This is a genomic window from Stenotrophomonas sp. YIM B13575 (assembly GCF_042787595.1).
Lineage (GTDB): Bacteria > Pseudomonadota > Gammaproteobacteria > Xanthomonadales > Xanthomonadaceae > Stenotrophomonas > Stenotrophomonas lactitubi_B.
On record NZ_JBHZOP010000050.1, the window covers coordinates 1 to 97398 of the forward strand.

Here is a 97398-nt window from a genome sequence, read left to right on the forward strand (position 1 = left end):
CATGGCCCGGCGCTACCCATAACGCGCGCCTGGTAGCGCCGGGCCATGCCCGGCGGCGCCTTCGAATCAGGTCTGCTTGCGCCGGATCGGGATCGCCGACACCGGCACGGAAGCAATGTCATGGCCGCCTTCGCGGATCGGTGCGCCCGGGTCGGGTGCCCAGGCATGGGCGTAGATCACTTCCCAGCTGCTGGGCAGCTTGCCATCGTCACGGCGCATCGGTTCGTACGCCGCTGCTGCCGCTGCAAACCGACCGCGACCGGTCAACGTATGGCGGCGATCGACCCGTGCGTTGGTCGCGCCCATCGCACGCAGCTCGCGCATCAACGACGGCAGATCGTCGTAGGTGAGGGTGAACAGGTCGCGGTCCAGTACCGGATCGCGGAAGCCGGCCATCATCAGCGCATCGCCGAACTGGGCGATCTGCGCGAAGCGGCTCACGTGCGGGCGGTCATCGGCGGCGGCGAAGGCTTCATTGAGCTCGACCAGCGTGTCCGGCCCGAAGGTCGAACACAGCAGCAGCCCACCGGGCTTGAGCACGCGGCGGAAACCGGCGAACACCGCCGGCAGGTCGTCCACCCACTGCAGGCACAGGTTGCTGAAGATCACATCGACGCTGTTGTCGGCCAACGGCAGGGCGGTGGCATCGGCGGCCAGGCGCTGGAACGGCTTCCACCAGCCAGCCTGGCGCTTGGCCTGGTCCAGCATCGGCAGTGCCACGTCCAGCGCGATCACCTGCGCCTTCGGCCAGCGCTTCTTCATCAGCGCGCTGGCATGGCCGGTGCCGGCGCCGATATCCAGCACCACCTCCGGCTTGCGCGCCTCCAGGTAATCCAGCGATTCCAGCAGCCGCGACTGCACCTCGCGCTGCAGGGCGGCGGCAGCATCGTAGCTGCTGGCGGCGCGGGCAAAGGCGCGACGGACATGGCGGGCATCGAAATGGGACGGCATTGCAGAAGTCTCTTAGAACGTACCGGGGTAGGCGCCGCCGTCGATCAGCAGGTTCTGTCCGGTGAGGTAAGCCGCCTGCGCACTGCACAGGAAGGCGCAGGCGGCACCGAATTCGTCCGGCGTGCCGAAGCGACCGGCGGGGATCTGCTGGCGGCGGCGTTCGGCCACAGCCTGCGCATCACCATCCTGCCCCGCGGCATGGGCGAAGTTGGCGCGCAGCCGGTCGGTGTCGAACTGGCCGGGCAGCAGATTGTTGATGGTGACGTTGTGGGCCACGGTGCGCCGCGCCAACCCGGCGACGAAGCCGGTCAGGCCACTGCGCGCGCCGTTGGACAGCGCCAGCGTGTCGATGGGGGCCTTCACCGATGACGAGGTGATGTTGACGATGCGGCCGAAGCCGCGTTCGATCATCGCGTCCACGGTGGCGCGGATCAGCGCGATCGGCGCCAGCATGTTGGCGTCCAGCGCGGCGATCCAGTCGTCGCGCTCGAACGTGCGGAAGTCGCCCGGCGGCGGGCCACCGACGTTGGTCACCAGGATGTCGACCTGCGGGCAGGCGGCCAGCGCGTGGGCGCGGCCCGCCTCGGTGGTGACGTCGGCGGCGATCGCGCGTACTTCAGCGGCACCGGCCAGCGCGCGCAGTTCCGCAGCCGCGGCCTGCAGCGCAGCGTCGCCACGGGCGACGATGACCACGTTCACGCCTTCGCGCACCAGCGCCCGCGCGCAGCCCAGGCCAAGCCCCTTGCTGGCGCCGCAGACCAGTGCCCAGCGGCCGGAAATGCCCAGATCCATGCGTCAGTCCTGCAGAAGCGTCGGGAGGCTCATTGTCCGCCATCGGCCGGTGACAGGCCGGCAACGAAGTGTTGCAGGGCGGCTGCAACGTCATCGGCATGGCCGAGGAAGGGGGCGTGGCCGCCGTGGGCGACGGTCAGCGACTGCCCGCCCGGCGCCAGCGCGGCAGCGGCCTGCATCGCGGCCGGCGAGACCAGACGGTCGCGCTGGCCGGCAATCCACAGGCTGGGCTTGCCCAGTGCGGGCAGGGCGCCGCGCAGGTCGGTGTTCTCCAGCAGCTGCAGGCCCTCGCGCAATGCGCGTTCGGTAGGCGCACCGCGTTCGACCAGACGCTGGCGCAGGGTGCGCAGTTCCTCGCGGGCATGCGCCGAACCCATCACGTCCAGGGCCAGGAAACGCTCCAGGGTGCCACTGAAGTCCTGCGCCAGGTCACGACCGAACTGCTCGAACACCGATGGCTCCACAGCGTGCGGCCAGTCATCAGCGCGCACGAAGCGCGGCGTAGCGGCGATCATCGCCAGACCACGTACCTTCGGCAGCGTGGCCGCCGCGTGCAGCGCGAACAGGCCGCCCAGTGACCAGCCGCACCACACCGCTGGCGGTGTGGCCGCGGCAATGGCGTTGACCACGAACGGCAGACGCAGCGGCGTGCCGTCGTCGCGGCTGTGGCCGTGGCCGGGCAGGTCGACCAGATGCAGGGTGAAACGATCGGCCAGGCGCTGCACCAGCGGCGCAAACACGCCGCCCTGCAGGGCCCAGCCGTGGATCAGTACCAGGTCCGGCCCATGGCCGGTCACTTCGATATGCATGGGGAACTACACGATCACTCAGGCCAGCGCCGGCAACGACGGCGGCAGCACTTCGCGCGTGGCAAAGGCCACGCGGTCGCGTGCAACGGCGATGGCCTCGACCAGACCGCGTACCTGCTCGGTGGTGTGCAGTGCGGACAAGGTGACGCGCAGGCGCGCCTTGCCCTCCGGCACGGTCGGTGGGCGGATCGCGCCGACCAGCCAGCCGGCCTGTTCCAGCGCTTGCGACATCGCCACGGTGGTGTGGTCGTCGCCACAGAGCAACGGCTGGATCGGCGTTTCCGATGCCATCAGATTCAGCCCGTGACGGCGCGCTTCGCCGCGGAACAGTGCAATCAGATCGGCCAGCTTCGCGCGCCGCCAATGATCGCGTCGGGCCAGCCGCACCGCTTCCAGCGCGGATGCCGCCAATGCCGGCGCCATGGCGGTGGTGTAGATGTAGGGGCGTGCGGTTTCGGCCAGATGCTCGATCAGGTCTTCGCGGCCGAGCACCAGCGCGCCGGAACCGCCGAGCGCCTTGCCCAGGGTGACCAGCTGCAGCGGAACATCGTCCACGCCCAGGCCGGCGGTCGCGACCGCGCCACGGCCATCGCCAAGCACGCCCACGCCATGCGCATCGTCCACGTAGAACAACGCCTGCTGCAGGCGCGCGACCAGTGACAGCGCACGCAGCGGCGCGATATCGCCATCCATGCTGAAGACACCATCGGTGGCCAGCATCGCCGCGCCATCGGGCGCATGCTTGAGCTGGCGCATCGCACCTTCCGCGTCCAGGTGCGGGTAGCGGCGCAGGCGCGCGCCGGCCAGCCGCGTGGCATCGAGCAGACTGGCGTGGTTGAGCTTGTCCTGCACGCAGACATCGTTCTCTTCGCTCAGCAGCGCCTGCTGTACGGCCAGGTTGGCGGCGAAGCCACTGCCGAACAGCAGCGCACGCGGGTAACCGAGCCACTCGGCCACTTCGCGTTCCAATGCATCATGCAGCGCGTGGTGGCCGCAGACCAGGTGCGAAGCACCGGCGCCTGCACCTTCGCGCGCGGCGGCATCCTGCAGTGCGTTGACCACGCTGAACTGCTGGGCCAGGCCCAGGTAATCGTTGCTGCAGAAGCCGGTCAGCCAGCGCCCGTCGACTTCCAGGCGCACACCATCGCGACGGGTGACCGTGCGCCGTGGGCGGCGACGGCCTTGTGCATCGCGCAACGCGCGCTGGGCTTGGAGGCGGGCGGTCAGGTCGGGGCGTGCCATGGCGGCTGGATGCGGCGACGGGGCGGCTAGGGTAGCGCGTTGCCGCGACGCCTGCTTGGCCGCCGGCTCAGGCCGCGTGGGCGCAGCCGCAGCCGGGGGCATCGGCGCTGATATCGGCATGCACGGTGCCGCCATGGTCGTGACCGTCGGCGTCTACCTGCACCGCCATCGGCTGCAGGCCCAAGCGTGCGAACAGGGCCATGTCGCGCTCGCTTTCCGGGTTGCCGGTGGTCAGCAGCGTGTCGCCATAGAAGATGGAGTTGGCGCCGGCCAGGAAGCACAGCGCCTGCAGTTCGTCACTCATCGCTTCGCGGCCGGCCGACAGCCGCACCATCGAACGCGGCATGGCGATGCGCGCCACGGCGATCATGCGCACGAACTCGAACGGGTCCAGCTCGGCACTGCCATGCAGCGGCGTGCCGGCGACCTGCACCAGCTTGTTGATCGGCACCGAATCGGGATGTGCCGGCAAGGTGGCCAGCGCCAGCAGCAGGCCGACCCGCTGCGCGCGCGTTTCGCCCATGCCGACGATGCCGCCGCAGCAGGTCTTCAGCCCCGCATCGCGCACATGGCCCAGCGTATCCAGGCGATCCTGGTACTGCCGGGTGTGGATGATCGAGTCGTAGTAGTCCGGCGCGGTATCGAGGTTGTGGTTGTAGTAGTCCAGGCCGGCGTCCTTCAACGCGCGCGCCTGTTCGCCACTGAGCATGCCCAGCGTGGCGCAGGTTTCCAGGCCCAGCGCCTTCACTCCGGCGATCATCGCAGCCACTTTCGGAATATCACGGTCCTTCGGCGAACGCCAGGCCGCACCCATGCAGAAACGCGAAGCACCGGCAGCCTTCGCCTGGCGTGCCTTGGCCAGCACCGCGTCGGTCTCCATCAGCTTCTGCGCGTTGACCCCGGTGCTGTAGCGCTGCGCCTGCGGGCAGTACGCGCAGTCTTCCGGGCAGCCACCGGTCTTCACCGACAACAACGTGGAGACCTGCACCTGGGCCGGGTCGAAGTGCTCGCGGTGGACGGCGGCGGCGCGGAACAGCAGTTCCGGGAAGGGCAGGTCGAACAGCGCCTGCAGTTCGTCGTGGTGCCAGTCGTGGCGGATGGCGGTTGCCATGGCGGGACCTTGGAAGGGCTGGAGCGAGGGCGCAGTCTGGGTGGCTCGTGGTGCTCTGTCAACCATTTCGGCAGTTGGCAAGTTTACATTGCATCCGAGGATTAGACTGAGCTCTCACGCAAAGGATTGCCATGAACAACCCATTGATCGCCGTACTGAAGGCCGTTGCGGCGAACGCGCTGCAGGCGACGGCCATTGCCACTGCCTTGATGCTGCCCCCTATTCCCGGCATCGCCCTGGCGACGACACAGTGCGTGCTCCCGGCTGCCGATGGCGATGACATTCCTCCCTCGCCGCCCTCGGTGACGGGGAAGATCGTGAAGATCCACGATCACCGGCTGACGGTCCAGACCAAAGCCGGCTTGGTTCACCGCACTATCGTCAACGATGGCACTGGTCTGTGGACGGTCTATGGCGGCGGTATCGAGGAGACCGACCTCAAGGTGGGGCAGCACGTATTGATCTGGTTGCAGGACTGCAGGCATGCGGAAAAAACGCCGCAGGTCGCCGCTGTCGTGCAAGTCTGTTCGCTTGCCGCCGAAGCATGTGCAGAGCAATAGGGTGTCTTGAGGAGATGAGCATGTTCAGAAGTCGCACATCGCTGACCGTCCTGCTGGCCATGGCCGGCGCAGGACTGGCTCTTTGCTTGGCGACGCAGGTGGAGGCGATGCAGACAAGCGCTCCGGATACCACGGATGCCGCAAGTTCCATTGGCCCGACAGCCGCACAGGTCGCAGAAAACGCACGCATCCGCGAGGCGATCTTCAATGGCGAAGGCGGCAATCCCAGGTTCGCCGACTACCCCGTGACAAAGATCTACAGCGGGCCGACCGCATCGCTGGACCTCAGCGATCCGCGCGCACGCATGTTCAAGACACGCCTGTCTGCAGCGCTGAAGGACGGGGAGGTCCGCTTTGCCGGCGAGTACGCGCTGGTGGGCTGGGGTTGCGGCACCAGTTGTGTTTCGATGACCTTCGTCAGCAAACGCACCGGCAAGCTCGCCACGCCATCGCTGGGCGGAGAGCTCGGCCCGATGGTGGTCAAGGTCGATCCGCACAGCGCACTGGTAGTGGCCGAGGGCGGGGAGTTCGACGACGACTACGCAAGGACCGGCAACTTCGCGTTCTTCTACGTGCTGGAAGGACGCGCGCTCAAGTTGATCCGCCAGGTGCCGCTGCCGGTGGCGCTGGGCGAGGAGTGAGCGGCTGGGCAGAGTTGCAGGCAACTGCCATCGCTACGATGCAGTAAGCGGCCTGCCTGCACGAGCCATGCACCGAGCGGGGCATTGGCTTGAATGCCCGCCCGGCGCATCAGATCACTTCGGCATCAGCACCGTGTCCACGACGTGGATCACGCCATTGGACTGCCTGACATCGGCAATGCTGATGGCGGCCTTGCCGCCCTTGGCGTCAACCACCCATAGCGCGCCGTCGTGCAGCTTCACGGTCAGCGGCTCGCCTTCCACGGTTGTCAGCGACACCGTGCCGCCGTGTTTCTTTGCATCGGCCATCAGCTGCTGCGAGGTGTGGGTGCCGGCGACCACGTGGTAGGTCAGGATTTTGGTCAGATCTGCCTTGTGCTCCGGCTTGACCAGGGTGTCGACCGTGCCTGCGGGCAACTTGGCGAATGCTTCGTTGGTGGGCGCAAAGACCGTGAACGGGCCTTTGCCATTGAGCGTGTCCACCAGCCCGGCGGCCTTCACGGCTGCGACCAGCGTGGTGTGATCCTTGGAGTTGAGGGCGTTCTCAACGATGGTCTTGTTCGGGTACATCGCAGCGCCACCGACCATCACCGTGTCGGCGGCGAAGCTGACCGAGGCGGTGCCGCAGAGCACAGCAAGGCTGGCGGTGAGGGCGATACGTTGAAGAAGAGCGTGCATGGTGCGTCTCCTGAGTACTTCCGCCCCCGGCATGGGGGCATGGAAGGTACGCAGCAGGCAGACCAGCGGATGCACCGCAGTACCAGGAAATGCGCGGGCAGCCTGCACGGTTCAGCGATGCGACGCCGCCGTGAGCGGCCGGCCAGCGACCGCTCTGGGCGTCCCGCCTCTGGAGTCAGCCTTGTTTGAAGACCGTTCGCTGGCCGATCGTGCTGGTCTTGCGAGCGGCGGACCGGCCCAGCCCGGGAATCAGGAAATCAGCTGGGCTGCGGCCATGCTTGGTCTTCTCGGCAAGCCAGCGCGGCATCCGGCCACGACCGGACCACGTATTGCGCTTGTTGTCAGGGTCGCGGTACTTGGCGGCCACCTTGCCGGGCTTGCGCCGCGTGGCAGGTTTTCTGGCCGGCGCCGTGGCCTCGGCGGGCGCGGTGCCGATCAGTTCCTCGATCGTGTAGCCGCACTGCGCTGCAAAGGCGATCAGCTTGCGGCGGACGACGGCCACGGGGCGGCGGCTGGCGACCAGCGCCCTCCGCTGCTCGGCAGCAGTCACAAGGGCGTTCAGTTCGCGCAGGCTCAGGTGTTCAACGTCGATAGTCATGCTGCGGAGAGTCAGGAGATCCTGGTTGCCTGTCAAGCGGCGGACGGTTATCTCAGCCGAGGCTACCAATCTCCCAGCCAGCCTGCCACCAGGCATCTCGCCGGCAATATAGGCTGGCCCGGGGTGTCCAGCATGCTGCTGACGTCGTAGGGCAGTTGTTGAAAGGTGGCGGACCAAGCCGCTACCTTGTCGAGTAGTTTTCTTTGACCGATGCCGCTGAGCGTCGAACGAGACCGGACCGGAAGCCTGCCCGCAATTGACCGAAAGCTCCTGGTGCTCGATCTCGATGAAACGCTGGTTCATGCCAGTGCGCGTCAGTTGCAACGCCCTGCAGATACTCAAGTGGTGGGCTACCACGTCTACAAACGTCCCTACGTTGACGACTTCCTGGATTTCGTATTCGCGCACTTCAACGTAGGAGTGTGGACATCTTCCGGCAGGTTGTATGCCGAGCCACTGGTGGCGTGGTTGATGCCAGGGCGCACGCTGGAGTTCCTGTGGTCGTCCCAGCGCTGCAGTACTGCGCGAGATTGGGAGACTGGCGGCTACACCAGCCAGAAGCGCCTAGCCAAACTGAAACGTCTGGGCTTTGCGCTGGAACAGATGATCGGTATTGACGACACTCCCAGCAAGTACGCGAAAAACTACGGAAATCTGATACAGGTGCGGGAGTTCACGGGCGATATTGATGACGACGAATTGCTTCATCTTTCTCGATATCTGGATGTACTACGCGCGCAGCCCAACATCCGTGCCGTGGAGAAACGTCGTTGGCGCGAGCGCATGATGGAGTGAATCGCCAGGATCATTGATTCAATCCCCCTATCCCTTTGCGTTCGCGGAAGTCTCACGCCGCGTACATCAGCCTCCTGTGCGCAGTGCTCACAGCCGGCACCATTTCTGTTTCCACCGACTTCTCTGCGGACTCGTATGAACCGGACCACCAGCAATGTAGAGTCGGATCGGCAGGTTCTTCGCCGACGCAATGGTGCTTGCCATCGTTACTTCCAGTACGATTCCACGAACGTTCGCAAGCGCAAGGATGCCTTCGATGTCGACCGCCCAGCACTCTCGAATGATCACCGCCGCAGCCAGGACGGTACTGCGCCCTCTGGGCTGCGTGCAGAAGGGGCGCTCCAGAATCTGGCTTGACGACCAGGGGTGGTGGATCGGCGTGGTCGAGTTCCAGCCATCTTCGTGGGGGAAGGGAAGCCATCTGAATGTGGGAGCATGCTGGCTCTGGCATGAGAAGAATTTTGTTTCATTCGACGCCGGGGACCGGGTGGAATCCTTCCACGAGTTCATCAGCGAGGAGCAGTTCTCCGCGGCGGCCATGCTGCTGGCCAGACGTGCGGCACAGGAAGTGCTGGCGCTGCGCGAGCGCTTCCCCTCGGTCGCTCACGCATCGGCATGGATGACCGCCAATGCATCGCCCACGCTATGGAACACGTACCACTCGGCGGTGTCGGCCGGGTTGGCTGGAGAGGTCGAACGCAGCGGGTTGCTGTTTGCAGAGGTGATCGCCGATCCATATGACGCGGCATGGGCCGTTGAGCTGAAGCAGAGATCCGTCGTGCTGCAGCGCTGCCTGGAGTCAGGTCTCGGGTTTGAACAGGAGATCGCGGCCACTATCGGGCGTACGCGTGCCGCGCTGGGACTGCCTGCCCAGCAGCCTGCAGCCAGGCAGTTCGAGGCGTGAGACGATCCCGCAATCGGTACGCTCCGCTGATCCCTTTTGACCGACGTTCAAGCGTCGGCCGCGTCCTGCAGCAGCAGCTTCATGACGATTGACAAAGCGCTGGCGGCGATGGAATCTGCGCGGCCATGCGCTGTAAAAGCGCTTCAATGGCGAGCCATATGCAACAGGGAATGATGCAGGGGATGTGGGGACGACGCGTATCTATCAGCTCGTTGATCGGCTCGCTGCTGGCGGCAGGGATGCTTACAGGAACGGCGCAGGCACAGACCTTCGAACCGCGCGCCCACAAAGGGCCGCAGCACGGGGTGCCGAACGAAGTGATGGTGCTTGGCAGCGCGCACCTGGCGGTACTGCCGAAAACCTTCGATCCCTCGTCGTTGGATACCCTGATCGACCGGCTCGCCGCGTGGCAGCCGAAGGCCATTGCGATCGAGGCCGTATCGGGCCAGCAGTGCGACATGCTGCGGCGATACCCCTCCCGCTACCGATATACGGTGAAGGACTACTGCCCCGATGTTTCGGCGGCGGAGAAAGCAACGGGTCTTGATGTGGCGGCAGCGAACGCGGCGGCAGACAAGATGCTGGCGACCTGGCCCGCACATCCTACGGCCGCGCAGCGGCGCACGCTTGCCGCTACCTTCCTGGCCGCCGGCGAACGCGATTCGGCACTGGTGCAATGGCTGCGCCTCCCCGAAGCAGATCGGCAGGCAGGCGACGGCCTGGATAAGGACTTGGTTGCAGCCCTCGAAGCGCTGCGCGTCAGCCGCAATGAAAACACGCTCATCGCCGCAGCCCTCGCCGTCCGCCTTGGCCACGAGCGGTTGTGGCCGATGGATGACCACAGCTCCGACCAGTTTGGCCCCGATCCCAAGGCCTATGCCGCTGCGGTCAGGAAGGCCTGGGACAACCCGGCGAGCCAACAGCGGGGAACGATGTTCGGCACCCTGGAAGCGCAGGTCGATACGCCGCAGAAGGCACTGGCGCTGTATCGCCGCTACAACGCACCGGACGTGGCAGCGGTCACCTTCCAAAGCGACTACGGTGCCGCGCTGGAGGAACCGTCTCCGCAGGGCTACGGGCGCCTCTACGTCACCTCGTGGGAGACGCGCAACCTGCGCATGGCGGCGAACATCCGCGACCTGATGGGACCGACCCCGGGAATGCGTACGCTGGTGATTGTCGGCGCCTCACACAAGGCGTACCTGGATGCATATCTCGAGCAGATGCACGACGTGCGGATCGTCGATGTTCAGCCGTTGCTGAAATAACCCGCCAGGGACCGGCGGCTGCATTAGGAGGGCCACCGCCGACTCGATGAAGAGGCCAGGCCAGCCGCGTCCAGCCTGGGAATGCCGATTCCACTGCCGGGAGGAGGGCCTGTCCTTGCTCTGCGAGCCGAGGCGCTCCCCTTCGTCATATCGCCCTGATCAGGAAGAAGCGGAAATCTGTTCCTTCCGACCCGGCTGGGATGCTGCAGGCCATTCCCATCTTTGCAAGATTGCGCTGCCAGAATGCGTGCGCCGCATGGTCCTTGCGGAATGTGGCCAGCAACCATTCCCCCGTTGCTGGCCGCACAAGCTCTGCAACCACCGCAGACGCGATGCCTTTACCCCGATGCTTTGGAAGGATGAACAGATCCGCCAACTCTGGCAGGCGCCGCCCCTGGAACTCGACGTCATCCACCTGGACGAATCCACACAGCAGGCCATCGAGCCAGAGCAGACGGGTCCACTCCGGCTCTTCCTGCAGGCGGGCCTGGACATCGGCAAGGGCGCAGTCGTAAAGACCATCTGCACCGATCTCCTCACCACTCCAGCCCGAGGCGTTGAAGTAGTACAGCTGCATCAACCTGAAGACCACATCTGCATCCCGCGCAGTTGCTTTTACAAGCGTCAGTCCGTCCATGCAGCAGAGATCCATCCAGGGCGGCCGCGCCCATCCTGATGATAGCTGGTGCCGGATCGGCCAGCGGCGCTGCTGGATCATCGAGCTCCCTTATGCTTGCCCCCGCTCTGCCCTATGATCCCCCCACCGCACCGGCACCGGCATCATGGAACGATCCCGTACCTCCTCATGGCATCAGTCCAATCTGGCGCGGATCAGCGCACTTGTGCTGCTGCTGTGCTGCGCCCTGCCTTCGATCGCGCAGACCGCACGCAAGCCTTCGCCCTACGAGTATCGTCAGCAAAGCGACGCCGCGCCGGCGCAGCAGGCCAAAGGCCCGGACCATCTTCCGCGTATCGACAGCCGCGACCAGTTCATGCAGCTTGCGCGCGTCTACAACGCTGGCACCGCGCTGGAAATGCCGCACCTGATCTTCGTGATCGATCGGCACAATGACGGGCGCATCTACTACATCAACACGCCTCGGCATGCGCTGCACGAGCAGTTCGTGCGTCAGCAGCGGTTGGTGCGGTCGATGGACAAGGCCACGCTCAATGCGCAGTACCGCGATCCGCAGCGTCGGTTCCTGTTCGGCACCATCGCCTGGCAGCGGGATCTGCCGGGCTACACCTACGAGTTCTGGGAAGGCGACAGGATCAGCGCTCCCCTGCTGCGGCAGGCGGATGGCATCGTGCGGGCCTCGTTCTACGATCCCATTCGTTTCAAGACCAATTCCACCGGCCACCAGCAGGTGGCCAGCGCGATGGGGCTGGCCCACGTCAGCCAGGAGGCACTGCTGCGCGAGCAGCGTTTCCTGCCGTTGAACACAGGCCGTGCCGAGGGCCGTCTGCGCATCGTGCGCTCGGATGCGCAGCTGCGCACCTTGTCGCCCACCGACATTCCCGTGCTGGATGAAGTGCCCATCGCGCTGGCACCCGTGGCAGGCCTGGTCACACAGCGCCCATCGACGCTGCTGTCCCACGTCAATCTGCTGGCCAAGGGCTGGGGCATTCCCAATGTGTACGTGCGCGATGCGCAGACTGCACTGCGTCAGTACGACGGGCAATGGGTGGCGCTGGAGGTCAGCAACAACGACTACCGGGTGACGCCGATCGCGCGCCCGGCCCGTACCCCATCGGCCGCGGCGGCGCGCCCGCTGCGGCGCAACCTGCCACGCCCGGACCTGTCGGTGGTCGCGCTCAAGCCCTTGGCGGCATTGCGTGCGCGCGACAGCAGCCACTGCGGGGTGAAGGCGGCCAACCTCGGGACTTTGAAGGCGGTGTTGCCCCCGGCCGCACGCGTCCCCGATGGCTTCTGCGTTCCGTTCTCGCACTATCAGGCGATGCAGCAGCGGCTGGGAATTGCCCAGCGCCTGCGTGACCTGCAAGGTCGTCCGGGCTTTGCCACCAACCCGGATGTCCGTCGTGATGCGCTGGCGACATTGCGCGCCGAGATCACCAACGCAGCGCCTGACGCTGCGTTGGTCCGTGCGCTGGAAAGCCAATGGCAGGGGCAACTCAAGGGCGCTGGCGTGTTCGTCCGCAGCTCGTCCAATTCCGAGGACCTGCCCGGCTTCAGCGGTGCAGGGCTGTATACCACCGTGCCCAACGTGACCCGTGCGGATGCCGTGGCCAGGGCCGTGCAGACCGTATGGGCATCGGTCTACAACTTCGAAGCGTACGAGGCCCGCACTGCGGCCGGCCTGCAGCAGGACGCCGTGGCCATGGCGGTGCTGGTACAGGTCGCTGCGCCCTCGGACAGTTCGGGCGTGATGATCACCCGCGATCCATTCGATCGCGCCCGCCGCCACGTGACCTATATCTCGGCCAAGCGCGGCCTGGGCATCCGCGTGGTGGAAGGCAAGCGCCAGGCCGAACAGGTGATGTATTCCACCTGGTCCAAGGCCGTGCAGGTGTTGAGCCGTTCGGCGGAAGACACCCAGCTGGTGGCGAAGGCAGGCGGCGGTGTCCGCGAAGTGCCGATTACCGGCTCGCGTCAGGTGCTGACCGACGCGCTGATCGCGCGGCTTGCCAGGATCGGGACTGCGACCAAGCAGGCACTGGGCGGGGTGGACCAGGACATCGAGTGGGCTGTGGTGGGCGATGAGGTGCTGGTCCTGCAGTCGCGGCCGTATGTGGATGGCAGCGCGCGGTAGCGGCTGCGATGCAGGCTTGCGGCAAGGTGCACTTGCGGCAAGGTGCAGCCCCATCGGGCAACGCTCCTTGCCCCGACAGGCTTCCAGCCCCTTCACCGATGGGCAGCCTGCGCCTGCAGGGCGATGCTGCGGCATGCGCCTCCCACTGCCTTCCGCCCTTGGCCAGCTATTGCCGTCCGCCTTTCGCCTGCTGCTGCCCCTGCGCTGCCTGGTCTGCAGCGAGCGCGGTCATGACACCCTCGATCTCTGCCCCGCCTGCCTCGCCGATCTGCCGTGGGCGGGTCGCGCCTGCCTTCGCTGCGCGCTGCCGCTACCGGATGAAGCCCTGCCCATCTGCGGGACCTGCCGCGATGAGCCGCCAGCGCAGACCGCAACCCATGCCAGCCTGCTGTACCTGCCGCCGGTCGATCAGCTGCTGGTCCGCTACAAGTTTCATCAGGACCTGGCTGCCGGACGCCTGCTTGCGCAGTTGATGCTGCGCAATCCGCCGCCGTGGTCGTGCGTGCCGCTGGTACCCGTGCCGCTGCACCGCAAGCGCCTGCGTCAACGTGGCTACGACCAGGCCGCTGAACTGTGCCGCCTGCTGCAGTTGCCGACGTGGCGCGGGCTGTATCGTCGCCGCCACACCGCGCCGCAGTCCGAACGCAGTGCCGAGCAGCGCCGCGACAACCTGTTCGACGCCTTCGATGTGCGTGGCGCCGTGCCAGCGCGGCTGACCATCGTCGATGATGTGATGACCACTGGCAGCACCGTGCTGGAAATTGCAGAGACGCTGCGGCTGGTGGGTGCAGGGGAGGTGCGTGCATGGGTCTGCGCGCGCGTGCCGTGATCGCTCCCTTCATCCGCAAGGGCTAGGATGACCACGAACCCGGATCGAAGGAGTGGTCATGAATTCCCCCTTGTCTCCCTTGTTGTCGGCCGTTGGACGCAGCTGGTGGATCCTGCTGCTGTACGGTCTGGTCGCGCTGGGCTTCGGCATCATCGCGATCGGCTGGCCGATGTCGGCGGCCATCGCGCTGGCGTGGACGCTGGGTGTAATGGCCATCGTCGAGGGCGTCATCAGTCTGCTGGCGCTGATCACCGGTGCCAGTGGCGCCTCGCGCGGCTGGCTGCTGCTGTACGTGGTCGCCTCGTTGGGCTTCGGCGTGCTGGCCGTGATCAATCCGCTGGCCACCGCCAGCGTGCTGGTGCTGTTCCTGGCGGCATGGCTGCTGGTGGCGGGCATCTACCGCATCGTCTTCGCCCTACGCGTACGCAGGCAGATCCAGGGGGAGTGGCTGCTGATCCTCAGCGGCGTGCTCGCCATCGTGCTGGGCCTGCTGTTCGCGGCCAACCCCTATGCCGGCGTGGCGGTAACCACGTTGTGGATCGGCATCGGCAGCCTGCTGTACGGCGTGCTGCAGGTGCTGGTGGCGTTCAAGCTGAGGAAGCTGCGTTGATGCGGGGCTGGAGCAGATGGGCGCTGCTCGGCAGCGGCCTCGCGGTGTTGCTGCTGGTGGGCTGCAACCGGCTGCTTCCGGCGGAGACACGGCATCCGCCGCGGCAGGGCGTGCAGGTGCAGATGCGTGTGGTCGATCCCGATGGCCGCGTTACCCTGCAGTGGCAAGGGCGCAGCATTGCCGTGAAAGAGCCGCCGATGCTCACCAGTGCCGATATCCTCGACGTGCGAGCGGAGCTGGACGCCGCCCACCAGCCCGTGCTCGAACTGACGTTCCGCAAGGAGTCCGCCGGCCGGTTGCTGCACGCGACCGAGGCCCTGGTGGGCAAGCAGGTCGCCCTTACCGTCGATGACCACGTGCTGTCCGTGGCCACCGTAGCGGGCCCTTTTGGCGAGTCCATGCAGGTGGCTGGTACGGACATGAGCGTGGCCGAAGTGCACGACATGGCGCGCTACATCGTCCACGGCGGCCCTGCGCCGTCACAGCAGCGCTGAATCAGCGCTGCTTTCCTGCAAAGCCGGCTTCGATCTCTTCCAGCGAACGGCCCTTGGTTTCCGGCAGCCACAACGCGGCCACCAGGAAGAACACGAACGTGCAGCCGGCCCAGAACAGGAACATGCTGGCATAGCCGTAGTGCCCCACCGTGGGCAGGAAGATCGCGGCGATGGTGGTGGACACGAACTGGTTGATCAGCAGCGCGATGCTCATGCCGTTGGAGCGGATGCGGTTGGGCATCAGCTCGGACAGCGCCAGCCATACGCACACACCGGGGCCGACCGCGAAGAACGCCACGAACACCAGGATGCAGGCAGCGACGGCCCAGCCATGCGCCGGCGGCGGGATCGGGCCGATACGTGCCTGTTCGATGCGCAGCGGTGCCTGCGCGGCGCTGGCCGGGTCGGCGAACGGATTCAGGTGCACCGTGCGGAAGAACGCGCCGATGACGCTGTCCGGCCGTACGGTGCCCGCGCGTTCGATGCGCAGCTCGCGGTCGGTCAGGTTGTCGCTGCGCAGCGCACGCACGTTGGTGAAGTCGCCATAGGCGTAGGACACGGTCAGCTGCAGTGGCCGCCCCTCACGGTCGATGCCACCGGCAAGACGCTGCCACTGCGCGTCGTCGAGTACCAGCTGCAGGCCATCGCCATTTACTGCGGCCTGCAGCTGCGGCTGTACGTCGGCGCGGCCACGCTCGGCCTGGAAGAACAGCGTTGCTGCGGCCAGCAAGGCAACGCAGATGCCACCGCTGCCCAGCATCAGCAGGAACTTGCGGCCCTTGCGGTCGACCAGCAGCAGCGCGACCACGGTCATCACCGCGTTGAGCAGCTTTATCGCCACGTCGGCACCGTTGGCGACCGAGCCGGACAGGCCTGCCTGGTTGAGGATGTTCACCGCATAGGCCAGCACCGAGTTGATGCCGGTGGCCTGGGTGCAGGCCAGCACCACGCAGGCCAACACGAACGGCACCACGTAGCGACGGCTGAGCAGTGGGTCGCGCTTGCCGCTGCTGCTGCTCGATTCCGGCGCCTGGATCTGTGCCAGCGTGGGCTCGACATCTGCCGCGGGCAGCACGCGTTGCAGGCTGCGGCGGGCATCATCGATGCGGCCACGGCGCACCAGCCAGCGCGGCGATTCGGACAGCCAGAAGATGCCGGCGCAGAACAGCAGGCCCGGCGCCAGGCAGGTCCAGAAGATGGTGCGCCAGGCGTGGTCCTTCACCGTGAACAGTTCCTGCGCCTGCTGTGCAACCGGCAGCGAGCGCACGGCCTCGGCGGCGGCGTCCACGGCATGCGCGTGGTACAGGCCGATCAACGCGGCCAGCACCAGGCCGACGGTCAGCAGCAGCTGGAACATCGCCGCGCCGCGCCCGCGCCGCTCGGGGCTGAGCACTTCAGCCAGGTACAGAGGAATCACCACGCCGATCAGGCCACCACTGACACCCTGCAGCAGGCGCCCCAGCAGCAGGGGGGTGTAGCCGGAGGCCAGCGCCATGATCGGGATGCTGGCGGTGAACAGGATGCCGGCCAGCAGCATCGCACCGCGACGGCCGATGAGGTCGGCGATCATGCCGGCGAACAGCGAGGACAGCACGCTGCCGAGCAGCACTGCAGCGACGACGAAACCGAGCTGCTGGCTGCTGAGCTGCCAGGCGTGGCTGGCAGTGGCCTCAAGATAGGGCAGGGCGCCGGCGATGATGCCGATGTCGATGCCGTACAGCAGGCCACCGAGGCCGCCGATGAACAGCAGATAGCGCACGGGCCAGCGCGGGGCGGTGGAAGCGGGTACGGCAGGTGCAGTGGCTGCGGTCATCGGCGTATTCCTGGAATAACGGGGATGGTGCGTGGCTGATGCAATGCGCTTGCGCGCTTCATGTAGAGCCGAGCCATGCTCGGCTTGCCGCGCGAAGCGCGGCGCGGACGTCGTCGATGTCGGTGCGAAAAGCAGCCGAGCATGGCTCGGCTCTACAGACGTGCGTCGCCTAGTGCAGGTCGATCACGCGGCCACCGACCACCACCTGCTGCAGACGCAGTTCCGCATCCAGCACCACCAGATCGGCACGGGCGTCGGGCGCAATGCGGCCGCGATCGCTCAAGCCCAGGTAGTCGGCGGGGAAGGTGGACACGCGCTGCGACGCGTCAGCCAGATCCAATCCCACCTGCACCAGATTGCGCAGCGCCTGGTCCATGGTCAGCGCACTGCCGGCCAACGAGCCGGTGGCCAGGCGCACGCAGCCGCCGCACTTGTGCACGCGCTGCTCGCCCAGCGCGTATTCGCCGTCGGGCATGCCGGTGGCGGCGGTTGCGTCGGTCACCGCATACAGGCGCGGAATGGCGCGTGCGGCCAGGCGGATCACGCCGGGATGGATGTGCTGCAGGTCGGGAATGATCTCGGCGTACTGCGCATGCGCCAGGGCAGCCGCGGCGATGCCAGGCCGGTAGTGATTGACGCCGGTCATGCCGTTGAACAGATGGGTGAAGCCGGAAGCACCGGCCTGCAATGCGGCCACGCCTTCCTCGTAGGTGCCGGCGCTATGGCCGAGCTGCACGCGGATACCGAGTGCGGACAGCGCGGGAATCAGCGCGGTGTGCTCGCCGATCTCGGGCGCCAGCGTCATCACCCGGATCGGTGCCAGCGCGTGCAGCTGCCGCACCAGCGCCATCGTCGCCTCGATCGTGCGGTTGGGTTGTGCACCCAGCCGCTGCGGGCTGATGAAGGGGCCTTCCAGATGCACGCCGGCGATGCAGGCCGCATCGGCATCGGGCGCGGCCATTGTTGCCGCAACGCCCTGCAGCGCGTACTCGATCTCGTCCAGGCCGGCGGTCATGGTGGTCGCCAGCAGCGTGGTGGTGCCAAAGCGCGCATGGGTGCGGGCGATGGTGCGGGCCACATCGCCGCCCTGCATCAGGTCCACGCCGGCCGCGCCATGCACGTGCAGGTCGATGAAACCGGGCAGGATCACCGGCAGCTGCGGGTCATCGCCGCCGCTGTGGTCGTCCACCTGCAGCTGGCGCACGTGCGAATCGAACTGGACCTGGCCGCGACGCCAGCCCAACGGGGTAAGGATGCGGCCGTGCAGGGAGCGGGTGTCGGTCATGCGGGGGGCTCGGCGATGATCACTTCGATGCCCAGCCGCTGCAGCCCTTCGCGGGTTGCCTCGTCGATGCCGGCGTCGGTGATGATGGCGTGGATCTGATCGAGGCGGGCGATGCGGTGCAGGCTGACGCGGCCGAACTTGGAGGCGTCGGTGAGCACCACGATGCGCCGCGCGCGTTCGACCATGCGGTGGTTGAGGCGGGCTTCGGCTTCGTCGTGCGTCGTCAGGCCGAACTGCAGGTCCAGGCCATCCACGCCCAGGAACAGCGTGTCGAAACTGTAGGAGTTGAGGCTGGCTTCGGCCTGGCTGCCTTGCAGCGACAGCGATTGCTGGCGCAGCAGGCCACCGGTCAACAGCACGGTGATGCCTGCAGCGTTGGCCAGTTCCCAGGCGATGTTCAGGCCATTGGTCATCACCGTCACATCGCGGTGTTCGCGCAGGTGGCGGGCCAACGTCATCGTGGTCGAGCCGGAGTCGATGATGATGTTGTCGCCGGCCTGCACCAGGCGCGCGGCCCCGGTGCCGATGGAATCCTTCAGCGGCAGGTTCAGCGCATCCTTTTCATGGATGTCCTGTTCCTGCGGCGGCGTTCGCACCAGGGTGGCACCGCCGTGGGTACGCGTGGCCAGCCCCTGCGCTTCGAAGTGGGTCAGGTCGGCACGGATGGTCACCGCCGACACGCCGAAGCGCTCGACCAGATCGGCTACCTGCACCGAGCCGTGCTCGATCAGCAGCTGCAGGATCTGTTGCCGGCGGGAGCGGGTGTTGCGCATGGCCATTCTCGGTTTCGCAGGGAAAGGTAGAGATTAGCCGTTCGCAGGAACGGCGGCAGCCGAACGTGCGTTGTGCTTGCGGGATCCGGCCTGGTTGGCGCTGCAGGCGCGGGCGTATTCGCCCAGGCACAAGCCGATGCGATGCTGCGCCAGGGCGGTAGGCGTATTGGCCAGGGTGCCCTCGCGCACGGCGCGGTACTGCTCCGGCAGATACTGGCTGAGCAGCACCAGCGGCGGTGCGTGCTGTTCCAGGTTGGCGAACAGGGTCTGCACGGACTGTACCAGCGCCGGCTCGCCCCAGTAGTAGCGGCAGCGGTCACTGAAGGAATAGCTGCGCAGCAGGCGCAGGGTCGCTTCGTCGCCGTGGTAGTAGGACTGCCAGGACTTCGGCTGCGCCACCATCACCTCGTCCAGCACCTGCGGCAGGCGCGAGCACTGCGCGGCCGGCAGCAGCTCGGCTTCGATGGCAGCCAGCGCGAACAGCGCTTCGCGGTAGGCGAAGGTGGCCGCAGGGCCGACCTTGAGGATGGCGAAATGGTCGCGTACCAGGGCATGCAGGCCACTTTCGCGCTGGTAGTCGGTGGAATGCGCTTCGAACACGATGCGCGGCTGCTGTTCGAGGAAGTCGGCCAGTTCACTGGCGGCGGCAGCGTCGTACTCGTGCACGCTGCTGTGGTCGAAGTCCACGCCCGGCTGCACCACCATGGCCAGCACACGCTGCCATGCATCACGCAGCTGCGGGGTATCGAAGGCCTGCTGGTGGATGGCCAGGGTCTGTGCGGCGGCGGCCGGGGTGGTCACCTGCAGGCCACCGGCCAGCGAGGCTTCGCCACCGGGAATCGGCACTTCGGTGCCGATCACATAGACCGGCGGCGGCAGGCCATGTTCGGCGGCGGTGCGCTCGGCGATTTCAGCCAGTTCGGCCGAACGTGCAGCGACGATGGCGTCGGGCAGCGGCACCGGGTCATCGGCGCAGGACATGCTGCAGTCCAGGTGGATCTTGTGGAAACCAGCGGCGACGTAGGCCTCGATCAGCACGCGCGCATGGGTCATCGCTTCGGCGGCCGGACGCTTCTGCCAGGCGTTCGGGCCGAGGTGGTCGCCGCCGAGGATCAGGCGCTCACGCGGGAAGCCTTCCTCATCGGCCAAGGTGCCGACGTAGTCGCGGTACTGCGGCGGGGTCATGCCGGTGTAGCCGCCGAACTGGTCGACCTGGTTGGAGGTGGCTTCGATCAGCAGCACGGTATCGTGCGCCAACGCCACATGCATGGCCGCGCGCAGCACCTGTTCGTTGCTGCAGCAGACGCTGTACAGGCCGACGTTGGCACCGGCGCGGTGGGAGGCAAGCAGGGTCTGCAACGGGGACATGGTCAAGCTCCGGTCAATCAGGAAAACGAGGGTTGGCAGGCCAGCAGGGCGGCACCGCGGGCGCCACCGGCATCGCCGAAGCGAGGTGGCACGATGGGCGGTACCTGCACGCCGTTGAACAGGTGCGCGGCGATGGCCGCAGGCAACAGCTGGTACAGCGGTGCGTACTGGGAAAGACCACCACCGAGCACGATCACGTGCGGGTCCAGCGCCAGCACCAGTGCGGCCAGGCTGTGACCGAGCAGGTCGCGATGGATGTCCAGCGCCTGCCGTGCACGCGCATCGCCGGCCTCGGCCAGGGCGATCACCACGCTGGCATCGGCAGCGCTGCCACCGAGGTGGCGCTCGATCATCGCCAGGCCACTACCGGACACGTAGCGTTCCACGCAGCCTTGCAGGCCGCAGGCGCAATCGATCAACGGCAGGCCATGGCGCTGCAGCAGGTGACCCGGCACGCTCCAGTGGCCCCATTCGCCGGCCAGGCCGTTGAAGCCGGACAGCAGGCGTCCCTGCAGGCAGAAGCCGCCACCGGCACCGGTGCCGAGGATGGCGCCGAACATGCTGGGGTAGCCATCGGCGGCGCCGCCATGCGCTTCAGAGAGCGCAAAGCACTGCAGGTCGTTGCCGAAATGCAGCGGGCGCTGCAGGCGTGCCTGCAGATCGGCCGCCACGCATTGGCCGGTCAGCGCAGGAACATTCGCGCTGAGCTGGCGGCCGCTGCGACGATCACGCACGCCGGGCAGGGCGATGCCGATGGCCGCATCGCGGCGACCCAGCGCGGCATCGGCCTCAGCGACCAGTGTCACCACCGCCTGCAGGAAGCCGTCGTAGTCACCCTGCGGGGTGGCCACGCGGCGCCGCCAGGTGACCTGCATCGCCGCATCGCACACCACCAGTTCGATCTTGGTGCCGCCGATGTCGATGCCGTAGCAGGCGTTGGCGATCAGCTCAGCCATGGTGGATGGTGACACCCTTGACCACGCGGTTGACGGTGCCGTCCGGGAACGGATTGTCCGGGGTCAGGCCAAGTGCGGCCGAACGCTGCAGCGCGTACAGCTGCGCAAAGCCCAGCCACACCGGCGCCAGCCACGGGTCATCCAGGGCAGGCACGGTGAGAGTGTGGTCATCGTCGGCGCCGATATCCGAATGCGGGCCGATCGACAGCACCTCGCCGGCCACGCCGTCGCGGCGCAGTTCTTCCAGCAGATCCTGTTCATAGCGGCGCGCCAGCGGCTGCCCGCTGCGCAGCACGACCACCAGGGTGCTGCCGTCCAGCGTGGATTTCGGGCCGTGGCGGAAGCCGAGCGGGGTATTGGCCAGCGCCAGCACGCGGCCGGCGGTCAGCTCCAACACCTTCAGCGCGGCTTCGCGTGCGAGTGCTTCCAGCGGGCCGCTGCCAAGGTAGATCACCCGGTTGAACGGGCGCTGCGCCAGCGCGGCCACCGGTGCGTCCCACTGCGCCTGGCCTTCGCGGGCGAGACCGGCAATCTGCTTCAGGCGCGCGATGCGCGCATCCCACGGCGAACGGTCGAACACGGTCAGCGCGGCCAGCAGCATGCAGGTCAGGCTGCTGGTCATGGCGAAGGCGCGGTCGCAGCTGGCCGACGGCATCAGCAGGGTGCAGGTGTCGGCACGGCCGGCGCCGCGACGGGCCAGTTCGCCATCGGCATTGCAGGTGATGTCGAGGAAGCGCGCATCATCCACGTCGCTGCGCACGCGATCGACGGCGGCAACGCTTTCGGGGCTGGAGCCGCTGCGGCCGAACGACACCAGCAGGGTCGGACGGTCGCGCTGCAGGTACAGCGCAGGGTGGGTGAGCAGGCTGGTGGTATGCACCACGCGTACGTCGGCCGGCCACTGCGCATTGATGGCATCGGCCACCATTTCGGCGATGAAGCCGGAACTGCCGGCGCCGGTGAACAGCACGCGCTGGTTCGGATCATCGAGGCTGTCGCCGAGGAAGGCCTGCAGGCGGTCGCGGGCACGCGACAGATCCTGTGCAAGGACTTCCCACAGCGCCGGCTGCTGGGCGATTTCGGTAGCGGTATCGGCTCCGCCGCGGCGCTGCCAGGCGGACACATCGGAAAGCAGGGTGACGTCCATTCGGAGGTTCCAGTTGGGCCAGCGCACCATCTGCGTTTTCTTTCGAAATGTCAAATACCGAAAGTAAAAAGAAAGATATTGAAGTGGTGACTTTCCCGTCGCGGCATCCCGCGGGAAACGAAAGAAACCGCCAGATGCCGTATCGCACAATGCTTAACAGGGGGCTGCAAGCGCTTACACAAAGTATTGCAACGCAGCAACTTTCGTTTCATATAAATATATCTTCCTTTTTCCTTTCAATTTGTTGACATCTTTCGAATCGCTGCCCTAGAGTCGGCCCAACCGCTTTCGAAACGCCCGGTGAACGGGTTGGGAGTCCGTGTGGAAATCTGCGTTCGTCGCTCGCCACTGCTGCTGGCCCTGTTGCCGGCATTGCTGTCGGCGTCCCTGTCGGCCCAGGCCGCACCGGTCGGCAACCTGCGCTCGGTCAACGCCAGTGCCGGCACCGACGGTGTAAGTGGCTGGGACCTGCAGACCGACAACGGCACGCGCATCCGCATCGAACTGCCGGCCGCCGACATCATTCGCGTGCAGGCCGGCCGCAACGGCAAACTGACCGGCGCCGGCGACAAGGCCGCACCGATCGTGCTGCCGCAGCCCAAGGCCAACGTGCAGGCGCAACTGGAAGAAGACGCGCAGGAAATCCGCGTGCGTACCGACGCACTGGTACTGCATGTACAGCGGCAGCCGCTGCGCCTGCGCCTGGAACGCCTGGACAACGGCCAGCCCACCGCGCTGTGGCAGGAACTGCAGCCGCTGGACCTGGATGCCACGCAGAGCGTGCAGGTGCTGTCCTCGCAGGCCGATGAAGGCTATTACGGTGGTGGACAGCAGAACGGCCGCTACCAGTTCAAGGGCCGCGAACTGGAAGTCTCGTATTCCGGTGGCTGGGAAGAGGGCGATCGCCCGAGCCCGGCACCGATGCTGCTGAGCAGCCGCGGCTGGGGCATGCTGCGCAACACATGGAGCGACGGCAGCTACGACCTGCGCCAGAGCGACCAGGCCACCCTGCTGCATCGCGAAGACCGCTTTGATGCCTACTACTTCGTTGGCGCCGATCTGCCGAAGCTGATCGAGCGCTACACCCAGCTGACCGGCCGCCCGAACATGGTCGCGCGCTGGGCGCTGTCCTACGGCGATGCCGATTGCTACAACGACGGCGACAACAGCAAGAAGCCCGGTACCGTGCCCGAAGGCTGGAGCGACGGTCCGACCGGCACCACCCCCGACGTGATCAACAGCGTGGCCAAGCAGTACCGCGCCAACGACATGCCCGGCGGCTGGATCCTGCCCAACGATGGCTACGGCTGCGGCTACAAGCAGTTGCCGGAAACCGTGAAGGGCCTGGCCGGGTATGGTTTCCGCACCGGCCTGTGGACCGAGAACGGCGTCGACAAGATCGCCTGGGAAGTGGGCAAGGCCGGCAGCCGAGTGCAGAAGCTGGACGTGGCCTGGACCGGCAAGGGTTACCAGTTCGCGATGGATGGCAACCGCCAGGCATTCAACGGCATCCTCGACAATTCCGATTCGCGCCCGTTCCTGTGGACGGTGATGGGCTGGGCCGGCATCCAGCGCTATGCCGTGGCCTGGACCGGCGATCAGAGCAGCAGCTGGGACTACATCCGCTGGCATGTGCCGACCCTGGTGGGTTCAGGCCTGTCCGGCATGGCCTACGCCAGTGGCGATGTCGATGCGATCTTCGGCGGCAGTGCCGAGACCTTCACCCGCGACCTGCAGTGGAAGGCGTTCACGCCCGTGCTGATGGGCATGAGCGGCTGGTCGTCGAACGCACGCAAGCACCCGTGGTGGTACGACGAGCCCTACCGCAGCATCAACCGCGATTACCTGAAGTTGAAGATGCGCCTGACCCCGTACATGTACGGGCTGGTGCATGAGGCCGCGCAGACCGGTGCACCGCCGGTGCGTGGCCTGATGTGGGACAACCCGCGCGATCCGCATGCGCAGGATGAAACCTACAAGTACCAGTTCCTGCTCGGCCGCGACCTGCTGGTCGCGCCGGTGTACCGCAGCCAGGCCGCCAGCCGTGGCTGGCGCCGCGACATCCACCTGCCGGCCGGCGGCTGGATCGACTACTGGGATGGCCGCCGCGTGCAGGCCGCCGCCGATGGCCGCCAGCTTGACCGCCAGGTGGACCTGGCCACGCTGCCGGTGTTCGTGCGTGCCGGTGCGATCCTGCCGATGTACCCGTCGATGCTGTTCGACGGTGAGAAGCCCTTGGATGAAGTGACCTTCGACCTGTACCCGCAGGGCGAGTCGCAGTACACGCTGTACGAAGACGATGGCAACACGCGCCGCTATCAGCAGGGCGAGTCGAGCACGCAGAAGATCACCGTGCAGGCGCCGGCGCAGGGCAGTGGCCCGGTGCAGGTGCAGATCGATGCGGTGCAGGGCCAGTACAACGGCCAGCTGGCGCAGCGCCGCTATGGCCTGCGCGTGCTCAGCCGGCAGGCGCCGCGTGCGGTGCAGGCTGCCGGCCGCGCGCTGCCCGCACTGGCCGACGCGGCCGCATTCAACAGCACCAACGAAGGCTGGTACTTCGACGCCAAGGAGCGTCGCGGCACCCTGCACGTGCGCACCGCTGCGCAGGACATCCGCCAGCCGCTGCAGCTGCAGCTGGACTTCGCCGTCGCCGCCGCGGCCGCCGACGATGCCTACCCGGCCGCACCGGTGCTGGGCCGCGAACTGCCGGCCGACAGCCTGCTGGTGGTCAACCGCCCGGCCGAAGAACCCGGCCATGCGCTGGAAAATGCCTTCGATGATGATCCGGCCACCTGGTTCCGCAGCGTGCGCAACCAGGCCGTGCGCACCGGCGCCCATGAGTGGGTGATCGGCTTCGGCGAACGGAAAATGATCGATGGCATCGACATCGCACCGCGCAACGACAAGAACTGGAAGCACGGCCAGGTGCGCGACTACGAGGTGTACCTGGGTGACAGCAATGGCGAGTGGGGCGAGCCCATCGCCCGCGGCCACCTGCAGCTGAAGGAAGGCGTGCAGCGCATCGATTTCCCGGCCCACGCCGGTCGCCTGCTGCGCTTCCGCGTGCTGAGCGTGCAGAACCCCGACGGTGATGGCGCCAGCAGTACCGATCCGATGGTGACTGCCGCGCAGGGCAGTGCGCGTGCCTTCGATGCGCTGCAACCGCGCGACGTCGGCCCGATTGCCCTGTCCACCTTCCACATCCTTGAACACCAGGAACCGGAGCGACCGGCCCGGCAGCGCTATCTCTCCGAGCTGCCGGTGCCGGCCGCGCTGGCCAGCCAGGTGCGCGCCGACAAGGCGTTCACGGGTGACGCCGGCATGCGCATGAACGGCCTGCAGTTCCGCCGTGGCCTCGGCGTGGCCGCCAACAGCCGCATCGACCTGCGCTTGCAGGGGGGCTGGCGGCTGCTGCGTGCCGACCTCGGCATCGACGACGCCTGTCGGACTGCCGGCGGCCTGCAGTTCCAGGTCTGGGGTGACAACCACCTGCTGTACGACAGCGGCCTGGTGAAGGCGCCCGGTGTGGTCAAGCCGGAGCTGGATATCCGTGGCCTTTCCACCCTGAGCCTGCGCACGCTGGGTGCGCAGGGCAGCCAACCCGCCCAGGTCTGTGCCAACTGGGCCAACGCCGTGCTGATCGGCCAGGAGGGCGACTCCGCCAGCATCGTCGCCCCATGACCGCCACGTAACACCGCTCCTCCCCCGCCCATTCCGACTACGGCTTCACCACGATTGTGGGGGCCGTGGCCCGGGAGCGTTTTGCCCGCCGATCCACCATTCGCGCCGCACCCCTGCCAGGAGAGAACCCCGATGTTGCCCGCCCGCCACCACCGCCCCCCCTGTCGTTCGATTGCACCGCTGTCGCTGGCCATCGCCGGCGTGCTGCTGTCGGTCGCCGTTCCTGCCTTCGCCCAGGAGAGCAAGGACAAGGCCACCGACCTGGCCCGCATCGAGGTCACCGGTTCCAACATCCGCCGCACCGACGTTGAAACCGCCTCGCCGGTGCAGGTGATCAGCAAGCAGGACATCCAGAACATGGGTGCGCGCACGCTGCTGCAGGTGCTCGACAACCTGCCGGCCGCACGGCCAGCGCAGCAGGATTCGCGCTCGCTGTTCACCGGTTCCGACGGCGCATCGCAGGCCAACCTGCGCGGCCTCGGCGCACAAGGTACGCTGGTGCTGTTGAATGGCCGTCGCCTGTCGTACTACGGCGCGCCGGCGGGCTTCCAGACCCAGTTCGTCAACATCGACGCGATTCCCGCCGCCGCCATCGAACGCATGGAAGTGCTGACCGACGGCGCCTCGGCCGTGTACGGCACCGACGCAGTGGCCGGCGTGATCAACGTGATCACCAAGCGCAACTTCCAGGGCGCGGAAATCAGCTTTACCAACGACACCTCCTCGCGTATCGATTCCTACGGCGAGCGCCAGGCCAGCATCACCGCCGGCTTCGGTGACCTTGCCGAGAACCGCTTCAACATCTACGGCGCGGTGAACATGTACCGTCGCGACGCGATTCCGCTGGCCGACTTCTATGACAAGCGCCCGGACCAGTACTACGTCAACAACCCCAACTACCTGAACAACCTGCGCCTGGGCGTGGGCAGCAAGCCGGGTGAGTTCAACCCGGGCAGCTATTTCGCGTTCGATCCGGTCACCGGCCGCCGCGTGCAGGAAGCCGCACCGGGCTGCAAGAACGTGCTGACCAGTGAAGCGGCCGGCCCGCGTTGCGTCTGGGAAACCTGGATGAACAACGAGATCGACGCCGGCGCCAAATCCGAGCGCAACACCGCCTACCTCAACGGCACCTTCCTGGTGGGCGACAGCACCGAGATCTTCGCCGAGGCCACCTATACCGATATCGACCTGCGTGCCAACGGCGGTACGCCGCGCAGCTACGGCACCACCACCGGCAACCCGACCAGCTGGTTCTCGCGCGATACCGGCAACACCGTCAACCAGTTCCTGTATCCGTTCCTGGGCCCGAACAACGAGTACAACCACGCCAGCCCCGAGCTGAAGGCCATGATGGGTGGCGTGGTCGGCCTGCAGTACCTGCTGCAGGACGCGGGCGCCAACTACTTCGGCCAGCGCAACACCGACAAGAGCTACCGCGTGCTGACCGGCGCGCGTGGCAACGTCGGTGACTGGAACTGGGAAACCGCGTTCGCTACCGCTGGCACGCACTCGACCACTTACCAGACGATCAACGTCAACGTGAAGGGCTTCGAGAAGGCCTTCGGTCCGTACAGCATCGACCCGGGCACGGGCCGGGTGATCATTTCCGATCATCCGGCGTACAAGTTCGGTGAGATCAGTGAGGCCAACGGCGCACTGATCCGCGAAGCGTTCCCGACCTTCGACATCCAGTCGTGGACGCGCCTGCATACCCTGGACGGCAAGATCGAAGGCCCGCTGTTCAAGCTGCCGGCCGGTGACATGCGCGCCGCGTTCGGCTTCAACGCCAGCCGCGAAACCTTCTACACCCCCGGCAACGCAGACGCGGCGGCCGGCCTGATCACCCAGCAGGGTGGCTCGTGGTTCGATGGCGCGCGCAACACCTATGCACTGTTCGCGGAAACGGTGGCGCCGATCACCGAGAAGCTGGAACTGGATGCCGCGCTGCGCGTGGACAAGTATCCGAACTTCAGTGCCAACGTCGCGCCGAAGATCGGCTTCAAGTACCAGGCGTTCGACCAGCTGATGCTGCGTGGTACCTATTCCACCGGCTTCCGCGCCCCCAGCCTGGCCGAGTCCGGTAACGGCGGCGTGTACGCGCAGCTGGGCGGCTACCGCGATGAACTGCGCTGCGCCGAGACCAACGCCATCGCCAACCTGCTGCTGAAATCGCAGCGCGGCGGTGATGTCGACCTGGGCAAGAGCCTGCTCAACGTGGACTGCAGCCGCACCGTGGCACGCATGACCCAGCCGAACCAGAACCTGAAGCCGGAGAAGGCGAAGATCGCCACGCTGGGCTTCGTCTACGAGCCGGCCAGCTGGCTGTCGGTGTCGGCCGATTACTGGTTCATCTACCGCGACAACGAAATCGTTGCCCCGGACTACCGCCGCGCTGAAGACATCATCTCCTCGTCGCGCTCGCCGATCACCGACAGCGACCGCGCCAACCTGGCGCAGCTGGCGGCGATGTGCGCCGACCCGGCCAGCGGTGTGAGCTGCCCGGGAACGCTGCCGGGCTACTCGGCCGGCAACGTGGCCAGCGTGGTGGGCCAGTACAAGAACCGCGGCAAGACCCTGATCGATGGCTTCGACATCGATGCGCGCAGCCGTTTCTCGCTGGGTGAATGGGGCGGGCTGAACATCGGCCTGGCCGCGACCATCGCCAACCGCAACCGCTTCTACATGGACGAACAGAACGGCTGGTACTACGGCGACGTGGTGGGCTACTACAACAACCCGCGCCTGCGTGCGACGCTGAATGCCGACTGGACCTACAAGCAGGTCACCACAAGCATGTTCGTCAACTACGTGGGCGGCACCAAGTGGGCCACCGACCAGGTCGACGAAGTGAGCAACAACAAGGAAACCTGCACCGGCGGCTACCTGGCACTGCAGAAGAGCAAGTGCGATGGTGCACCGTCGTGGTGGACGGCCAACATGAGCGTCACCTGGCGCCCGGATGATGCGTGGAACCTGAGCTTCACCGTCAAGAACCTGTTCAACCGCCTGCCGTTCTACGATCCGAACAGCTTCCTGGGTGACTCCAGTGACTACGCCACCATCTTCGGTCGTGGTTACAGTGTGACCATCGGCTACCGGTTCAAGTAATTCCGTTTGCGTGACCAGGCGCGCCGGCCAAGGCTGGCGCGCCTTCAAGAGGAGAGTGTTTGCCATGAAGCGTAGGGAATTCATCGCGGCCAGCGCCGCTGTCGCCGCCAGCAGCCTGCTGCCGCAGACCCCGGCATGGGCACGTGGCCGCAAGGTACGCCTGGCCGTGATCGGCACCGGCATGCGTGGCCTGGTGCTGCTGAAGGAACTGGTGCGTCGCGACGATGTGGAAGTCGTTGCCCTGTGCGATATCGAGCCGATCATGCTCGGTCGCGCGGTGGAGATGGTCAGCAAGGCCGGCAAGCCTGCGCCGAAGACCTACGGTCAGGACCGTGACAGCAATGCCTGGAAGCGCCTGCTGGAGCAGAAGGGCGTCGACGGCGTGATCATCGCCACGCCGTGGGAATACCACGCACCGATGGCGATTGCCGCGATGCAGGCCGGCGTGGCCGTAGGCTGTGAAGTCGTGGCCGGCATCACCCTGCAGGACCACTGGGATGTGCTGAAGACCCAGCTGAGCACCGGCACCCCGTACATGCTGCTGGAAAACGTCTGCTACCGCCGCGACGTGATGGCCGCGCTGCAGATGGTACGGCAGGGCCTGTTCGGCGAACTGGTGCACCTGCAGGCCGGTTACCAGCACGACCTGCGGGGGGTGAAGTTCAACTCCGGCGACCCGAACCAGCCCTACGACAGCGGCGTGGAATTCGGCCCCAAGGGCTGGAGCGAAGCACGCTGGCGCACCGAGCATTCGGTGGAGCGTAATGGCGAGCTGTACCCCAGCCACGGCATCGGCCCGTGCGCGATGTATACCGGCATCAACCGCGGCAACCGCTTCACCCACATCAATGCGTTCGCCACCAAGGCGCGTGGCCTGCACGAATACACCGTAGCCAAGAGTGGTGGCACCACCCACCCGAGCACCAAGGTCAAGTTCAAGCTCGGCGACATCGTCACCACCACGCTGGCCTGCGAGAACGGCGAGACCATCCTGCTGCAGCACGACACCTCGCTGCCGCGACCGTATTCGATGGGCTTCCGTGTGCAGGGCACCAAGGGCCTGTGGATGGACGTGAACCATTCGATCCACATCGAAGGCCGCAGCCCTCCGCATCAGTGGGAAGAGTTCAAGACGTACCAGGATCAGTACGAACATCCGCTGTGGAAGCAGAACGCCGAGACGGCTGCGAGTGCAGGGCATGGTGGCATGGACTGGTTCGTGATCCATGCGTTCGTGGAAGCGCTGAAGGCCAAGGCGCCGATGCCGATCGATATTTACGACGCGGTGACGTGGAGTGCGATTACGCCGTTGAGCGAGCAGTCGATCGCCAACAGTTTCCAGACGCTGGAGTTCCCGGATTTCACGGCGGGGCTGTGGCAGAAGCGCAAGCCTATTTTTGCTTTTGACGGGAAGTATTGAGGTCTGCACCCTTCCACGCTGTGACGGAAACGCCGGGCATTGCCCGGCGTTTTTGTATGCGCCTATCGCGTAGCTTTGATCTGCGCCAACCGTGCGCCGGACGCTCTCGCATGCGGTACGCGGAACATGGCTCCGGGTTGGACGAGCTCGGCTTGCTGCATCATTTTTGGCCACCATTCCAGCAGCCGCGCTGCGCGATCATAGTGACTGAGCGTGCCCCACCCCTTGGCAAGTACAAAGACCGTCAAACCGAGGCGTGCGATGGCGTCACGTTCAACAGGTTTGCGCTGATGATGATCCTGAGTGACGTGAACGCGGATGCCGCGTTGGATGGCTGCCTCGAACAATTCCAGATCAGTGGTACCTGGTTTCACGAATTCCCTTACGTGAAGCACCTCATGATCATAACCGCGTGCAATGGCATCGATCGCCCGGGCAAGAGCAGGCGGCAGATTCTCGTCGATCTGCGCCTTCAAGATACCGCCCGACCCTCGAACTGCAGCGCTTTCCTCACTGCAGCCAGAGGCAGGTCAAACAATCGGGCGACCTGCCGCGCGTCGCCGCCTTCGGCTTGCAAGGCTTCGACGATGGCGATCGTAGGAACACCCGATTCGGAGAGAATGGGTTGACCGAAGCTTCGCTTTGGATCGAATACCACTGCCCGTGAACCTTTCATGGGGAACCATCGTTCGGCGCGATCATCGATTCCCAGTTCGATTCCATCGCGCAGAGATGGCGCGATGACTTTGCGCATGACGTCCTGACGTTTCACAACGTCAACCAAGGCAGCGTCTCCGCTTTCGTCCAGAAGCTCCATGAAGATCCGCCGGCCATCGGTCTTGAAGCTCGTACTGGTGAAGGGATAGTCCTTGCCCAGCCGCTCATGAAGTTCCGCGATGGTCCGTCGGATCAGGTTGAGTGGTACGCCACATGCAACAAACGTGCGTATGAAGCGGAGTTCGATGAGGTCGCGGAAGCCGATCCCATCAATTTCCGATCCAGCCCACTGCGACGACCAGAGGGGCGGATGTTCCTGGACATTGCCGTGACGTCGGCTTTCGTATCCCTTGATCCAGCGCCTGAGCTCGGATGGTTTGCCGCCAATGAAGCGCGCGGCATCGGCGTACGAATAGAGGCCGAGACCAAGGCTGTCTGGAGCTGGCAGGGCGATTCCCATTCGGGTGAGTCTACCCAATGTAGGAGAAACAACGAGTGCGGAACTTCATCCTGTGCCATGGATGTCTCAGGCAATGAGACAGAAAGCACGCTTCGGCGTCCGCTGGCAATCTACAGCCAGTTCAAACCCGTCATGGAGTTAAGGATGGCGCGCCCGGAGGGATTCGAACCCCCGACCAATGGCTTCGGAAGCCACTACTCTATCCGGCTGAGCTACGAGCGCGTGGTGGAACCGCCGCGCCGTCGGCCAGGGCCGGGGCGGGCATCGCAACGCAATGAGGCGGTGCGGGATGGGCATTCTATCCAGTTTCGCCGCACAAATCTCCCCCCGCCGGCAAAGTCGCTCAGAAGGCACAGGAGTATCCTAGTGTCATGGCTGATACCCCTCTTTCCGCGCCGCATCCGGCGCCGACGCCGCGCTGGCGTCATTACTGGAGTCTGATGCGCGCCGATCGCCCGATCGGCACGCTGCTGCTGCTGTGGCCCACCTGGTGGGCGTTGTGGCTGGCTGCGGGCGGCCTGCCGCCGCTGTGGACCCTGTTCGTGTTCACCGCGGGCGTCTGGCTGACCCGCTCGGCCGGTTGCGTCATCAACGACTATGCCGACCGCTGGCTCGACCCGCATGTGGAGCGCACCAAGGCGCGGCCGCTTGCGACCGGTGCGATCAGCGGCCGGGCAGCGCTGGCGCTGTTCGCGGTGCTGATGCTGGTGGCCTTCGGCCTGGTGCTGACCCTGAACGGCCTGACCATCGCCCTCAGCTTCATCGGCGTGTTCCTGGCCGCCAGCTATCCCTACCTGAAGCGCTACACCCACCTGCCGCAGGTCTACCTGGGCATGTCGTTCGGCTGGGGCATCCCGATGGCCTTTGCCGCCGTGCAGGGCGAGGTGCCGATGCTGGGCTGGCTGCTGTATGCCGGCAACATCCTGTGGTCCACCGCCTACGACACCTGGTACGCCATGGTCGACCGCGAGGACGACCTGAAGATGGGTTCGCACTCCACCGCGATCCTGTTTGGCGATCTGGACCTGGTCATCCAGGGCGTGCTGTACGCGTTGTTCCTGGCCACGATGGCGCTGGTGGGCGTGCGCGGCGGGCTGGGCGGCTACTACCTGGCCGGCGTGGCGCTGGCGACGCTGCTGGTGGTGTACGAATTCTGGATCTGCCGCAACCGCGAGCGTGGGCCGTGCTTCAAGGCCTTCCTGCACAACAACTGGGTGGGTGCCGCGCTGTTTGCCGGTATCGCCGTGGATCTGGCGCTGCGTTGAGACGCGCAGCCGAGCGTGGGCTCGGCTCTACAGCTGACAGTGCTTCTGTAGCGCCCGAGCCCATGCTCGGGCGGCGGCGCACAGCGCCGGGCCTCCCGCCACCTACGACCAATAGGTGGCTGACAGCCCGCACCCCACCGCCCAGAATCGGGCCATCGAACCTGGGAGGGTAGGCGATGGCGTCGACGGCAGCAGTACAGGACGGCTGGATGGCGCGCGCAGCGTTGCGCTCGGCCGCCTGGGCGGAAAAATGGTTCCCCGATGCGTATGTGTTCGCGGTGCTCGGCGTGGTCATCGTCGCGGTGGCCGCGATCAGCTTTGGCGCGACCCCGCAGGCCACCGCCAGCGCCTTCGGCGACGGCTTCTGGAGCCTGATTCCCTTCACCATGCAGATGGCCTTCGTGGTCATCGGTGGTTATGCGCTGGCCACCGCACCGGTGGTCGCGCGCTTCATCGATTTCCTCGCCCGCGTCCCGCGTACCGGTCGCGGCGCCGTGGTGTACGTGGGCCTGGTCAGCATGCTGGCCTCGCTGCTCAGCTGGGGCTTCTCGCTGGTGTTCGGCGGCCTGCTGGTGCGTGCGCTGGCCCGCCGCACCGAACTGCGCATGGATTACCGCGCTGCCGGTGCCTCTGCCTATCTGGGCCTGGGCGCGGTGTGGGCGATGGGCCTGAGTTCGTCGGCTGCGCAGCTGCAGGCCAATCCGGCCAGCATGCCGCCAGGGCTGGTGGAGATCACCGGCGTGCTGCCGTTCACCGAAACCATCTTCCTGTGGCAGTCGATCGCGCTGACCTCGGTGCTGATCCTGGTCTCGCTGCTGATCGCCTGGCTGACCGCACCGGCCGCCGGCAGTGCGCGTACCGCCGAAGATTTCCCCGGTGCCGCCCAGGCCGAACCGGAGCCGCTGCAGCGCCGCACCCGGCCGGGCGAGTGGCTGGAATACAGCCCGTTGTTGACCGTGCTGCTCTCGTTGCTGGCCTTCGGCTGGCTGTTCAACGAGTTCGCCAACAAGCCCCTGGTCAGCGCCATCGCCAACCTCAACACCTACAACTTCATGTTCATCTCGCTGGGCCTGCTGCTGCACTGGCGCCCGCGCAGTTTCCTCAACGCGGTGGCCAAGGCGGTGCCGAGCACCACCGGTGTGCTGATCCAGTTCCCGCTGTACGGCGGCATCGCGATGATCCTCACCCACGCCGCCGGTGGCGATGGCGAGACCCTGGCGCATCGGCTGTCGAGCCTGTTCGTGCACGTGGCCAGCACCGATACGTTCGCGCTGGTGATGGGCGTGTACTCGGCGGTGCTGGGCTTCTTCGTACCGTCCGGTGGCGGCAAGTGGATCATCGAGGCACCGTACGTGATGCAGGCCGCGAACGAGTTGAAGGCGCACCTGGGTTGGGCGGTGCAGGTCTACAACGCGGCCGAAGCGCTGCCGAACCTGATCAACCCGTTCTGGATGCTGCCGCTGCTGGGCGTGCTCGGCCTGAAGGCCCGCGACATCGTCGGCTTCACCTTCATCCAGCTGCTGGTGCATATCCCGCTGGTGCTGGGCCTGCTGTGGCTGCTGGGGATGACGCTGGCGTATGTGCCGCCGGTGATGCCGTAACGCAAACCCGGGGGCATGTGGGGTCAGAGCCTCTCCGCTGGAGAGGATCCGACCCCAGGGTCAGATCCCAGGGTCAGATCCCTTTCGAAGGAAGGGCTCTGACCCCGGAGACCCTCAGCCAGCCGCCGCCTGCTTCTCGATCTCGGCCCTGCGCAGCAGGAAGCGCTGCAGCTTGCCGCTGGGCGTCTTCGGCAGTTCCGCCACGAACGCCACCTGCCGCGGGTAGGCATGGGCGGACAGCCGGCGCCGCACATGCTGCTGCAGTTCCTGTGCCAGCGTGTCGCTGGCGATGAAGCCATCGCACAGGACCACGAATGCTTTGACGATCTCGGTGCGCTCCGGATCCGGCACGCCGATCACCGCCGTCTCCGCCACCGCAGGGTGTTCCATCAGCACGCTCTCCACATCGAATGGACCAATGCGATAGCCCGACGAGGTGATCAGGTCGTCCGACCGGCCGATGAAACTGATCGAGCCGTCGTCCTCGCATTCCACCGAATCGCCGGTGAGGTAGTAGCGATCACCCAGCGCCGGTGTGTCGGCACCGTAGTAGCCGGTGAACCACATGATCGGCGACTGCCGCAGGTCCACGGCGAGGATGCCCGGCGTGCGCGGTGGCAGTTCGTTGCCGGCATCGTCCAGTACCGCCACGCGGTAACCGGGCATCGCAACGCCCGATGATCCCGGCCGCACGGCATGCTCCAGCGCGTGGTGGTTGTTGACCACCATGCCGGTCTCGGTCTGGCCATAGTGATCGAGCACCGTGGTGCCCAGATGGGCAGTGAACCAGCGCGCGATCTCCGGGTTCAGCGGTTCGCCGGCGCTGCTCACCACCCGCAGCTTGCCCTTGATGGCAGCGCTGGCCTCGGGGCCGGCGGCGATGATCTGCCGGTACGCTGTGGGCGAGCCGGCAAGATTGGTGACACCCAGCCGCGTGACGATGTCGTTCAGTCCCTGCACGCTGAAACCGGCTTCGCTGAAGGTGGTGGCCTGGCCCAGCAGCAGTGGGCCGATCACCGCGTAGTACAGCCCATAGGCCCAGCCGGGATCGGCGATGTTCCAGAACACATCGTCTGCGCGCAGGTCTACGGCCAACTGCATGTAACTGGCAAAGGCCAGCAATGCGCGCAGCGGCACCGGCACGCCCTTGGGACTACCGGTGGTGCCGGAGGTGGACAGCAGTGCCATCAACGCATCGCCGCGCAGCATCACCGGCGCGAAGTCGGGCGTGGCATCGGCGCTGCGTGCGCTCCAGTCGATGTCGCCGGCACGCAGCGCCTGTCCGGATGCCAGGATCGTGGCGACCTGCGGACAGCCATCGACCTCGTCCAGCTTGCTGCGGTTTGCGCTGTCGGTCACCACCAGTGCGGTGCGTCCGGTGTTCAACCGGGTTTCGATGGCCTTGGGGCCGAACGCGGTGAACAGCGGCTGGTAGATCGCGCCCACCCGCCAGGTGCCGAGGATGGTCGCCAGCAGATCCGGTGTACGCGGCAGCAGGCCGGCCACCACATCGCCCCTGCCGATGCCCTGCGCGGTCAGCACCTGGGCAACCCGCGCGGAGGCGTCGCGCAGGTCCTCGAAGGTGTACCGGTGCAGGGCGCCGTGGGCATCCACCCAGCGCAGTGCCAGCGCATTGCGGCCACAGTGGCGGTCGCAGCACTCCACGCAGGCATTGATGCCGGCCTGCAGGTCACCGTGCAGCTGCCGTTGCCCGTGCTCGATGCTGAAGCCGGCCAGTGCCTGTTCGTAGGTGGGGCGTGCTGCGGTGTCGCGGGCCATGCGCATCTCCGGGGTGATGTCATTCCGACGATAGGCGGCGGCCCGGCATGCTGCAAATGGGACCATAGGCGTAGGCCGTCCCTGCGCGCGCTGCGGGGGGCGGACGCTGAATGCGTGCGTTTGCGGCTGCGGCATGAGCACATGCCAAACCCGCATGAATTCTTCAGTGCCTTGTGCCGCAAGGGCTGCCGCCGGTTCATTCACGCGCGTACACATCGGTGTAGCCCGCTGACAACGCATGGTTAACCAATCGCTGCCGACGATGGCCCCGTCCACCGCATTCCGCGCGTGGCATTTGGAGATCGGACATGGCACAGCAGAACCAGAACCCGAACCAGAAGCAGCAGGGCCAGCAGAACCAGCAGGATCAGCAGCAGGGGCGCGGCCGCGACCAGCAGCAGCAACAGCAGCAGGAACAGCAGAAGCGCAACCAGAACCAGCAGCAGGGCGGGCAGGACGAGGAAGAGTGACCCTGGCAGCCGCCATCCATCACCGACGAAGCCCCGCCCCGTGCGGGGCTTCGTTTATTCGAGCACGCCGATCCGCTGCAGCACCGCCGCTGCGGCCATGTCATTGGGATTGGTACCGGGCAGGCCCTGCGGAACCTCCAGGCCCATGCCGCGATACAGGTCTACCCAGTGCTGGGAGATCTCACCGGTCTGCGGGTTGCGGAAGTTCATCGGCTGCAGCGCGAACACATGGTGCGCACGGAACGCGCGTTCGATGAAGTCCGAGCAGTAGTAACTGTCGTCGTTCAACACGTAGGTGGTGTTGTACGGTTTGCCCAGCATCTTGCGCGCGGTGGCCACTGCATCGGTGATGGCATTCCCTGGCGGTGCGCGCAGGCGATAGACCACGATCTGCCGCTGCTTGCCACGCGCATCCTCGCGGAACTGGTCCAGCGTCTGCCGGCGCGAGCCCTTCTCATCGGCATGCAGCACCTCCCAGCCCTGCGGCACCGACGCCACCAGCGCGACATGGTCGAAGCTGGGCGCCCCTTGCTTTCCTGTCGCATCGTCGATGGCCGCGCTCAGGCCGGCATGACCCGCAGTGACGAACAACAGGTCGCCTTCACGGACCTCGATGGCCATCGCCACGGCTGGCCACAGGGCGGGCAGCAGCAGGCCGATCAGGAACAGGAGGCGGCGCATGGGCATCTCGGACAGGCGGAAAGGCGCGATTGTAGGCGGCAGGATAGGATGGCGCGACCCAACCGGAATCAGGACGATCCCATGAAGCCCCGCCGTTCCCTTGCGCTGCTCGCGCCCGCCCTTGGCCTGGCGCTGTCCGCCTGCGCGCCTGCGCCACAGCCCGCGCCTGCTGAGGCCACGGCTCCTGCAGCGGCACCTGCCAGCACAGCGACGGCGGTGGAACCCGCGCCCGCAGTGGCGACCGCGGCGTGCCCCCATCCCACGTTCGATACCTTCCTGGAGCATTTCGGCAACGAGATCACCCTGCAGGAAAAGGCCACGGCCGATCCGCTGCTGGACAGCTACGTCGACGCTGGCGCCGAGCCTGAGCCGCGCACAGTGGAACGCCCACTCGCATTGGCCGATGTCGAATGGCCGGTGATGCCCGATCCAGCCGGGCTGGCCGGGCAGGGCCGGGAGATGCAGGTGACAGCCTTGGCCGATGGGCAGATGCAGGTGCAGATCCGCACGCCCGACAGCAGCGACCAGCAGACCTATACCTTCGCGCAGAAGCCGTGCTGGACACTGGTCAAGCGCGAAGACGAGTCGATCTGAGGCCAGATCGGGACAGGCGCGGACTACCGGCGGCTGCTAGGCTCGAAGCCCGATCAAGGCACGGAGACGCCGATGCAGGCCCGCAGGATGCGCACCACTACCGTCGTCATCGCCACGCTGTGGGCGATGACCACCTCCCTCGGCGCGCACGCGCAGTCGCTGCACGCCGATGACCGCGCTTACTTCCCCAGCGCCGCCGCCGAACAGACGGCACGTGCCATGCTGGGCGAGCGCGTTGAGGCATTGCAGCGCGCCACGGCGGACGAGCCGGCCACGCGCTTCCGCCAGGCCGAAGCGCTGCAGGCACAGTGCCTGCGTCACCATGCGTATCTGCATCTGCAGGCCGCGCGCAATGCACGCGATCGTCGCCCGGCGCAGGCGCTGGACCAGGTGATGGGGCTGTGCAGCCGTATCGCGCGCACCGGCAGGGCCGCCCTGCGTGAGGCGCCGGCGGATGCCCCCTGGCTGGCGTCCTATGGGTTCCTGCGCGCCCGCGCGCTGCAGGAAGCCGCGGCGCCGGCCAATCCGCAGCTGGATGATGCCGTGGATACGCTGGCCGATCCGGCACTGGATACGTTCGCGCGCCTGCGCCGGCAGATCATGCACAGCGCGGAATTCCCCCGTATCGAGGGTGCTGGCCGCAGCTGGGATACCGGCGCCGACAAGCAGGCCCTGGCCCAGCACCCGGACCGTGCGCTGCGTGAGGCCGGGTGGAAGGGATACTGGCAGGGCATGCAGTCGCGCCGCGAGCCGATGGCGTCGGTACTGCTGGGCCTGGTGCAGGTGAATGATGCCGCCGCGCGTCTGCAGGGCGACGGCTCGGCCACCGCACGTGGCTATCGACGCATGGGCATGGATACGCAGACGGTCGACGCGACGCTGGCGGCGATCGAGCGCCACGCCGCAGACCGTCGTGACTACCAGGACATGCTGCTGCAGCATGCCGGGCGCAGCGGTGTGGTGTCGCCGCAGCTGTGGGATACCACCGTGCCGGATGCCGGCTACATCCCGCCGGTGCTGACCCTGGAGCAGCTGCGCGATACCGCGGCCGACGCCATGCAGCCGCTGGGGCCGGAGTATGTCGCCGAGCTGCGTGCGCTGCTGGATCCTGCGCACAAGCGCATGGATCTGGCCACCGTACTGGGCAGTCGCAGCCAGGACGCGTTCCATGTGTTCGCACCGGGCACGCCGGCGCTGCTGTTCGTCGGGCTGCGCAGCGGCGATCTGGAAAGTGACGTGGAGATCGCCCATGAAGCAGGGCACGCCATGCATGGGCAGTGGATGCTGCGCGGGCATGCCTCGCCATTGCATCTCAATGGCAGTGCGTGGATGACCGAGGCGTTCGCCATCTACAACGAGCTGCGCTTCCGTGACCAGTTGTACCAGCAGGCGCAGGACCCACGCGCCAAGGCGTATTACCTGAAGTCGCTGCTTGACGACATGGTGTTGCAGCTGTTCACCTCCTCCGAGGAAGCACAGCTGGAGCAGTCGATCTACCAGGGCGTGGCCAGCAATACCCTGGGCACCGCCGACGATCTGGACGCACTCACCGGCCAGGTGCTGGCGCGCTACGGCCAGCAGCCGCAGCGCTACCCGCAGCTGCGCAGCAGCTGGATCGGCAAGCGCCTGATGTATGACGACCCGCAGTATCTGGTCAACTATCTCTACGCCGGATTGCTGGCAGTGCAGCTGTATGTGCAGGACCAGCAGGACCCGGAGGGCTTCCGCCAGCGCTATCTGACTGTACTGGGTGAGGGCTTTGACCGCGCACCGCAGGAACAGGTCGCGCAGTTGCTGGGTCATGCACCGGACTGGCCGGCACTGGTCGATGCGGATCTGCAGGTGTTCGCGCAGAACGCTGCCCGGCTGCAGGCGCTGTATGCGCAGATCGAGGCAGGGCAGGGCACATGAGCCGGGTGCCGCAGGCGCGCGTTGCCAGACCGTGGGCATGGCTTGCATTGCTGCTCTGCCTGCTGCCGCTGCTGGTACTGGCGGCAGCCCCGATCCCTGCGTTGAATGACCCGGTGGTGGACACCGCCGATGCGCTGTCGGCCAGCACCCGTGCCACGCTGCGTGAGCAGGCCTTGCAGCTGCAGGCGCGCAAGGGCGCGCAGCTGCAGGTGCTGGTGGTGCCGAGCGTTGGCGAGGAAGGCATCGAAGCCTATGCGCAGCGCGTCTTCGACCAATGGCAGCTAGGCCGCGCCGGTGTCGATGATGGTGTGCTGCTGCTGGTGGCGGTGCAGGATCGTCGCGTACGCATCCAGACCGGTTATGGCCTGGAAGGCACCATTCCCGATGCGTATGCCGCGCGCATCATCGACAAGGCGATCGTACCGCGCTTGCGCGAGGGAGACCTGGACCAGGGCGTGCTGGACGGCACCGCGGTGCTGGTGGCGCTGGTCGATGGCGAGCAACTGCCGGCCTGGGAAGATTCATCGGCACGCAACGTATTGCCGCCGGATTGGCGCACGGGGGATTCGGTCGTTGCGCTGACGTTGCTGGCGGGCTTCCTGGCCGGTCTGTGGCGATCGCCACCGCGTCTGCTGGCGACCCGCACCGAAGCCGATTTCACCGGTAACCGCCGCGAGCGGCGGCGCAAGGCACTGGCAGCCAATGCGGCGATGCCCAGGCCGACGTGGCCGACCTTACCTGCCTGGGGCCGGCCGCTGCTGGTGACGGCGCTGATTGCTGCGGGACTGCTGTCTGCGACGCTGCTGTTGCCGCGCCACGTGCTGCCGGCGCTGTCCTTCGTGCTGCTGCCCGCCGTACCGGTGGCAACCCTGCTGGGCTGGTGCTGGCATCGCAGCCGCGGCGTACGCATCGTGCTGTACGGCATGCTGGCCGTCAGCACCGGCTTCTTCGCGGTGATGCTGGTGCGTGGCCAGTTGCCGCCCAGCCTTGCGCTGCACACGCTGCTGAACCTGGCGGTCGGCATCGCCGCCATGCTGGTGTTCTTCCTGGTGCAGGCCGGTCGCGCGCGCTGGCGGAAGAACCGCAACAGCTTCGCGATCCGCCTGGTGGTGCTGATGCTGCTGACCGCTGGCTATGCGCTGGGCGCACTGCTGGCCATCGACCGTGCCGGCGATGAGAACGCCCGCGTACTGACGACGATCGTGTCCAGCGTCGGCACGCTGTTCCTGTATTTCATCTGGGTGTTCACCCTGCTGCCCGGCGAAAAAGCCCGCGGCGGCCGCGGTTCGTCCAGAGGCTACCGTTCCTCGTCCAGCAGCTCCTCGTCCAGTTCGTCCTCGAGCAGTTCCAGCGACTGGTCCGGTGGGGGTGGCCGCAGCGGCGGCGGTGGCGCCTCGGGCAGCTGGTAGCTCAGGCCGCTCGCACCCGCCAGCCAAGCGCGGCATCATGCAGTTCACCGCTGCCGCTCACATCGCCCACCTGCAGCTGCAGTCCCTGCGCGTTGGGCAGGTCCTTCTGCTCGGGGAACCAACGGCGATCGGCGGCAACCACGATCAGCAGGCCCTCGTCATCGCCCATCGGTGCGAACTGCGGCGACGGCGGGCTGATCGGCTGCAGGCCGAAGCGCTGGCTGGACTGTTCGCGCACCGCATCGACATCGTGGCTGGGCAGGCCAACTTCGCTCAGGCAGGTCAACTCGCTGCCATGGAAGGCGCCCCTGCGGTCGCTGGCCGGCAAGCGCCTGCGGCCGATCAGTTCCAGGATCAGGCCATCGGGTCCGGTGAAGTACACCGACTGCGATTGCCAACTGCTTTCCAGTGCGAAGTAATCGAGGCCTTCCGGGTTGCGTTGGAAGGGCGTGCGTGCACGCAGCCAGCTCATGGCGTCGGCGAAGCGGTTGTCCGGCACATTGAAGGCCAGGTGCACGCCGCCGACAGGGTGGTCGCCGGCAGGATGCAGCTGGATCGTGCTCCAGCCGATGCGGACCTGGTCACCGGCCACCTCCAGTTGCAGCACGTCGCGGAAATAAGCGGCAACGCGGGTGACGTCGGATACCGGCAGGGTGAGGTGCAGCAGGCGCATGGTCGATCCTCCGTGTAACGCTGGGTGCAGTGTAGTCCCGCGCACCTTCGCGCCGCGTCATCACCTGCGCAACGAATCGTTGCTGCAAACCGCCGACGTCAAACCGTGCTCGACAGCGTCTACCGCAGTGCCTCACCGAAAAAGCGCACCGCATCTTCCACCACCACGGCGTGCGTCTGCTCCTTCGGTACCGCCGTCATGCACAGCGCCTGCAGCCGCTCCTTCGCCAGCGGCGTGCAGGCAGACAGGAAATCATAGTGGCCAACACCGGGCAGCGCGTGCCGCGTTGCCTTCGGAATCAGCGCCGCCGCCACATCACCGTTGGTCGCTGGTGGCGCCACCTCATCAGCAGCGCCCAGTACGATCGCCACCGGCTGCTGCAACGCCTTCAGCTGCTCCGGTTCGAATGCCTGCACGACGGCGGGCGCCAGTACGAACACGGCGCGGACACCGGGAATCGAACGATCATCCTGCGCGCGTTGCACGTAGGGCTGCAGTTGCGGTGATGCCGCCGCAGCAAGACGCGCCTCCATCGTATGTGCGGCCGCTTCCTGCTGCGGTCTGCATACGCCGTCGTCCGCGTGCGCCTTGCAGAACGCCAGCAGCCGCGCCATGTCTGGCCGCGCGCCGGCGCTGAGCAGTGCGGTGAAGCCACCGGCGGAATAGCCGACCACGCCCAGCCGCGACGCATCAATGTGTGGTCCCAACTGCGGGTCGGCCTGCACTGCAGCCAGCGCGGCCTTCAGGTCGTCGGCGCGCAGCCAGGTCAGCACGCTGCCGGCCAGCGTCATCTCATCGGCGCCATTGTTGCCGGGGTGGTCCACGGCGATCACCAGGTAGCCCGCACGCGCAAGCGCAGTGCCCAGCCACCCCATCATGCGCGCGGTGCCGCCATTGCCGTGCGACAGCAACAGCGTCGGCAGGCGCCCGCTGGCGATGGGGGCGTCCTTTGCCGCGCGCCCCACCTCGAACAGCGGCGCATCCGCTGGCCCGATGCTCAGCGACGTTTCCTGGCTGCCAGGGCTTGCCGGGTACCACACGGTGAAGCGCAGCACATCGCGGTGCGCGCCATCGCGTATCGCCGCGCTTTCCAGCGTTGTCACGCCGTGGCGTTCACCGGCGATGAGGGGAGTCGCCGCCATCGCCATCGGCGCCAGCGAAGCCAACAGCAGGGCCAGCATCCATCGCGTCGCATGCATCGTCAGTCTCTCCGGGTCAGGCAGGGCGTTGATCGACCGGCAGCCAGATTTCCACGCCACCGTGGCCGCTGTGCTCGTCGAAGCGGGTGTCGTAGCGCTCAAGGTCCGGCGCGTTGGCCAGGCTGAGGTGGTTGGCAGGCAGGTACTGGTCCAGCAGCCAGAACCAGGTCGAGCGGATGGTGGAGATATGGCCGCCATGCCAGGCCGCCAGGTAACGGCGCGCAGGCACGTCCACCCGCTTCCAGTGTGCCGGGACCGACGGCAGGGCATTCACCGGCAGCGCGGCGATGTAATCGAAACCACCCTCGTCGTCGCTGTTGCAGCACACACCGAAACTGACCGGTGCCGGCGTTGGCCATTCGCGATTGAGCTGTGCCCACTGCCCGGGAATCGCACCACCGCTGTCGCGGGTGTGGCGCATGCCGATGCCGGCTACCTGGAACGGTGTGCAGTCGATCAGCCTGGGCGCCTCGCTGCAGGCCTGTGGTGCATCGTCGAGGCGGATCGCGTGCACCAGCGACAGCTCCGCCAGACCGCGCTCGCGTACGCGCTCCGGGGTCTGCCCGAACTGCTCGCAGAAGGCACGGGTGAACGCGGCATGCGTGCTGTAGCCTGCTGCCAACGCCACCTGCAGGATGTCGCCTGCGCCGTTGGCCAGCTGCTGCGCAGCGGTGGTCAGGCGCCGTCCGCGCAGGTAGCGCACCACCGACGTACCGGTGCGGGCCTGGAACAGGCGCGACAGATGGAATGGCGACAGTCCGGCGGCAGCCGCGATGTCGGCCAGCGCCAGCGGCTTGTCCGCATGGCTTTCGATGTACCACAACGCTTTGCCTGCCGCGCTCATCGCGCTGTTCCTTGTTCGAATGCCGGGCAGCGTAACGGATCGACAGGGTGGGGCGCTTAGCAGTTCTTGCGGTGGCGGGGCTTTGCGTTTGCCGTTGTACCGGCAACAATGCGGCCTTCATGGACACGATGAAGGCCAGGGACATGCCAGAAGTCACCGCTATCAGCCAGACCGCGCAGATCGACGCATGGTGATGATCATTGCGATTGCCCTGCTGCCGGCGCTGCTGCCACTGGCGCTGCTGGTGATCATGTGGCGGCGGGCGCCGCGCTGGCGCGGGGACCCCTGGCTGTACCGTGTGATGTTCTCATTGCTGGCAGCACTGCTGGCGCCCACGCTGTTGATGGCAGGCCATGGCGGCCTGCCGTGCCCCACCATCGGTGGCCTTGTGCTGGTACTCATGGACCTCGAGTGGATCGGCCAACTGCAGATGAACCTGATTGCCTTTGGAACCGAAGACACTGCCATCCTCTCCGCGCCTTTCCTGTTCGTTTTCGCGCTCGCACTGTTCATCCCGCTGCGCACGGTGCGGCCAGCCACCTTCGGCTTCGACGACGACGCTGCCGGGTAGCGCACGCCCGGTACGGGCGGCACCCGCACCGTAACCGCTGCAACTGTCGTCTCCACGTCATCGCTGCTTCACATCCCGCCCCGAGACTGCGCGCCTTGTCCAGGTCCCACCTGGCCCTGCCGTGCCTTCCCGGAGTCCTGCCGTGCATCGTTCGAAGCTGTCGCGTTCCATCCTCCTCGCCCTTGGTCTGGTCAGCGCAGGAGGCGCGATCGCAGCAGATGCCGGAACGGCAGACACCAGCAGCAGTAGCAGCCACACCGCACCCACCCAGCTTGACGCGATGCTGGTCACCGGTACCCGTGCCTCCAACCGTACCCAGTTTGAAACCCTGGCGCCGGTGGACGTGTTCACCAAGCAGGACATCCAGTCGGTCGACTCCACCGACCTGAAGGACGTGCTGGCGCAGCTGGTGCCGTCGTTCGTGGTGCAGCGCCTGCCGATGGCCGATGGTCAGGTGTTCGTGCGCCCGGCCACGCTGCGTGGCCTGTCGCCGGATCAGACGCTGGTGCTGGTCAATGGCCGCCGCTTCCATCGCAGTGCCCTGCTTGGCAACCGCGGTGCGCAGGCCGCCGACCTGGCGCAGATTCCGACCAGTGCCATCAAGCGCATCGAAGTGCTGCGTGATGGTGCGTCGGCGCAGTACGGCTCGGATGCCATTGCCGGCGTCATCAACATCATCCTGGAAGACAGCCCCGGCACCGAGATCACCGCCGGTTATTCGCAGTACGCGCAGGGCGATGGCGGCTCGCGCGACTTCAGTGCGCGCACCGGCTGGGCGCTGGGAGACTACGGCAGCCTGGCCCTGTTCGCCGAATCGTCGAATTCCGATGCCACCTCGCGCACCCGCCAGCGTCCGGATGCCATTGCCTTCCAGGCCGCGCACCCCGAACTGCAGGTGCCCAACCCGGTGCAGCGCTGGGGCCAGCCGGAGCTGGAAAGCCGCCGCGTGGGCTTCAACCTGAAGGCCAATGCCAGCGACACCCTGGAGCTGTATGCCTTCGGCCTGTACAGCCACAGCGATGGCGTCAGCGATTTCAACTGGCGCAACCCGGATACCACCACTGGCGCGTACCGTACGACCAGCATCTTCCCCGGCTGGAACCTGCGCTCGATCTACCCGGTGGGCTTCAGCCCGCAGTACGGCAACACGCAGAACGACCTGCAGCTGGTCGCCGGCCTGCGCGGTGAGATCACCCCCAGGCTGCGCTGGGACCTGAGCGCCTCGTATGGCCGCAATGCCATCGACTACAGCCTGGACAACTCGATCAATGCCTCGCTGGGCCCGGACAGCCCGACCTCCTTCGACCTCGGCCGGCTGACCCAGACCGAGAAGAACGCCAATGCGGACTTCAACTACGAATGGGACGTGGCCGCGCTGTCGAAGCCGATCAACGTCGCCTTCGGTGCCGAGTTCCGCCAGGAGACCTACCAGGTGCGCGCCGGCGACCCCGCCTCGTATGCAGTGGGCCGTGGTGCGGCAGCGGGCCTGGAGGCCAACTCCAACGGCGCGCCGGGCTTCTCGGCCAGCCAGGCCGGGCAGTGGAGCCAGCGCAGCAAGGCCGCCTACGTGGACATGGAAGTACCGTTGGGCGAGCGTTGGAGCATCGGCGCGGCGGGTCGCTATGAAGACTTCTCCAGCTTCGGCAGCACGCTGGATGGCAAGCTGTCGGCACGTTTTGCGATCACCCCGGACGTGGCGCTGCGCGGAACGCTCTCCACCGGCTTCCGCGCGCCCACCCCGGCCCAGCTCAACACCACCAGCACCACCCAGGGCCTGGACACGCGTACGCTGCAGATCTTCACCAGCGGCCGCCTGTCGCCCAGTGATCCGTTGGCGCAGCTGCTGGGTGCCAAGCCGCTGACCCCTGAGGAATCGCGCACCGCCTCGCTCGGCCTGAGCTGGCGCACCGACCTGGGCCTGTCCGGGTCGGTCGACGTCTACCGGATCACGCTCAGCGACCGCTTCAGCCAGTCGGCCAGCTTCGCCATTCCGGCCGGCACGCCCAACCCGCTGGGCTATACCTCGGTGAACTACTTCACCAACGATTTCGACACCACCACCACCGGCGTGGACGTGGTCGGCAACTACCTGCGCGATCTCGGCGCCGGGCGCATGACGCTGACCTTGGCTTACAACTACAACCAGACCCGCGTCGACAACGGCAGCACCTCGGTGGCGACCAACGAGACCCAGCGCGTGCTGTTCGAAGACCGCCTGCCCGAGCACAAGGGCAGCTTCACCGGCAGCTGGGACGTCGGCGCGTGGTCGTTGATGGCACGCGTTCGCTACTACGGCAAGTGGACCGACTCCACCGGCAATGCAACGGGCGATATCTACCAGCAGTTCGGTGCAATGACCTTCCTCGACCTGGCGGTGGGCTATCGCATCAACGAACACCACAGCCTGCGCGTGGGCGCAGACAACGTGTTTGATCGTTACCCGGATGAAGCCACGTTCCAGGCCAGCCGCGGCCTGATCTATTCGCGCAACGCCCCGTATGACACCGACGGCGCCAATGTGTACGCGCAGTACCGGCTGACCTTCTGATGGACAGCCGCCGTCGTTCCCTGCTGCGTGCGGGTGCGCTGTTGCCGGCCAGTGCGGCGCTGGCCGCGCTGGCTGCTCCGGCAGCCGCGCGCTACGCTGTGCCGATGGACATTCCCGCACCTTCCACGACGCCGCACGTGCTGGCCCGTGACGAGTCGTACTGGTCCGCCGTCGCCAGCCATTTCGACATCACCGATGAAGTGAACCACCTGGAGAATGGCTACTGGGGCGCGATGGGCAGGCAGACCCTGGCCAGCTACCAGCGGCACACCGCCGAAGTGAATCGCGGCAATGCCTGGTACGGGCGCCATGCGTTTCCCGCGCAGTACATGGCGGTGCATCGGCAGGTGGCCGACATGCTGGGCGTGGGCGCCGATGAGATCGCGCTGACCCGCGGCGCCACCGAGGCGATGCTGGCGCTGATCGGCGGCTACAACCGCCTGCAGCCCGGCGACCAGGTGCTGTACGCCGATATCGACTACGACAGCATGATCAACGCCATGCGTTGGCTGCAGCTGCGCCGTGGCGTGCAGGTCGAGCGCATTGCGTTGCCAGCAGTGCCAACCCATCAGCAGATCCTGCAGGCCTACGATGACGCATTCGCGCGCCTGCCGCGCCTGAAACTGCTGCTGCTGACCCAGGTCAGCCACCGCCATGGGCTGGTGCTGCCGGTGGCGGAGATCGCCGAGCGTGCGCGTGCACGCGGCATCGATGTGATTGTCGATGCCGCGCATGGCTTCGGCCAGATCGACTACGCGGTGCCGCAGCTGAAGGCCGATTTCGTTGGCATCAACCTCCACAAGTGGATCGGCGCACCGGTGGGCGTGGGCGCGATGTACGTACGCAAAGGGCGCGTGGCCGACCTGGATCCGTACATGGGCGAGACCAACGATGGTCGCGTCGGCAGCCGCGTGCATACCGGCACGGTCAACTTCGCCGCGTACCTGGCCCTGCCCGAGGCCATCGCATTGCACCAGCGCATCGGTGCAGCCAACAAGCAGGCGCGCCTGCGTTACCTGCGCGAGCGGTGGACGGTGCCAGCGCGGCAGATGGCGCATATCGACGTGCTGTCGTCGCCGGATCCGGCGTTGGCCAGTGCATTGGCCAGCTTCCGCCTGCGCGGCCATGCCTCGGTGGAAGACAACCAGGCGCTGCAGAGACGGCTGCTGGATGAGTATCGGATATTCACTACGCATCGCGATGGCCTGGACTCCGGCGCCTGCGTGCGGGTGACGCCATCGGTGTTCACCCGCCCCGCGCAGATGGATGCGCTGGTGCAGGCGCTGGCCGCACTGGCCTGAACGCCCGCCGCGTTGGTAGATGCCAACCTTGGTTGGCACCGCATCCACGCATGGCATGAACGGGCATTGCCAACCAAGGTTGGCATCTACCGAAACGGGCCCAGTAGATCCACGCCATGCGTGGATGCTCTCCGCCTACCGCTCGATCGCCGGCAACGCGTCGGACAACAACAACCGATCGATCCGCCGCAGCGCGTTCTCCAGTTGCCGCCGGTCGGCAGCCAATCCCAACGACAGCCGCACGCCGCTCGCGAACGCTGCGCCCGGCGGACAGAACGCCGATGAAGGCGCGATCGCCAAGCCCTGCAGCTGCGCCGTCCGCACCAGCGTGGCGTCGGTCCATGGCGCGGGCACCCGGCACCACGCATGCAGCCCATCGGCGCGCTCCAGCAATGAAGGCGCCAGCAGATACCGCGCCATCCGCGTGCGCTCGCGTGCTTCCTCGCGCACCTGCACCAGCAGCGCCTGCGCCGAACCATCCAGCAGCAGCTGGCTGGCCAGCGCGGATACCAGCGGATGGCCCATCAACCGCGTGGCACGCAGTGCGGCAGCCATCGCTTCGGCGTGGGCGGCGCTTGGGCATTGCACGAACGCGGTACGCAGGCCGGGGCTGATCACCTTCGACAGCGTGGCTACATGGAACACGTGTCGAGGTGCCAGCGTCGCCAGCGCAATCGGCGCGGTGACGGCCAGATGCCAGTACGGATCGTCCTCGATCGCCAGCAGGCCTTCGCGCTCCAGCACCCGCGCCAGCGCCTCGCGCCGCACGGTGGGCACGGTCAGCGCCGTCGGGTTCTGGCAGGTGGGGTTGAGGTAGACCAGGCGCGCGCCACATTCCCGCGCCCGGCGGGCCAGCGCCTCCGGGCACATGCCCTGTTCGTCGCCCTCCACCGTGACCAGCCGCCGTCCCAGCGCGGCGGCGGCCTGCAGCAGGCCCGGATACACCAAGCGGTCGCAGAGGATCGCATCGCCCTCGCGTCCCTGGCTGACCAGGATCGCCGCCAGGGCCACCTGCGCGCCTTCGGTCAGCAACAGGCGTGCATCGTCCACCGTGCCCAGCATCGGCTGCAGCCAGCGCGCCGCCGCGTGGCGGTCGGTCGGATTGCCACCGCCCAGGTGATAGGTCATCAGGTTCGGCGCATTGCTACGCGCGAGCACCGCCGCTGCGCCTCGACGCAGCATGTCCGCCAGTGCATCGGCGTCGGGTACCGGCGGCACGTTCATGCTGAGATCGACGGCCTGATCAAAACCGGCCTTGGGCGGCGCGATGAAGCTGCCCTGTGGTCCGCGTGCTTCGATCAGTCCACGCTTGCGTGCTTCATCGAACGCACGGGTTACCGTGGTCAGGTCCACGCCCAGCTGCTGCGCCAACGCGCGCTGCGAGGGCAGCCGTTGCCCGGGCGCCAAGCCGCCGCGATTGATGGTGCGTTCCAGCGTGTTGACGATGCGCAGGTAGATCGGACCGCTGTGCACGTGCACGTCCTGCACCCAGCCCAGCCCTGCGACATCGGGTCGCGGCATGTACGGAGGATGTCGGGGCGTATCGTTGCTTCCAACGGCGGGAGCCTGTCCATAACCATCGGTCGGTTCGGACAGGTGACCGCCGTTGTTGTTTGTGGCGGCTGCGCCGGCCAGCATCGGTGATGTCATCGCGCGTCCTCAGCGCTTGGCCTGCCAGGGGCAGTAGCAGCCCACGGCAAGCAGTCCTTTCGGGCGCACGGTTTCCCCGCGCACCAGTTTGTCCAGCAACGGTTCGACGAAGCTGTTGGCCGAGTTGCAGACCATGCCGATGCTGTACGGGCCGGCATAGGCCAGGTGGCCCTGGCGGTCCCAGATCGCCACCGCCGGGCTGGCCGGAATGTTCTCGATGCCGTCGATGGTCGGCAGGGTGATGACCTTGTTGCGCAGCGGCTCGGGCAGTTCGCCTGCGGTGCCGGGGCGACGGATCGCATAGAAGTCGATGCCGGCGCGGCGGTACATGCTGATCAGGTAGCTGAGGTGCGCGCCGGTTTCGCGGTTGCACACGCCGCAGGCCGGGTCCCAGAAATGCACCACGCGGATGCGGCCGGTGTCGCCGGCCAGTTCCGCCGGCAACCGCAGCTGCGAGTCATCGAAGACGATGGCCTGTTCGGCGAACGTGGACTGCTCGCCATAGCCGAAGTACTGCCACAGTGCCGCCGCCACGCCGGCCATGAACAGGCAGGCGAGGGCGATCATCACCGGCAGCATCGAGCGGCGTGGACGCGGCGCGGCTGCGCCCATCAGGAGCCGTCCTCGCCGAACTTGTGCACGTACTGCTTGCGCATCTCGCGGCACGAATCGGCCTGGGCGCGGCGCTGGATCTCGCTGCGCGCCGCGTCCTCGCTGCGTTGCAGGCACTGTTCGATGGCGTGGCGCTCGGCGGCCTGCACATCCACGGTCTGCGGTTGCAGGCAGACCCACGCCAGGGCAGCCAGCATCAACACGACGAAGCCGCCGCAGCCGGCCATCACCAGGTGGAACTTCAGTTTGTCGGCGGCCATCTGCGGCACGTCCCTCGGTCCATACAGTGCATACAAGATATCATCTTGTATGGTTATGGCTCACGGGGTGGCTCAGACGATCGCCGAATGGCGCGCGTCGGGTGCCTCGGACAGAATCTCGTTCAGCTTGGCCAGCGCGCCGGCCAAGGCCTCCTGGTCCACGGCCCCGCCCAGCGACAGGCGGATGGCGTTGCCCGGTGGCGGTTCCTCCACGCTGAAGGCGTCGGAGCTGGCGATGCCCAGGCCCTGTTCCTGCGCGGCCTGGATCAAGCGGTACTGGTCCAGCCGCGGCGGCAAGGGCAGCCACACATGCAGGCCGGCCGGATGGGCCTGGCGGCGGGCGGGCAGATAGCGGGCGGCGATGGCCTGGCGCTCGCGCAGTTCCTGCTGGAAGCGCTGCACCATCGCCTGCGCCTGGCCGGTGCGGATCCAGTGCGAGGCCACGGCCACCATCGACTGGGTGGGCATCAGCGCGATCGCGCGCAGGGCGTCCAGTACCGGTTCCATCGGCTGCCCGGCCGGCACCACCAGGTAGGCCGTGCGCAGGCCGGGGGCCAGGCACTTGGACAGGGTGGAGATGTAATAGACCGGGCAGCCCCCGTCGGCCAGCGCGGCCAGTGGTGGGGCGGCATCGCCGGCCAGCAGCCAGTAGGGATCGTCCTCGACCACGGTCAGTTCGTGCCGCCGCGCCACCGCCAGCAGGGCCTGCCGGCGCTGTGCCGACATCGTCGCCGTGGTCGGGTTCTGGATGGTCGGCACCAGATACAGCAGGCGTGGCCGACGCAGCTGGCAGGCCTCTTCCAGGGCATCGGGCAGCATGCCCTCGGCGTCCATCGCCACCGGCACCACGCCCCGCTGCAGCACCCGCGCGGCGGCCAGCAGGCCCGGGTAGGTCAGCTGTTCGGCGGCGATCAGTTCGCCCGGCTGGGTGCGAGCCAGGATCAGCGCGCACAGCGCGGTCTGCGCGCCGGGGCAGATCACCACCCGCTCGGCGGCGACCGGGCCGAGGATCGGCGCCAGCCATTGCACGGCGGCCGCGCGGTCGTCGCGGCTGCCGGCGCCAACGTGGTAGCTCATCAGCTCGCCTTGGCCCAGCTGCTGGCCCAGGTGCTGGAACCCGGCTTCCATGCCCTGTGCGAACGGCGCGCTGCCCAGCAGCGGCGGGATGTTCATGCTCAGGTCGACCGAGGTGCTGCGGTTGCCGGCGGACATCGCAATGAAGGTGCCGCCCGCGCCCTGCGCGTCCAGCAGGCCGGCCTGGCGCAGTTCGGCGAAGGCGCGGGTGACCGTGGTCAGGTCCACCCCCACCTGCTGGGCCAGATCGCGCTGCGGTGGCAGGCGGTCGCCCGGGCGCAGCACGCCATCGTCCACCGCCTCGCGCACCTGCTGGGCGATCTGCAGGTACAGCGGTCCTGCGCCCTCACGGAACGGGCGGACCCAGGTCCGGTTGGGGTGTTTCAGGCGGCGGCCGGCAGCAGGAGGCGTCATCGGTCGGATTTTTCCATACTTGCAGATGCACAGGTCCATACAATGCTGTATCTTGTATGGGCTTGATTGGAGTGGTTCGCCTGCTTGTAGGCGACCTCGTACCCACAGTGTAGCCGCTCCACGCCCGGGCGCTGCGCGCAGGCGAGCCGGTCAAGCGCGCATCTTCAACAGGGTTGACCTCCAATGAATATCTGCTGGAACCGCATCCGCCTGGCGCTGGTCGCCCTGGCCTGCATCGCCCTGACGGGCTGCGACTGGGTGCTGCTGGATTCGAAGGGCATGGTCGGGATCGCACAGCGCGACCTGATCCTGATCTGCATCGGCCTGATGCTGATCGTCGTCGTGCCGGCCATCGTGCTGACCTTCGTGTTCGCCTGGCGCTTCCGCGCCGGTAATACCAAGGCCAAGTACACGCCGGACTGGTCGCACTCCACCAAGGTGGAAGTGGTGGTCTGGGGCGTGCCGTTGATCATCATCGCGGTGCTGGCGGTGATCGTGTGGAAGTCCACCCACGAGCTTGATCCGTACAAGCCGCTGGACGTGGCCGGCGAGCCGCTGCACGTGGACGTGATCGCCACCGACTGGAAGTGGGTGTTCGTGTACCCGGACCTGGGCATCGCCACGGTCAACCAGCTCAACTTCCCGGCCAACCGTGCGCTGGCGTTCAACATCACCTCCAACTCGACGATGAACACCTTCTTCATCCCGCAGCTGGGCGGGCAGATCTACGCGATGGCCGGCATGCGCACGCAGCTGCACCTGATCGCCAACGAGCCCGGCCAGTTCCGTGGCATGTCCGGCAACTACAGCGGCCATGGCTTCTCGAACATGAAGTTCATCGCCACCGCCAGCAGCAATGAAGACTTCGATCGCTGGGTGGCCGAGGTGCGAAGCGCACCGGATGCGCTCAGCTTCGATCAGTTCAAGGCGCTGGCCGCCCCGTCGAAGAACGCGCCGGTGCAGCACTTCTCCAGCGTCGAACCGCTGCTGTTCAAGAAAGTCATCGACCAGTTCATCGGTGTCGGTGAGAACACCGCTGCTGCGGCCCCGGCCGGTACGGCCGCCGGTGCCCAGGTTTCCCAGGAGTAACGAACATGTTGGGTAAATTGACGTGGGAGGCCGTGCCGCTGCACGAGCCGATCGTGGTGGTCACGCTGGCGGCCATGGTGCTGGGTGGCCTCGCGCTGCTCGGCGCGGTGACGTACTTCAAGCTGTGGGGCGTGCTGTGGCGCGACTGGTTCACCACCGTGGACCACAAGAAGATCGGCATCATGTACGTGGTCGTCGCGCTGGTCATGCTGGTGCGCGGCTTCGCCGATGCGCTGATGATGCGTGCACAGCTGGCGGCCGCCGGGCCGGGCAGTGATGGCTTCCTGCCACCGGAGCACTACGACCAGATCTTCACCGCGCACGGCGTGATCATGATCTTCTTCGTGGCCACCCCGTTCGTGGTCGGCCTGATGAACATCATCGTGCCGCTGCAGATCGGCGCACGCGACATGGCGTTCCCGTTCCTCAACGCCTTCAGCTTCTGGATCTTCGTGGTCGGCGCTGCGCTGATGATGATCTCGCTGGGTGTCGGCGAATTCGCCATGACCGGCTGGGTCGCCTATCCGCCGCTGTCGGGCATCGAATTCAGTCCAGGGGTCGGTGTCGATTACTACATCTGGGCGTTGCAGGCGTCCGGCATCGGTACGTTGCTGACCGGCGTCAACCTGTTCATCACCATCCTGCGCATGCGTGCGCCGGGCATGACGTTGATGAAGATGCCGGTGTTCACCTGGACCGTGCTGGTCACCAGCGTGATCATCATCGCCGCCTTCCCGATCCTGACCGTGGCCCTGGGTGCACTCACCCTGGACCGCTACCTGGACTTCAACTTCTACACCAACACATTGGGTGGCAACCCGATGATGTACGTGAACCTGGTGTGGGCCTGGGGCCACCCGGAGGTGTACATCCTGGTGCTGCCGGCGTTCGGCATCTTCTCTGAAGTGACCGCCACGTTCTCGCGCAAGAAGCTGTTCGGCTACAAGTCGATGGTCGGCGCCACCCTGGCGATCGGCATCCTGTCCTTCATCGTGTGGCTGCACCACTTCTTCACCATGGGCTCGGGTGCCAGCGTCAATGCCTTCTTCGGCATCATGACGATGATCATCGCCATCCCCACCGGCGTGAAGATCTTCACCTGGCTGTTCACCATGTACGGCGGCCGCGTGGAGTTCAGCGTGCCGATGCTGTGGACCATCGCCTTCCTGGTCACCTTCACCATCGGTGGCATGACCGGCGTGCTGCTGGCCATCCCGGGCGCGGACTTCCTGCTGCACAACAGCCTGTTCCTGGTCGCCCACTTCCACAACACCATCATCGGCGGCGCGCTGTTCGGCTACCTGGCCGGCTTCGTCTACTGGTTCCCGAAGGTGTTCGGCTTCACCCTCAACGAGCGCCTGGGCAAGTGGTCCTTCGCCTGCTGGGTGATCGGCTTCTACCTGGCCTTCATGCCGCTGTACATGCTCGGCTTCATGGGCATGACCCGGCGCATGAACCAGTACGACAACCCGGCGTGGACGCCGTACCTGATCGCCGCGTTCATCGGTGCGCTGTTCGTGTTCGCGGGCATCATCCTGATGCTGGTGCAGATCTACGTCAGCGTGCGTGATCGCAAGCGCAACCTCGACCTCACCGGCGACCCGTGGAATGCACGCACGCTGGAATGGGCCACGCCGTCGCCGCCGCCGTTCTACAACTTCGCCGTGGTGCCCAAGGCCGATGAGCTGGATGCCTTCCACGAAGCGAAGAAGCGCGGCCTGCCGCCGCCACCGAAGAAGTACGCGCCGATCCACATGCCGAAGAACACCGGCGTGCCGTTGATCCTCAACGTCTGGATCCTGGTGCTGTGCTTCGCCCTGGTCTGGCACATCTGGTGGATGGCCGGTGCCAGCTTCATCGCGATGATCGTCACCCTGATCGCGCGCTCCTACAACGAGGACGTGGATTACTACGTCAGCTCCGAGGAGGTGGCGCGTACCGAAGCGGCCAACCACGCCAAGCTGCAGGAGGCAGGCGCATGAACCTGTTGACCCGTCCGCAACTGGACAGCGACGCGCTGGTCCACGACGACCACCATGAGCACGACCACGCCCACGAACAGGGCGGCATGAAAGTGTTCGGCATGTGGGTCTACCTCATGTCCGACCTGGTGCTGTTCGGCTCGCTGTTCGCCTCGTACGCGGTGCTCAGCACCGCCTACGCCGGCGGCCCCACCGGCAAGGAGCTGTTCTCGCTGCCGTTCGTGATGGCCGAGACCTTCATCCTGCTGGTGTCCAGCATCACCTACGGCCAGGCCGTGCTGGCCATGCATCGCCTGGACAAGGCAGCGGTGCTGCGCTGGCTGGGCGTGACCTTCGTGCTCGGTGCCTCGTTCATCGGCATGGAGCTGTACGAGTTCTCGCACCTGATCCATGAAGGTGCCGGCCCCAGCACCAGTGCCTACCTGTCGGCGTTCTTCGCCCTGGTCGCTACCCACGGCCTGCACGTGGCCAGCGGCCTGATCTGGATGGCGGTGGTGATGCACCAGGTGTATCGCCGTGGCCTGACCCCGACCAACATCACCCGCGTGTCCTGCCTGAGCCTGTTCTGGCACTTCCTGGACCTGGTGTGGATCTGCGTCTTCACCTTCGTCTACCTGATCGGAGCCTTCTGACATGGCCCACGTCGAAACCTCGCGCGCCGGCAATGCGCATGGTTCCACCAAGTCCTACCTGATCGGCTTCGTGCTGTGCGCGCTGCTGACGGTGGTGCCGTTCGCGCTGGTGATGAACCCGGTGCTGTCGCGGCCGGTCACGCTGTTCCTGCTGGTCGGCTTCGCCGTCGCCCAGATCCTGGTGCAGCTGGTGTACTTCCTGCACATGGACCGCAAGTCCGAAGGTGGCTGGAACCTCGCCAGCTTCGTGTTCACTCTGGTGATCCTGTTCATCGTGGTCGCATTGTCGATCTGGATCATCTGGAGCATGCACTACCACATGATGATCAACTGACCGTGGCCGGGGCGATCGGCAAGGAGTGCGCGATCGCCCTGGCACCTCAGCCCTCTCTCCCCCCAGGGCAGGCCTGACCGAGACCGCGCCCACCTCGTGTTGGTGGTACCCGTGATGCGTGTTGCTTCCGTTGTTCGTTCCCTCCGCCTGCCGCTGCTTGCCGCAGGCCTGGCACTCGGCCTGCTGGCCGGCTGCAGCGCGCAGTCGCGCATGGATTTCTATTCCAAGGACATCGCCTGCGAGGAGCTCGGCCAGCACTGGACCATGCCCGACAGCGCCGGCACCCTGCGTGGCCCGAAGGACCTGCAGGGGCAGGTGACCTACCTGTTCTTCGGCTTCACCAGCTGCCCCGACGTGTGCCCGACCACCATGGTCGAACTGAGCCAGGTCAAGCACCTGATGGGCAAGGATGCCGACCAGTTGCAGGTGGTGTTCGTCAGCGTGGACCCGGCGCGCGATACCCCCGAAGTCGCACACACCTACGTGCACGCGTTCGACCCGAAGGCGATCGCGCTGGTGGGCGATGAGGCGCAGCTCTCTGCAATGGCCAGCGACTTCAAGGCGTTCTACGAGAAAGAGCCCGGCCAGCTGCCGGACACCTACACGATGAGCCACATCGCCGGCGGCTACGTGTTCGACCGACAGGGCCGCCTGCGCCTGTTCGCCCCCTATGGCATGCCGGTGGAACAGCTGTTCTCGGACGTGCAGCGGCTGTTGCTGGAGCCGGAACATCCGGCCGCCGGCAGCGAAGCACTGGCCGCGTGCAAGCTGCCGCACAACACCAGCCTCGCCGCCCGCTGAGCGACGCATCCGCTCCGGTGGGTGATGCCTGCTCCGGTGGGTGTCGACCTTGGTCGACACGATGTTCGCTCTGGCAGGTGTCGACCTTGGTCGACACGCGGTGAATGAATCTGGTGGGTGCCGACATCGGGATTCTGCTGTGTGCCGGCATCGCGAATCTGGTGGGTGCCGACCGTTGGTCGGCACGCCCTCCCGCTCGCCAATCCCCCGGCCGGCCAGGAGAGCCAACCGACCGGGGGCACCACGCAACGCCCTAGATCACTTCTTCTCTTCCCACTGCACCACGTCCGGCTCGGCCGCCTTGACGCCCGCGGTCGACAGCAGCCGGGTGCTCGCATCCAGCGCCGCGTTCACCGACGGGTACTCCACGATGGCCAGGCCTGCGGCCTTGGAGACCTTCACCACGGTGCCACCAGTGGCCTTCGCCGCGCGCTGTGCAGACGCCGCATCGGTAAAGAACACCTTCACCCGTGAGGTCGCCACCACCGGCGCACCATCATTGGATACCGCCGCCGCGAACTTGCCGGCACCGGCATCAGCACCGCCTGCTGCTGCACCATCCAGCGAACGCTTGCTGCGCGTGCTGGTCGTGGTCGCCGCGGCCTGCGGGGTGATCGTGAACTGACCGCCTGCGGCCTGCTTCACGGTGGTCGAAGGAGACAGCTGGAAACGCGCGCCGCCCACATCGAACGAACGGCCGGTGGCGGAGGCTTTCAGTTCCTGCGCATCCACGGTGGACAGGCTCCTGGCCGGTGGGGTCTGCCCCGAGCTCTGTGCCCAGGCAGGGGAGGTCATCGCCGCGAAGGCGAGCGTGCTCAACAGAATGGTCGTCTTCATCATCAGTGCCCCAGAACGCGGATCTTGAAGAATTCGAGGTTGCCGCGCGATGCAGCGTTCGCGGCCTGCCCCATGTCGGTTACTTCCAGCGTCCAGGTGCCGGTGGCGCTTTCATCCAGGAAGGCATTGCTGGACAGCAGATCCCAGTTGGTGAAGTTGCGCTGCACGCCACCCGTACCCGAGCCGATGGCGGTGAACGCCGGCTGCACCACGCTGCGCGTGCCACTGGGCGAAACCAGCACGAACTGCAGCTGGCGGGTGTTGCTGTGGTTGACCCGGAAGCCCAGCTGCACCGACTCGATGTTGCGTGCGCCATTGGCCACCTGGAAGGTCAACCGCGCGGCAGCGTTGGTGGTGTTGCCGATGGCAACGGTGCGCGTGGTGGTGCGCCAGCCGGTGTCCAGCAGCGGCCCCAGCGACTGGAAGGTCTCGGCGACCTGCACCGCACGCGCCGCATTGACCACACCGAAGCCGTACCAGTTGCTGTACGCGCGGTTGGCAGCGTTCACCGTCCAGCCCGGCACCAGCGTGCGACCGTCGGCCAGCGTCACTGCCGGCTGGTTCGGGTGGTTGCGGGTAGCGGTGGTGGCCAGGATGTACTTCACATCGCGGTAGGACAGGTTCGGATTCGCTTCCAGCACCAGCGCCGCCACGCCCGATACCATCGGCGCCGACGCCGACGTACCGTTCATCTTCGCGGTGTAGTTGCAGGTGCTGTCGATCGCCGACAGGTTGCTGTCCAGCGTGTTCTGGCGGTTGGTGTTCTTGTTGCTGCCCTGGGTGCAGCCGGTCACGTCGGTGGTGACGATGGCCGGATCGTACGCACGTGCCACCAGGTTCGGCGCGTACTGCGCCTGCAGGCCATACTCGCCGCCAAAGGCCGACACCCACAGTGCCGAACCGGTGGACGAGTACGACGAGCGCACGCCGTCGGCGCGCACTGCACCCACGGTGATCACGTTGAACAGGTTGTTGCGCGGATCGCGGCCGGCCGGCACGCAGCCCGTGTTGCGGTTCTTGGTATCGGTCGTGCAGACGTCCTGGGTCTGGCTGATCGAGGCGTTGTTGAAGTTGTTGCCGGCCGACTTCACGTAGATGCCGCCGCGGCCACCGCGGGTACCCGACAGTGCCTGCTCGTACGAACTCACCGTGTTCTGGCTGTAGGCCACGGGCAGGTTGGGGTTGCCCGGGCCCGCGCCCCAGCTGTTGTTGAACACCTGCACATCGGCCGACTCGGCGCCATCCCACCAGGCGTATTCGATGTTGCTCTGCTGGTTGCCCTGCGCATTGGAGGCCAGCACGTTGAAGCCCTTCAGCGTCGCCGCCGGGGCTACGCCACGCACGCCCAGGTTGTTGGCGCCCACGGCACCGGCGATGCCGCCCACCATCGTGCCGTGGTTGTCGGCATCGGGATTGGACGGGGTGGGATTGTTGGAGCCATTGGCGAAGTTCTTGCCGGCCACCGCCGCCACGTTCGCGGCCAGATCCGGGTGGGCGATCTGCAGGCCGTCATCGACAATGCCGATCACCACGCCCTGGCCGCGGATACCATTGCGGAACAGGCCATCGACATTGAGATCGTTGCCGGCCACCGGCAGCGTATCGGCCGGCACCGTCTGCCCGGTATTGAGCAGATGCCACTGGATACCCGCCAGCGGGTCGGCCTGTTGCGCCTGGGCGGTAAGGGCCAGGCTGCCCAGTACCAGGGCAGTGGCCAGGGCCAGGCGCGCAGAGCGCGGTGGCGCGGAGCGTTGCGTGTGTCGCTTCATACACGAATCCTTCTGTTGTGAATCGGCATGGCAGGACGGCGGGGCGGATCTGCCCCATCGCAACGAGCCAAACGCGACACAACGAACAACCCCCTACCTCTTCACGCAGCCAATGTGCTGATGTGCCAAATGCGTCACAAACACTTATGCCGGCTGGTAATGACGACTGCGCCGGTCAGGCCTGAGTTTCGGTAGATGCCAACCTTGGTTGGCACACCCCCGCCATGCCACCATGCCTGCAGCCCCCTGAGGACAGCGGATGACACGCCCCAATGCCCGCGCCCGTGCCGATCTGGCCCCGCTCACCGTGGCCACCATCCGCAAGGTGGTGCTGTCGATGTATCACCGCCGCCACGACTACTGGACCGACGCCGACATCGCCGAGCTGCTGCCGGAGCTCAGCGCATTCAACATCACCACGGTGAAGCAGCTGCGCCTGCTGATGAAGCGGCACCGCCGTGCGCTGCTGCGGGAGGAGAGGGCGAAGATGCCACGGGCGCAGACGCTGGACCTGCTGGCCGAGGGCGGCTGGCGTGGCATCGATGTACACGCCAACACCAGCTGGTACGCGATTGGCGGCCTGGTCCGCATCAGCATGGAACACGAATTCGGCTTCGAGATCATGCTGCCGTTCCATGAGATACGCGACGCTGCCATGCAGCCAGATGCGGAGGCGCAGACGTGAAGACCCTGGCGTGGCTGTTGGCGCTGGCAGCCATGCTTTACGTGGGGGGATGCTCGGCCACTTCCGTCCTGACCGATCGCGGCATCGCTTCCCTGCAGCCCGGGGACCGTCGTGAGGCGGTCATCGATGCACTGGGCGCACCCGATGTCACCGAGCCGCGTGGACAACCGTTTTCCCGCTATGCCAGCACGCCATGCAGCGGCACCTGCGTGGAACGGCTGTGGTACGAAAATCCATTCCTGCCCCATATCGAGGCGTGGTCGGTGGAGCTGGATGGCACTGGCCACGTCATGCGGACTTCGCATTGGGCATCGCCATAGTGTCGAGGCCACCCGATACCCGGATCATCGCACCCCCTCCCGCCCCCCTGTGCTACTACAGCCCGTGCAGCCCTTCCCCGTACGGAGCACGATCATGGTCAACCCTGTCGCCCAGGCCCACCGCGGCCTCGGCACTACACTCTTCAGCCTGTTGAACCCGATACCGTTCGGCTTTTTCGTGGCCGGCCTCATCTTCGACATCCTCTACCTCAACACCGCCGAGGTGATGTGGGGCAAATCGGCCGCGTGGCTGATCACGTTCGGCCTGCTGATCGCCATCCTGCCGCGCCTGATCAACCTGTTCGCGGTCTGGCGCCGCAACGGCACCGCCACCGGCACTGACCGCCTCGATTTCCTGCTCAACCTGGTCGCCATCGTGCTGGCCATCTGGAACGCCTTCGTGCACAGCCGCGACGCCTATGCGGCGGCGGTACCGGGTACCCTCCTGTCCGCGCTGACGGTGGCACTGATCGCGCTCGGTTTCATCCTGCTTTCGCTGCAGCAGCCGGTGCTGCAAGGAGCCCGTCATGGCTAAGCGCATCCTGCCCGTCGTGGGCGTGCTCTCGCTGGCATTGGCGCTGGCCGCCTGTGCCGGCAAAGCCGAGTACCACCCGGCCGATCAATCCGGTGCGCAACCACCGCTGCCTGCGCCGCAGAACTACCTGATGCCACCGATGCAGGTGCCCAAGGGCGTGGGCTGGGCCGAGGGCCAGTCACCGTCGGTAGCCGATGGCCTGAAGATCGAGCGCATCGCCGCCAACCTGCAGCATCCGCGCCGGCTGCTGTCGCTGCCCAACGGCGATGTGCTGGTGGTGGAAGGCAATGGCCCCGGCGAAGAGCCGGTCACCACGCCCAAGCAATGGATCGCCGGCAAGGTGAAGGCGCGCTCGGGCAAGGCCGGCAAGGGCGGCAACCGGGTCACCCTGCTGCGGCGCACGCCGGGTACCAACGCCTGGACCCAGCACGTCTATATCGAAAACCTGCACTCGCCATTCGGTATCCAGCTGATCGGCGACACGCTGTACGTGGCCAACACCGGCAATATCATGAAGTACCACTACGTGCCCGGCGAAACCCGCATGTCCGACAAGGGCAGCGAGTTCACCGACCTGCCCAGCACCATCAACCACCACTGGACCAAGGAACTGCTGGCCAGCCGCGATGGCAGCAAGCTGTACGTGGGCGTGGGTTCCAACAGCAACATCACCGAGAACGGCCTGGCCGTCGAGTACCGCCGCGCGGTGGTGCTGGAAGTGGACGTGGCCACCAGCGGCAGCCGCATCTACGCCTCGGGCCTGCGCAACCCCACCGGCCTGGACTGGGAGCCGAGCACCGGCAAGCTGTGGGCGGTGGTGAACGAGCGCGATGAGATCGGTGCCGACCTGGTGCCGGACTACCTCACCTCGGTGCAGGAGCATGGCTTCTACGGCTGGCCCTACAGCTACTACGGCCAGCACGTGGACGAGCGCGTGCAGCCGCAGCGGCCGGACCTGGTGGCCAAGGCAATTCGCCCGGACTTCGCCATCGGCTCGCACGTGGCACCGCTGGGCCTGCTGTTCTACACCGGCCAGGCGTTGCCGGCGAAGTACCACGGCGGTGCCTTCATCGGCGAGCACGGCAGCTGGGACCGCTCGCCGTTGAGCGGCTACGAAGTGGTGTACGTGCCGTTCAAGGACGGCAAGCCGGCCGGCCGCCCGGAAGCGGTGGTGAGCGGGTTTGCGTCCAAGGATGAGAAGACGCTGATGGGCGCGCCGGTCGGCATGGCCATCGATGCCGAAGGCGCGTTGCTGGTCGCCGACGATGTGGGCGACGTGGTGTGGCGGGTGTCGGCGAAGTAGCCGACCGTCCGCACTTCGCAGGCTTTCTGTAGAGCCGAGCCCATGCTCGGCTGACGTGCGCAGCGCGGGGTTTCCACGCCCAGATGGAAGAGCAGCCGAGCATGGGCTCGGCTCTACAGCGCTGATGACCCGCTGCGGAAGCCACTGAACACCGACTCGGCCGCAAAGCCCACACCGCCCAGCAGCACACCGAAGTACACCACCGACGCCACCACGAAGCCGTAGCCGGCCGCCACCGCAGCGCCATCACGCTGGATGAAGCCGATCGCAAATGACATCAGCGCCAGCGCCGGCAGCGTGTTGCTGAAAGGAATCGGTCCGGCCGGCAGCATCAGCAGGATCGTCGCGAACACCAGCGCCAGGTTGTTCAGCCGCATCATCTTCTTCGAGCGCACCATCGCTGCCAGCCGCATCGGCCGCGACAGCCGCTCCATCCGATGCACCCATTTCAGGGCACGGCCCAGGTTGGCCTTCAGCTTGTCGGTGGCGATCTGCTTGTCGGCCAATCGCTGCGGCACCCACAACGGACGGTCGCGCACGCGGCTCAGGCCGATCAGCAGGATGGACGCACCGAATACCGTGCTCAGCCCGGGAATCGATACCGGAATCAGGAAGATCGCCGACAGCAGGATCACCACCAGCATCAGGCCTTCGTCGCCCAGTGCGTGCAGCAGGGTGCCGACACGGATGTGGTCGCCGGGCAGGCCGTCGATCAGGTCTTCAATCTGTTGGGCAAGCGGGGCGGTGTCGCTGGCGTCTGGCGCTTGGTAGGTCATGCGTCGAAAGAGTGTCCAGGGAAGGGCGGTCGATAGGGCCGTCCTGCGGTGGGGGACGCACAGGACCCATGAGTATCCCCGGCCAGCGCCGCGCGGAGGTGAACGATGCATGAGGTCGGCGTTGTGCGGCGGCCTGGCCTAAAATGGGCATCCCCCGCACTGGTTGAAGATGATGGACATGGGTCGCAGGCAATCGACCATCGAACTGGTCGCCATCGATATGGATGGCACCCTGCTGGACCCCGCCCACAAGCTCACCCCGCGCGTGAAACAGGCCATCGCCGAGGCGCGCGCGCTGGGCGTGCACATCGTGCTGACCAGTGGCCGCCCGGTTCCCGGCCTGGCGCCGTTCCTGCAGGAACTCGGCATCGAGGGCGACGACGATTACTGCATTGCCTGCAACGGTGGCCTGGTGCAGCGCATCGGCCCGCGCGAGACGGTGGTCGAGTATCCACTCAGCTTCGACGATTTCGTGTACTGCGAACAGGTCGCCCGCGAGATCGGCGTGCATTTCCAGGCGCTGGACGCGCAGCGCATGTACACGCCCAACCGGGACATCAGCATCTACACCGTGGCCGACTCCCATCTCTCGCGCATGCCACTGTCGTACCGCCGCGTGGCCGACATGGACCCGGGCATGTCCTTCATCAAGCTGATGATGATCGACGAACCAGAGGTGCTGGACGCTGCCATCGCGCGCCTGCCGGCTGCGCTGACCGAGCGCTTCGCGGTGCTGAAGAGCGCGCCGTTCTTCCTGGAAGTGTTCGACCGCCGCGCCGGCAAGGGGCCGAGCCTGCAGAAGCTGGCCGAACACCTGGGCATCGACCGCGCAAACGTGATGGCCATCGGCGACCAGGAAAACGATCTGACCATGCTGCAGTACGCCGGCACCAGCGTGGCGATGGGCAATGCCATCGATGCGGTGAAGGCGACCGCGCGTTTCGAGACCGCGACCAACGCCGATGAAGGCGTGGCCAAGGCGATTGAGCGGCATGTGCTTGCATGACCCAGGGCCATCCGCAACGGACGCTCCCTGCAGGAGCGCCCTCCGGTTGCATGCGTTTGCAGCGTTAATGCGCGCCGATGCGCCACTCGTGGAGTGAACCCAGTGGCTGCAAAGGCTCGGAGTAGTCTGCTTGCCTTTTCAGACCTGCGGCCAGGTACGCCGATGCGATGCCACTGCTGTCACCAAACCATACATCCAGCAGTGTGGCCCCGTCGTTCACAGTGAAAAGCGGGTGGTAGAAATCCTTGTTTTCCATGTAATCCAGCGGAACCCGGAAGCTGAAATGACAATCAGGATCTGAGCGCACGGCGTCGAGATGGACGGTTTCTTCTGGTCGATAATTCAGATTATAGCTATCCACCAGCTTGATGAACGCATCCGCCCTGTCGTTCTCCGAAAGGAATCCAGGGAAGGAAAATTCCTCGGATGCAAGAACGGCAAGCGCGTGTTCAAGAAGCTCGCCTGTTCTTTCAACTTTCGGCTTATCTGCCCCGAAGCGAATCGCGGCATCGTCCCGCATATCCTTGTCGGGATGCGTCTCGGCCATCTCCGAAAGGCGGTCCAGATACGAGGATACGATGGAAAAATCAACGTCTCCTGCGCCGCTACGCAATGCCAGGAGCGCGTTTCTGATGCCATGTAAGCTGGTATTACAACGGTACTCGACCTGATCATTGCTATCCAGACCGATATCAACGTGGACGCTCAGCGTGGCTTTCAGGTGCGGGGGCTGCGGAGCCGGTTGCGAGGCTGTGCTGCCTTTACGTCCCTCAACATGGCCACATGCCTTGAGGAAGTCGAGATGAGAGGCTTCCACTGCGCCGCGCTCGCGGACGCCTGCGAGCAGTCGTACCGCCCGGGCGTGAGCTTCTTCCGGATGCTCGACAAGGCTGCGAATCAAGCACGCAAAGGCAGCTACTTGTTCTTGGACGGCAGCTTCGCTGGTATGGCCCAGGAAAGAAAGCGATTCAAGGTTGGAGATCTGCCCTGACTCTTGCACGAATCGATAAAAGCCCGAGTTCTCCGCAACGATCAGCGGCACGCAGCAGCACATCGCCTCCCACGCCACGAGGCCGAAACCCTCATGGACCGAAGGCATGAGAACCAGGCTCGCATTCTTGACGACCGACAGCATCTGCCGGCGAGAATCGACGAACTCGAGGCATTTGACCGGAACCTCGTAGCCCGCCTCCTCATTGATCATCGTCTTGAACTCGCCGATCTGGGGCGAGTTGCGATCGAAACCGTATATGTCAACAGTGGCGTCACGCATGCGCGCACCGGGGGCGCGAAGCGCGCGTCCGATGGCCCTTGCAGCCAACGCTGCCTGCTTGACCGCGTCGTTGCCATCCTCAATCCGGCCGGAGTACAGAATTCGAGGTGCGGTTCGAGCATTGGCAGCCGGTTCAATCGATAGAAGCGGTGGCAGCAACAACTTGGGTGGCTTCATCGAAGACGATGCCCGCTGCATGTCTTTCAGGCTGTCCACAAGTATCGGGCCAATGCCGAAGCACTGATCAGCCTTTGGAAAGAGATCATTCTGTCGATTCTCTTTGCCAAGAGCGTTCTGCGAGTCGCGCATCAATGCGCTGTACCTTCCATATGCCATGTGATGCAGCAGGATGGTTCTTGCTCCGATCCGCTTTCCAATCTCCAAGGCAAGTTCACCGGTCACGACATCATGCCCAACCACTGCATCCACCTGCCCATGGGCCGCCAGCTTTCCAACCGCAAGATCTGCGTCATCAGCGACTCCCAGGAATTCCTCACCCGAGCTTCTCAGCGCAACCGCCGTGGCAGTCGATGCCAAGTCTGGGTCAACGCATGCATTACTTGGAACAAGGCAGAGCAGATGCAGTCCTGCCGTAGGGGAAATTGCTGAAAGAAGCTCGGCATTCAGCACGTTGATGCCGCCGAGATTGGCGCGTAGATGGCTTGCTACAAATACGATCGTTGTCATTCCGTGACCCTCGCCAGTGCTGCGTTTTGATGATTGACGCGCTGCCGTCGAATTTGACTTCCCATGACGTGCAGCCCTGCATGGGGCTATCGGCCGGGGCGGGCGCAACTTGAGGCGGCTTGGAGCCGAATCTATACATGGGTATACGTTCGATATGCCAGATGCCATATGTGATGTACCACCGCGCGATGGCGAAAGCGGGAATCCAGTGCAAGAATTCCGCACGTCGAAATCACCCCGCCGCATCACCCGGAAGATCACCGCTTCCATCCGCTGCTGACCGGCGCGCACGGCGCCGTCATTCCTTCAACGCAATCGCCGCCAGCCAGCGCGCCGCATACCGGCGCTGCATCGCGCTGGGCGTGCGCCTGCGCCACCTTCCCCCATGCATCCTGGATACTGGCCATGAACACTCCACCTACGCTTCTTGCCCTGACGATCGGCACCGCCCTCGTTGCACCGCTGCACGCCGCCGAGTCGACCGACGCTGCCCACGAAACGCCCACCACCCTGAACGCGCTGCAGGTCGTCGCTACGCCGCGCGGTGCCGCTGGCACGCCCACCCAGGTGGTCGGCCCGAACCGCTACGTCATCAACGCCACCGACCTCGATGCGATGGTGTCGGGCAACAACGGCCTGTCGATGTTGAAGAACGTGCCGGGCGCCAGCTACACCGCCACCGACGGTCTCGGCCTGGACATCTCCGCCACCAGCCTGTTCGTGCGCGGTTTCCGCATGAATGAAATGGGCATCACCTTCGAAGGCGTGCCGCTGAACGACAACGGCTTCCTCTCGCTTACCGGCACCAGCGTGGTCAACGTCGGTGTGCCTGATGGCATCGGCTCGATCACGGTCAGCCCGGGCGGCGCGCCGGTCAGCGTGTTCTCCAGCAGCGTCAACGGCGGCAGCCTCGAGTACCGTCTGGCCGAGCTGCAGGACACGCCCAGCCTGCGCATCAAGCAGGGCGTGGGCAGCAACAACACGCTGGTCACCACGGTCTCGGGCCAGAGCGGCCAACTGGGCGAGCACGGCCCGAAGCTGCTGGTCGACCTGCAGCGGGTGTCGGCCGACAAGTACCAGGGCGCGGGCACGCAGAAGTTCCTGCGCGGCGATCTCAAGGCCCAGCAGGATGTGGCGTGGGGTGACTTCACCGTGTTCCTGTCCGACAGCAAGGCCGCGGTGTGGGGCTACAACAACATCTCCTTCGACATGATCCGCAAGCTCGGCTGGAAGGCCGACAGCTTCTATCCGGACTATGCGTGGGCGTACTACGTAGCCTCGCCGGAGAACGCCGACAAATCCTGCGGCGCCTACACCTGCGGTGAGCTGTCCGAGCTGATTCCGTACGACACCGGCCAGGTGACCCGCGACCGCGTCGCGTCGATCAACCACCGTTTCCAGATCACGCCCGCGCTCAGTGGCAACGTGCAGCTGTACAACGCCAACAGCCACACCCAGGCCACCCTGACCGACCCGACCGTGCCGTCACCCAACGGCGCGCCCTTCTCCGAACAGGTGCAGACGCCCCGGCTCAACCGCTTGGGTGGCATGTTCAACCTGCAGTTCGAGGCCGGTGCGCACACCATCACCACCGGCTTCTGGCAGGAGAAGAGCAAGGCGGCCGCGAAGACCGAGTGGTACCAGCAGCCGCTGCTGGGCGAAGGCAAGCCCCTGAAGGCCACCGGGCCGTTCGATGTGTACGGCCCGGCGTTCCAGACCGACAACGCGTCGAGCTGGGTGACCCGTTCACGGCAGTTCTACCTGCATGACAACTACGCCGTCACCGACACGCTGGTGCTGGGGCTGGGCTTCAAGGCGGTGGACTTCAGCACCACCGGCGGTGGTATCGGCGATGCTCCGGAGCGCCCGGTATCCGGCACGCTGCGCGCCAAGAGCAACTTCCTGCCGCATGTGTCGCTGTACTGGAGCCCGACAGAAAAGACCGATGCCTTCATCGACCTGGCCAACACCATGAACGGCTATCGCGTGGCCCAGCGCGGCAACATCGGCTATACCGCGTCGGCCTGGACCATCACCGACCAGGAAGAGTTCGACCGCGTGGCCGGCACCCTGCGGCCGGAGAAGAACTGGAACCTGACCCTCGGTGCCAGCCATCGCTTCGACCGGCTGACGGTGACGGCGGACGTGTTCTACAACGACATCCGCAACCGGCTGCTGTCGGCCGCCATAGGCACCCAGTTCGCGCAGATCAACACCGTGCGGCTGATGCCGAAGATGCACGTGATCGGCGCCGACCTCGGCATCACCGCCGACCTCACCGATCACCTGCAGTTCTACCAGGGCATCGCACTGGCGCGCTCGTACTACGACAGCGATTTCGTGGTGGGCGATACCGTGTACCCGATCAAGGGCAACGCACAGCCGGGCTATCCGCAGCTGTCGCTGGTCAGCGACCTGTCCGCGCACTTTGGCGGTTGGCGTTTCGGCGCCACCAGCACCTCGTACCTGCGCCAGCCCTTCACCTATGAAAACGACATCCGCGTGCCGACGTTCTGGCAGGTCAACGCATACACCGCCTACAAGCTGGGGCCGGACAGCCTGCTGCCGGGGCTGGAGCTGCGGCTGGACGTCAGCAACCTGTTCAACCGCAACAACATCGGCACCGCCACCATCGCCGGTTCGTCGTTCTCGGGCGACTACCAGACCCTGCAGCGCAGCGCCCCGCGGCAGGTGATGCTGAGCACGTCGATGTCGTTCTGAGATACGGAACGGGGTCGGATCCCTTGATACGGAACGGGGTCGGATCCCTTTGCCATGCAAAGGGCTCCGACCCCATCCACTGTTTGCACGATCTGCACTGATTTCGTGGCACCAGCGCAAGGTTCCCACAATGTTGCTGGGTCATCCTGTAGGCATGGCACAGCAGAACCCCCGTTTCCCTCCGGTCCGCAGGCGCGCCCATGGACGTCCGCGTCCGGTGCCGTTCGCGGCACCGGCGGTCGACCTAGAAGCCGAGTACCAGTTCTGGCAGGTCTATGACCGCGTGGTCCGCCCCCTGCCCGGGGGCGGCTTCCGCCTGGCCTGGCTGGTGCTGCAGACCGTGTACCGGGCGCGGGCGCGCCATCCCGACGACACCCACAAGCGCGCGCTGTCACGCGTGCTGTTCGGCGGGAACATGACCGCCGACCGCGCCGCCGAGCTGGAGGAGCTCTACGCGCTCGTCAGCCGCCGGCTGGCAGCGGTGGCGGTACGCGGCCAGGATCCCCTCCGCATGATGGGATCCTGATCCGTCCCGCATCACCCACCACGCGCGCCACCGCCCCCGTCAGCTGACCTTGCAGGGCATGCAGATCCGTCCTACCCCACCAGCACCGGCGCGCAGGTCAGGGTCGAAGAATTCCTCCTGGCTGCGGATCTGCCCGCAGCGGCTGCAGACCTTCTTTTCCTTCGACTCCAGCCCCTGCACCTGCTCGATCACCTGATCGACCGCTGCCGAGCGGATCTCCGTACCGGCCACTTCAATCAGGCGGTAGAGCCGGTCGGACAGCGTCTGCACGGGGTCGCTGCCGAGGTTGAAGCGGTTGATGCGCAGGAAGCGATAGCCGTAGCTCTCCAGCGTCAGCTGGCGCTCGACGTCGGCCTCCACCAGATAGCGCTCGTGGTTGCCCACATGCACCGGCTTGTCGCGGCGGAAATGGAACTCGAAGCCGTCGTACTCGATCACGATCTGCAGTGCGCCGCGCACGGTCTGCACGGTCACCAGGAAATCCACGCGCCACGCCGGATGCTGGTAGGTCGGGTCAAGCTGGCGCAGGTAGTCGCCCACCGGGAACTGCGGAATGATCTCGACAGCATCGCCATGTGCGAGTACGAACGGCGTCTGCTGCAGCCACTGCAGCACCTTCGATTCCATCGGGCTGCGCGCGTCGGTCTGCGCGGCGTCGGGCGCGGGGCGTTCCAGTTGGCTGGCGTAGTAACGCAGCGCATTGCCGATTGCGCCGCGGAACGCATCGACCGGCATCGAATGGACGAACCAGATCGCCTCCTGCGCACGGGAGAAGCCGACATTCAGGCGCTGCACCTTCAGCTTGTCCTCCACCGCATCCACCGCGCCAGTCAGGCTGATCGGGAAGATGTAGTTCAAGGCATCCTGGCCGGCGGTCGCCACCATCGAATAGAAGATCAGCCCGCGTTCCTCGCCCTGGCAGGAGTCGACCGTCATCACCTTCAGCCGAAGCCGCTCTTCGAACTCGCGGCCGCGCGGATGGTTGAACAACGCCTTGGACAACAGCGTCTGCTGCTCGCGGAACGGCGTGATGATGCCCACCGTGGGCGGTGCCTCCGTATCCAGCAGCTCGACCAGGCGCTCGGCGATGAACGCCGCTTCCGCGTCGTTGGTGCTGCGGCTGGTACGGTGCCCGCTGGCATCGACCTGGCTGAAGCGGATCACTTCCTGCAGCGGCCGGCTGCGGATCTTCAGCGCCTGCAGCTGGTGGTTGTAGAAGGTGGAGGACGAGAACCCGATCAGTTCCGCATAGCTGCGGAAATGCTTGCGCAGCATCACCGAGTACGAGGCCGAGAGCGAGCAGAACTCCAGCACCGAGCGCTTCACATCGAACATGGCCAGGCGTTCCAGCACGTCGGCCTGCTGGCTGACGTTGGCGCGGAAGTAGTTGACCAGGTCCGAGCGGTACTTGTCGTTCAGCGCGATGCTGGCGTTGGCCGCCTTGACGTTGGAGAACTGCTTGGAGTCGCCCAGCACCACCACCTTGCGCGCACGCAGCAGCGCCGGCAGCGCCTGCGCCACCGAGACCTGCGAGCCTTCATCGATCACCAGCACGTCGAACAGGTCCGGCGCCAGCGGCATGTACTCGCCGAACTCGCGGATGCTGGCGATCATCACCGGGAACGACTCGCGCACGCTCTCGAACTTGTCCACCGGGAATTTCTGCCGGTTGGCGATCACCCCTGCCAGCGCGCGGGCGTCGGCACGGTGATGGTCCATGAAGCTGATCAGGCGCCCATCCACGTGTGCATTCATCACCGAGGTGTTCAGGCGTTCCAGCTTGGTCTTGGTGCCGACATAGTCGTACTGCGGCGCGTCGACGAAGGCCTTGCGCGTGGCCATCCAGCCCTGCAGGAAGCGCAGGGTCAGCGCCCACAGCGCCGGGTCGTCCTTCGGCTCGGCCAGCAGGGTCTCGACGATGGCCGGATTGAGCCGTGCCAGCAGGGTCATTGCCTGCCGTGCAACCGCCGCACCCGGTCCCGGCGCGGCGCCGTGGGCGATCTGCCGGTAGCTGGCCGGCAGCTGTGCGCCCAGGCCTTCGGCCTCCAGCTTCATCCGCAGCGCGTTTGCGCCCTGCACGATGGCCTGCAGCGCCGCTGCATCGTGCTTGAGCAGCAGCGGCCGGGTGGTGCCCAGCTGGTTGAGCTGCAGCTCCAGCCCGCGCACGGCATTGCCGCGCAGCAGATAGCCCAGCACCGGCATTTTCAGCTGCTGGTACTGCAGCAGCAGCGTGCCCAGCAGCCGTACCTGGTCGGCATCCAACGACTCGAACAGCTCCCAGCCGTCAACCGGTCGGTCGGCAAGGAAGGCCGTTGTCACTGCATCGCGACGGATGCGCTCGTCCAGCGACGCCGGGGTGTAGTCAGTGCTGCCGAACAGGTCGGCCAGATAGGTTTCAAGCACGTCGGCCTGTGCGGTCACCGCTTCCAGCTCGGCCAGCACGTTGGCATCCATCACCGCATGCACCTGCTGCAACACCGCAGGCGCGCGTTCGCCCAGTTCCGCTTCCTGCTCGTGCATGGCCTTCACGGCGGCAAGCGAGACACGCCCCAGCGTCTGCACAGTGCTTGAAATGGCCTGCCGCAGGGTCTGCGCGGTGTCCTGGCGCTCGCTCTCAAGGGCGGGCTGGTTGGCCTTCATGGCCTTGGCGAAGGCCGAAATCTGGCTGATGGTGCCGGTGGAGGTCAGGCGCTTGAAGTTGGCTGCCTGCTGGCCTAGCCGCAGGATCGGGTTGGGGAAATCACGATCGTGGCGAACCCGGCTCATCGCATCGGACAGCTTGTCGTACACCACGTCCAGCGCTTCGGTCTTGTCCGACAGCACCAGGCAGCTCTTCTTGTTGAACGCACAGTCGGCGGCAATGGCGGTGATGGTGTGCGACTTGCCGGTGCCGGGCGGGCCTTCGACCACCACGATCCGCCCCTGCGGCTCGCGCACGGCCAGCAGGATCTTGCGCTGTTCCTCGTTCAGCGGGATGGGCGAATCGAACACCATGCGCTCCACCAGCGGCAGCGCATCCCAGGCCGATTCCACCCGTTCCCCGATCGGCTCGGGGTTGCGCATCAGCACGCCTTCCACCATGCCGTGGAACAGATCCACCAGCTTCGACCCACCATTGCGGGCCTGGTCGATGATCTCCTCGAAATCATTCAGCAGCGCTTCGTCGGCGCGCTCGAATGCAGCCAGGTGCAGGGCAGGCGACAGCGCCACGGTGGCGGTGGACGCCTCGCTGGCGGACGAGGACAGCGAGACTTCACCGCCCAGATCCACCGCATTGGCCACCTGGCGGAACAGAGATGCCGCCACTTCAAACAGGCTTTGTGCCGGGTCGAGGTACTGGATGCGCTCCTGGATCGGCGATACCCACTCGCGCGCCATGCCCACCGCCAGCTCCTGCAGCACGAAGTCGATCGCACGGCGGTTGGCGAACAGACGGTTGCTGAGCGTCAGGGTGTAACCGGACCCATCCTTGGCCCGCACCACGTCCAGCGGCAGGTAGAACACCGGGTACTGCACGCCCGCGTACTTGAGCGTGCCCACGTAGAGATACAGCTGCAGGCCGTCACCGGTGGCGACATAGGTTTCCAGGTCGCGGAACTCATGAAAGGCGTCCGCCGCCACGAAGTTCTCGAAGAAGGCCATCAGCGCGCTGATCGTGCCGTCGCGGGTCAACTGGTGCTCGCAGGCCTGCTGCAGCGGCAGCTCATCACCGGTGGCCAGCTGGCGTGCCAGCACTTCCGGCAGCGTCTGGTACAGATCGACAACGGAACGGGTGACCAGGTCCGATTCCGCCGCGTGCAGCGAATCCATCACCCAGTACGCCTGGCCCTGCAGCGGGCCGGCCAGATGCGCGATCAGCGGCCGCACGACCTGAACGCACATCGCATCCACCAGGCTGCCCTGCACCGATTCCACCCAGGCTTCCGGGTCTTCCAGTGCACCGGCCATGCTGGCGCGCGCCTTGTCGAGCACGGCCACGCGCACCGTGGCGATGGCGGTCTCGCTGATGGCGTTGACCTGCTCTTCGACAATCCGGCGCAGCGTCGCGCTGATGGGCCGGGTATAGCTGCGCGGGCCGATGGTGAACGACAGCTCCTCGCCGGAGGGCCGGCTGAGCAGCTTCCACAGCTCCTTGTCCAACGCCGGGTAGGGCGCGGTGCGCATGCCCGCGCGGAAGCCGGAATCGCTGGTGAGCACGATGCGGCGCCGCGGGGCCTGCGCGCGCTTGAAATCGGACTCGAGGAAATCGCGGAAGTACTGCGAGATCCGCACCGCGATTTCGCGCATCTTCGTTTCACCCAGTGGCCCGCCGCCGGTTGCCGCAGGTGTCAGCGGAGCGGATGCATTGGAGGTCGGCAGGTGCGGCGGCTGGGGAGTGCTCATGAATGGCTGGGCGGGCACCTGGCGAGGCAGGCACCGCTAGGGACTGGGCCCTGCATGGTCGCACGCGTCGCCCGTGGCGGGGAGGGGGCCAGCGCCCTCCTGCACCGACGGCAGGATCATGTGCGCTGTCAGCGATCGCCAGAACAGCGATTCGTCGTAGCTGTCAAAGTCGGTCCGGACCAGAATCGGCGACGGCAGGCCCTGCGCGCGCAGGCGCAGGCGGATGCTGGCCACTTCTTCGCTCAGCCCCATGCCGAACAGCACCAGCTGTACCTTCGCATCGCGCAGCACGAACGACTCCTGCAGGCGCTTGCCGAGGCCAGCCGCCAGGAACGTTCCCACCAGGTCGTAGTTGCGCCACTCCAGCACCGACAGGCCGCTGTCCACGCTGTAGATCGATTCCATGCGGATCAGGCCGCGCCGTCCTATCGTCCGTGATATCCGCTGACGGGCGGCCTCCTGCCCGCCCATGATGAGCATCCTGAGCAATCCGCATCTCCTTGTGTATGGGCTGGCGGAAATGGTCAGGGCGCAGGTGGCATCGCAGATATCAGATGAATCTGATTCCTTCGTGCATGCAGTAGCGCGCTAGGTGCCTGGCTTGCCCCGGTCCAGCTGCCGGTAGCCGATGGCCTCAGCCAGATGCGCGGTCTGGATGGTCCCGCTTTCGGCCAGGTCGGCAATGGTGCGCGCTACGCGCAGAATGCGATGCATCGCCCGCGCTGAAAGCTGCAGTCGCTCGATGGCCTGCTCCAGCAGGTCCTGGTCGGCTTCGCTCAAGCGCGTGCAGGCACGCAAGGCGGCAGGCGGCAGGTGCGCGTTGAGGCCACCACGCGCCTGTTGCCGCGCGTGCGCCGCTTCCACCCTCATACGTACGCTGGCGCTGGGCTCGCCCAGCGGTGTGCTCTCGCGCAGCTCCACCGCATCCATGCGGCTCACGTTGATGTGCAGGTCGATGCGGTCCAGCAACGGGCCTGACACCCGCGCGCGGTAGCGGGTGATGCGCTCGTCACTACACAGGCACCGGTTGCTGCGGTCGCCGGCCCAGCCGCAGGGACACGGGTTCATAGCCGCCACCAGTTGAAACCGCGCCGGGTAGACCACGCTGCGTGCCGCGCGGGAGATGCGGATATGGCCCGATTCCAGCGGCTCGCGCAGAGTTTCCAGCGCGCTGCGGTTCCACTCCGGCAGTTCATCCAGGAACAACACGCCATGGTGCGCCAGCGAGATTTCGCCAGGGCAGGGCGGATTACCGCCACCCACCAGCGCCGCTGCACTCGCGCTGTGGTGCGGGGCGCGGAACGGCCGCTGTCGCCAGCGCTTCGGGTCCAGTCCTTCGCCGCTGACCGAGGTGATTGCCGCCAACTGCAGGGCATCGATCTCCTCGCTATCCGGCAGCAGGCTGGGCAGGCGCGAGGCCAGCAGGGTCTTGCCGCAGCCGGGGCTGCCGATCAGCAACAGATGATGGCCACCGGCCGCCGCAACTTCCAGTGCCCGGCGTGCGAGCGCCTGCCCGCGCACGTCTGCCAGATCGGGCAGCGGCAAAGGTGTGGTGTCCACGCGTTCCACCTGTGGCAGCAGGCGCGGGTTGCCCAGCCCCGCACAGCATTCCAGCAGGGTGCGCGCCACGCGCACATCGGCGTGCTGGGCCAGCGCGGTTTCGGCAGCGTTACCCGGCGGCACGATCAGGATGCGCCCGGCTTCGGCGGCGGCGATGGCGGCGGGCAGCGCGCCGGATACCGGGCGCAGCTCGCCAGTCAGGCCCAGCTCGCCAAGGAACTCGTACTGCAGCAGCGACTGCGGGTCGACCTGGCCACTGGCAGCGAGGATGCCCAAGGCAATCGCCAGGTCATAGCGACCACCTTCCTTGGGCAGGTCGGCCGGGGCCAGGTTCAAGGTGATGCGTCGTTGTGGAAAATCGAAGCGCGCGCAGAGCAGCGCGGCACGCACACGCTCGCGTGATTCGCGCACGCTGGTCTCGGCCAGGCCGACAATCTGGGTGACCGGCAGGCCACCGGAGAGATGCACTTCGATCCGCACCAGCGGGGCATCAACCCCGGCGCGGGCACGGCTGTGGACCAGCGCCAGGCTCATGTGTGGGTTCCTGCGGAGGGGCGCTTGATGGTGCGGCGGCGCTCTGCGGGTAGCCATCGGGAATTGCTGGTAAAGCGACTCGGGGAATTCCGGTAGATAGTTGGAGCGTGCTGCTTCCTCTGCCGAGCGCAACCTTGCAATTGAGTGACGGAAATAGACCGGCGTGAAGTACACCTGCGCGGGCGTAATGCCCGCTGTCGCTCTTCCCTGCATGTTTTGACATCAGGTGATCTGTACCCACAAGCTTGCTGGACTCAAACCGCTATCTCGCAAACTGCTTTGCGAACAGGCATTCAGGTCCACCCAGAACGACACCTGATTACTTGCAGGTAAGCGATCGGGGCGCTAAAAATAGCCCCAACACACCCGCCACGCCTCTGACGCGCTAGCTCGCGACATGCTCAAACTGGCGGGTCTTTTTTTTGCCTGCAGATTGGTGTCAGGATGACGCATTACCGCAAGCCGCCGCTGTCAATTCAGGCGCAGCTGGATCAACTCCAGCAGCGCGGGCTTGCTCTCGGCGATGCCGCCAGCGCCAATCGCTATCTGCAGCTTGCTCGTGCTTCGCAAACTTCTGGAAGGCACCACCGCTGATTCCCAAAGTTGGCGCAGACGCGTCGATGCCCATCTTTCGGCCGGTCTCACGAGCGAGGTCCGAATGAAGAGCCTTGGGACTGCGTATGGATGGCAGGAACACCGCCTTTGGCGGGAATGAGTCGCAGTTGGCGCTCAAAACAAACAACGTTGCCCATAAGGTACCTCCCCACTGAAGCGCCCAAACCGCGCCTCAAGCCACGATGGCCCAGCACTTTCCACCAACAGCTGCCCCTGGCTCTGGTGGAGATCCAACCAGCGTTCGAAACTGGTGCGAAGGCGCTCGATATCCGGCGCCCGCCACAGTGCATCGGCAGGCATCCGGATCAGCACGCGTGAGGGGGCGTTCTCCACGTCCATCACCAGAACACCCTTGCACCGGATCTCGAAGGACGTCACCCCGGCATAGCGCGTGTGCAGTTCAAAACCCTCATCCGCTTTGGCGGTCACGAAGCCGAGTGCATCACTGTGCAGCAGCCGGTAATCGGCAGGCTGCAGCTTCTGGTAGGCCCACACCTGTTCGCCCGCTGGCTCGGGCCATCCCGGCCATACCGCGCCGATCACCACGATGCACGCCGCCGCAGCGACAAGGCCGTGCTTCTTCATTCGTCACCCCGCACGCAAACAGAACGTCACGCCCACACGCGCGCCCTCAGTCCTGTGGCCGTACCCGTTCGTGGATGAAGGCGGTAAGTGCGATATCGGCCATCACCAGCCCCTCCATCACTCGGTCGCCCACGTACTGGTCAGGCTCGCCGTTCTGGCGCGTGCGCTCGGCCGCCAGCAGGATCTCCTGCACGATGCGCTGGCCCGTCAACGCGCAGTCGGCGTCGGACAACTGCATCTGCCGGCTGCGCAGGTGGTGGCGTTCGGGCCAGGGCTGACCGTCGGCTGCAGCGCCGGCGCCGATGCTGCGCAGGATGGCGATGAGGCTGTTGGGGTCCAGCGCAGGGGCGGGCGAGGGCGCTTCCTGGATGGGGCGCGGGGGATGGGAGTGCGGCGTGGTCATGGCAGGCTCCGTGCAAGCAGGCAGAAGCCGCCACCGATAAAGGTGGCGGACGATGCGTGGCTCGAAAACCGGATCACTAGACAATGCCGGCGGGTACAAGACCCCCACGCACCGCCCGCCATAGCCGGCAGACGGATTGCCAGCCGGCACCGCGCGTGGCGGCACCGGCTGGCAAGCGTAAACAACGTCTAGTGAATCGGGTTTTCGACGCCCGGCCACCCGTTGTCGGTGGCTCTACCAGAGTTGCCTGATGTTGTTTGGAATGCCAAGAGGGTGGGGCCAATGCCGCCAAAGCCCGAGACGTTTTTAGCATTGTGGCATAGCGCGGGAAGAGGCGAGAGCCTTGCTGTGCTAGGGAAACGGCACTTCTGGAACGGAGTCGTCAGAACCTTCCGGCAGGGACGCAGGATGCGGCAAATGCGACAGCATCGGTCCGACGGCGGTTGATCGGTACCGCGTACTTCGCCTTCAAGCGTGAGTGACTTTCTGCCTATTGACCCCCACAGGGCGCCACACACATTCTGACTACCGATGTAGTCACGCAGGGCTGCCCTGCCTACAACGCGAAGGTTTTGCAGCACTTGAACGGATTCCACCCACTGGCGCAGGCCAAAACAAGGACCACTGTACGTGTTACGTCGCAACCGACTTCTTCTCTGCGCGGGTCTGGTCCCGCTTCCGTGGTTCCTGTTCTGGACCAGCGTTGCCGCCCTGTTCGCGCCGGGCTACAACCCGCTTGCGCAGCACGCCAGCGAGCTGCTGCAGGCGCCAACGCTTGCAAGCATCTGCGGCAGAATTGCGGCCATCGGCTCTGGTGTGGGCTTCGTGGCCTTTTCCATCGGGGTGTGGCGGGAGTCCGGTCGTCGCATTGCCGTAGGTGCGATCTGCTGGATGATCTTTGGCGTCTCGATGCTGACCAACGGGCTCTGGCCGATGGGTCATCCGATGCACGGCTTCTACACCATCGGCATCGCAAACATCATTGCACCGGCGATGTCGCATATCGAGTTGAGTGCGTGGTCCGCCAACCGAAGGGCGTACGCCGTGACCGCTGTGGTGAGCATCGCGAGCATCATCTATCTCTGGTTGAACGTGGTGGGAGCGGATCCGGAAGGGTTCAGGGGGCTGACCCAGCGCGTGTTCTCGTCGATCAACTCACTGTGGCCGTTCCTGGTTGCGCTGTATCTGCTGCGCAGGGGTTCAAGCGCGCTGCAGACGCGGCCCGCGCATTGATGGCAGGCATGCAGTTACACGGACGGCTGTTGAGCAGGTGGCGTTGAGATGGGGATGAGGTTCTTTCGCCGCCAGCTGATTTACGTTCAAGTGCGCCAGGACCACTTCATTGCGCGTGCGGTGGGTGGAGACAGAACCGTTCGTCGTCAGTGCCATGCACTTGGCAATCGCGCGGGGGCGGTCAGGGACTTCTCCACCATCCAGCCTAAGCTGAAGGAAGTCTTCTCGGAACTCCTGCCTGGGTTCTCATTCTTCAAGCCGTGGGCGCTTTTGCACTTTGACCCGGTTGAGTATCCGATCACGAAGGAAGAGCTGGCCGTGTTTCAGAAGGCTGCCGTGCAAAGCGGCGTGAGCTTCTGCTTTCTCTCTACGTGGGAGCATGGGCATGAAGACAAGGACTTGTTGGAAATGCTCAAGTAGTACCCGGCTCAATACTTCTTTCAAGGCCAAGCCGCTCCATGGATGGGCCTGGCCGAGATGTTGGAGCGTCTGCTGCTGGCCGGAAGCAGACATCAGCACTGCGTCGGCGCTCGGTCCGGTGCTATTCTCCGCTTTCGACCACAAGCAGACATTGTCCTCCGATGCCGCGAGCTGTCATAAGTGTCCTGCTAGGTAAGGGTGACGACGCCGAATCCGTGGCAACGTTCAATGCCGAGTGGGAGCTTGTCGAGCAATGGTTGGAACGCTGGCGAGACAACATGGCTACCTGCCCCGAAAACTTTGAGGGGTGCGGTTGTTGCTTCGTGTATTGGGAAGTGGATGCACCGCAGGGTGCGCTAGAGGAGCTTCCTTCTCATCTCTTGGTCGGCACGTGGTAGCCGACAACCAACGTCCGCTTCTGGCCGGAAGCAGACATCAGCACTGCGTCGGCGCCCGGTCCGGTGCTACTCTTCGCTTTCGACCCAAAGCGGACTTCGGTGCCAATACCTGACTTGAGCCGCACCGCGAAGCGGCGGGGACTTCCTTTGAAAGGGTGGACACGCGGTGCTTAGAATTGTTGGCGACTCAAAGTCGTCGGCGGACCGATATACGAGTCGCGGCGGCCGTTGGCGCCGGCCCGATCGCAGCTACTGCGGGATACCTATCGTGACGCGCTACGTCTCCATCCAGCACCGCAATAGTCCGCGTCTGCGGCAGCGGCTCGGCCACTTGTCGGGCTCGTTGTTCGCGGTGCTCGGGTGCGCTACGGTGTGAGCCGGTAGTCCATATGGTCATAGACTGACCGGATGTCCCGGCAGTGCCCGCGCACCCTAACCTCTGATGATGCGAAATGCAGAGCCTCTATCACTCACAACTTGAGCTTGCCTGCGGCCTCGACTCGAACGTCGCATCCTTGACGCACTTGTCCGCGATCCTTAGGTCGCTGCTGCAAAGCGCAGCAATTTGCGCGATCGAGATTGTCCGCCAAGCTGCGCCCGCGACGGAACACGACATAGAGCTGGACGGCTATCTTGACCGTTTCAGTCAGCCGTCGGATGGTTTGCCGATCGAGGTCCTCGACCACCTCGTTCCCGCGATTCGAGGCCTGGTGTCGCGGCAGTACTTCCGGGGCTGGTTCGAGACCACGAACGCCGGCGATCCCTCGTTGGTGGTCGCACTGAACGAATGGGTTCGATTCCGCAACCACCGCCTGGGGCACGGGGTGGTGGACGCGCCCACCGCCGCCCTTTGGTCACAGAAGATCGAGGCGCTGATCAGGCGCCTGCTGACCGAGGGTGCGGGTGTGTTGCCCAGAAATGACAGCACCGGCTTGCAGGTTCGCGTCGGCGATGTTGACGTGAGGATTTCAACGCCGCTAGTGATCGATGCCCACCCGATTGTCGTGTCGAAGATTGGACCCAGCAAAGGCCTTTGGAAACTCCACGCGCAACTTCTGTCGCTCGACAACGCCCGCGTCCTCACGGTAGATCTTCCCGCAACCAATGTTTTTGCGACCGACGGCGGCGTGAGGCCTGAAAAGTTTCGCTGGACGGAGGTTCCATCGAGCAACGGGCCCAAACTCGTGCTGCACAACATCCCGGGACGACAGACATCGACGTTCGTTGGACGCAAACGAGAGCTCGAAAAGCTCGTCGAATGGTTCGACGAAACAGCAGACTACCGTCCGTGCCTCGTGTTTGGCGATGGTGGCTTCGGCAAGACAACACTAGTACTTGAATTTTTTAATTCCCTCATCGAGGGTGACGCGGAGACTAAGGCGCCCGCGCCCTCGATCGTCAGTTACTACACCGCCAAGCGGACGCGGTGGTCCGAAGACGGTCTGATTCACATCAAGGGCATGTCCGAAGCGATGGAGGACAGTGTCCGGGAGCTAATGTACTGCTTGGGTCCCGTTTTAGGCCGGGACTGGTACCGTGCACAGGGCCGGGCGCTGGTGGACAAGGCTGCTGGGGAGCTCAAGGCCGAAGGGTTCTCTCGCGGCGACGTCCTGCTGATCATCGACAATACCGAAACGCTGGCCATCTCGACCGCTGACGCGGAGGCGCTAGGCGATTTCCTCAAGCAGGTGGCAAAGTCCATCGGACGGGTCGTTATCACCTCGCGGCGCCGGGAGCTTCTGGCTGCAGAGCCCGTGCCCGTCGCGCAGCTGTCGGAGGCAGAAGCGCTCACGCTCATCCAGCGGCTTGGCGCTGCATACGGAGCCATCGCGGTCCAGCAAGCGGGCGACGCCAAGTTGCGCCGTGCGTGCGAGCAGCTGATGTACAAGCCGCTATTGATCGACACACTCGTGCGCTACATCGCGCGGTCTTCGTCGAGCGTTCAGGAGGGTTTGGACCAAATTTTGCGCAAGACCAACGATGAGCTCCTCGAATTTCTGTACGAGGATGCGTGGCAGCGTATGCCCGCGGCCGTCCAGGATGTCTTCATGACGCTCGTGCTGCTGGTCACGCCGGTAGACGGGAAGTCGGTTGGCGACGTGTGTCGGGAGATCGGCGTGCAGCATGCGGAGTTCCAAGCCAGTCTGGCCGAAACCTACTTTGCCACGGTCGTGGATCATGGAGAGGTCTACGATATGGAAATCGTCGAGTTGGCGAAGGAGTTCTTCCGGCAGAAGAAGAAACGCCTGGTCCCCCATGAGTCGGAAAAGCTTGAGAAGATTGCCACTCGGGTTGACAAGCTCGCGACGGAACGCTTCGAAATTGCGAAGAGCTACCGCCGCGATCGTGTGGCGGATGCGTTCCGGAGCGAGTTTGCGAAGGCGGCAAAGATCGCTACCTTCAAGAAGGACCACAAAGGCGCCCGCGAGCTGTTCGAGTTGGCCTTGCAGGATGAGCCTCTCAATGCGGCGCTACGCGAGCGTTACGCCTCGTTCCTCTTTCGTACGTTACGTGACACCTCGGGAGCGCTGCCAGTGGCTCAGGCAGCCATAGAGCTTGACCCAAAGAACGCCGATGCACATCTGACGCTTGGCCTCATCCTCTACAAGCTAGGTCAGATCGGTGCTGGCGACAGGTCCATCGCACGTGCCGAGGAGTTGGGGAAGACGCCCGCCCTCTGCATGCTGAGGCGCGCAATCGCGCGGTATCACTCCGTCGCTCGCCAGCCGTACGCGCGCTCGAGCGGACGACTGCTGCGAGAGGCGGAACAATTCATCGAACTCGCGCTGCGCACCGCGAAGACCAAGGATTTCTACTACGAGAAGAACCGAAAGGAAGCCGAGAAGTATGCAGCCATGATCAGCTCGCTGAGAAACCGCATCAGCCGTCGCGAGGCGTCGGCCGACAACGCGCCTGAACCGACGTAGGGCGTTGGCACGGCTGGGCAAGGGGGCTTGTGCGCAGGCGGGACCAGTTCGGTTAGCCGCCGGCCGCGGACTCCGATCAGGGCTGCCTGTCCACTCGGGTGATTAGACAACTCATTGGGGAGCACACTATGCGAGTCCTTGGGGTCTAATCCTGCCGATTCGGAGTGGGGAAGTGACTGTTGGGTTACGGACGGTCTGGGAATTGCTGCTTCGGGCGTATGAGCTGATGGGAGAGGGGAGCTTGGCGATCCTGATCCGTCTTTCAGACGTAGATTTTTACTATTCCAAGACCTACGAATTTTTGGCCAGCCGCGTACTGCGTTTGAGCGTGGCAGGCGCCGATTTGTCACTTCCTAACAGGGCGTCGGGGCTGGTCTTATGCAGCAGAACCGGGTCTCGTGATAGTCGGAGCCGACACCTTTGTCGTTGGTGACCATGTCCGCTTTTGGCCGGAAGCGGACACCGGGCCGAGTCCGGCCGCCGGGAAGGATGGAAATCTCGGCTACCGACTCATTGCGAACGTTCTTTGAGCCACAAGTCATATCGATCAGGTAGCCGGGGAAAGCTTTGGACATCGCCGAGCGCATCAAGCAGGAGCGAGGACAGGACACTATCGCCGGGATACTTCCTGGTGCTGCTTCAGCAACCGTAACCGACGTTGCGAGCAGTTTTGGGCTGTTGGACTCACCGGAGTGCTACGAAGAGATTGATGCTGTCGAGGCGGCCAAGGTCATAGAGAACGTCCTTTATAGGGACATGGCCTACAACACCCAGATCATGCCTTTTTCCCTCGACCGTGAGCTTTCGGGAGAGTTCGTAGCGGCGTTCGCTGGCAGCGATGCGCGCTTCTTCACAAATGGTGAGTGGGGGCGCTCAATGGGGGCACTTGGTGTTGGCTGGACTCCAGTCACGTCAGCAACGTTCGACACTGGTGTATTGGTCGTGTCCGATCAGGCAGTTGGATGCGTCTGGTGCATGGACGAGGATTGAGGCTGCTCTGGTGCGAACTACCGCTCATGGCCGAACGCTGACATCGGCGGGGCGGGGAATGGCGGCTTCTGACCTAAATCGTACACTTGAGGACAGCGTAGAATCATGGGAAAGATCTTTGAACAGCTAACCCAGTTCACCGCAGAGGCAAACAACGTCGCAGAGTTCCTGGTCCTTGGCTTGGAAGTGGATGTAGTGGGTGACGAAGCGCGGGAAGTCCTCCTGTCGGAATGGGCCGAAGCCAACGGGCATTCCTTGCGACCACTAGGCGAAAGAAGCAGGTTTCAGCGGCTCGTTGAAGGCGAGGCAAGCTGTTGGCTTGGCCACAGGCACTTCAAAGACCTCCTTCACGGAATATATGGGCCTGACCCGCAACGATCGAGGTCTGTCGCGGCCGAACTCGTTGCGAGCATTGGGCCTGCCGATTACCAATGGGCCGATTTCGCAATCGACGACTGGACTTTCTGCGACGTATTGGTGGTGACACAGCCTCTACGAGGCATCGTGATCGCCTTCCTGGCTGAGGACTAAGTACAAGCGAAGCTGAAGTTGCCCAGTCGGGTCCGGCTTTGCGCCGCTTGTTGATCTTGCTCTGGCCACCTAAGATCGAGCCGAATCGATAGGATGCGGCTCCGGCTGGTCGCTTTGGATAAAGCGTGTAACCGGACCCTAGGGTTCATTTAATAGGCAGTTGGGCGCCACTGGAGAGGTTATGTTCGCCGAAAGAGGTCCAAACGAGAGTGTGTTCTACACTGGTGGCACGCTCATCAGGCACCCAGTTGTGGAGGGCGACGATCTAACACTTCGCTCTGGTGATCAAGACGTTCTAGTGCGGAACGTCTCGATACTTGGTCCAGACCACTATAGGGGAACAATCTATGGATTCGAGCCAAGTAAGGCCACCGAGCTCAACGGACTAGGGCTTGACCAAGAGATTGAGTTCTATGACAAAAACATTTTTGCCGTGCGTGGCGCCTAGCAGTTCATTCAAGCCGAACCTGCTTCGCGGGTCGGCTTAATTCCAGAGCTGCGCGTCACGGGAAGGGGCCTGATGTACCAAATTTGGTCTGATCTCGTATGCGGCGATCATCACTACTGTTTTTGTGGGGCATGCATAGAGCAGGTCTTGCAGCCAATCTCGCGGCCGCTCACTGGAGACGCGATTTAATCCCTCAGCGCTCACGGCTCCTGCTTAAAGCAGCGCCTTGATAAAGCTGTTTCTTATCTTTCCCCCAGTGAGGCGTGCGAGTGATGGCGCCTAACAGTTCATTAACGCCGAACTCGCTTCGCGAGTCTGCTTAATTCCGGAGTTAGCTTCCTCCATCACATCATCGCAACTATGACTTCAAGGAAACGCATGACGCAGACCGTAGAACACACAGATACCTTTGACGTATGCGATGGCGACACGCGACATACGATTCACGAGTACACGGTTTTTAGGCACAGTGTCGCGGGCGGCATTCCTCGCAAGATACTGGCTGATCGGCGCTATAAAACCGCCAAAGGTGACATCGTTTCTCATCAGGAACACAAGAGGTTTCAATTTCCTGGCGTCGCCGTCTGGCTAGAACGTTGCGACACGGATGGCGCTAAGTAGTCGTAATGGCTGTCGTTTGCTACGGTACGGCAGCTAACAATTCATTCAAGCCGAACCCGCTCCGCGGGTCGGCTTAATTCAGGCGTCGAACGTCCGCTTCTGGCCGAGAGCGGACATCGTCTGAAAAGCTGCTGCATTGCTCGTCCGTCAGCCAAAGCAGGAGCCTTCCCCTCCATCAGTTGATGATCTCCCCACTACCCGACGCAACAAACGCCCTCAACTGCCGAACGAACTCCGCGTCGTAGGCCTCCCACTCCGTAATCTCCCCAACAACCCGCAACGGCTCCGCACTCCGATACGACCGCGTCGGATTCCCCGCAAACTTCTTGTTGGTGACATTCGGATCGTCCTCAAACGGGCCGGTCGGCTCCACCACATACACGCGCGGTCGCCCCTCACCTCGGGCCATCTCCGCAGCCAGCCCGGCGCCCTTGGCAATCGTCGTGAAGTAGATGTGGTTCATCACCACGCTGTCGCGGTAGTTGGAGCGGAATCCCGCTCTCAGCAGTTCGCCCACCGCGAGATCAGCGCGGGTGCCGTGATAGAACGGCCCGGCAACCTGGTCGCAGGTGTCATGCGAAACGGGTGTCCATTCGGTGTCCTGTGCCATCGGCACTGCCCCTACCTGTCCTGCCGGATCGACAGGCCGGCGAGTCTAGAGCGCCGGGCGGGCCTTGCGGCAAGGCCCCATCAGGGAAATACTCTGTAAGTGGGAGGCGCGGTGCGCCTCCTTTTTTCATTCTGCCTTGCTGCGGCCTTCAAGCTCGCGCACCGCCGTTTCCAGCGCATCCAACTTCTCGCGGGTCTTCAACAACACCGCACGCTGCACTTCAAACTCTTCGCGCGTCACCAGGTCCAGCTTGGCCAGCCCCGCCTGCAGCGCGCTCTTGAAGGTGGCCTGTAGTTCCTCGCGCGATTCGCGCAGGCCCGGCGGCACCAGGTCGCTGAGGCGACGGGCGAGGTCATCGATTTGGTTCAGGTCGATCATGGGGGGGCTCCGTGAGGTAACAGCCGGTTCGGTCTTCAGCCCGCCAAGTTAAACCGATCGCGAAACCCTGTGACGGCATCCTGAGACCATTCGGTCGCACTTTTCGAGCACAAACGTAGGGGCTGGTCGGGCCCGTTAAGAAAAAGCCTACAGGGCAATGCGGGTTTTTCTGACGAGTGTGAGAGCGGGTGACCGTGCAAAATCGGCAGCGCTGTATGAACGGATTGTTCATTCTCGCCAGGGGGACATCATGGGATGCAATGGGTGGCGGCTCGCTCCAGTGTTGCTGTGCTTTGCTGCAACGTCGGCTTCGGCGCAGGAATTCGTGGAGGCCGAGTCCGAATACGCCAATCGCGTTGGCAAGGCCCAGCAGCTTGGGAAGCTTGATGCAGGTGCCTTCGGCGAGAGCATTTCTCTGTTCAACGGGCAGTTGAGCTTTTCGGTCACAGACATCGCCATCCCGGGCAACGCTGGACCGCCTGTGGCGCTGAGCCGCAAGCGCAGCATCAGTGAGCGCTATTTGTATCAGGACAGCAAGCCTGGCGACCTTGCCGGCTTCTACGATTGGGATGTCGACGTTCCACACTTGGAGGGTGTTTTCAGCGCCCGCGGATGGGTGGTCGGGCCCGACAACGATGCGAGCCGCTTCCAGCGCTGCACACAGCAGAAGCGGCCCTACATTGGCGATGGCGGCATTTCCTACTACCCGGAAACCGTGTTCTGGAATGGCTACGGTCTGAATCTGCCCGGCCAAGGGAGCGCGCAGATGCTGGTTGCATCAGCCGGCGTCCCGATGCCCACTGACGCGCAGAGCTATCCATGGGTGACAGCCGGCAATGTGCGCGTCCGGTGCTTGCCGCAGACCGAGAACGGAGTGCCTGGCGAGGCGTTCCTGGCGGTCACGCCGGATGGGACGAAGTACTACCTCAACTGGGTCGTGACGCGCGAAATGACCCGGATGAATTACAAGGATAATCCACTGGCACCCACCCGGTCGCTGTCACGAACCCATGTCTTCTTCATGGCTACGCGCGTGGAGGATCGTTTCGGCAACTGGGTCAATTATGGATACAACGGCGACAAGCTGACGTCCATCACCAGCAGTGACGGACGTGCCATCACCCTTGGCTACTCCGGCGACCGCATTACAAGTGCCTCGGCCCACGGTCGAACATGGACCTACCAGTACCGTGAACCCGGCGTACTTGGCTCGCGTATCGATGGTGGACTGGCGGCCGTGGTGCTTCCCGACGGTACGCGGTGGACCTACACCGCGAGCGGCACGCTGCGCCCCCCCAATTTTGGACCTACGCCGGAGGGCTCCGAGTGCGATCCTCGTATGGGAACCGTCTACGGCCCCTACAGCTATGCGGTTGGTCATCCGGCGGGTGCGGTGTCTACCTACTCACTGGCCTATCGCTACTTCTACCGCGCTACCGACATCAGCCCGTGCTCGTCGCCTGAGCAGACGCCCTATATCGGTGTCTGGAACCTGCAGCAGCGGACCATCAGTGGGCCGGGCCTGCCATCAATGACAACCACCTACGGCTTCCAGGATGGCTTTTCAGCCGAGGGTCGCTGGACGACGGTGACCGAGCCTGACGGAAGCGTCACCAGCTATCTGTTCGGCGTGCGGCCGCGCGTCGATGAAGGCAAGGTGCTGGAGACCCGAACCGCCAATGCTGCGGGTGTGACGCTTCAAGGCGTGAAATACCAGTATCTGAGCAAGGAAGAGGCTGCTGGGCAGTTCATTCCTCTGGTGGGGCAATCGCTGAGCATCATGACCCCAACCGAAGGACTCATCGAGCCGCAGAAGCAGGTCGTCACCACGCGCGAGGCCACGGCATATACCGAGCGGGTGGATCTATTCGACCTCTTTGCGAGGCCGGTCCAGACCTACAGTGGAAGTGACCTGGGCGTGGCCAAAGACAGGGTTGTACTTCATGACGATCTCGCAAGCTGGACCTTGGGCCAGAAAGAACGCGTGGAAGATGTCGAGACCGGTGTGGAGCAACAGCGCACCGAGTTCAATGCACAGTCCCTCCCGCAGTCCACATGGGTGTTCGGCAAGCTGAGGCAAACGCTGGCCTATGACCCGTTGGGGAACATCACGCAGGTGGTTGATGGCAACGGCAACGCAACGCAACTGCAGGATTACAAGCGGGGCACGCCTCGGCGCATCCTGTACGCCGATGGCACCAGCATCTCCGCCACGGTGGACGACAACGGTTGGCTGTTGAGCAGAACCGACGAAACCGCGGCGACCACTTCCTACGGCTACGACGCGGTCGGCCGCTTGGCGCTCATCCGGTATCCCGGCGGCGACAACGTGGCGTGGAATGATTCGATCATCAACTACCTGCGGACCACAGGGTCTGAACGGGGGCTGGCAGCGGGGCACTGGCGTCGCACGGAATCAATCGGCAATGCACGGCGCATAACGTGGCACGACGCATTGATGCGTCCTGTACTTACCGAGGAGTACGACACGGCCAATCGCGGTTCAACGCTGCGGCAGGTCATCACATCCTATGACCACGCCGGCAGGACGATCTTCCAGTCCTATCCCGGTCGATATCGCGTGGAGGGGCCCTGATGCGAATTCCGACGATGATGGAATCGGGCATTCAGTCGCGCTGGTTTGGCGCATTGCTGCTGCTGATCATGGCGCTTGCGCTTAGTCCAGCAGTGCACGCCCAGGCTTGGGTCAGGCTGACCGGCCCGGCGCAGACCGTCTATACAGCTCCAGCAACTGTGACCATGACGGTTGAGTTCGGGAGTACCAATGCGGGTCCCAAGTCCGAGTACATCGACAACGTCCGGCTGACGCAGAACGGCGCGCTGGTTACCAATTTCGCGTATGGCGCGTACACGGTGCATGGTCTGCCGCCAGGAACGTATCAGTACATGCTGACGGCGCAGGGCATCCGCAACCTCAACGGAGAGGAGATTGTCAGGTCGCTGCAGAGTGGGCCTGTAGTCATTACTGTCAATGCCCCTCCGGAACCTGTTAACTCGGCCGAGATGGTGTCTGCCTCTCTGTCAACAAATCGCGTGGTGGCCGGCCAGCCGTTCGTGGCGACGGTCACCATGAGGAATACAGGGGAAACTACATGGACGCCGGAAGGCGGATATGCACTCAGCATGCCCAACGACAATCCGGCGTACTGGCAGTCCTCAAGCCTATCCGTCCCAGGAACAGTGCCGCCGGGAGCAACAGCGACCTTCAACATCACTCTAGTTCCCAGCACGGGCGCGGCCAATGGAGGCTGGTATGGCGTGGCATTCCAGATGCACAGGAATGGGAACTGGTTTGGGCTTGCTTCAGGCCAGATCGGCTTCTTTATTTGGCAACCGGTCAACGGCGCTGAGTACCACAGTCAATTCGTAGCCAATGAAATGAAGACTGCGGGAAGCCAATCCGCCGTAGTAAGCATGAAGAACACCGGCGACACCACGTGGTATCCGGGTAGCCACTGGTTGGGGGCCCAGAACCCTACCGATTCAACACTTTGGGGCAGCGCGCGCATTGCGCTCCCTCGTGCGGTAGCGCCTGGGGAAACAGTTGATATTCCAGTGCCGATGCAAGCGCCTACAGCGCCGGGGATCTATAACTTCCAGCGGCAGATGTGGGCTGATGGGAAGGGCTGGTTTGGGCCCGCCACGCCGAATGTGGCGGTGAGCGTAACGGCACCTGTGAACAACGCGCGAACCGAAGAGGGGGGCGGTTTCCCGATCGGTATGGAGACAGGTAGCACGATGCAGATGCGGCTGCGCTTCCGCAACACAGGCGAGACGACGTGGAGCAGCGGAGCGGGATACGCACTGGCGACCGAGAATCCTGCCGACAATACCGTGTGGAGCGCCGCGCGTATTCCCCTGCCCTATGATGTGCCGCCCAATGGCATTGTCGAATTTCTATTTACGATCACCGCACCTTCGGTCGCCGGGCAGTACCCGTTGCAGTGGCGGATGAACCAGGAAGGGGTAGGTCGATTTGGGGATGCTACAGCCAATACCAACACCCGCGTAACGCTGCCGCCATTGAAGGGTACTTGGACCGAGTACGATGCATTGGGACGCCCCACATCGGTTTCCCAGGATACCGAGTCCGGAGTGGCAACGAGCGTCATCACCTACGAGGCGGGCAATCGACGCACCACGGTGGATCCGCGAGGCTATACCACCCGCGTGCAGTACGTTGCGTTCGGTACACCGGCGCAGTCTGATGCAATTGCCATCAGCGCGCCCGAAGGGGAATTTACCGATATTCCACGGGATCGCTATGGGCGGCCGGCGGCGATCGTACGTCGCAATGCAGACGGCAGCGTGCGCTTGCAACGCACGCTTGTGTACGGCGCTGGCGGGGCACTGTGCAAGGCCATAGAGCCAGAGTCTGGGGCTACGGTCATCGCCCAGGATGGCGCTGGCAACACTCTCTGGACTGCCAGTGGTTTGAACCTTCCGGATGCCGCCAACTGTGATCTGGCGGCGGCCCAAGGATCCGGGCGACGTATTGATCGGGCGTACGATGCGCGTAACAGGATTTCGACGCTGACGTTCCCCGATGGGAATGGAAACCAGACTTGGAGTTACGCCGCAGATGGGCTTCCAACTCAGATAGTCACGCTCAACGACGGTGGGGCGAACCAGACTACCAATGCGTACAGCTACAACAAGCGAAGGCTGATGACGGGCGAATCCACATCACAGCCCGGCTGGTTCACTTGGGGGCTCGGCTATTCTTACGACGCCAACGCATCGCGTTCCGGCATCCAGTACCCGAGTGGTATGTTCATTGCATTGGATCCGAATGCTCTGGGCCAGCCAAGCCGCGTCGGCAGTTACGTGAATGGCGCTGAGTATCATGCAAATGGCAGCATTCGCATGTTCACATATGGCAACGGCATTCAGTTCGAGCAGGTGCTCAACACCCGGCAGCTTCCCTCCCGCATCGCTGCATCGCCCAATGTGATCGGCCTGAATTACAGCTACGATGCGGTTGGCAACCTGAACTCGATTCTCGACACAATAGATTCCGGTCGCAACCGGCAGATGGCCTATGATGGTCTCGGTCGCCTTACGCAGGCGGCTTCGGCCGCCTTTGGCGGCGATGGCACTGTCCGCTATGCCTATGACGTATTGGACAACATCAAGAGCGCCAGACTGCTGGGCCGCAAGGATCATTTCTATGCCTATGATGGTGCCAACCGGCTGACCAACGTGATGTCGAGCGACGGCGCGACTACGATGGGACTGGCATATGACGCACAGGGAAATCTCTCGATGCGGAATGGGCAGGCCTTCGTGTTCGACATGGGAAATCGACTGCGTTCAGCCCCAGGACCGGAAAACTACCGTTATGACGGTCATGGGCGTCGTGTTCTGGCATGGTTGCAGGGCAGCGGATCGATCCTTTCCATGTATGACAGCCAAGGTAAGATTCGTAGGCAGCAAAGCGAGCGCGATGGGAAAATTCGGGAGTATCTTTACTTAGGTGCGATGCTTGTTGCTACTTTGGAATCAGGGCCGGAAGGAATAACGCTTCTGAAGTACTCGCATCCGGATTTGTTGGGTTCACCTGTCGCAGTTACTGACGCTTCGGGCAGTGTGGTCGAGCGCAGTTTTTATGATCCATATGGCGAGCTTCTGAATCGGCCACTGAATGACGGGATCGGCTACGCGGGTCATGTCAGCGACAGTCAGAACAGCCTCTCCTATATGCAGCAGCGCTACTACGATCCACAGGTGGGCAGGTTCCTGTCTGTGGATCCAGTAACCGCCTACGGAGGTCCGCTTGGAGCATTCAATCGATACTGGTATGCGGATGACAATCCGTATCGATTCAGGGACCCTGACGGAAGACTTTCCCGTGGCTCTGGTTTTTCAGACAGGGAATGGAAAGGATTTGACAAAGCGCAGCAGAGTGCCGCCAAGAGCCTTGAGAAGGCGGCGGATAGAATTACAGGCGCGCTGTCGAGTGGGAAGGGTCTGAAAAGCCTTACTCGAGCATTTGAGCGCAACTTTGGCGAAGGTTCCGGTACAGTCGAGAACATGACAAAAGTTGCGTCTGACATGTCGAGCATGGCAGCTGCGCTCCGGGATACCGGGGCGGGCGCGATTCCTGCCAACGGAATGACGACCGCTCAAATTGATGCCAAGTACGGAGGTAATAATGCCGGAACATTGGCTGCTGTCCCCACGAGTGGTTCGGCACAAGTAATCGTGAATACAAGTCATGCCGAGTTCAGGAGCCAATCGACTCTTGCTTGGGCGGCCGGGCATGAGACCGCGCATGCTGTGTTTGGATACAAAGACACGCTGTTCAATGGTGAGAAGGGATACAAGTTTGGCTCGCCGGCGGAGAGGGATAGCTTTGAGCAGTTCCCCAGTTCACAGCGACTGACCAATCCAGATCATCTAATGGACTTTGCCCGATGAAGAATTTATTTGGATTTTCCCTTGTGGTTTTTCTGGCAGGAGGCTTGTGCTCCTGCTCGCATGGAATCATCCGCCCTGCCGCGGAAAATTATAGGGTGGATGTTGTCGATAGGGCCGAAGAGCGCCGCTTTGATGTTTCACTCGTCTCGAATGACGACCGCGCGTTGTGCGTCTCAAAGGAGAGCTGGCCGGACGCCACAGGTGGCTTTTCTGTAGCCAGAGATGACACGTTTGTGCTGGCGGGAGGAGATCGGCTGCAGGCCCGTAGTGGGCTGATGAGCGCCTATTGCCCAGGGGGCTGTGGGGAGCACCGCGTTGAACCGCACGGTGCATTGAGAGGATTCATTTCCTATGAAGCATTTGCAGGCTCCAAGGTGCTTGCAGGCGAAGGACGAAAGGAACTCCATTTTTCAGTTTCGCCATACTACTGTCGCTGATGATCTCGTGCACGAGAACCGCCGCGACTGGGCCTGCGATTGCGAGAGGGTTCTTGCCTCTAAGCGTCGCTTATATGGTGAGCGGAAGCGCATCTGCTTGTGATGTTCAACGCTCGGTTGCGTGCAGCGCCCACTGCCTTTCGTGCAGGCATTTGGAAGGATTCGGCACGTGCCCGGCTAGGTGTTACCAGCTTAAGTCCCTACGGCAGAGTCCCCCGAAATGCCGCGTCAGCGCCTGCCCCCCATCAATTGATGATCTCCGCGCTCCCCGAAGCAACGAACTCCCTCAACTGCCGAACGAACTCAGCGTCGTAGTGCTCCCACTCCGCAATCTCACCAACAACCCGCAACGGCTCCGCACTCCGATACGACCGCGTCGGATTCCCCCGCAAACTTCTTGTTGGTCACATTCGGATCGTCCTCAAACGGCCCTGTCGGCTCCACCACATACACACGCGGTCGCCCCTCACCCTTGGCCATCTCCGCAGCCAACCCCGCGCCCTTGGCAATCGTGGTGAAGTAGATGTGGTTCATCACCACGCTGTCGCGATAGTTGGACCGGAACCCTGCGCTCAGCAGTTCGCCCACCGCGAGGTCAGCGCGGGTGCCGTGGTAGAACGGCCCGGCAACCTGATCGCAGGTGTCATGCGAAACGGGTGTCCATTCGGTGTCCTGTGCCATCGGCACTGCCCCTACCTGTCCTACCTGTCCTGCCGGATCGACAGGCCGGCGAGTCTAGGGCGCCGGGCGGGCCTTGCGGCAAGGCCCCATCAGGGAAATACTCTGTAAGTGGGAGGCGCGGCGCGCCTCCTTTTTTCATTCTGCCTTGCTGCGGCCTTCCAGCTCGCGCACCGTCGTTTCCAGCGCATCAAGCTTCTCGCGGGTCTTCAACAACACCGCACGCTGCACTTCAAACTCTTCGCGCGTCACCAGGTCCAGCTTGGCCAGCCCCGCCTGCAGCGCGCTCTTGAAGGTGGCCTGCAGTTCCTCGCGCGATTCGCGCAGGCCCGGCGGCACCAGGTCGCTGAGGCGACGGGCCAGGTCATCGATTTGGTTCAGGTCGATCATGGTGTGCTCCGTGGGGTGGTGGGCCTGCGCATCCGGCGCGGCCACGGCTGTTCGGCAGTAAGGATACTGCTGGCCCCCACTCGCCGGACAGGCGCTGTGGGTTTCGCACCGGCCGCGTTCAGGCGCTATCCTCCACGCCGGAATACAGGAGATAGACGATGAAGATGGTCATGGCGGTGATCAAGCCGTTCAAGCTCGACGACGTGCGCGAAGCGCTGGCCGAGCGCGGGGTTACCGGGATCACGGTGACGGAAGTGAAGGGCTTCGGTCGCCAGAAGGGCCATACCGAGCTGTACCGCGGCGCCGAGTACGTGGTCGACTTCCTGCCGAAGGTGAAGCTGGAAGTGGCGGTGACCGACGATCAGGTGGAGGTGGTGGTGGAAGCCATCGTGAAGGCGGCGGGCACCGGCAAGATCGGCGACGGCAAGGTGTTCGTGTACGACCTGGGCAGCGTGGTGCGTATTCGTACCGGTGAGCTGGACGCGGACGCGCTGTAAGCCGTTTTTGTAGAGCCGAGCCCACGCTCGGCTTGCGCAAAGAGCAGCCGAGCGTGGGCTCGGCTCTACAGAAAAGCGGTCGAGCAAGCTCGACCTCTACAGGTAAACCGGTAAAGCGGGTGAAGTGGTCGAGCAAGCTCGACCTCTACCGGCGCTTCGCCCACTTGTAGAACCGCTTCCAGCCCTGCCGCACGGCCGCTACCCAACCGGGGTCGGCCACCATGGCCGCTTGCGCAGCACTCGGCGCCTGGCCGGTCACGCGCTGGCGCATCTTCAGCAGATTCTTCATGTCGCTGCGGCTCAGCTGCCGGCTCAGCGGGTTGCGGCGCAGCCAGCGCGGTACGCGCCAGGCCGAGGTGAAGTCCAGCAGCACCGGAACACCGGCGCTGACCACCACGTTGGTGCCATGCAGGTCGTTGTGGGTGATGCCGGCGGCGTGCAGGCGGGTGATCGCGTGCTGCAGCTGTTCGAACACTTCATTGCCCACCGCCTGCGCGGTGCTCAGGGTCTGGCCGGGGATGAATTCCATGCCCAGCGCCAGGCCACCGAGGGTGCCGAGCAGGGCCGGGGCGTGCTTCCAGCCGCCCAGGCGCTCCAGCATGCGCGCCTCGCGGCGCACCATCAGCCGGGCGATCGGCGACACCGGGGTGCCACGGTAGCGGGAGTAGTCCTTCACCACCGCCGGACGACCGTCCAGGCAGGTGCGGTAGACATCGGGGGCGAGGAAGCGTTCACCGCGCTTGAGCAGCAGCGGCGCCACGGCGTCATCGCCGCAGGACGGGGAGGGGGTAATGGAAGGGATCATGTGGGGTCTCGGGCGACCCGGTGGGCGGCGCTGAAGCGTCAAGCGAACCGGTACGACTGGGGGAACTGGCTAAACTTTCGTTAAGTCAATTTTAGTACCGGCGAGTTCGCTATTCCACGATTTGTCGGAGAAATGTCGGCGTCGTGGCTGGAACAGTTCGTCACATACATTCGGACAATTCTGTCTCACTTTTTTAAAAGGCATTTAATTTCAATAGCTTGTGAGAACGAGCGTTGCCGCTCACACGGCCGCGCTGCGCGTCGCGCACGCCCGGCTTGACCCCGGCGCACGGCCTGCCGACCATAAGCTGTTACACGCGACATCGACGGCCGCACCCACCCGGCACGTCCCCGTCTCCTGCCGCGTTCCCCCACTGATGCCGGCCCTGCGGCCGCATCGCCCTGTTTCCCTGTCCGGCGTGTGCTGGAGGAAAGTGTTTTGATCATCAAAATCGTACTTGCGGCGCTGTTCGTGTCCTGCGTGCTGTACATCCACTTCCGTGGCAAGGTCCGTGCGCGCTGGTCGCGCCAGCTGCTGGACCATTCCAGCTTCATGGCCCCGATCAACGTGGTCATGTACATGTTCTCGAAGGTGCCGACCACGCCGTTCCTGGACCCGGGCAAGGAATTCCCGCAGCTGGAGCCGCTGCGGCAGAACTGGCAGATGATCCGCGACGAGGCACTGGCGCTGCGCGATGCGCAGGCGATTGCTGCCTCCAGCACGTTCAACGATGCCGGCTTCAATTCGTTCTTCCGCCGCGGCTGGAAGCGCTTCTACCTGAAGTGGTACGGCCCCTCGCACCCGTCGGCGAAGGCGATGTGCCCGAAGACCACCGCGCTGCTGGAATCGCTGCCGGACGTGCGTGCAGCGATGTTCGCGCAGCTGCCGTCGGGCAGTGAGCTGCGCCCGCACCGCGACCCCTTCGCCGGCTCGCTGCGCCTGCACCTGGGTCTGGCCACGCCCAACAACGATGCCTGCTACATCGAAGTGGACGGCATCAAGAAGAGCTGGCGCGACGGCGAGTGGATGATGTTCGACGAAACCTACATCCACCATGCGCACAACGAGACGCCCGATGACCGGGTGATCCTGTTCTGCGATATCGCCCGCCCGCTGCGCTTCGGCCTGCCGGGCCTGTTCAACCGCCTGGTGGCGTCCACGCTGCTGGCCGGTGGGGCATCGCCGAACCTGCCGGGTGACCCGACCGGTGGCGTCAACAAGGCCTTCGGCAGCGTGTACAAGGTGCGGCTGAAGGCCAAGGCCCTGCGCGAGCGCAGCGTGGTGGCCTACCAGGTGATCAAGTGGGGCCTGGTGGTGGCGGTGATCGCTGGTATCTGGGCGCTGTAAGGGAAAAACAGCCGAGCGTGGGCTCGGCTCTACAGGATTCCACGGGGCATGTTGTAGAGCCGAGCCTATGCTCGGCTTGGTCTACCGCAACCTGTCCGAAGAGCAGCCGAGCATGGCTCGGCTCTACAGAAGGCAAAAACCCGCGCTGTCGCCAGCGCGGGTTTTTGTTTTTTGGGCCCTGCGCGTTCTGTTGTAGAGCCGAGCCCATGCTCGGCTGCATTTCGCGCAGAAGCAGCCGAGCATGGGCTCGGCTC

The 97398-nt window shown here is 65.0% G+C and carries 83 protein-coding genes, 1 tRNA gene and 1 pseudogene; 45 read left to right on the forward strand and 40 right to left on the reverse strand.

What is annotated here, in order from left to right:
* Positions 1-66: 66 nt before the first annotated feature.
* From bioC to bioB, 5 genes are all read right to left on the reverse strand, one after another.
* Positions 67-951: a malonyl-ACP O-methyltransferase BioC gene (gene bioC / locus ACFX4F_RS09275; RefSeq protein ID WP_099819814.1), complete on the reverse strand. Its 885-nt coding sequence runs from the start codon at positions 949-951 to the stop codon at positions 67-69.
* 12 nt (positions 952-963) lie between these two features.
* Entirely contained in the window at positions 964-1743 is a 780-nt protein-coding gene (locus tag ACFX4F_RS09280; protein WP_380654436.1) for an SDR family oxidoreductase, read from the reverse strand.
* Between the two features lie 29 nt (positions 1744-1772).
* Entirely contained in the window at positions 1773-2552 is a 780-nt protein-coding gene (gene bioH, locus ACFX4F_RS09285) for a pimeloyl-ACP methyl ester esterase BioH (RefSeq protein ID WP_380654439.1), read from the reverse strand.
* A gap of 18 nt (positions 2553-2570) precedes the next feature.
* Entirely contained in the window at positions 2571-3794 is a 1224-nt protein-coding gene (gene bioF, locus ACFX4F_RS09290; protein WP_380654442.1) for an 8-amino-7-oxononanoate synthase, read from the reverse strand.
* Between the two features lie 67 nt (positions 3795-3861).
* Entirely contained in the window at positions 3862-4905 is a 1044-nt protein-coding gene (bioB, locus tag ACFX4F_RS09295; protein WP_205404489.1) for a biotin synthase BioB, read from the reverse strand.
* Between the two features lie 131 nt (positions 4906-5036).
* Between bioB and ACFX4F_RS09300 the strand changes: the two genes are divergently transcribed.
* Positions 5037-5465: a hypothetical protein gene (locus ACFX4F_RS09300; RefSeq protein WP_380654446.1), complete on the forward strand. Its 429-nt coding sequence runs from the start codon at positions 5037-5039 to the stop codon at positions 5463-5465.
* A gap of 20 nt (positions 5466-5485) precedes the next feature.
* The gene (locus ACFX4F_RS09305; protein ID WP_380654449.1) at positions 5486-6106 is read left to right on the forward strand and encodes a hypothetical protein; all 621 of its coding nucleotides are present in this window, start codon (positions 5486-5488) and stop codon (positions 6104-6106) included.
* A 114-nt stretch (positions 6107-6220) separates the two neighbouring features.
* On the opposite strand, the gene ACFX4F_RS09310 is transcribed toward ACFX4F_RS09305, so the two are convergent.
* Together ACFX4F_RS09310 and ACFX4F_RS09315 are read right to left on the reverse strand one after the other, a co-directional pair.
* Positions 6221-6784, reverse strand: a complete 564-nt coding sequence (locus ACFX4F_RS09310; RefSeq protein WP_099819808.1) for a fasciclin domain-containing protein — start codon at positions 6782-6784, stop codon at positions 6221-6223.
* 175 nt (positions 6785-6959) lie between these two features.
* Complete coding sequence (locus ACFX4F_RS09315) at positions 6960-7418, reverse strand: H-NS family nucleoid-associated regulatory protein (RefSeq protein WP_380654452.1); 459 nt, start codon at positions 7416-7418, stop codon at positions 6960-6962.
* Positions 7419-7655: 237 nt separating this feature from the next.
* On the opposite strand from ACFX4F_RS09315, the gene ACFX4F_RS09320 reads away from it, so the two are divergent.
* From ACFX4F_RS09320 to ACFX4F_RS09330, 3 genes are all read left to right on the forward strand, one after another.
* Positions 7656-8177: an NIF family HAD-type phosphatase gene (locus ACFX4F_RS09320; protein ID WP_380654455.1), complete on the forward strand. Its 522-nt coding sequence runs from the start codon at positions 7656-7658 to the stop codon at positions 8175-8177.
* Between the two features lie 256 nt (positions 8178-8433).
* Positions 8434-9081, forward strand: a complete 648-nt coding sequence (locus ACFX4F_RS09325) for a hypothetical protein (RefSeq protein WP_380654458.1) — start codon at positions 8434-8436, stop codon at positions 9079-9081.
* Positions 9082-9227: 146 nt separating this feature from the next.
* Positions 9228-10349, forward strand: coding sequence for a DUF5694 domain-containing protein (locus ACFX4F_RS09330; RefSeq protein WP_380654461.1), 1122 nt, complete (start codon positions 9228-9230; stop codon positions 10347-10349).
* Between the two features lie 145 nt (positions 10350-10494).
* Here the strand turns inward: ACFX4F_RS09330 and ACFX4F_RS09335 are convergent, their stop codons facing one another.
* Positions 10495-10986, reverse strand: coding sequence for a GNAT family N-acetyltransferase (locus tag ACFX4F_RS09335; RefSeq protein WP_380654464.1), 492 nt, complete (start codon positions 10984-10986; stop codon positions 10495-10497).
* Between the two features lie 145 nt (positions 10987-11131).
* Between ACFX4F_RS09335 and ACFX4F_RS09340 the strand changes: the two genes are divergently transcribed.
* From ACFX4F_RS09340 to ACFX4F_RS09355, 4 genes are all read left to right on the forward strand, one after another.
* Complete coding sequence (locus ACFX4F_RS09340) at positions 11132-13120, forward strand: PEP/pyruvate-binding domain-containing protein (protein WP_380654467.1); 1989 nt, start codon at positions 11132-11134, stop codon at positions 13118-13120.
* A 133-nt stretch (positions 13121-13253) separates the two neighbouring features.
* Positions 13254-13949, forward strand: a complete 696-nt coding sequence (locus ACFX4F_RS09345) for a ComF family protein (RefSeq protein WP_380654470.1) — start codon at positions 13254-13256, stop codon at positions 13947-13949.
* 58 nt (positions 13950-14007) lie between these two features.
* Positions 14008-14559 carry an HdeD family acid-resistance protein gene (locus tag ACFX4F_RS09350; RefSeq protein WP_380654473.1) on the forward strand — a complete coding sequence of 184 codons (552 nt, stop codon included), beginning with the start codon at positions 14008-14010 and terminating at the stop codon, positions 14557-14559.
* A complete protein-coding gene (locus ACFX4F_RS09355) occupies positions 14559-15053 on the forward strand; it encodes a hypothetical protein (RefSeq protein WP_380654476.1) in 495 nt (164 codons plus the stop codon). Before ACFX4F_RS09350 ends, ACFX4F_RS09355 begins: the two co-directional genes overlap by 1 nt.
* Position 15054: 1 nt before the next feature.
* On the opposite strand, the gene ACFX4F_RS09360 is transcribed toward ACFX4F_RS09355, so the two are convergent.
* From ACFX4F_RS09360 to ACFX4F_RS09385, 6 genes are all read right to left on the reverse strand, one after another.
* On the reverse strand, positions 15055-16866 hold the full coding sequence (locus ACFX4F_RS09360; RefSeq protein WP_380654478.1) for an MFS transporter: 1812 nt from the start codon (positions 16864-16866) through the stop codon (positions 15055-15057).
* Between the two features lie 169 nt (positions 16867-17035).
* Positions 17036-18151 (reverse strand): N-acetylglucosamine-6-phosphate deacetylase, encoded by a 1116-nt coding sequence (locus ACFX4F_RS09365; RefSeq protein WP_380654481.1) that lies wholly within the window; start codon positions 18149-18151, stop codon positions 17036-17038.
* Complete coding sequence (locus ACFX4F_RS09370) at positions 18148-18924, reverse strand: DeoR family transcriptional regulator (RefSeq protein ID WP_380654484.1); 777 nt, start codon at positions 18922-18924, stop codon at positions 18148-18150. Before ACFX4F_RS09370 ends, ACFX4F_RS09365 begins: the two co-directional genes overlap by 4 nt.
* A gap of 33 nt (positions 18925-18957) precedes the next feature.
* Complete coding sequence (locus ACFX4F_RS09375) at positions 18958-20292, reverse strand: D-tagatose-bisphosphate aldolase, class II, non-catalytic subunit (RefSeq protein ID WP_380654487.1); 1335 nt, start codon at positions 20290-20292, stop codon at positions 18958-18960.
* A gap of 17 nt (positions 20293-20309) precedes the next feature.
* Entirely contained in the window at positions 20310-21248 is a 939-nt protein-coding gene (locus tag ACFX4F_RS09380; RefSeq protein ID WP_380654490.1) for an ROK family protein, read from the reverse strand.
* The gene (locus tag ACFX4F_RS09385) at positions 21241-22395 is read right to left on the reverse strand and encodes an SIS domain-containing protein (protein ID WP_380654493.1); all 1155 of its coding nucleotides are present in this window, start codon (positions 22393-22395) and stop codon (positions 21241-21243) included. Before ACFX4F_RS09385 ends, ACFX4F_RS09380 begins: the two co-directional genes overlap by 8 nt.
* Positions 22396-22716: 321 nt before the next feature.
* Between ACFX4F_RS09385 and ACFX4F_RS09390 the strand changes: the two genes are divergently transcribed.
* The 3 genes from ACFX4F_RS09390 to ACFX4F_RS09400 all read left to right on the forward strand — a co-directional run bounded on the left by ACFX4F_RS09390 (position 22717) and on the right by ACFX4F_RS09400 (position 30604).
* Positions 22717-26076 (forward strand): TIM-barrel domain-containing protein, encoded by a 3360-nt coding sequence (locus tag ACFX4F_RS09390; protein ID WP_380654621.1) that lies wholly within the window; start codon positions 22717-22719, stop codon positions 26074-26076.
* Between the two features lie 132 nt (positions 26077-26208).
* A complete protein-coding gene (locus tag ACFX4F_RS09395) occupies positions 26209-29184 on the forward strand; it encodes a TonB-dependent receptor domain-containing protein (RefSeq protein ID WP_380654496.1) in 2976 nt (991 codons plus the stop codon).
* Positions 29185-29248: 64 nt separating this feature from the next.
* Positions 29249-30604 carry a Gfo/Idh/MocA family protein gene (locus tag ACFX4F_RS09400; RefSeq protein ID WP_375068910.1) on the forward strand — a complete coding sequence of 452 codons (1356 nt, stop codon included), beginning with the start codon at positions 29249-29251 and terminating at the stop codon, positions 30602-30604.
* A 62-nt stretch (positions 30605-30666) separates the two neighbouring features.
* On the opposite strand, the gene ACFX4F_RS09405 is transcribed toward ACFX4F_RS09400, so the two are convergent.
* The 3 genes from ACFX4F_RS09405 to ACFX4F_RS09415 all read right to left on the reverse strand — a co-directional run bounded on the left by ACFX4F_RS09405 (position 30667) and on the right by ACFX4F_RS09415 (position 32003).
* Positions 30667-31080: a DUF5615 family PIN-like protein gene (locus ACFX4F_RS09405; protein ID WP_380654499.1), complete on the reverse strand. Its 414-nt coding sequence runs from the start codon at positions 31078-31080 to the stop codon at positions 30667-30669.
* Positions 31077-31781, reverse strand: a complete 705-nt coding sequence (locus ACFX4F_RS09410; protein WP_180165108.1) for a DUF433 domain-containing protein — start codon at positions 31779-31781, stop codon at positions 31077-31079. Before ACFX4F_RS09410 ends, ACFX4F_RS09405 begins: the two co-directional genes overlap by 4 nt.
* Before the next feature lie 145 nt (positions 31782-31926).
* A tRNA-Arg gene (locus tag ACFX4F_RS09415) sits at positions 31927-32003 on the reverse strand.
* Positions 32004-32152: 149 nt separating this feature from the next.
* Here ACFX4F_RS09415 and ubiA point away from each other — a divergent pair.
* Together ubiA and ACFX4F_RS09425 are read left to right on the forward strand one after the other, a co-directional pair.
* Positions 32153-33046, forward strand: coding sequence for a 4-hydroxybenzoate octaprenyltransferase (gene ubiA, locus ACFX4F_RS09420; RefSeq protein ID WP_251474139.1), 894 nt, complete (start codon positions 32153-32155; stop codon positions 33044-33046).
* Between the two features lie 176 nt (positions 33047-33222).
* Complete coding sequence (locus ACFX4F_RS09425; RefSeq protein WP_380654504.1) at positions 33223-34647, forward strand: short-chain fatty acid transporter; 1425 nt, start codon at positions 33223-33225, stop codon at positions 34645-34647.
* 114 nt (positions 34648-34761) lie between these two features.
* Here the strand turns inward: ACFX4F_RS09425 and ACFX4F_RS09430 are convergent, their stop codons facing one another.
* Entirely contained in the window at positions 34762-36426 is a 1665-nt protein-coding gene (locus ACFX4F_RS09430; RefSeq protein WP_380654507.1) for an AMP-binding protein, read from the reverse strand.
* A 308-nt stretch (positions 36427-36734) separates the two neighbouring features.
* Here ACFX4F_RS09430 and ACFX4F_RS09435 point away from each other — a divergent pair, with 308 nt between their 5' ends.
* Positions 36735-36896, forward strand: coding sequence for a hypothetical protein (locus tag ACFX4F_RS09435; protein WP_164745118.1), 162 nt, complete (start codon positions 36735-36737; stop codon positions 36894-36896).
* A 54-nt stretch (positions 36897-36950) separates the two neighbouring features.
* Here the strand turns inward: ACFX4F_RS09435 and ACFX4F_RS09440 are convergent, their stop codons facing one another.
* Positions 36951-37577: a YiiX/YebB-like N1pC/P60 family cysteine hydrolase gene (locus ACFX4F_RS09440; RefSeq protein ID WP_380654510.1), complete on the reverse strand. Its 627-nt coding sequence runs from the start codon at positions 37575-37577 to the stop codon at positions 36951-36953.
* 81 nt (positions 37578-37658) lie between these two features.
* Here ACFX4F_RS09440 and ACFX4F_RS09445 point away from each other — a divergent pair, with 81 nt between their 5' ends.
* From ACFX4F_RS09445 to ACFX4F_RS09455, 3 genes are all read left to right on the forward strand, one after another.
* Positions 37659-38171, forward strand: a complete 513-nt coding sequence (locus tag ACFX4F_RS09445) for a hypothetical protein (protein WP_380654513.1) — start codon at positions 37659-37661, stop codon at positions 38169-38171.
* Positions 38172-38243: 72 nt separating this feature from the next.
* Entirely contained in the window at positions 38244-40082 is a 1839-nt protein-coding gene (locus ACFX4F_RS09450; protein ID WP_380654516.1) for a M3 family metallopeptidase, read from the forward strand.
* Positions 40079-41491 carry a TPM domain-containing protein gene (locus ACFX4F_RS09455; protein WP_380654519.1) on the forward strand — a complete coding sequence of 471 codons (1413 nt, stop codon included), beginning with the start codon at positions 40079-40081 and terminating at the stop codon, positions 41489-41491. Before ACFX4F_RS09450 ends, ACFX4F_RS09455 begins: the two co-directional genes overlap by 4 nt.
* A 1-nt stretch (position 41492) precedes the next feature.
* On the opposite strand, the gene ACFX4F_RS09460 is transcribed toward ACFX4F_RS09455, so the two are convergent.
* The 3 genes from ACFX4F_RS09460 to ACFX4F_RS09470 form a co-directional block, all read right to left on the reverse strand.
* Entirely contained in the window at positions 41493-42164 is a 672-nt protein-coding gene (locus ACFX4F_RS09460) for a VOC family protein (protein WP_380654522.1), read from the reverse strand.
* Positions 42165-42283: 119 nt separating this feature from the next.
* Positions 42284-43345 carry an alpha/beta hydrolase family protein gene (locus ACFX4F_RS09465; RefSeq protein WP_380654624.1) on the reverse strand — a complete coding sequence of 354 codons (1062 nt, stop codon included), beginning with the start codon at positions 43343-43345 and terminating at the stop codon, positions 42284-42286.
* A 34-nt stretch (positions 43346-43379) separates the two neighbouring features.
* On the reverse strand, positions 43380-44207 hold the full coding sequence (locus ACFX4F_RS09470; protein ID WP_380654525.1) for a helix-turn-helix domain-containing protein: 828 nt from the start codon (positions 44205-44207) through the stop codon (positions 43380-43382).
* Here ACFX4F_RS09470 and ACFX4F_RS09475 point away from each other — a divergent pair.
* The 3 genes from ACFX4F_RS09475 to ACFX4F_RS09485 all read left to right on the forward strand — a co-directional run bounded on the left by ACFX4F_RS09475 (position 44176) and on the right by ACFX4F_RS09485 (position 48627).
* Positions 44176-44778, forward strand: coding sequence for a hypothetical protein (locus ACFX4F_RS09475; protein WP_380654528.1), 603 nt, complete (start codon positions 44176-44178; stop codon positions 44776-44778). The two genes, ACFX4F_RS09470 and ACFX4F_RS09475, sit on opposite strands and share 32 nt — an antisense overlap.
* A gap of 142 nt (positions 44779-44920) precedes the next feature.
* Entirely contained in the window at positions 44921-47326 is a 2406-nt protein-coding gene (locus ACFX4F_RS09480) for a TonB-dependent receptor plug domain-containing protein (RefSeq protein ID WP_380654531.1), read from the forward strand.
* Positions 47326-48627: an aminotransferase class V-fold PLP-dependent enzyme gene (locus tag ACFX4F_RS09485; RefSeq protein WP_380654534.1), complete on the forward strand. Its 1302-nt coding sequence runs from the start codon at positions 47326-47328 to the stop codon at positions 48625-48627. Before ACFX4F_RS09480 ends, ACFX4F_RS09485 begins: the two co-directional genes overlap by 1 nt.
* 135 nt (positions 48628-48762) lie before the next feature.
* Here the strand turns inward: ACFX4F_RS09485 and ACFX4F_RS09490 are convergent, their stop codons facing one another.
* From ACFX4F_RS09490 to ACFX4F_RS09505, 4 genes are all read right to left on the reverse strand, one after another.
* A complete protein-coding gene (locus ACFX4F_RS09490; protein WP_380654537.1) occupies positions 48763-50277 on the reverse strand; it encodes a PLP-dependent aminotransferase family protein in 1515 nt (504 codons plus the stop codon).
* Positions 50278-50286: 9 nt separating this feature from the next.
* Entirely contained in the window at positions 50287-50889 is a 603-nt protein-coding gene (locus ACFX4F_RS09495; protein WP_236508936.1) for a DUF6436 domain-containing protein, read from the reverse strand.
* Positions 50889-51149, reverse strand: a complete 261-nt coding sequence (locus ACFX4F_RS09500) for a hypothetical protein (RefSeq protein WP_099819766.1) — start codon at positions 51147-51149, stop codon at positions 50889-50891. Before ACFX4F_RS09500 ends, ACFX4F_RS09495 begins: the two co-directional genes overlap by 1 nt.
* Before the next feature lie 72 nt (positions 51150-51221).
* Positions 51222-52637 (reverse strand): PLP-dependent aminotransferase family protein, encoded by a 1416-nt coding sequence (locus ACFX4F_RS09505; protein ID WP_099819765.1) that lies wholly within the window; start codon positions 52635-52637, stop codon positions 51222-51224.
* A gap of 183 nt (positions 52638-52820) precedes the next feature.
* On the opposite strand from ACFX4F_RS09505, the gene cyoA reads away from it, so the two are divergent.
* The 5 genes from cyoA (at position 52821) to ACFX4F_RS09530 (ending at position 57475) form a co-directional block, all read left to right on the forward strand.
* Complete coding sequence (cyoA, locus tag ACFX4F_RS09510; protein WP_165378346.1) at positions 52821-53726, forward strand: ubiquinol oxidase subunit II; 906 nt, start codon at positions 52821-52823, stop codon at positions 53724-53726.
* A 5-nt stretch (positions 53727-53731) separates the two neighbouring features.
* A complete protein-coding gene (gene cyoB, locus ACFX4F_RS09515) occupies positions 53732-55708 on the forward strand; it encodes a cytochrome o ubiquinol oxidase subunit I (RefSeq protein ID WP_100462105.1) in 1977 nt (658 codons plus the stop codon).
* Positions 55705-56340, forward strand: coding sequence for a cytochrome o ubiquinol oxidase subunit III (cyoC, locus tag ACFX4F_RS09520; RefSeq protein ID WP_080149637.1), 636 nt, complete (start codon positions 55705-55707; stop codon positions 56338-56340). The genes cyoB and cyoC overlap by 4 nt, the downstream gene beginning before the upstream one ends.
* A 1-nt stretch (position 56341) precedes the next feature.
* Positions 56342-56674 carry a cytochrome o ubiquinol oxidase subunit IV gene (gene cyoD / locus ACFX4F_RS09525; RefSeq protein ID WP_025877422.1) on the forward strand — a complete coding sequence of 111 codons (333 nt, stop codon included), beginning with the start codon at positions 56342-56344 and terminating at the stop codon, positions 56672-56674.
* A 114-nt stretch (positions 56675-56788) separates the two neighbouring features.
* Positions 56789-57475 carry an SCO family protein gene (locus tag ACFX4F_RS09530; protein ID WP_100553895.1) on the forward strand — a complete coding sequence of 229 codons (687 nt, stop codon included), beginning with the start codon at positions 56789-56791 and terminating at the stop codon, positions 57473-57475.
* A gap of 258 nt (positions 57476-57733) precedes the next feature.
* Here the strand turns inward: ACFX4F_RS09530 and ACFX4F_RS09535 are convergent, their stop codons facing one another.
* Positions 57734-58315 carry a DNA breaking-rejoining protein gene (locus ACFX4F_RS09535; RefSeq protein WP_100462107.1) on the reverse strand — a complete coding sequence of 194 codons (582 nt, stop codon included), beginning with the start codon at positions 58313-58315 and terminating at the stop codon, positions 57734-57736.
* On the reverse strand, positions 58315-60081 hold the full coding sequence (locus ACFX4F_RS09540; RefSeq protein WP_236508940.1) for a S8 family serine peptidase: 1767 nt from the start codon (positions 60079-60081) through the stop codon (positions 58315-58317). Before ACFX4F_RS09540 ends, ACFX4F_RS09535 begins: the two co-directional genes overlap by 1 nt.
* A gap of 259 nt (positions 60082-60340) precedes the next feature.
* Between ACFX4F_RS09540 and ACFX4F_RS09545 the strand changes: the two genes are divergently transcribed.
* From ACFX4F_RS09545 to ACFX4F_RS09560, 4 genes are all read left to right on the forward strand, one after another.
* Positions 60341-60766 carry a hypothetical protein gene (locus tag ACFX4F_RS09545; protein ID WP_380654548.1) on the forward strand — a complete coding sequence of 142 codons (426 nt, stop codon included), beginning with the start codon at positions 60341-60343 and terminating at the stop codon, positions 60764-60766.
* Positions 60763-61086 carry a hypothetical protein gene (locus tag ACFX4F_RS09550; protein ID WP_380654551.1) on the forward strand — a complete coding sequence of 108 codons (324 nt, stop codon included), beginning with the start codon at positions 60763-60765 and terminating at the stop codon, positions 61084-61086. The genes ACFX4F_RS09545 and ACFX4F_RS09550 overlap by 4 nt, the downstream gene beginning before the upstream one ends.
* A 94-nt stretch (positions 61087-61180) precedes the next feature.
* A complete protein-coding gene (locus ACFX4F_RS09555) occupies positions 61181-61621 on the forward strand; it encodes a DUF2231 domain-containing protein (protein WP_089237509.1) in 441 nt (146 codons plus the stop codon).
* Positions 61614-62924: a PQQ-dependent sugar dehydrogenase gene (locus ACFX4F_RS09560; protein WP_380654558.1), complete on the forward strand. Its 1311-nt coding sequence runs from the start codon at positions 61614-61616 to the stop codon at positions 62922-62924. The genes ACFX4F_RS09555 and ACFX4F_RS09560 overlap by 8 nt, the downstream gene beginning before the upstream one ends.
* 113 nt (positions 62925-63037) lie before the next feature.
* Here ACFX4F_RS09560 and ACFX4F_RS09565 read toward each other — a convergent pair whose 3' ends face one another.
* Entirely contained in the window at positions 63038-63700 is a 663-nt protein-coding gene (locus ACFX4F_RS09565) for an exopolysaccharide biosynthesis protein (protein ID WP_099819757.1), read from the reverse strand.
* 172 nt (positions 63701-63872) lie between these two features.
* On the opposite strand from ACFX4F_RS09565, the gene yidA reads away from it, so the two are divergent.
* Positions 63873-64706, forward strand: coding sequence for a sugar-phosphatase (yidA, locus tag ACFX4F_RS09570; protein ID WP_380654561.1), 834 nt, complete (start codon positions 63873-63875; stop codon positions 64704-64706).
* Between the two features lie 64 nt (positions 64707-64770).
* Here yidA and ACFX4F_RS09575 read toward each other — a convergent pair whose 3' ends face one another.
* The gene (locus ACFX4F_RS09575; RefSeq protein ID WP_380654564.1) at positions 64771-66666 is read right to left on the reverse strand and encodes a glycosyltransferase; all 1896 of its coding nucleotides are present in this window, start codon (positions 66664-66666) and stop codon (positions 64771-64773) included.
* A gap of 405 nt (positions 66667-67071) precedes the next feature.
* Here ACFX4F_RS09575 and ACFX4F_RS09580 point away from each other — a divergent pair, with 405 nt between their 5' ends.
* Together ACFX4F_RS09580 and ACFX4F_RS09585 are read left to right on the forward strand one after the other, a co-directional pair.
* Entirely contained in the window at positions 67072-69387 is a 2316-nt protein-coding gene (locus tag ACFX4F_RS09580; RefSeq protein ID WP_380654567.1) for a TonB-dependent receptor, read from the forward strand.
* A gap of 217 nt (positions 69388-69604) precedes the next feature.
* On the forward strand, positions 69605-69913 hold the full coding sequence (locus ACFX4F_RS09585) for a hypothetical protein (RefSeq protein ID WP_380654570.1): 309 nt from the start codon (positions 69605-69607) through the stop codon (positions 69911-69913).
* 39 nt (positions 69914-69952) lie between these two features.
* On the opposite strand, the gene ACFX4F_RS09590 is transcribed toward ACFX4F_RS09585, so the two are convergent.
* The 3 genes from ACFX4F_RS09590 to ACFX4F_RS09600 form a co-directional block, all read right to left on the reverse strand.
* On the reverse strand, positions 69953-74296 hold the full coding sequence (locus ACFX4F_RS09590; protein WP_380654573.1) for an AAA domain-containing protein: 4344 nt from the start codon (positions 74294-74296) through the stop codon (positions 69953-69955).
* A gap of 36 nt (positions 74297-74332) precedes the next feature.
* Entirely contained in the window at positions 74333-74785 is a 453-nt protein-coding gene (locus ACFX4F_RS09595; RefSeq protein ID WP_380654576.1) for a hypothetical protein, read from the reverse strand.
* Positions 74786-74884: 99 nt separating this feature from the next.
* Positions 74885-76390, reverse strand: a complete 1506-nt coding sequence (locus tag ACFX4F_RS09600) for a YifB family Mg chelatase-like AAA ATPase (RefSeq protein ID WP_380654578.1) — start codon at positions 76388-76390, stop codon at positions 74885-74887.
* A 444-nt stretch (positions 76391-76834) separates the two neighbouring features.
* Here ACFX4F_RS09600 and ACFX4F_RS09605 point away from each other — a divergent pair, with 444 nt between their 5' ends.
* Complete coding sequence (locus ACFX4F_RS09605; RefSeq protein ID WP_380654581.1) at positions 76835-76984, forward strand: hypothetical protein; 150 nt, start codon at positions 76835-76837, stop codon at positions 76982-76984.
* Positions 76985-77119: 135 nt separating this feature from the next.
* Here ACFX4F_RS09605 and ACFX4F_RS09610 read toward each other — a convergent pair whose 3' ends face one another.
* Positions 77120-77590, reverse strand: a complete 471-nt coding sequence (locus tag ACFX4F_RS09610; protein WP_380654584.1) for a cold-shock protein — start codon at positions 77588-77590, stop codon at positions 77120-77122.
* A 46-nt stretch (positions 77591-77636) separates the two neighbouring features.
* Positions 77637-77993, reverse strand: coding sequence for a hypothetical protein (locus tag ACFX4F_RS09615; RefSeq protein WP_380654587.1), 357 nt, complete (start codon positions 77991-77993; stop codon positions 77637-77639).
* Positions 77994-78623: 630 nt separating this feature from the next.
* Here ACFX4F_RS09615 and ACFX4F_RS09620 point away from each other — a divergent pair.
* The 6 genes from ACFX4F_RS09620 (at position 78624) to ACFX4F_RS09645 (ending at position 85561) form a co-directional block, all read left to right on the forward strand.
* Positions 78624-79226 carry a DUF998 domain-containing protein gene (locus ACFX4F_RS09620; RefSeq protein WP_380654590.1) on the forward strand — a complete coding sequence of 201 codons (603 nt, stop codon included), beginning with the start codon at positions 78624-78626 and terminating at the stop codon, positions 79224-79226.
* A gap of 54 nt (positions 79227-79280) precedes the next feature.
* Entirely contained in the window at positions 79281-79646 is a 366-nt protein-coding gene (locus ACFX4F_RS09625) for a hypothetical protein (protein WP_380654593.1), read from the forward strand.
* Between the two features lie 850 nt (positions 79647-80496).
* Positions 80497-82971 carry an AAA family ATPase gene (locus ACFX4F_RS09630; protein ID WP_380654596.1) on the forward strand — a complete coding sequence of 825 codons (2475 nt, stop codon included), beginning with the start codon at positions 80497-80499 and terminating at the stop codon, positions 82969-82971.
* Between the two features lie 567 nt (positions 82972-83538).
* Positions 83539-83961, forward strand: coding sequence for a hypothetical protein (locus ACFX4F_RS09635; protein ID WP_380654599.1), 423 nt, complete (start codon positions 83539-83541; stop codon positions 83959-83961).
* 105 nt (positions 83962-84066) lie between these two features.
* The gene (locus tag ACFX4F_RS09640) at positions 84067-84492 is read left to right on the forward strand and encodes a hypothetical protein (protein ID WP_380654602.1); all 426 of its coding nucleotides are present in this window, start codon (positions 84067-84069) and stop codon (positions 84490-84492) included.
* A gap of 826 nt (positions 84493-85318) precedes the next feature.
* Positions 85319-85561 (forward strand): hypothetical protein, encoded by a 243-nt coding sequence (locus ACFX4F_RS09645; protein WP_380654605.1) that lies wholly within the window; start codon positions 85319-85321, stop codon positions 85559-85561.
* A gap of 175 nt (positions 85562-85736) precedes the next feature.
* Here the strand turns inward: ACFX4F_RS09645 and arr (ACFX4F_RS09650) are convergent, their stop codons facing one another.
* Both arr (ACFX4F_RS09650) and ACFX4F_RS09655 read right to left on the reverse strand, forming a co-directional pair.
* Complete coding sequence (gene arr / locus ACFX4F_RS09650; RefSeq protein WP_380654608.1) at positions 85737-86171, reverse strand: NAD(+)--rifampin ADP-ribosyltransferase; 435 nt, start codon at positions 86169-86171, stop codon at positions 85737-85739.
* A gap of 126 nt (positions 86172-86297) precedes the next feature.
* Positions 86298-86549, reverse strand: a complete 252-nt coding sequence (locus ACFX4F_RS09655) for an accessory factor UbiK family protein (RefSeq protein ID WP_089237467.1) — start codon at positions 86547-86549, stop codon at positions 86298-86300.
* Between the two features lie 157 nt (positions 86550-86706).
* On the opposite strand from ACFX4F_RS09655, the gene ACFX4F_RS09660 reads away from it, so the two are divergent.
* From ACFX4F_RS09660 to ACFX4F_RS09670, 3 genes are read left to right on the forward strand one after another with little or no spacing between them, the layout of a single operon-like run.
* Positions 86707-89145, forward strand: a complete 2439-nt coding sequence (locus ACFX4F_RS09660) for an RHS repeat protein (protein WP_108724212.1) — start codon at positions 86707-86709, stop codon at positions 89143-89145.
* A complete protein-coding gene (locus tag ACFX4F_RS09665) occupies positions 89145-92990 on the forward strand; it encodes an RHS repeat domain-containing protein (RefSeq protein ID WP_380654612.1) in 3846 nt (1281 codons plus the stop codon). Before ACFX4F_RS09660 ends, ACFX4F_RS09665 begins: the two co-directional genes overlap by 1 nt.
* Positions 92987-93427: a hypothetical protein gene (locus ACFX4F_RS09670; RefSeq protein ID WP_133119598.1), complete on the forward strand. Its 441-nt coding sequence runs from the start codon at positions 92987-92989 to the stop codon at positions 93425-93427. The genes ACFX4F_RS09665 and ACFX4F_RS09670 overlap by 4 nt, the downstream gene beginning before the upstream one ends.
* A 245-nt stretch (positions 93428-93672) precedes the next feature.
* Here the strand turns inward: ACFX4F_RS09670 and arr (ACFX4F_RS09675) are convergent.
* Together arr (ACFX4F_RS09675) and ACFX4F_RS09680 are read right to left on the reverse strand one after the other, a co-directional pair.
* Positions 93673-94108 (reverse strand): annotated as a pseudogene (arr, locus tag ACFX4F_RS09675) (NAD(+)--rifampin ADP-ribosyltransferase).
* A 135-nt stretch (positions 94109-94243) separates the two neighbouring features.
* Positions 94244-94495, reverse strand: a complete 252-nt coding sequence (locus ACFX4F_RS09680) for an accessory factor UbiK family protein (protein ID WP_380654616.1) — start codon at positions 94493-94495, stop codon at positions 94244-94246.
* Positions 94496-94653: 158 nt separating this feature from the next.
* Here ACFX4F_RS09680 and ACFX4F_RS09685 point away from each other — a divergent pair, with 158 nt between their 5' ends.
* Positions 94654-94992 carry a P-II family nitrogen regulator gene (locus ACFX4F_RS09685; RefSeq protein ID WP_032977217.1) on the forward strand — a complete coding sequence of 113 codons (339 nt, stop codon included), beginning with the start codon at positions 94654-94656 and terminating at the stop codon, positions 94990-94992.
* Positions 94993-95137: 145 nt separating this feature from the next.
* Here the strand turns inward: ACFX4F_RS09685 and ACFX4F_RS09690 are convergent, their stop codons facing one another.
* Complete coding sequence (locus ACFX4F_RS09690) at positions 95138-95797, reverse strand: RIO1 family regulatory kinase/ATPase (protein ID WP_236508963.1); 660 nt, start codon at positions 95795-95797, stop codon at positions 95138-95140.
* A 441-nt stretch (positions 95798-96238) separates the two neighbouring features.
* On the opposite strand from ACFX4F_RS09690, the gene ACFX4F_RS09695 reads away from it, so the two are divergent.
* Positions 96239-97144 carry an aspartyl/asparaginyl beta-hydroxylase domain-containing protein gene (locus tag ACFX4F_RS09695; protein WP_049465655.1) on the forward strand — a complete coding sequence of 302 codons (906 nt, stop codon included), beginning with the start codon at positions 96239-96241 and terminating at the stop codon, positions 97142-97144.
* The last annotated feature ends 254 nt before the right edge of the window (positions 97145-97398 follow it).

What these genes read in the sequence shown, in the direction of transcription:
- bioC (WP_099819814.1), bottom strand. Translation starts at nt 951, where the DNA reads ATGCCGTCCCATTTCGATGCCCGCCATGTCCGTCGCGCCTTTGCCCGC.
- ACFX4F_RS09280 (WP_380654436.1), bottom strand. Translation starts at nt 1,743, where the DNA reads ATGGATCTGGGCATTTCCGGCCGCTGGGCACTGGTCTGCGGCGCCAGC.
- bioH (WP_380654439.1), bottom strand. Translation starts at nt 2,552, where the DNA reads ATGCATATCGAAGTGACCGGCCATGGGCCGGACCTGGTACTGATCCAC.
- bioF (WP_380654442.1), bottom strand. Translation starts at nt 3,794, where the DNA reads ATGGCACGCCCCGACCTGACCGCCCGCCTCCAAGCCCAGCGCGCGTTG.
- bioB (WP_205404489.1), bottom strand. Translation starts at nt 4,905, where the DNA reads ATGGCAACCGCCATCCGCCACGACTGGCACCACGACGAACTGCAGGCG.
- ACFX4F_RS09300 (WP_380654446.1), top strand. Translation starts at nt 5,037, where the DNA reads ATGAACAACCCATTGATCGCCGTACTGAAGGCCGTTGCGGCGAACGCG.
- ACFX4F_RS09305 (WP_380654449.1), top strand. Translation starts at nt 5,486, where the DNA reads ATGTTCAGAAGTCGCACATCGCTGACCGTCCTGCTGGCCATGGCCGGC.
- ACFX4F_RS09310 (WP_099819808.1), bottom strand. Translation starts at nt 6,784, where the DNA reads ATGCACGCTCTTCTTCAACGTATCGCCCTCACCGCCAGCCTTGCTGTG.
- ACFX4F_RS09325 (WP_380654458.1), top strand. Translation starts at nt 8,434, where the DNA reads ATGTCGACCGCCCAGCACTCTCGAATGATCACCGCCGCAGCCAGGACG.
- ACFX4F_RS09330 (WP_380654461.1), top strand. Translation starts at nt 9,228, where the DNA reads ATGGCGAGCCATATGCAACAGGGAATGATGCAGGGGATGTGGGGACGA.
- ACFX4F_RS09335 (WP_380654464.1), bottom strand. Translation starts at nt 10,986, where the DNA reads ATGGACGGACTGACGCTTGTAAAAGCAACTGCGCGGGATGCAGATGTG.
- ACFX4F_RS09340 (WP_380654467.1), top strand. Translation starts at nt 11,132, where the DNA reads ATGGAACGATCCCGTACCTCCTCATGGCATCAGTCCAATCTGGCGCGG.
- ACFX4F_RS09345 (WP_380654470.1), top strand. Translation starts at nt 13,254, where the DNA reads ATGCGCCTCCCACTGCCTTCCGCCCTTGGCCAGCTATTGCCGTCCGCC.
- ACFX4F_RS09350 (WP_380654473.1), top strand. Translation starts at nt 14,008, where the DNA reads ATGAATTCCCCCTTGTCTCCCTTGTTGTCGGCCGTTGGACGCAGCTGG.
- ACFX4F_RS09355 (WP_380654476.1), top strand. Translation starts at nt 14,559, where the DNA reads ATGCGGGGCTGGAGCAGATGGGCGCTGCTCGGCAGCGGCCTCGCGGTG.
- ACFX4F_RS09360 (WP_380654478.1), bottom strand. Translation starts at nt 16,866, where the DNA reads ATGACCGCAGCCACTGCACCTGCCGTACCCGCTTCCACCGCCCCGCGC.
- ACFX4F_RS09365 (WP_380654481.1), bottom strand. Translation starts at nt 18,151, where the DNA reads ATGACCGACACCCGCTCCCTGCACGGCCGCATCCTTACCCCGTTGGGC.
- ACFX4F_RS09370 (WP_380654484.1), bottom strand. Translation starts at nt 18,924, where the DNA reads ATGCGCAACACCCGCTCCCGCCGGCAACAGATCCTGCAGCTGCTGATC.
- ACFX4F_RS09375 (WP_380654487.1), bottom strand. Translation starts at nt 20,292, where the DNA reads ATGTCCCCGTTGCAGACCCTGCTTGCCTCCCACCGCGCCGGTGCCAAC.
- ACFX4F_RS09380 (WP_380654490.1), bottom strand. Translation starts at nt 21,248, where the DNA reads ATGGCTGAGCTGATCGCCAACGCCTGCTACGGCATCGACATCGGCGGC.
- ACFX4F_RS09385 (WP_380654493.1), bottom strand. Translation starts at nt 22,395, where the DNA reads ATGGACGTCACCCTGCTTTCCGATGTGTCCGCCTGGCAGCGCCGCGGC.
- ACFX4F_RS09395 (WP_380654496.1), top strand. Translation starts at nt 26,209, where the DNA reads ATGTTGCCCGCCCGCCACCACCGCCCCCCCTGTCGTTCGATTGCACCG.
- ACFX4F_RS09400 (WP_375068910.1), top strand. Translation starts at nt 29,249, where the DNA reads ATGAAGCGTAGGGAATTCATCGCGGCCAGCGCCGCTGTCGCCGCCAGC.
- ACFX4F_RS09410 (WP_180165108.1), bottom strand. Translation starts at nt 31,781, where the DNA reads ATGGGAATCGCCCTGCCAGCTCCAGACAGCCTTGGTCTCGGCCTCTAT.
- ubiA (WP_251474139.1), top strand. Translation starts at nt 32,153, where the DNA reads ATGGCTGATACCCCTCTTTCCGCGCCGCATCCGGCGCCGACGCCGCGC.
- ACFX4F_RS09425 (WP_380654504.1), top strand. Translation starts at nt 33,223, where the DNA reads ATGGCGTCGACGGCAGCAGTACAGGACGGCTGGATGGCGCGCGCAGCG.
- ACFX4F_RS09430 (WP_380654507.1), bottom strand. Translation starts at nt 36,426, where the DNA reads ATGGCCCGCGACACCGCAGCACGCCCCACCTACGAACAGGCACTGGCC.
- ACFX4F_RS09435 (WP_164745118.1), top strand. Translation starts at nt 36,735, where the DNA reads ATGGCACAGCAGAACCAGAACCCGAACCAGAAGCAGCAGGGCCAGCAG.
- ACFX4F_RS09440 (WP_380654510.1), bottom strand. Translation starts at nt 37,577, where the DNA reads ATGCGCCGCCTCCTGTTCCTGATCGGCCTGCTGCTGCCCGCCCTGTGG.
- ACFX4F_RS09445 (WP_380654513.1), top strand. Translation starts at nt 37,659, where the DNA reads ATGAAGCCCCGCCGTTCCCTTGCGCTGCTCGCGCCCGCCCTTGGCCTG.
- ACFX4F_RS09450 (WP_380654516.1), top strand. Translation starts at nt 38,244, where the DNA reads ATGCAGGCCCGCAGGATGCGCACCACTACCGTCGTCATCGCCACGCTG.
- ACFX4F_RS09455 (WP_380654519.1), top strand. Translation starts at nt 40,079, where the DNA reads ATGAGCCGGGTGCCGCAGGCGCGCGTTGCCAGACCGTGGGCATGGCTT.
- ACFX4F_RS09460 (WP_380654522.1), bottom strand. Translation starts at nt 42,164, where the DNA reads ATGCGCCTGCTGCACCTCACCCTGCCGGTATCCGACGTCACCCGCGTT.
- ACFX4F_RS09465 (WP_380654624.1), bottom strand. Translation starts at nt 43,345, where the DNA reads ATGCTGGCCCTGCTGTTGGCTTCGCTGGCGCCGATGGCGATGGCGGCG.
- ACFX4F_RS09475 (WP_380654528.1), top strand. Translation starts at nt 44,176, where the DNA reads ATGTACCACAACGCTTTGCCTGCCGCGCTCATCGCGCTGTTCCTTGTT.
- ACFX4F_RS09470 (WP_380654525.1), bottom strand. Translation starts at nt 44,207, where the DNA reads ATGAGCGCGGCAGGCAAAGCGTTGTGGTACATCGAAAGCCATGCGGAC.
- ACFX4F_RS09485 (WP_380654534.1), top strand. Translation starts at nt 47,326, where the DNA reads ATGGACAGCCGCCGTCGTTCCCTGCTGCGTGCGGGTGCGCTGTTGCCG.
- ACFX4F_RS09490 (WP_380654537.1), bottom strand. Translation starts at nt 50,277, where the DNA reads ATGACATCACCGATGCTGGCCGGCGCAGCCGCCACAAACAACAACGGC.
- ACFX4F_RS09495 (WP_236508936.1), bottom strand. Translation starts at nt 50,889, where the DNA reads ATGGGCGCAGCCGCGCCGCGTCCACGCCGCTCGATGCTGCCGGTGATG.
- ACFX4F_RS09500 (WP_099819766.1), bottom strand. Translation starts at nt 51,149, where the DNA reads ATGGCCGCCGACAAACTGAAGTTCCACCTGGTGATGGCCGGCTGCGGC.
- ACFX4F_RS09505 (WP_099819765.1), bottom strand. Translation starts at nt 52,637, where the DNA reads ATGACGCCTCCTGCTGCCGGCCGCCGCCTGAAACACCCCAACCGGACC.
- cyoA (WP_165378346.1), top strand. Translation starts at nt 52,821, where the DNA reads ATGAATATCTGCTGGAACCGCATCCGCCTGGCGCTGGTCGCCCTGGCC.
- cyoB (WP_100462105.1), top strand. Translation starts at nt 53,732, where the DNA reads ATGTTGGGTAAATTGACGTGGGAGGCCGTGCCGCTGCACGAGCCGATC.
- cyoC (WP_080149637.1), top strand. Translation starts at nt 55,705, where the DNA reads ATGAACCTGTTGACCCGTCCGCAACTGGACAGCGACGCGCTGGTCCAC.
- cyoD (WP_025877422.1), top strand. Translation starts at nt 56,342, where the DNA reads ATGGCCCACGTCGAAACCTCGCGCGCCGGCAATGCGCATGGTTCCACC.
- ACFX4F_RS09530 (WP_100553895.1), top strand. Translation starts at nt 56,789, where the DNA reads ATGCGTGTTGCTTCCGTTGTTCGTTCCCTCCGCCTGCCGCTGCTTGCC.
- ACFX4F_RS09535 (WP_100462107.1), bottom strand. Translation starts at nt 58,315, where the DNA reads ATGATGAAGACGACCATTCTGTTGAGCACGCTCGCCTTCGCGGCGATG.
- ACFX4F_RS09540 (WP_236508940.1), bottom strand. Translation starts at nt 60,081, where the DNA reads ATGAAGCGACACACGCAACGCTCCGCGCCACCGCGCTCTGCGCGCCTG.
- ACFX4F_RS09545 (WP_380654548.1), top strand. Translation starts at nt 60,341, where the DNA reads ATGACACGCCCCAATGCCCGCGCCCGTGCCGATCTGGCCCCGCTCACC.
- ACFX4F_RS09555 (WP_089237509.1), top strand. Translation starts at nt 61,181, where the DNA reads ATGGTCAACCCTGTCGCCCAGGCCCACCGCGGCCTCGGCACTACACTC.
- ACFX4F_RS09560 (WP_380654558.1), top strand. Translation starts at nt 61,614, where the DNA reads ATGGCTAAGCGCATCCTGCCCGTCGTGGGCGTGCTCTCGCTGGCATTG.
- ACFX4F_RS09565 (WP_099819757.1), bottom strand. Translation starts at nt 63,700, where the DNA reads ATGACCTACCAAGCGCCAGACGCCAGCGACACCGCCCCGCTTGCCCAA.
- yidA (WP_380654561.1), top strand. Translation starts at nt 63,873, where the DNA reads ATGGACATGGGTCGCAGGCAATCGACCATCGAACTGGTCGCCATCGAT.
- ACFX4F_RS09575 (WP_380654564.1), bottom strand. Translation starts at nt 66,666, where the DNA reads ATGACAACGATCGTATTTGTAGCAAGCCATCTACGCGCCAATCTCGGC.
- ACFX4F_RS09580 (WP_380654567.1), top strand. Translation starts at nt 67,072, where the DNA reads ATGAACACTCCACCTACGCTTCTTGCCCTGACGATCGGCACCGCCCTC.
- ACFX4F_RS09590 (WP_380654573.1), bottom strand. Translation starts at nt 74,296, where the DNA reads ATGAGCACTCCCCAGCCGCCGCACCTGCCGACCTCCAATGCATCCGCT.
- ACFX4F_RS09600 (WP_380654578.1), bottom strand. Translation starts at nt 76,390, where the DNA reads ATGAGCCTGGCGCTGGTCCACAGCCGTGCCCGCGCCGGGGTTGATGCC.
- ACFX4F_RS09605 (WP_380654581.1), top strand. Translation starts at nt 76,835, where the DNA reads ATGACGCATTACCGCAAGCCGCCGCTGTCAATTCAGGCGCAGCTGGAT.
- ACFX4F_RS09610 (WP_380654584.1), bottom strand. Translation starts at nt 77,590, where the DNA reads ATGAAGAAGCACGGCCTTGTCGCTGCGGCGGCGTGCATCGTGGTGATC.
- ACFX4F_RS09615 (WP_380654587.1), bottom strand. Translation starts at nt 77,993, where the DNA reads ATGACCACGCCGCACTCCCATCCCCCGCGCCCCATCCAGGAAGCGCCC.
- ACFX4F_RS09625 (WP_380654593.1), top strand. Translation starts at nt 79,281, where the DNA reads ATGAGGTTCTTTCGCCGCCAGCTGATTTACGTTCAAGTGCGCCAGGAC.
- ACFX4F_RS09630 (WP_380654596.1), top strand. Translation starts at nt 80,497, where the DNA reads ATGCAGAGCCTCTATCACTCACAACTTGAGCTTGCCTGCGGCCTCGAC.
- ACFX4F_RS09640 (WP_380654602.1), top strand. Translation starts at nt 84,067, where the DNA reads ATGGGAAAGATCTTTGAACAGCTAACCCAGTTCACCGCAGAGGCAAAC.
- ACFX4F_RS09645 (WP_380654605.1), top strand. Translation starts at nt 85,319, where the DNA reads ATGACGCAGACCGTAGAACACACAGATACCTTTGACGTATGCGATGGC.
- arr (WP_380654608.1), bottom strand. Translation starts at nt 86,171, where the DNA reads ATGGCACAGGACACCGAATGGACACCCGTTTCGCATGACACCTGCGAC.
- ACFX4F_RS09655 (WP_089237467.1), bottom strand. Translation starts at nt 86,549, where the DNA reads ATGATCGACCTGAACCAAATCGATGACCTCGCCCGTCGCCTCAGCGAC.
- ACFX4F_RS09660 (WP_108724212.1), top strand. Translation starts at nt 86,707, where the DNA reads ATGCGGGTTTTTCTGACGAGTGTGAGAGCGGGTGACCGTGCAAAATCG.
- ACFX4F_RS09665 (WP_380654612.1), top strand. Translation starts at nt 89,145, where the DNA reads ATGCGAATTCCGACGATGATGGAATCGGGCATTCAGTCGCGCTGGTTT.
- ACFX4F_RS09670 (WP_133119598.1), top strand. Translation starts at nt 92,987, where the DNA reads ATGAAGAATTTATTTGGATTTTCCCTTGTGGTTTTTCTGGCAGGAGGC.
- ACFX4F_RS09680 (WP_380654616.1), bottom strand. Translation starts at nt 94,495, where the DNA reads ATGATCGACCTGAACCAAATCGATGACCTGGCCCGTCGCCTCAGCGAC.
- ACFX4F_RS09685 (WP_032977217.1), top strand. Translation starts at nt 94,654, where the DNA reads ATGAAGATGGTCATGGCGGTGATCAAGCCGTTCAAGCTCGACGACGTG.
- ACFX4F_RS09690 (WP_236508963.1), bottom strand. Translation starts at nt 95,797, where the DNA reads ATGATCCCTTCCATTACCCCCTCCCCGTCCTGCGGCGATGACGCCGTG.